We start from the raw sequence: 115,343 nt of genomic DNA on the forward strand, positions 1-115,343 counted from the left end.
GCGCGTCGGCGGGGACGGTCATCAAGGCTTGCGCGCCCTGCGTGGTGACTAGGTAGCAGACCACGCCCGCGAGACAGGCGGCACCGTTGCCGTCACGCGCGAATCCGGTGGCGACGCCGATCGCGAAGAGCAGGCCGAGATGCGAGAAGATCGCATCGCCCGCCGCGCTGAGCACCGCGATGTCGAGCAGGTCGGGCTGGCCGAGGCGCAGCAACAGGCCGGCGACGGGGAGCACCGCGATCGGCAGCATCAGCGCGCGGCCGAGCGGCTGGAGAGCTTCGAGCAGCGACTTCATGGGCGGAACTCCCGGGCGAGCGTTCGCACGTCCGCGGCTGAGATACAGTTCATTGCCGCTGCGGCATGTGCGCGACAGGCGTCGATCGTGAGCGTCGCGACCAGCGCCTTGATCTCGGGCACGAGCGCTGGTGCGGACGAGAGTTCGGTGACGCCGAGGCCGATCAGGATCGGTACGGCGAGCGGATCGGACGCGAGGCCCCCGCACACGCCGGTCCATTTGCCGTGGACCGCACCGCCCTCGCAGGTGCGCGCGATCAGGCGCAGCACCGCGGGGTGGAGACCGTCGAGGTCGCTCGCCACCGCCGGATTGCCGCGGTCCATCGCGAGTGCGTATTGCGTCAGGTCGTTGGTGCCGATCGAAAGGAAGTCGGCTTCGCTGGCGAGCAGGTCGGCGGTGATCGCGGCGGCGGGCGTCTCGATCATGATGCCGAGCGCGACGGGATCCGTGTGACCGATCGCGGCGGCTGCGGCGTCGAGCGCGGTGCGGACGGCGCGGAGTTCGGCGAGGCTTGCGATCATCGGCACCATGATGCGGCACTGGCCGGCGGGGCGGACCGCGAGGATCGCGCGGAGCTGTGCGTCGAGCATCTCGGGGTGGGCCAGGCCGACGCGGATGCCGCGCAGGCCAAGGGCCGGGTTTTCCTCCGCCGCGATCGGGAGGTAGGGGGCGGGCTTGTCGCCACCGATGTCGAGCAGGCGGACGATCAGCGGGCGACCGTCTAGCGTGGTGGCGATGCGCTGGTAATCGGCGGTCTGTTCCTCGACGCTCGGGGCGCTGTCGCGTTCGAGGAACAGGAATTCGGTGCGGAGCAGGCCGCAGCCTTCGGCGCCGTTGCGGACCGCGGCCTCGGCATCGTCGGCCGAGCCGAGATTGGCGAACGCTTCGATGCGGACGCCGTCCTGCGTGCGGCATTCGCGCGCGGCGTTGGCGAGGGCTGCGCGGCGGCGTTCGGTCTGGGCGTCGAACGCGGCTTGCGCGGTCGCGAGCGTCTCGGCGTCGGGGGCGACGTGGAGCAGGCCTGCGCCGGCGTCGAGGATCAGCGGCGTGCCCGCCATGATCTCGGCAAGCGCTGGGCCGACGGCGACCAAGGCAGGCAGCCCCATCGTCGCGGCGAGGATCGCGACGTGCGAGGTGGGGCCGCCGCGCTCGACGCAGAAGCCGACGATCGACGCGGTGTCGAGCCCGAGTAGGTGCGAGGGAAGCAGGTCGTCGGCCAGCAGGATCGTGCCCGGCGGGAAGCTCAGGCGTTCGTCGAGGTCTTCGCCGGCGAGTGCGCGCAGGACCTGGCGTTCGAGATCGAGCATGTCGTCGGCACGCTCGGCCAGGCGCGCGTCGCCGGTGGCGTGGAGCGCGTCGGCCTGCGCTCGGATCGCGGTGCGCCAGGCGTAGGCGGCGCTGTCGCCTTGCGCGATCGCGGCGTGTGCGGCGGCGGTCAGGGTCGGGTCGTCGAGCAGCGCGGTATGCGCGGTGAGGATCGCGCGTTCGGCGCCGGTCGCGGTCGCCGATTTGCTGGCGAGACGCGTCGTGACGGTGGCGAGCGCCGCATCGAGCGCGGCGCGTTCGGTGATCGCGTCCGCCCCTTCGCGCGTCACGGCGATCTCGGCGAGGCGGAAGAGCCCGGCCTGGCCGATCGCGATGCCGGGGGAGGCGGTGACGCCGGGGAGGCGGCCGTCTGCGGGCAGGGTTGTGGCCGGCTTGCGCGCTCCGTGTTCCCCCGCGAAGGCGGGGGCCCAGGACCCAGCAGCGCCGTCGTTCGTGGCTCCTGGGCCCCCGCCTTCGCGGGGGAACACGGATGTGAGCGCTGCTGCCGGGGTGGCGGTTGCGCCCGCTTCCGCCTTCTCGCCCATGCCGCCGAGGATCAGGTCGCCGATTGCCGCGAGCGCGTCGGCTGCGTCTGGGCCAGTGGCGGCGATCGTGATCTCGTCGCCTAGCTTCACGCTGAGTGACATCAAGGCGACGGGGCTGCGGACGTTACCGTCGCGCTCATCCTTCGTGATCTTCACCTCGGACACGAACTTTCGCGCGGTCTCGCCAATGCGGGCTGCGGGGCGGGCGTGGATGCCGTGGACCAGCGGCACGACGATCGTACGGCGGACGGTGTCGCCTTCGACCACGGCGACATCGGCTGAATCGCGCGGCTCCAGCGTCATCATCGCCTCGCCGACGCCGACCAGCCGATCGGTCTCGCGGCGGACGATCGTGAAGCGCTCGGGGTTGGTGACGATCACCGGCGTGATCACCGCCCGCGCCTCGCAGACCAGCAGGTCGAGATCGAAGCGGATCAGCGGATCGAGCCGTTGCACGCTCGCGCCCTCGGCCACGCAGGGCGTAAACCCGCGCCCGCCGAGCGCCACGGTATCGAGCCCGATATGCATCAGGATCTCGGCGCCCTCGGGCGTGCGCAGCGTGATCGCATGGCCGCTGGCGTGGACGCTCAGCACGACCGCGTCGCACGGCGCGTGCAGACAATCGCCGGTCGGGTCGACGGCGATCCCGTCGCCCATCATCCGTTCGGCGAAGACCGGGTCGGGGACCGCCTCGAGAGGCGATGCCCAGCCCTGGAGGGGCGACGTCAGGATGATGGGCTTCATGGTCTAGTTCCCCTGCTGCGCGAGGGGGCCCGCTACCAAGTGCCCGCCGATCCAGGTGCCGGCGGGCTTCAGGTCGGCGGTTAGCGCGACCCAGTCGGCGCGCAATCCGGGGGCGAGCGCGCCGCGTTCGTGGGACAGGCCGAGGAATGCGGCGGGGTAGGTCGCCGCCATCGCCGCTGCGGTCGGCACGTCGGCATGAGTCCGCGCAACGAGGTTGCGGACCGCGCCGGCCATGTCGAGGTCGGAGCCGGCGAGCGTCCCGTCCTCGCCGAAGCACTTGCCGTCCTCGACATGGATCAAGCGCCCCTGAAGGCGGAAATCCTTGTCGACCGCGCCGACCGACGGCATCGCGTCGCTGACCAGCATCAGCCGGTCATTTGGTCGTGCGTTGAGCGCAAGACGCAGCGCGGCGTCGTGGACGTGCAGGCCGTCGGCGATCAGCCCGCAATAGACGTGGCGATCGTCAAGCGCGGCACCGACCACGCCCGGCGCGCGGTGAAGCAGCGGCGACATCGCGTTGAACAGATGCGTGATCCCGGTCAGGCCAGCGCCGACCGCGTCGACGATCGTCTCGTAGTCGGCGTCGGTATGGCCGGCGCTGACGATCACGCCGCCTGCGACCAGCCGTGCGATCGACGCCGCGTCGGTCAGCTCGGGGGCCAGCGTCACCATCACGCGGCCCTTGCGCGGACGGATCAGCAGGTCGATCATGGCATCGTCGAGCAGCCGGAACTTGGCCGGATCGTGGATGCCTTTGCGCGACGGGTTGATCCACGGCCCCTCGATATGCGCGCCGACCACGCCGGGAACGCCGGCGAGGATCGCAGCGTCCATCGCATCGAGAGTCGCCTCGATCACCTCGGGCGTGTCGCTGATCAGCGTCGGCATGAACGCGGTCGTGCCATAGGGCACATGCGCGGCGCCGATCGCGGCGATGCCCTCGACGGTCGGCTGGTCGTTGAGCAGCACGCCGCCGCCGCCGTTGACCTGCGTGTCGATGAACCCGGGGACGAGCCAGCCGCCGCCGAGGTCGATCGCCTCGGACGCGATCCGCTCGAGCGGGGTGATCAACGCGATCCGGTCACCGACGACGCGGATCGTCGCACCGTTCAGCAGGCCGTCGCGCGTGACGACGGTGCCGTTGACGACATGAAACTGGGACTCGCTCATACCGTCTTCGTCACCTTGCTGAGATGCAGCGGCGCGTCGGGGTTGAGCCCGCGACGCAGCGAGAGGGCATTGGCCATGCGGTAGAAGCTCTGGATCATGAGGATCGGCTCGATCGCCGGATGCGCGGTGTAGGCGGCGGGGGCGGTGTCGCCGTTCGCCTTCGCATCGGCGAGGCAGACGCGGGCGCCGCGGGCGGCAAACTCGGCTGCGGCTTCGCGCACACCATCGCCGGCGGCGTCGGAGGTGGCGAATGCGATCAGCGGGAAGCCGTTATTGACGATCGCCATCGGCCCGTGGCGGACTTCGGCGGCGCTGAACGCCTCGGCATGGAGCGCGCAGGTCTCCTTGAGCTTCAACGCGGCTTCCTGCGCGATGCCGTAGCCATAGCCGCGACCGATCACGAACAAATTGTTGGCGTCGGCCAGCGCATCGACCACCGACGTCCAATCCGCCTCGAACGCGCGCGACAGCAGCGTCGGCAGCGTGTCGATCGCCTTGGTCAGCGCGTCGTTCTGCGACCAGGCCGCGGTCAGCGCCGCGAACGCCGCGAGCGCGCAGATATAGGATTTGGTCGCCGCGACCGAGCGCTCCGGCCCGGCCTTCAGCGCGATCATCGTGTCGGCCATCTCGGCGAGCGGCGACGACTCATCGTTGACGAACGCGACGACATGCGCGCCGGCCGTCTGATAGGCGGACACGGTGGCGAGCAGGTCGGGGCTGCGGCCGCTTTGCGATACCGCGATCACCAGTGCGGTGCCGGGCGCCATCGGTGCGGCATAGACCGACGACACCGACGGGGCGGCCGACGCGACCGGCACGCCGAGCAGCGTCTCGATCAGGTATTTGCCATAGGTTGCTGCGTGATCCGACGACCCGCGCGCGCACGTCACGACCACGGCGGGCGGCGCGGCGCGAAGGCGCTCGCCGAGTGCCGCCAGCGCCTCGCGGTTGGCGGCGAGCAGCCGCGCGACGGCGTCGGCGGCTTCGGCGGCTTCGCTGAACATCAGCGTCGGCGTCGACGCAGTGGTAATCTCGGTCACGGTATGCCCCCCGGCCGGCGCCCGTGCGCCGGCGTCAGATGTCGTTGAGTTCGGCGACGAGGTCGTAGGCGTCGCCACGGTAATAGGATTGGGTGAATTCGGCGGCCCGGCCATCGCGCAGGAAGCCGCGGCGTTCGATGAACAGGCCGGCATGGCCTGCATCGACGCCGAGCATCTTGGCATGCTCCGGGCTGAAATGGACTGCGCGCAGGCGTTGCAGCGCGCGGACCGGACGGTTGCCCGCCGCTTCGAGCGCTTCGTACAACGAGTCCTGGACGGCATCGATCGTCGGCAGGCAGTATCCGGCGATCGTCGAATATTCGAGCGCCATCGGCGTGTCGTCGGCGTAGCGGATGCGCTGGAACCGGTACACCGCAGAGCCCGGCGACAGCCCGAGCGACAGCGATTCCTCCGGCGTCACCATGCCGATCGTGCGGTTGACCCACGCGCTGCTGGGCGTCCGCCCGCGCGACTGCATGTCCTCCGAGAAGGACGACAGCTTCGAGAAGCTCTTCTCGACGCGGGTGGCGACGAACGTCCCCGCACCGCGACGACGGGTCAGCAGGCCTTCCTCGACCAGCCCGCCAATCGCCTTCCGCACGGTGATGCGCGACACGTCGTATTCGATCGCAAGATCGCGTTCGGCGGGCAGCGCGTCGTCCTTGGCCAGCACGTTGCGGTTGATCGCATCGCGGATCAGCTGCTGAAGCTGGACATACAACGGCGCCGGATTGCCATCCCGGAACCTGCCAATGCTCGTTGAAAAGGACATGAAGGCGACTTTCGATGATGCCGGAGCGGGCCTCGAAACGAGAATGACCCAGCAACCGATCTTGGATACGTTATGTATTGGTATTGTTCAAGCGGCTTGACCGACCGTGTTACGAAGTACGGCCTTGAGATTTCGTACGCGCGTCGCATCGGTATGGCGGCGCGCGGCCGGAGCAAAGCCGAATTGGCGCTCGCGCGCGGCCGTTGCGGACGTGCCGTCCTCGTCGCTGGACACGACGAGGCTGCCGCAGGACGCATGCACTTCGCCGATGCCGGTCGCGAGGATCTCCGAGACGTTGTCGGAATCGACGCCGCTGCCGGCGAGAATGACGATGCGGCCCGCGGCGCGACGATGCAGCGTGGCCAGCATGGCAAGCCCGTCGATCGCCTTGGGTTGGCCACCCGACGTCAGGACGCGATCGAACCCGAGCGCGATCGCGGCGTCGAGGGCGGCCGGCATGTCGTCGCACAGGTCGATCGCGCGGTGCAGCGTCAGCGACAGCGGCGTACCACGCGCCTTACCCAGGGTGCGGGCATGCGCGACGAGTTCCGCGAGCAGGTCGGTGTCGAGGCTATGATCCTTGCGGCTCGCGCCGATCACGACGCCGGCAAGGCCTGAGTCGCTGGCGGCGGTCATGTCCGCAGCGATCATGGCCGCCTCGCGCGCGGTATAGTGGAAGCCGCCTTCGCGGGGTCTGGCGAGCAGATGGACGGGGATCGGGATGGTCGTCGCGGCGGCGATCAGCGAGGGCGAGGGGGTCAGGCCACCTAGCGCCAGGGCAGCGCACAGCTCGATCCGGTCGCCGCCGCCCGCGACGGCTGCGTCGAGCCCCGCGATATCGTCGACACAGATTTCGAGAGTCATCGGAGGGCCTTCAGCGAACGGTAATAATATTACGTTTGGCCGATCGAATCACGTGCTTCAATCCCCAAAAGCACCGGGGTCGGCAAGAAATGGTATTAGCGGGGCTGGAGCGCCAGCCAGAGAATGGGAGGTCCTTTTCGGTGAAACTGGACCTCAAGATACTGTGATATAACCATAAAGCAGATTTGGCGGCCGGGCACCTGATTGGTAACCAAACTGTAATTTCCGATGGATTCCACAAACAAATTGGTTATACGGTTGTCTTGCCAAGCTGCTCACATAGTAACCAAAACAGTACCAAGCGGCGGGTGATCAAAGGGGCGCGGCATGCGTCGGGGTGGCGCTGCGGCGCCAAAGGGAAGGGGCTTTGACAATGAATTTCCGTAAGCAGATTTTGTTGGCTTCGAGCGCAGTCGTCCTCGTCGCCCTAACGCCAGGCGCGTTCGCGCAGGTCGCCGCGCCGTCGGCAGATCCCGTCGCCGTGCCATCGGCCGATGCCGCCGCAGCACCGCAAGCTGCAACGCCGACCGCGCCCGTCGCCGACGAAACCGGCGAAGACATCGTCGTCACCGGTATCCGCGGCAGCCTGCGCAGCGCGATTGCGGTCAAGCGTCAGGCCAACGCGATCGTCGACGTCATCAGTGCCGAGGCGATCGGCAAGTTCCCCGACCGCAACGTTGCCGAATCCCTGTCGCACGTTCCCGGCGTCAGCATCGATCGTCGCTTCGGCGAGGGCGAGAAGGTCGCGATCCACGGCACCGACCCGGCGCTCAACCGCATGCTGCTCGACGGCCACGCGGTCGCCTCGGCCGACTGGGGCGGCAACGACAACGATCCGACCAGCCGGACCTTCAACTATTCGCTGCTCGCGCCCGAACTCGTCGAGCGCCTCGAAGTCTACAAGTCGCCCGAGCCACGCATCGAGGAAGGCAGCATCGGCGGAACGGTCATCGTCCGCACGCGGCGTCCGCTCGACACGCCCGCCAACTCGATCTTCGCGTCGGGCGGCTATTCGTACAACGACCGTGCCGACAAGGGTAACGTCCGCGCGTCGGGCCTGTACAGCTGGCACAACGAAGGCGGCACGTTCGGCGTGCTCGGCGCCGTCACCTACGACAAGCAGAACCTGACCCGCGCCGGCGTGGAATTCTTCGGCTTCGAGAATGCCGGCGACCGCTTCTTCCAGAAGGATGCGAACAACGCGCTGGTCCTCGACGCGAGCGGACAGCCGGTTCTGAAGAACCCGAATGCGACGGTCACCGGCGGCACGCGCCAGGATCTCGCCAATGCGGTGTCGCCGTTCGGCATCAACTACGCGTATTTCACGCAGCAGCGTAAGCGCATCAGCTATGTCGGCACGGTCCAGGCCAAGCCGACCGACGACATCACGCTGACGCTCAACGGCCTGCATATCGACGGCAACTACAACAACAGCAGCCAGTCGATGTACGTCATTCCCGGCGCATGGAGCGGCGACGTTCTCCAGTCGGCGACGATCGCGAACGGCGTCGTCACCAATGCGAGCTTCGGTGCGGCCTCGGCGAACAGCCAGAGCGCGCAGCTCGACCTGCTGATCCGCAAGACCAAGCTGACCACCGACAACCTCAACTTTGTCGGCGAATGGGAAGGCCCGGGCGGCTCGAGCGTGTCGGCGACGGCCGGCTGGAGCAAGGCGATCGGCGGGCGCAATCCCGAATATCTGCTCGATGTGCGGACCGACCTTCCGTACAGCTATGGCTTCACCTCGGACAGCGCGAACGTCGATTATGTCGGCGACCTGACCAACCCCGCCAATTATCGCCGCAGCAACAGCCCGCAGCTCCAGACGATCGACGGCGCGCCGGTGATCGTCAACGGCACGCAGTTGAACGCCGCGCGCGCCGGCGGCATCGATTTCTCCAAGACGATCGATCGCGATTATTACGCGGGGTATGACGCAGTCATTCCGTTCGAGGCGGGGCCGTTCAAGGAAATCCGCATCGGCGGCAAGTTCACCGATCACCGCAACCGCCTGAACGCGAGCGGCTTTAACAACTACTCGACGTCGAACTACACGCTGGCCAGCCTCGGCGTCGACACGATGACGACGCCGAACGGCACGTTCGACGGCACCGGCGGCACCGGCAACGCGACCCAGTACATCAACCTGTCGCAGCAGACGGTGATCGACATCCTCGCCAATTCGGTGAACGTCGCCGTCGCCAAGCCGACCGCCTCGTACATCGTCGACGAGACGGTCGCGGCAAACTACGTCCAGCTGAACTTCGACCAGAGCGGCTTCCGCGGCAACATCGGCGGGCGTCTGGTCTATACCAAGAACGTGTCGAACTATGCCAACCAGGTCTCCAGCACCGACGGCAGCCTGCCGACGATCGTCCCGCAGCGGGTCGAGAACGACTATCTGAAGTTCCTGCCGAGCCTGAACGTCGCTTACGAAGCGGGCACGCACCTGATCTTCCGCGGCAGCGTCGCCAAGGTGATCGCACGCCCGCGCTACGAACAGCTCGGCGGATCGGTCGGTCGCAACGACATCACGCTGGATGCGAGCGGCGGCAATCCGAACCTGAAGCCGTACCAGTCGACCAACTACGAACTGTCGGCGGAATACTACCCGCGCGAAGGGACGCTGTTGTCACTCGAACTGTTCCGTCGCGAGGTGAAGGACTACATCCTCAACGGCCTCAGCCGCCAGACGTTCTTCAACGAGCTGACGCAGAGCAACGCATCCTATCTCGTGTCGCAGCCGCTCAACGGCGGCAACGCGAACGTGAACGGTGCGCTGGTCTCGGCACAGGGTGAGATCTGGCACGGCTTCGGCCTGCAGGCGAACTACTCCTACGCCGAGAGTTCGACCGACGAGGGGCTGAACCTGCCCTATCTGTCGAAGCACACCGTCAACGTGATCCCGTATTACGAGAACGGGCCGTTCCAGGCGCGCCTGAGCTATAACTACCGGTCGTCGTATTTCCGCGCGATCGGCCGCCTGAACTCGATCGACATGGTCGCGCCGTACAGCCAGCTCGATTTCTCGGCAGGCTTCAACCTGACCAAGGCGGTCACGCTGACGGTCAACGCACAGAACCTGCTCGACTCGACCTACATCCAGTATAGCGGCTCGCGTGATCGGCCGACGGCGTTCTACAAGAACGGCCGCACGTACGTCGCGTCGGTATCGTTCAGGATGTGAACCACGGGGCGCGCCGGGAGACCGGCGCGCCCTCCTCTTCGACGCCCTTGTTGGCGCCCTCTTTGATGGAAGCACACCGCCACGCATGATATCGGGACAGATCAGGACAGGGTTGCAGCGGATCGGGCAGTGGGGTGTCGGGTTCGCCTCGGCCGTCCTGATGCTGGTGCCGCTATTGGTGCCGTTGCCCGCCGCGGCGGAGCGGATCGACCTCGATGCGGGGTGGAGCTTCTGGCTGGCGAAGGATGCGCCGGCTGATCCAGCATGGCTGAAAGCCGATCCTGCGGGGGCGGAAAGCGTCGTTGTTCCGCATAGCTGGCCGCTGTCGCGCGGTGCGGGTGCCGAGGGCGTCGGCTGGTATGCGCGGACTCTGGTGGTGCCGGAGGCGATCGTCGGCAAGCATCTCGAACTGCATTTCGACGCGGTGTTCTACGCGGCGCGCGTGTGGGTGAACGGGACGCTCGTCGGGAGCCATGAGGGCGGTCATACCGCGTTCGATCTCGACGTCTCGAAGGTGTTGAAGCCGGGCGCGAACCGGATCGTCGTGTCTGCCGACGATCGGCCGGGGTTTGCGACGATTCCGGGCTATGCGATGCGTCTCCAGGGTTCGGGGAACGTCTGGTACGACTGGTGGCATAGCGGCGGGATCACACGCGACGTGTCGCTGCGGATCGCCGAGGGCGGGCTGATCCGCCGCCAGCGGATTCGCCAGGTTTTGCGCGCCGATAGCGCGACCGTCACCAGCGGCGTCGCGATCGAGAATATCGACGCGAAGACGCATACCTACGGACTGACGACGATCGCGATCGATCCGGACGGCCGCGAGGTTGCGCGCGCTTCCAAGAGCGTGACGGTGGCCGCGTCTTCGGCGGCGACGCCCGACGCTGCGCTGACGATTGCCAAGCCGCAGCGGTGGCAGATCGGTGCGGGGAAGCTGTACCGGATCGTCGTCGAGTTGCGCGACGAGAAGGGCGTGGTGCTCGACCGGCGCGAGGATACGATAGGCCTGCGCACGCTCGCGCTCCGCGACCGGCGGCTATACGTCAATGACGTCGCGGTGCGCCTCACCGGCGTGACGCGGCACGAGGATTCGCCGTGGGAGGGTGCCGCTGAAACGCGCGGGACGATCCTGCACGATATGCGCGATCTCGCCGCGCTGCATGTGACGCTGACGCGGCCGGTGCATTATCCGCAGCCGCAGAGCGTGTTCGATGCCGCCGACCGCGCGGGCATGCTGCTGATCCCCGAAATCCCGATCTGGCAGATGACCGCGGCGCAGTTGGGCGATCCGCGGCTGCTGGTCCGCGCCAAGGCGATGATGGCCGAGATGATCGCCGAGAGCGGCAATCACCCGAGCGTCCTCGCGTGGAGCATCATGAACGAGAGCGAGGCCGCGACGCCGCAGGGGCTCGCGTTCGTGAAGGCCATGAAGGCGCATATCAATGCGATCGATCCCGGCCGGTTCGTGACCTTCGCGGATTCCGAGATCGCGATCCGGCCGGTCCGCGTGCCCGCACTGGTCGAGGCCGATTTCGTCATGGCCAACGCCTATTTCGGCACCTGGAGCGGCGCGGCGTCGGGCGTCGGTCCGTGGCTCGACGCGTTCGGCAAGGCCTATCCCGACCGGATGCTCGTCATCTCCGAGTTCGGCTGGCCCGGACCGTTCTCGAAGGACAGCGCGAGCGCGGACGTGGCGCGCACCGAAAACCTCAAGGATCAGCTCGCGGCGTTCGCGACGCGGCCGTGGGTCGGTGGCGCGATCTTCTGGAGCTATTCGGATTACCGCTCGAACAAGAACCTGTTTGCGGGGCTTGCGGACGGCTATGTCGATCACGGTCTGGTCGATCCCGATCGCCAGCGCCGGCCGAGCTATTTCGCCTGGGAAGCCGCCAACCGCGCGGTCTCGGCGACCGTCGACCTGACGATGGCGGGGGAAACGCCGACGGGCTTCACCGCGACCGTCGCCGGCCCGGCGAAGGATGCGTTGCCGTCCTATCCGCTGATCGGTGCGCGCCTCCACTGGCGCGCGATGGGCGGCGACCGCGTGCTGCTGGGCGAGGGCGAGGAGGCACTGCCGGTGATCGCGCCGGGTGGCACGGCGAAGGTTTCCGCGTCGTGGGCGGGTCGTCTTTCGCCCGTCACCGTGACGGTCGATATCCTGACCGCGGAGGGCGCGCGCGCCGGCGGCGTCGTCCGCGACTATGAACCGTTCAAGGCGGGGTCGGCCGCCTATCCGCCCGATCCTGCGCAATTGCCGAAGGCTCCTTCATGATCCGTTTCCGCCCGCTCGCATTCGCGCTGTTGATGACGTCCACCGCGGCGCTGGCTGACGAGCCGAAGCTGATCCCGATGCCGGCCTCGGTGGAAACCGGGACGGGCACGCTGACGATCGGCGGAGGGGCAGGGATCGTCGCGACCGATGCGGGGGCGAAGACGGCGGCGCGGTTGCTGGTGCAGCAGGTGAAGGTCGTGCGCGGGCTGACGCTGGCGGGCGACGCGGGCGCTGGGCCGATCCGGTTCGTGCGGGATGCGGGCGTCGCGGGCGACGAAGCCTATGTGCTGACCATCGACACGAACGGCGTGACGATCGCGGCGAGCGGCGATGCCGGCCTCGTCCACGGCGCGATGACGCTGGCGCAGTTGCTCAGCCCCGATGCGGCGATCGGCAAGCCGGTCACGCTGGCGGCGATGACGATCCGCGATACGCCGCGCTTCAAGTGGCGCGGGCTGATGATCGATCCGGCGCGGCATTTCGTGCCGATGGCAACGTTGTACGCCATGGTCGATCAGCTCGCGGCGCAGAAGATGAACGTGCTGCATCTCCACCTGACCGACGATCAGGGCTGGCGGATGGAGATCAAGCGCTATCCCGATCTGACGCGGATCGGCGCCTGGCGGACGCCACCGTCGAGCGGCGGCGCGCCGGGGCCGAAGGTCGGTGGATTCTACACGCAGGCCGAGCTGAAGGCGCTGGTCGCCTATGCGAAGGATCGCGCGATCACGGTGGTTCCCGAGATCGACCTGCCGGGGCATGCGCAGGCGGCGGTGGCGTCCTATCCGGCGGAGGTCGGCGTGCTCGGCGATCGTCCCGCGGTCAGCCACGACTGGGGCGTGAACCCGTGGCTGTTCAGCCCGGAGGACCGCAGCATGACCTTCATCAAGCATGTGCTCGACGAATTGATGGAGGTGTTCCCGTCGCAGTTCATCCATCTCGGCGGTGACGAGGCGGTGAAGGACCAGTGGGAGCGGTCGCCCGCGGTGCAGGCCAAGATGAAGGCGCTTGGCCTCAAGACCGAGATGCAGATGCAGAGCTGGATGATCGACCAGCTCGGCGCGTATCTGGCGAAGCACGGCCGCCGCATGATCGGGTGGGACGAGATCCTGGAGGGCGGTTTGCCGCCGTCGGCGTCGGTGATGTCGTGGCGCGGCGAGAAGGGCGCGGTCGAGGCCGCCAATCAGGGCCACGACGTGGTGCTCAGCCCCGCGCCGACGCTGTATCTCGACAGCCTGCAGAGCACGCGTGGCGACGAGCCGGCGGGGCGGATCTCGGGCGGCGATGCGATCGTGACGCTCGCCGATCTCTACAAGTACGAGCCCGAGCCGAAGGGCCTTGCACCCGACAAGGCGCAGCATGTGATGGGCGCGCAGATCAACGCGTTCAGCGAATATTTCGTGACGCCCGAACAGTTGCAGCACGCGACGTTCCCGCGGCTGTCGGCGCTGGCCGAGCGGACATGGTCGCCGAAGACCACGCAGGATTATGCAGCCTTCGTCGCGCGGCTGGAGCCTCAGATGGGGCGGTATGCGCGGGCCGGGATCGCGGCGGCGGACAGCGCTTTCGCGGTCGACTTCGCGGTGCAGGGCACGCGCGGCGATGCGCTGCGGGCGCGCAAGGTGCCGGTCACGCTGGCGACGCAGGCGGGCTATGGCACGATCCGCTACACGCTCGATGGCAAGGAACCGACCGCGCGGTCGAAGGCCTATGCGTCGCCGCTGTCGCTCAATCCTGGCGTGGTCGTTCGCGCGGCTGCGTTCACGAGCGATGGGCGCCCGACCGCGGTGCCGCGGCTGTTCGAGACGAGCCGTGCCGCGCTGTTGCGCCGGTCGAATTCGGAGATGGTCGCGTGTCCGGGCGGCTCGCTCAACCTGCGGGTACCGCTGACCGCGGAGGCGACCGCGCTGGCACCGGTGTACAACATCAACATCTTCGACTCGTGCACGATGTATCCGGCCGCGCCGCTCGACGTGGCGCGCGGCTTCAGCGTCGATGTCGCGCGGCTCGCCCGGCACTACGGGCTGGCGCACGATGCGAGCAAGCTGGTGCCGCATTATGCGGTGACGACGTACGGCGAACTCGTCGTGCGCGCGGGCGGCTGCAAGGGGACGATCGCGGCGACCTTCCCGCTGCCCGACCCGGCGACGAGCGCCAACCGCATGACGTTCCGCGGCAAACTTCCCGAGGGGAAGGGCGACGCCGACCTTTGCCTGCAATTTACCCAGTCGCTCGAGTCACCGATCTACGCGGTGGAATCGATGCAGCTGACGGAGACGAACTGATGCGTTGGACTGTACTTCTCCTGCTCGCGAGCGCCGCCACCCCCGTCTGGGCCGCACCAAGTACCAGCGTCGTGCTCGACAGCGGCTGGTCGATGCGGATCGATCCGGCCGACACGGCTGCGGCCAAGGCGCATCCCAAGGCGGCACGCTGGCTGCGCGCGACCGTGCCCGGCAGCGCGCAGACCGACCTGATGGCGGCGAAGATCGTGCCGGATCCGTACAAGGGTCTGAACGAGGCGAAGATCCAGTGGGTCGGGCTGACCGACTGGCAGTATCGCACGACCTTGCGGATGACCGCCGAACAGCTCGCGCGCGATCATGTCGACCTCGTGTTCGACGGGCTGGACACGTTTGCCGAGGTGCGGCTGAACGGGACGAAGCTGCTCGCCGCGGACAACGCGCATCGGCGCTGGCGGGTGCCGGTCAAGGCGGTGCTGAAGCCGGGTGCGAACGACCTGCTGATCACCTTCCGCTCGCCGATCCGCACGTTGCAGCCGATGGTATTGAAGACCGCGCACCCGCTGCCCGGCGAATATGATTCGATCTATGGCGACGAGCCGATGGGCAAGCAGACCTCGCCCTATATCCGCAAGCCGAAATACCAATATGGCTGGGACTGGGGCCCCCGGATCGTCACGCAGGGCATCTGGCGTCCCGCGCGGATCGAGGCGTGGGACGACGCGCGGATCGAAGCATTCCGCGTGACGCAGGAAGCGCTGACCAAGACCGAGGCGCGGTTGTCCGCCGAACTCGACGTTGTCGCGGGCGAGGAGCGTCCCGTCACCGTGCAGGTCGCGGTGACCGGGCCCGATGGTCAGGTGACACAGGCGGCGCGCACCGTCACCATCGCGGCGGGCGCGAGCCATGTCGCGGTGCCGGTGAGCATCGCCAATCCGCAGCGCTGGTTCCCCGCGGGCTACGGCGCGCAACCGCTCTATACGGTCAAGGCGACGCTGACCGACGGAACCACGACGATCGACACCGCACAGCGCCGCACCGGCCTGCGCACGGTCGAGTTGCGCCGCGAGAAGGATGCGCAGGGGCGCGGGTTCGCGTTCGTGGTCAACGGCATTCCGGTGTTCGCCAAGGGCGCGAACCTGATCCCGTTCGACATGTTCCCCGCGCGCGTGCCGGAAAGCCAGATCCGCACCGTCATGGCCGGCGCGCGCGATGCCAACATGAACATGATCCGCGTGTGGGGCGGCGGCTATTATCTCGACGACGCGTTCTACGACATCGCCGACCAGATGGGCTTGATGGTGTGGCAGGACTTCATGTTCGGCGGCTCGATCACGCCCCCCGACCGCGAGTTCCGCGAGACCGTCCGGATCGAGGCGGAGGAACAGGTCGACCGGCTCCAGGCGCATCCCTCGATCGTGATGTGGGCGGGCAACAACGAAGTGCTCAGCGGCTGGGCCAACTGGTCCGACCGGATCGCGTACAAGAAGGCGGTCGGCGCGGACGAGCAGGAACGGATCGGCGTCGGCATGGCGGTGATCTTCGACCGCGTGCTGCGCGACGCCGCCGAGCGCCGCGATCCCGATGCGGTGTACTGGCCGGGCTCGCCGAGCAGTAATTACGAGGACAAGCCCGACATCGATGGCGATGGCGACCGGCATTACTGGGACGTCTGGGGCGGCAAGAAACCGGTCGAGGCCTATCTCGACAGCTGCCCGCGCTTCATGTCCGAATACGGCCTGCAGTCGATGCCCGAGATGAAGACGATCCGGACGTTTGCGACCGATGCCGACTTCTCGCCGACCTCGCCGGTCATGAAGGCGCACCAGAAGTTCCTCAAGGGCGAGGGCAACGATCGGCTGCTGTTCTACATCCGCGAGAAATACCGCGAGCCGCGCGACTTCGCCGAGTTCGTGTATCTCAGCCAGGTGATGCAGGCCGAGGGGATCGAACTCGCCGCGCTGCACCACCGTGCGTGCCGGCCGGTAACGATGGGGTCGCTGTTCTGGCAGATCAACGACGTCTGGCCGGGCGCGTCATGGGCCAGCATCGATTATTACGGTCGCTGGAAGGCGCTGCAATTCCGGGCGCGGCATTTCTATGCGCCGCTGGCGATTGCCGCCGAGCGCAAGGACGGGTCGACCAAGGTCAGCCTGATCTCCGACGCGACGACGCCGACCGAGGCGGTGTGGCGGATGCGGGCGCTCGATGTCGATGGGAAGGTTCTTGCGACGACCGAGACGCCGGCGACGTTGCCGCCGTTGTCCGCAACGGCGGTGGCGACGCTGCCCGATGCGACGCTGTTCGCGGGCGGCGATTCGGCGCGGACGATCGCGGTGGCGGAGTTGCTGGTGGATGGCCGCGTGACGTCGCGCGTGCTGGTATCGGCAGCGCCGAAGACGATGACGCTGCCCGATCCAGGACTGACCGCGACATGGGAGACCAATCGCCTGACACTGACCGCGACCAACCTGGCCCGCGCGGTATGGCTCGACTTCGGCAAGGTCGAGGCGACGCCGTCGGACAATGCGTTCGATCTGCTGCCGGGGGAGAGCGTTACGGTGACTGTAGCGTCCAAGGCGTCCGCGGCGGCGCTGAAACGCGCGCTGACGATCCGGACACTGGCCGGGCAAGTCGTTCCCAAGTGATCCGCGTCGGTCGAATCCTGCTGGTCGTGATCGGCCTGGCGATGGCGGCCCCGGCGCTGGCCGAGCCCACGGCGGGCCCCGCGGCGGGGCCGATCACGCGCGTGCTGGACACCGGATGGGAGGTTCGCCTCGCACCGGGCGATGCCAACGCGGCCGCGCACAAGGCGGCGACGCGCTGGTTGCCCGCGCGCGTGCCGGGATCGGTGCAGACCGACCTGCTCGCCGCGCACCTGCTCGCCGATCCGTGGGTCGGCGAGGGCGAGCGTGCCGCGCAATGGGTCGGGCTGTCCGACTGGCAGTATCGGACCGTCTTCACGCTGGATCCGGCGATGCTGGCGCGGGCGAATGTCGATCTCGCCTTCGACGGGCTCGACACGTTCGCGACCGTCCGCGTCAACGGGACGGCCGTGCTCCGCGCCGACAACATGTTCCGCAGTTGGCGGGTCCCGGCCAAGGCGCTGCTGAAGCCTGGTCGCAACGTCATCGAGATCGATTTCGAATCGCCGATCCGCAAGCTCCTGCCGCGCGCGCTGGCCGAGAAGGTGCCGTTGCCGGGCGCCTATGACAGCGCGTTCGGCGACGAGCCGAAGGGCCGCCAGACCGCCAATTACGTGCGCAAGGCGGCCTATCATTACGGTTGGGACTTCGCGCCGCGGATCGTCACGATCGGCGTCGGCAAGCCGGTCCGGATCGAGGCGTATGACGGCCTTCGGCTCAGCGACTTCCATGTCGCGCAGGTGCATCTCGACGACAGCGTCGCGGTGCTCGATGCGACGGTGGAGATCGACGCCGCGACGCCGCGCACCGTCGACGTGCGCGTGGATATCGCCGGCCCCGATGGCACGACGCAACGGCTCGACCGTCGCGTGACTCTGTTCGCGGGGGTGAACCCGGTCGTGCTGCCGGTCCGGATCGAACGCCCGCGACGCTGGTGGCCGGTCGGGTACGGCAAGCCCGATCTGTACGCGGTCACCGCGACGGTCACCGAGGCGGGGCGCGTGCTCGGCACCGCGACGCACGATATCGGCCTGCGCACCGTCGAACTGCGCCGCGATACCGATCGCTGGGGGCGCGGCATGGCGTTCGTGATCAACGGCGTGCCGATCTTCGCCAAGGGCGCGAATCTCGAGCCCGCCGACAGCATCGCGTCGCGCGTCCCCGCGGCGCGCACCAATGCGGTGCTGGAGGCGGCGGTCGCGGCGAACATGAACATGCTGCGGATCTGGGGTGGCGGCTATTATCCCGACGATGCGGTGTTCGCCAAAGCCGACCGGCTGGGGCTGATGCTGTGGCAGGATTTCATGTTCGGCAACGCGCTGCCCGCCAACGACGCCGCGCTGCGCGAGAGCACGCGGCTGGAGGCGATCGATCAGGTCCGGCGGCTTCGCGACCACCCCTCGCTGGTGATCTGGAACGGCAATAACGAGGTCCAGACCGGGTGGGACAATTGGAGCGACCGCAAGGCCTTCGCGCGTGCGCTCGGGCCGGACGGGCAGGAGGCGTTCGGCGCGCATCTCCGCCGGTTGTTCGACAAGGATCTGCGCGCGGTCGTCAACACGCTGTCGCCGACCACGCCCTATTGGGGCGGTTCGCCGACCACCGATTATGACGGCATCTCCGAAGTGAAGACCGATGGCGACGTGCATTACTGGGATGTCTGGGCGCGCTCGCCGCTCGAGGATTACCTGACCACCGAAAACCGCTTCATGTCCGAATTCGGGCTGCAATCGATGCCCGGCCTGCGCACCACGCGCGAAATGCTGGGATCGCGTCGCCCGGAGGACATGCCGGTCCAGATCGCCGGCAGCGCGTATGACAGCGGCAAGGGCAATGGCCGCATCCTCGGCTATATCCGCGCCGACTACGGCGAGCCGAAATCGTTCGTCGACTATATCTATCTGTCGCAACTGCTTCAGGCGGAGGGCCTGGAGATGGCGGTGATCCATCAGCGCGCATCGCGTCCGCAGAACATGGGCACGCTGTACTGGACGCTCAACGACAGCTGGCCCGGACTGATCAACTCGATCTGGGCGGGGCAGGCCTGGGGCAGTATCGACTTCCACAATCGCTGGAAGGCGAGCCATTACCGCGCCCGGCGTTTCTATGCGCCGGTCACGATCGGTGCGCAGCACATCAAGGGCAACACCGTCGTCACGCTGATCTCCGACAAGCGCGAGGCGTTCCCCGCGCGCTGGCGCCTGCGGGTGATCGACCGCGACGGAACGCTGCTGTCGGAACGCGGCGGGGCGGTCGATGCGGCGCCGCTCGCGGCGATGTCGCTGGGCAAGTTCGCCGATGCCGACCTGCTCGGCAAGGCGGATCCGTCGCGGACCTTCGCGGTGGCGGACGTGACCGTGGATGGCACGATCGTCGCGCGGCAGTTCGTCTATTTCGCCAAGGCGAAAGACGTCGCGCTGGTCGATCCCGCGCTGAAGGCGACCATCGTTTCGAGCCCCGGCGGCTATACGCTGACCGTCTCGGCCACGTCGCTCGCGCGGGGCGTCTGGATCGACTTCGGCGATTGCGACGCGACGCTGTCCGACAATGCCTTCGACCTCGCCGCCGGCGACACCGTGACGATCTCTGTCCGCTCCGATGCATCGCTCGCGACGCTTCAACACGCCCTCTCTGTCCGCAGCCTGTTCGGCGCGACCGTCCCGACCAAGGCCACATCATGATCCGCACCGCGCTTTTCGCTTCCCCGCTTGCCGCCCTGCTCGCCACGTCCGCGCTCGCGCAGACGGTCGATCCGGCGGTGCGGAGCATGACGCTCGACGAGAAGGCGGCGCAGTTGCAGAGCGTCGCGCCGGCGATCCCGCGGCTGAATCTGCCCGCGTATGATTACTGGAACGAGGGGCTGCACGGGCTCGCGCGCAACGGCGTGGCGACGGTGTTTCCGCAGGCGATCGGGCTGGCCGCGACATGGGACGAGGCGCTGCTGCGGCGCGTCGGCGATGTCGTGTCGACCGAGGCGCGGGCGAAGTCCAATGCGCTGCCGGCGGGCGACCGGACGCGCTATCAGGGGCTGACGATCTGGTCGCCCAACATCAACATTTTCCGCGATCCGCGTTGGGGGCGGGGGCAGGAGACCTATGGCGAGGATCCGTATCTGACGGGTAGGCTCGGCGTCGCGTTCATCGGCGGGTTGCAGGGGCCGGATCTCGCGCATCCGAAGGTGATCGCGACGCCGAAGCATCTTGCCGCGCATAGCGGGCCAGAGGCGGGGCGCGACGGGTTCGACGTCGATATCTCGCCGCATGACCGCGAGGCGACGTTCCTGCCGGCGTTCCGGATGGCGCTGACCGAGGGCAGGGCGCTGTCGACGATGTGCGCGTATAATTCGATTCACGGGGTCCCCGTGTGCGCTTCGGAGCCTCTGCTGACCGAGACGGTGCGGAAGCAATGGGGCTTCAAGGGGCTGATCGTGTCGGACTGCGATGCGGTCGGGAATATCGCGAACTACCATTATTATCGACCCGATAATGCGAGCGGATCGGCGGCGGCGATTTCCGCTGGCATGGATTTCAACTGCGGGAAGACCTACGCGGCGCTCGGCGATGCGGTGCGGCGGGGGCTGGTGCCCGAGGCGACGATCGACGCGAGTTTGACGCGGACGTTTGCGGTGCGGCGTATGCTCGGTGGGGCGTTCGAGGCGACGAGCCCGTGGGACAGGATCAAGCCGAGCGAGTTCGATACGCCTGCGCACCGTGCGCTGGCGCTGGAAGCGGCGCGGAAAGCGATGGTGCTGGTCCAGAACAACGGCGTGCTGCCGCTGAAACCGTCGGCGAAGATCGCGGTGATCGGGCCGAATGCCGACAGCGTCGATGTGCTGGAGGCGAATTATCACGGTACCGCGGCCGCGCCGATCACGCCGTTGGCGGCGCTGCGCAAATCGTTTGAGGGGGTGCGCTATGCGCAAGGGTCGAGCATCGCCGAGGGCGTGCCGGTCCCGGTGCCCGACACTGCGCTGTCGCTGCGCGGCGAATATTTCCGAGGGAGCGACTTCGCGGGGGCGCCGGTGGTGCGCGCGGATCGGTTGATCGACTTCGACTGGGACCGCACCGCGCCGGCGCCGGGGATCGATCCGGCGTCGTTCTCGGTGCGCTGGACGGGGACGATCACCGCGCCGGCCGCGGGCGACTATGTGTTCCGGCTCGACGTGCCGCGCTGTTTCGACTGCAAGGGGCATGATCCGTCGCGATTGTGGATCGACGACAAGCTAATCGCCGACGACGATGGCAGCGGCAAGAATGTCGAGGCGCCGGTGACGCTGACCGCGGGCGCGCATTCGATCCGCGTCGAGCTGGCGCATAGCGGCGAGGATCAGGGGCTGCGGCTGACCTGGACCGCACCCGCCGATGCGCAGGTCGCGGAAGCCGTTGCCGCGGCGAAGGATGCCGACGCGATCGTCGCGTTCGTCGGGCTGTCGCCCGCGGTCGAGGGCGAGGCGTTGCAGATCGAGGTGGCCGGGTTCTCGGGCGGCGATCGGACCGATATCGGGCTTCCCGCCGCGCAGGTGCGGTTGCTCGAAGCCGCCAAGGCGACGGGCAAGCCGCTGGTGGTCGTGCTGATGACCGGCAGCGCGGTCGCGATGACCTGGGCGAAGGCGCATGCCGACGCGATCCTGGTCGGCTGGTATCCGGGACAGGCTGGCGGGCAGGCGATCGCCGATACGCTGACGGGGATGAGCAATCCGGGCGGGCGACTGCCGGTGACGTTCTACGCGAAGACGCGCGATCTGCCCGCGTTCATCGACTACAACATGCGCGAGCGGACCTATCGGTATTTCACGGGCACGCCGCTCTGGGGCTTCGGCCACGGGCTGAGCTATACGCAGTTCGCCTATGCTGCACCCAAATTGCTGCGCAGCACGATCGCGGCAGGTGAGAGCTTTACGGTCGAGGTGCCGGTGAAGAACACGGGAAAGGTCGCGGGCGACGAGGTGGTGCAGGCGTATCTGGTGCCGCCCGAGCCGGCGGTAAAGCCGCGCTTCAACGATCCCGTGCTGCAACGCCAGCTCGTCGGGTTCAGGCGCGAGACAGTGAAGCCGGGTCAGACCACTCGTGTGGCATTTACGATCGATCCTCGCGGCATGAGCAGCGTCGATGCGGCGGGCAATCGTCGTGTCGTGCCGGGCGAATACCGGCTGCATATCGGCGGCGGCCAGCCCGGCGACGGGCCGGGCGTCGAGACCGTCTTCACCGTGACGGGAACCAAGGATTTGCCGAAATGATTGATCGCCGGATGCTCATTGCGGGCGCTGCGGCGCTCGGTGTCGCGGGACCGTTGCGGGCGGCTACGCCAACGTTCGTCAGCAAGCGCCCGAAGCCTGGCGATCGTCGCTACACCAGCCGCGCGGTGGAGGCGGAGATCGCGCGCGTTTCCGCGAAGATCGCCGATCCCGAACTCGCCTGGATGTTCGGCAATTGCTATCCGAACACGCTCGACACGACGGTGTTCATGGGCGCGGTCGACGGCAAGCCCGATGCGTTCGTCATCACCGGCGATATCGACTGCATGTGGCTGCGCGACAGCTCGGCGCAGGTCCATCCGTATTTGCCGCTGGCCAAGCGCGATCCGGCGCTGCGGCAATTGTTCCGCGGGCTGATCGCGCGGCAGGCGCGGTGCATCCTGATCGATCCGTACGCCAACGCGTTCATGCACGACCCCTCGGCAAAGACCGATCTGAGCTGGTCGCTGACCGACGACACGGTGATGAAGCCGGGCGTCGGCGAGCGGAAGTGGGAGATAGATTCGCTCTGCTACCCGATGTGGATCGCGCATGCCTATTGGCAGGCGACCGGCGACACCGCGCCGTTCGATGCGCTGTGGGCCGACGGCGCGCGCGCGTCGATCCGGACGTTCCGCGAGCAGCAGCGCAAGGACGGGCCGGGGCCGTATCGCTTCCGCCGGTCGTCGCCGATCGTCGGCGAGAGCATGGCGCTCGACGGCTATGGGCCGCCGTCGCGACCGGTCGGGCTGATCCATTGCGGGTTCCGGCCTTCGGACGATGCGTGCGTGCTCCCGTTCCTGATCCCGTCGAACATCTTCGCGGTCCGCGCGCTGCGCCAGTTGGCGGAACTCGCGACGCGCGCCCGACCCGACGCTGCGCTGGCGGCGGATGCGACCGCGCTGGCCGACGAGGTCGAGGCGGCGTTGCGGTTGCACGGGCTGACCAAGGGTCCGGACGGCCAGCCGGTCTGGGCATACGAGGTCGATGGCTATGGCAACGCGATCTTCATGGACGACGCCAATGTGCCGAGCCTGTCGGGGCTGGCGTATCTCGGCGCGGTGAAGGCCGACGATCCGCTCTGGCGGCGCACGGCGGCGCGCGCGTGGAGCAAGGACAACGCGTATTTCTTCACCGGCAAGGCGGCGGAGGGAATCGGGAGTCCGCATACCGGCCTGCGCGAGATCTGGCCGATGTCGATCGTGATGCACGCGCTGAACGCGCTCGAGACCGGCGATGACGCGACCGTCGCGCGGTCGCTGGCCGCGCTGAAGGCGACGCATGGCGGCACCGGGTTCATGCATGAATCCTTCAGCCAGGACGACGGCGCGAAGTTTACGCGGTCGTGGTTCGCCTGGGCCAACGGGCTGTTCGGCGAACTGATCGTCGACATCGCCGCCAAACGCCCCGCCCTTCTCGGAGCCCCCGCATGACCATTTCCCGCCGTTCGCTTCTCGCCGGGAGCGGTGCGCTCGCGCTGACCGCGCGCGTCACCTTCGCCGCCCCGCTGCGCACCACGGCCGCTCCCGATCTGTTCGTCGGGACCGGTGGTCACGGCCACACCTATCCGGGTGCGACGCTGCCTTTCGGGATGGTGCAGCTGAGCCCCGACACCGATGTCGAGCGCTGGGATGCGTGTTCGGGGTATCACCGCACCGACACGTCGATCATGGGGTTCAGCCATACGCATCTGTCGGGCACCGGGATCGGTGACATGCTCGACGTGCTGGTAGTGCCGACGCGGGGCAAGGTGCAGCTGGTTCCGGGGACGCTCACCGATCCCGATGCGGGGTATCGCCAGCGCTTCTCCGCCGAACATGCCGAGCCGGGATATTACCGCGTGACGCTGGAATCGGGCGTGCGGGCGGAGCTGACCGTGACCGAGCGGACCGGCATCCAGCGCCATGTCTTCCCCTCGGGCGCGGGGCATATCCTGATCGATCTGTCGCACCTGATCCTCGACAAATGGGATCACGGCGTGCTGATCGACGATGCGTCGCTGGACGTGGACGCGACCGGCATGCTGACCGGCAGCCGGCGCGTGTTCCGCTGGGCGAAGGGGCGGCGCATCCACTTCGCGATGCAGCTGTCGCGGAAACCCGACCGGATCGTGTTCTACGGCGATGGCGACGTCGCGCAGGGAGCGGGCGCCAAGGGCGTCGCGGGCAAGCGCGTCAAGGCGGTGCTGCATTATGACGACGCCGGCGCTGCGCCGATCGTGATCCGCACCGGCATCTCCGCGGTCGACGTCGCGGGCGCGCGCAAGAACCTGGCGGCCGAGGCGCGGCATTGGGATTTCGATCGCTACCGTGCCGATGCCTCCAAGCGCTGGGCGCCGGCACTCGCCGCCGTCAGTGTCGAGGGTGGTACGCCGGCGCAGCGCACGATCATGGCGAGCGCGCTGTACCACGCACAGCTTGCGCCGACGCTCTTCTCGGATGTCGATGGGCGCTATGTCGGGCTCGACCGCAAGGTGCACAGCGTCACGGGGAAGGACCGCGCGTACAGCTCCTATTCGATGTGGGACACGTATCGCGCGCTGCATCCGCTGCTGACGCTGATCGAACCCGAGCGGACCGCGGAGCTGGTCGGCGACCTGATCCGGCAGACGCAGCAGAGCCCGTACGGCCCGCCGGTCTGGCCTTTGCAGGGCGTCGAGACGGGATGCATGATCGGCTGGCATTCGGTGTCGGTGATGGCCGAGGCGCGCGCGAAGGGCGTACCCGCGAACTATGCCGCGGCGTGGCCGAACGTGCGCCGCCGCTCGTTCGATTTCGCGATGCCGACGATGGACAACAGCCTGGGGGTCAAGCCGTACGACACGCTGGGCTATGTGCCCGCGGACACGGTGTTCGAGTCGGTCTCGCGCACGCTCGAATATGCGTATGACGATTACGCGTCGGCGCATCTGGCGGATGCCGCGGGCGCGACTGCCGAGGCTGCGCGGTTGCGCAAGCGGAGCGGGAACTGGCGCAACGTGTTCGACGCGTCGATCGGGTTCGCGCGGCCGAAGCTCGAGAACGGTACATGGACCACACCGTACGATCCGATCGCGCTCGGCCATTCGTCGAAGTGGCGCGATTATACCGAGAGCAATGGCTGGCAGGCGACGTTCCTCAACCAGCACGATATCTACGGCCTGATCGCGGCGATGGGCGGCGATGCGAAGTTCGAGCAGAAGCTCGACGGCCTGTTCAACGCGCCGTCGATCCTGCCGAAGGATGCGCCGCCCGACATCAGCGGGCTGGTCGGGCAATATGCGCATGGCAACGAGCCTAGCCACCACGTCGCCTATATGTACGCCTATTGCGGCGCGGCTTGGAAGACGCAGGCGATGGTCCGGCGGCTGCTGACCGAGATGTACAAGGACGATCCCGACGGCATCATCGGCAACGACGATTGCGGGCAGATGAGCGCGTGGTTCGTGCTGAGCGCGCTTGGGCTGTATCCGGTCGATCCGGTGAGCGCGAACTATGTGCTCGGCTCGCCGCTGTTCGATCGGGCGGAGATGCGCGTTGGCAAGGGCAGGACGCTGGTCGTCGAGGCACGCGGCAATGCGGCGGACCGGCCTTACGTGCAGTCGGTGACGTGGAACGGCCGGCCTTGGACGAAGAGCTGGATCGCGCATGCCGATATCGTGCGCGGCGGTCGGCTCGTGTTCGAGATGGGCGACACGCCCAATCGTGATTTTGGCCGCGCGCCTGCCGATCGGCCGCCAGCAACCACCGGAGTTTCGCGATGACGTTAGACCTGAACCGCCGCGTGTTGATCGCCGGTACGCTCGCTACCGCCGCTGCTGGCCGGGCGGGTGCCGCTGCCCCGGTCGGTGCGCCCAAGCCCTGGGGGGCGACGCCGAGCGTCCGCCAGCTCGCGTGGCACAAGCGCGAGCGCTACGGCTTCGTCCACTTCACGCTGAACACCTGGACCGACAAGGAATGGGGCTATGGCGACGAGGACCCCAAGCTGTTCGACCCTACCGCGTTCGACCCGGACCAGATCGTCGCGGCGGCGAAAAGCGCGGGGCTGACCGGCCTCGTCCTGACCGCCAAGCACCATGACGGCTTCTGCCTCTGGCCGACCAAACTCACCGAGCATTGCATCCGCAACAGCCCGTACAAGGGCGGCAAGGGCGACATCGTCCGCGAACTGGGCGACGCGTGCCGGCGCGGCGGGATATCCTACGGGCTGTATCTGTCGCCCTGGGATCGCAACCGAGCCGATTACGGCACGCCTGCGTATATCGACTATTTCCGTGCGCAGCTGACCGATCTCTGCACCAATTACGGCGAATTGTTCGAAGTGTGGTTCGACGGCGCGAACGGTGGCGACGGCTATTATGGCGGCGCGCGCGAGGCGCGGAAGATCGATGCGCCGAAATATTACAACTGGCCGTCGATCATTGCGCTGGTCCATAAATTGCAGCCGATGGCGTGCACCTTCGATCCGCTCGGCGCGGATATCCGCTGGGTCGGCAACGAGGACGGGCGCGCGGGCGATCCGTGCTGGCCGACGATGCCGAACCATCCGTACGTCCAGAGCGAGGGCAATTCCGGCGTGCGCGGGGCGCCGCTATGGTGGCCGGCGGAGACCAACACGTCGATCCGTCCGGGCTGGTTCTATCATGCCGACGAGGATCTGCAGGTGAAGTCGCCGCAGCGGCTGATGCAGTTCCACGACGAGTCGGTCGGGCGTGGCACCAACATGATGCTCAACCTGCCGCCCGATCGCCGCGGGCTGATCGCCGAGCCCGATCTCGCGTCGCTGAAATCGTTCGGCGATGCGTTGCGGGCGAGCTTTGCGACCGATCTGGCGAAGGGCGCGGTGGCGAGCGGACCGTCGCGTGGGGGCCGGTTCGCACCGGCCAACGTGCTCGACGGCAATCCCGAGACCTATTGGAGCACGCCCGATGCGATGAAGACGCCGTCGCTGGTGCTCGATCTGCCACCGGGACGCCGCTTCGACCTGATCCGGATCCGCGAGGCGCTGGCGCTCGGCGTGCGCGTGACGAAGTTCGCGATCGATGTAGCGGACGCCAAGGGCGCGTGGCGCGAGGTCGCGGTGCACGAGTGCATCGGTGCGCAGCGGATCATCCGCCTGCCCGAGCCTGTCACGGCGCGGCGCCTGCGGTTGCGGATCGTCGAGGCGCCGGCATGCCCGGCGATCACCGAGCTGTCCCTGTTCCTGAGCGTCGCGCCGGTCGCGGTCGTCGCATCGCAGGCGGTGGGTAACAAGATCATCTCGAAGACCGGGTGGACGATCGCCGGGGCGACGCAAGGCGGTTCGGCGTCGCTCGATCCCGCCAAGGCGATGTCGCTGGCCGGTGCAATGAAGCCGCCGCTGGCCGGCGCCGAGGCGGTGCTCGACGACGACCTCGCCACCGTCTGGACGACGCCCGCGCCGACGCAGACCAGCCCGGTCATCCTGATGATCGACATGGGCAAGGCGGAGGACGTCGCCGGGTTCAGCCTGACCCCGACCCGCCACGCGCTGCCCGACGCGGGCCCGCCGGGGCGCTACCGCGTCGAGACGAGCGTCGACGGCAAGATCTGGACGCCGGCCGAAGAGGGGGAATTCGGCAACATCGCCTATGCCCGCGCGACGCAGCGCATCACCTTCGCAAAGGCGCGGCAGGCGCGGTATCTGATGCTGGGCTTTACGCGGGTGGCGACGGATCAGCCGAAGATGGCGATTGCGGGGATCGGGGCCTTCCGGCCCTGACTGCTAATCTCGATCCTCCCCCGCAAGGGGGAGGTGTCGCCGAAGGTGACGGAGGGGGAGGACACGGAACCGAGGTTACCCTTTCCTCCCCCTCCGTCTGGCAAGGGCCAGCCACCTCCCCCTGGCGGGGGAGGAACAGAGTAAGGGCTGGGCTCGCCGGCTTCGATCGGGCATGGCGTCCCGCGGCAGCACGGGTGGGCGAACGGATGGACGACAGAACAACGATGCCGCGGATCGCGGGGCCCGAGGATCATGTCGTCGTGGTCGGCGGCGGCTTTTCGGGCGCGCTGTTCGCGGTCAACCTGATGCGCCACGAGGGCCCCCGCGTGACGCTGATCGAGCGCCGCGACCGGCAGCTCGCACGCGGTGTCGCCTATAGCGCGGCGCATCCCGATCACCTGCTCAACGTCCGCGCGGGCAACATGAGCGCGCTGCCCGACGATCCCGATCATTTCGTGCGCTGGCTGGAGGCGCACGGCAAGGGCGACCGCAAGACCTTCGTCCCGCGCACCACCTATGGCGCGTATCTGCGCGAACTGCTGGATGCGGCGATCGCGGACTCGGACGGCCGGCTGGCGCATGTCGAGGGCGAGGTCTGCGCGATCGATCCGGTGACCGGCGACGGCGTTACGCTGACGATGGCGGACGGGCGGACGATCGCCGCCGATACCGCCGTGCTCGCGCTCGGCAATCTGCCACCGCACACGCCGCCGGGCCTGAAGCCGGAGGCCTTGCCAGCGGGCGTGTATTGCGCGGACCCGTGGGCGGCCGACCTCGCCGAAGGGTTGGGCGCGGACGACACGGTAGTGCTGGTCGGAACCGGGCTGACCGCGATCGACGCAGCGCTGTTGCTCGATGCGCAAGGGTTCGCAGGCCACATCCTCGCCACCTCGCGCCGCGGATTGTCGCCCCGCCGCCATGTCGACGGCGCGCCTGCGCACCGCGGTGTCTCGGACAAGCCGCAGGGCGGGCTGACCGACCTCGTCCGCCACGTCCGTGCAAGGGCCGCAGTCGAAGGCTGGCGGTGCGCGGTGGACGAGCTTCGCCCGGTCACCCAGATGCTGTGGTCGGCCGCGTCGCAAGACCTGCGCGGCCGTTTCCTCCGTCATCTGCGCCCCTATTGGGACGTCCATCGTCACCGCCTCGCGCCGGCCGTCGCCGACCGCGTCGAGGCGCTTGTCGCGACCGGCCGACTGACCTTCGCCGCGGGCAAGATCGTCTCCGCCGAGGCCGACGGGCGCCACGCAAAGCTGACCTGGCGACCACGCGGCGAAACCGCCACCGTCGTTACACGCGCCGCGCGGATCGTGAACTGCACCGGGCCGCAGGGCGATCTTTTGCGCTCCGAAGAACCGCTCGTGAAGCACCTGCTCGCCGCCGGACTGATCCGACCCGATCCGCTGCGGCTCGGCGTCGACGTCGATGCGCAATCGCGCGCGATCCGCCACGACGGCACGCCCGACGACCGAATCCACTGCATCGGCCCGATGACCCGCGGCGGGCTGTGGGAAGTGGTCGCCGTGCCCGACATCCGCGTCCAGAGCTGGGACCTCGCGCGCCGGCTGTCGAACGCGCAATGGGTCGGCGGCGAAGGGCTTTGAGCACGCTCGGGCGGCTGTTGCGCCGACTTTGACGATACGCCGGGCGTAATTTTCGACAATACTACGCGAAACATACGCGCTGGCCCGGCAATCGATCTCGAATTGCTACGCTCCGCACGCCTAATTGCCAGTCCTCGCGGCCCGCCACTCTTCCGGCAGGGACCGCGCATGGGGATAGCAATGCACAGTCTTCGTTTCGTCGCCGGCCTAGTTCTAACGGGCGGTATCCTGACCGGTCTCGCCACGCCCGCGTTCGCGCAGGATACCGCGCCGTCTTCTCCCGTCACCGTCTCCGGTTCGGTGACGCTCGCGACCGACTACCGCCTGCGCGGCGTGTCGCAGTCGGACAAGGACGGCGCGATCCAGGGCGGGCTGACGATCGCGCACCAGAGCGGCGTGTATGTCGGCGCCTGGGGTTCGAACCTGTCGGGCTGGGGCACGTTCGGCGGCTCGAACATGGAGCTCGATCTGATCGGCGGCTACAAGCACAAGCTCGCCGGCAACGCGACGCTCGACGTCGGCCTGACCTGGTACATGTATCCGGGCGGCGCCTCGAAGACGGATTACGCCGAGCCTTATGTGAAGCTCAGTGGCACGACCGGCCCGGCGACGCTGACCGCCAGCGCCTTTTATGCGCCGAAACAGCAGGCGCTCGGCAAATGGTATCGCACCGGCGCCGATGCCGCAGTGGGCGTCTATACCAATCCCGGCGCCAAGACCGACAATCTCTACCTCACCGGCGACGGCGCGTTCGCGATTGCCGGCACGCCGGTCACCGCCAAGGCGCATATCGGCCATAGCTGGGGCAATGACGGCCTCGGCCCCAACGCGACCAGCGTGACGCCGACCGGCGACTATTGGGATTGGTCGCTGGGTGCGGACACTACGTATAAAACTCTGACCTTCAACGTCAGCTATGTCGACACCGACATCACGCGTCGCAGTGCAGCGTATCTCCAGCCGAGCTTCTCCCGCGGACAGGACGGCACCGGATCGATTGCCGACGGCACGATCGTCGCCTCCCTCACCGCCGCGTTCTGAAAGGACCCGAGCCATGCAGGACCTACTCTGGATAGCGATCATGGTCGGGCTGGTGGCGATGACTCTCGCCTATGTCCGCCTGTGCGACAACGCGTGAGGACGCAGCCATGACCCTCGACCTCTGGCTCGCCGCGATCGTCGCGCTCGGGCTGCTGTTTTATCTCGTGGCGGTGCTGATCCGTCCCGAACGCTTTTAGGAGCGCGCTCCCATGACACTCCAGGGATGGATCCTGATCCTCGGCTTCGTCGGCATATTGCTGGCGTTGACCAAGCCCGTCGGCCTGTGGCTGTTCGCACTGTACGAAGGCCGCCGCACGCCGATCCACGCCGTCCTCGGCCCGGTCGAAACGGGCTTCTACAAGCTCGCCGGGATCGACCCGAAGGCGGAGCAGGGCTGGCGCCGGTACGCGCTGCACATGCTGATGTTCAATGCGGTGCTGATGGCGCTGACCTACGCGGTCCTGCGCCTGCAGGGCGTGCTGCCGGGTAACCCGCAAGGGCTCGCGGGCCTCGCGCCGCATCTTGCGTTCAACACCGCGGTGAGCTTCACCACGAACACCAACTGGCAGAGCTATGGTGGCGAATCCACCATGTCGAACTTTGCCCAAATGTTCGGCCTGACGATCCACAATTTCCTGTCGGCGGCCACCGGTATCGCGCTGGCGTTCGCGCTGTTCCGCGGCTTTGCGCGGCGGTCCAGCGCAACGATCGGCAATTTCTGGGCGGATGCGACGCGAGTCACGCTGTACCTGCTGCTGCCGATCTCGATCGTCTACGCGCTGTTCCTGATCGCCAGCGGCGTGCCGCAGACGCTCGCCGCGACGGTCGACGTCACCACGCTGGAGGGCCTCAAGCAGACGCTCGCGCTCGGCCCGGTGGCGAGCCAGGAGGCGATCAAGATGCTCGGCACCAATGGTGGCGGCTTCTATAACGCGAACTCGGCGCATCCGTTCGAGAACCCGACCGCACTCACCAACCTGATCCAGATGCTGTCGATCTTCGTGATCGGCTTCGGGCTGACCTGGACGTTCGGCAAGGCAGTCGGCAACACGCGCCAGGGCTGGGCGATCCTGTCGGCGATGGTGCTGCTGTTCCTCGCCGGCGTCACCGTGACCTATTGGCAGGAGGCCGCGGGCAATCCGATCCTCCACCAGATCGGTGTCGCGGGCAGCAACATGGAAGGCAAGGAGGTCCGCTTCGGGATCGCCGCGTCCGCACTGTTCTCGGTCGTCACGACGGCGGCATCGTGCGGCGCGGTCAACGCGATGCACGACAGCTTCACCGCGCTTGGCGGCATGATCCCGCTGCTCAACATCCAGCTCGGCGAGGTCGTCATCGGCGGCGTCGGCGCGGGCATCTACGGCTTCCTGCTGTTCGCGATCCTCGCGGTGTTCGTCGCCGGCCTAATGGTCGGCCGCACGCCCGAATATGTCGGCAAGAAGATCGAGGCGCGCGAAGTGAAGCTGGCGGTGCTGGCGATCGCCATCCTGCCGCTCGTGATCCTCGGCTTCACCGCGCTCAGCGCCGTCCTGCCCGCCGGGCTTGCAGGGCCGCTCAACAAGGGGCCGCACGGGTTCACCGAGATCCTCTACGCCTTCACCAGCGGCGTCGGGAATAACGGCTCGGCGTTCGCGGGCCTCACCGCCGCGACGCCCTATTATGACGGTCTGCTGGGTGTCGCGATGTGGCTTGGCCGCTTCTTCATCATCGTGCCGATGCTCGCCATCGCCGGGTCGCTCGCCGCCAAGAAATACACGCCGGAAAGCGCAGGCTCGTTCCCGACGACGGGTGCGCTGTGGGTCGGCCTGCTGATCGGGATCATCCTGATCGTCGGTGGCCTGACCTTCCTGCCGAGCCTCGCGCTCGGTCCCATCGCCGATCATCTCGCGATGATCAGCGGCAAAACCTTCTGACGGGACAAGCCAAAATGGCACGCACCCCTACCAAGTCGCTGTTCACGGCCGACTTGATCATCCCGGCGATCGGCGACGCTTTCCGGAAACTCGATCCCAGGCAGTTGATCCGCAACCCGGTGATGTTCGTCACTGCGGTGGTCGCCACGCTGTTGACGATCCTCGTCAACGTCGGCGGCGACGGGCTGTCGGTCGGCTTCAAAGTGCAGCTGGTGATCTGGCTGTGGCTGACGGTGCTGTTCGGCACCTTCGCCGAAGCGCTCGCCGAGGGCCGCGGCAAGGCGCAGGCCGCGTCGCTGCGCGCGACCAAGGCCGAGTTGACCGCACGTCGCATGAAGGGCGATCAGGTCGAGTCCGTCCCCGCCAGCGCTTTGCGCTCGGGCGACATCGTCCTCGTGACGATGGGCGACCTGATCCCCGCCGACGGCGAGGTCGTCTGGGGCGTAGCCTCGGTCAACGAAGCGGCGATCACCGGCGAGAGCGCGCCCGTGATCCGCGAGGCGGGCGGCGATCGTTCCGCCGTCACCGCGGGCACGCGCGTCATCTCCGACGAGATCCGCGTAAAGATCACCGCCAACCCCGGCGAAGGCTTTCTCGACCGCATGATCGCACTCGTCGAGGGCGCCGAGCGGCAGAAGACGCCGAACGAGATCGCGCTGACGCTGCTGCTCGTCGGCCTGACGATCATCTTCCTGATTGCGGTCGGGACGATCCCCGGTTTCGCGAGCTATGCGGGCGGCCGCGTGCCCGTCGCGATCCTCGCGGCGCTGCTGATCACGCTGATCCCGACGACGATCGCAGCCTTGCTGTCGGCGATCGGTATCGCCGGGATGGACCGTCTGGTGCGGTTCAACGTGCTCGCCAAGTCGGGGCGTGCGGTCGAGGCGGCGGGCGATATCGACGTGCTGCTGCTCGACAAGACCGGCACGATCACGATCGGCGATCGTCAGGCGAGCGAATTCCGCTCGGTCGGTGGCACGCGTGACGAGGAGCTGGCCGAAGCGGCGTTGCTCGCGAGCCTTGCGGATGAGACGCCCGAGGGCCGCTCGATCGTCGTCCTCGCCCGCGACAAGTTCGGCGTAACGACGAGCGTCCTGCCGGACGGTGCTGAGGTCATCCCGTTCACCGCCCAGACGCGCATCTCGGGCGTGAAGGTCAACGGCTCGCTGATCCAGAAGGGCGCGGTCGATTCGATCCTGAAGGCCAATCCGGGGGCAGGGGCAACCGCCGCCGCCACCGAACTGCGCCGGATCACCGACGAGATCGCCCGTGCTGGCGGCACCCCGCTGGCGGTGGCACGCGACGGCCGCTTGCTCGGCGCGATCTTCCTCAAGGACGTCGTCAAGGCGGGCATCCGCGAGCGTTTCGGCGAATTGCGCGCGATGGGCATCCGCACGGTGATGATCACCGGCGACAACCCGCTTACCGCCGCGGCGATCGCGGCCGAGGCAGGCGTCGACGACTTCCTCGCGCAGGCGACGCCGGAGGACAAGCTCGACCTGATCCGCAAGGAACAGCAGGGCGGGCGGCTGGTCGCGATGTGCGGCGACGGCACCAACGACGCACCGGCTTTGGCTCAAGCCGACGTAGGCGTGGCGATGAACACCGGCACGCAGGCCGCGCGCGAGGCGGGCAACATGGTCGACCTCGACAGCGATCCGACCAAGCTGATCGAGATCGTCGGGCTGGGCAAGCAGCTGCTGATGACGCGCGGTGCGCTGACGACCTTCTCGGTGGCGAACGACGTCGCGAAGTATTTCGCGATCATCCCGGCGATGTTCGTCGCGCTGTATCCAGGGCTCGGGGTGCTGAACGTGATGCGGCTTGGGTCGCCCGAAAGTGCGATCCTGTCGGCGATCATCTTCAACGCGATCATCATCCCGATGCTGGTGCCGCTCGCGCTGAAGGGGGTGGCGTACAAGCCGATGGCGGCGGGGCCGCTGCTGGCGCGGAACCTGGCGGTGTATGGGCTGGGTGGGCTGGTCGCGCCGTTCGTGGGGATCAAGCTGATCGACCTTCTGGTCGGCGCGCTGGGACTGGCATGATGACTTCAGCCATCCGGCCGACCCAACCCCCTCCGTCACCCCGGACCTGTTCCGGGGTCCACCGTTCCGCACGCTCATCGACTCTTGCTTACGCGGAACGGTGGATGCCGGAACAAGCCCGGCATGACGGAAGTGGGTGGAACGCCGCCACCCAACCCCAACCCGTCACCCCAGCGAAAGCTGGGGTCTCCCTCCTCGAAGTGCGCCGTACGCGGCACGATACCCCAGCGTTCGCTGGGTGACGGCAGAAGGAAGCATCCAATGACCTCCGATTTCACCTCCGCCCTTCGCCCCGCGTTCGTCATGACGATCCTGTTCGCGCTGCTGCTCGGGATCGTCTATCCCCTGGCCATGACCGGGATCGGACAGGCCATCTTCCCCGCGCAAGCGAACGGCAGCCTCGTCATGGCCAATGGCAAGGCGATCGGCTCGACCGTCGTCGGCCAGGCCTTCACCGCCGATCGCTATTTCCAGACGCGACCCTCAGCGGCCGGCAAGGGCTATGACGGCCTCGCCTCGTCGGGATCGAACCTCGGGCCGACCAGCCAGGCGCTCGTCGATCGTACCAAGGCCGATGTCGCCAAGCGCCGCGCGGAAGGCGTGACGGGGCCGCTCCCGTCCGATCTCGCCACTGCCTCGGGTTCGGGTCTCGACCCCGATTTGTCGCCCGCCTCGGCCTACGCACAGGTCGCCCGCGTCGCGCGCACTCGCGGCCTGTCCGCCGACACGGTCCGCGGTCTGGTGACGGCCAACGTCGACGGCCCGCTGTTCGGCATCCTTGGCGAACCGCGCGTCAACGTCCTCGCGCTCAACCGCGCCCTCGATGCAACCGGACAACCCGCGACGGGCGCACGTTGAACGACGACGGACGACCATCCCCCGAGGCCCTTCTGCGACAGGCGTCGCAGGAGGGTCGCGGCCGTCTGAAGATCTTCCTCGGCGCCGCCCCGGGTGTCGGCAAAACCTACGAGATGCTCTCCGAAGGCGCCGAACGCCGCCGCGCAGGCGTCGATATCGTCATCGGCGTGGTCGAGACGCACGGCCGCGTCGAGACCGAAGCGCTCACGCGGGGCCACGAGATCGTCCCGCGCAAAGCGATCCCCTACGAAGGCCGCACGCTCGACGAGATGGACCTCGACGCGATTCTCGAACGCGCGCCGACGCTCGTCCTGGTCGACGAACTCGCCCACACCAACGCGCCCGGCAGCCGCCACCCCAAACGCTATCAGGACGTCGAGGAACTGCTCGCCGCGGGCATCGACGTCTATTCGACGATCAACATCCAGCACATCGAGAGCCTCAACGACGTCGTCGCCTCCTTCACCCGCGTCCGCGTCCGCGAGACCGTCCCCGACAGCATCGTCGAGGCCGCCGAGATCGAAGTCGTCGACATTCCCCCCGACGAACTGATCGAGCGGCTGAAGGCGGGGAAAGTGTACCTCCCCCAAGAGGCGACCCGAGCCCTCTCGCATTTCTTCTCCAAGTCGAACCTGTCGGCCCTGCGCGAACTCGCGCTGCGCCGCGCCGCGCAAGCGGTCGACGCGCAGATGCTCGAACACGTCCGCGCATTGGGCGTCGGCGGCACCTGGGCAGGTGGCGAGCGGATCGTCGTCGCGATCAGCGAATTGCCCGGCGCGTTGGGCCTCGTCCGCGCGACCAAGCGGATCGCCGACGCGATGCACGCGCCGTGGACCGCGGTGTATATCGAGACGCCGCGCGCGCAGACCTTTGGCGAGCCCGAGCACCGCCAGCTCGCCGCCGTCTTCAACCTCGCGACCCAGCTTGGCGGCGACGTCGCCACTGTCCCCGCGACGTCCGTGGTCGACGGCCTGAAGACCTTCACCACCGAGGCCCGCGCGACGCAGCTCGTGGTCGGCAAGTCGGCTCGCTCGCGCTGGTTCGAACTGCGCCACGGCTCTGTCGTGGACCGGATCGTCCGCGAGACGCCGGGGATCGCGGTCCATGTCCTGCCGATGGAGGCGGGTACCGCGGCGCCGACCGGCAGAAAGCGCACCGGCGATTGGGGCAACAAGGCGGGCTATGCCTGGACGACGGCGATGGTCGCGGGCGTCACCGGCGTCGCGAGCGCGCTGTTCCACATCCTCAACCTCGGCAACGTCGCGCTGCTGTACCTGCTGCCGGTGATGGCCGCGGCAAGCCTGTTCGGCCTGCGCACCGGACTGTTCGCCGGGATCGCCTCGTCGATCGCGTACAACTTCTTCTTCCTGCCGCCGACCGGCACGCTGACGATCAACAATCCCGAGAACGTGATCTCGATCCTCGTCCTGCTCGGCATCGCCTTCGTGACGAGCCAGCTCACGTCTCGGGTTCGTGCGCAGGCCGATATCGCCGCCGCCAGCGCCCGCACCAACGCCGCGCTCGCCGGCTTCCTGCGCCAATTGACCTCGCTCAACGAGCCCGTCGCGCTGGCCCGCGCGATCTGCGAGGAAATCGGCCGGTTGTTCGGCGTGCGTGCGGTGATCCTCGTCGCGGAGGACCCCGGCCTTGCGGTGCAGGCGGCGAACGGCGCGGACTACCGGCTCGAGACGATGGAGATGGCGGCCGCGCAATGGGCCTATGATACGGGCACGCCGGCAGGTCGGGGGTCGGGCACGCTGGCGGCGTCGGAATGGTTTTTTCAGCCCTTGCGGTCGGGCGAGCGGACACTGGCGGTGCTCGGGCTCGCGCGTGAGGCAGGGGGGGATCCGGTGCGATCGGACCAGTTGCCGCTGCTGATGAGCCTGGTCGACCAGGCGTCGCTGGTGCTCGAGCGCGCGCGGCTCGAGGTCGAGATGCGCGATGTTGATGCGGTGCGCGAGCGCGATCGGCTGCGGGCGGCTTTGCTGTCGTCTGTCAGCCACGACCTGCGTACGCCGCTGACCTCGGTGATGGCGGCTGCGGCGGAGCTGCACCGCGGCGTCACACCCGAACTGATCGCGACGATAGAGAGCGAGGCGGCGCGGCTCAACCGGTTCGTCGGCAATCTGCTCGACATGGCGCGGGTCGAGGCGGGGGCGCTGCGGTTGCGACTCGAACCGACCGACCTCACCGACGCGGTGGCGGGCGCGGTGCACGATACGAAGCGCGTGCTCGAAGGTCATGCGATCGAACTCGACGTCGCGCCGAACCTGCCGCTGGTACGCGTCGATCCGCAACTGCTTCACCATTGCCTGCTCAACCTGCTCGACAATGCGGGGCGCTATGCCGATCCGGGCACGCCGATCGTGGTGCGTGCGGAGCATCGCTTCGGGATGCTCAGGCTGTCGGTGATCGACCAGGGGCCTGGCCTGCCGCCGGGTCGCGAGAAGGAGGTGTTCGAGACGTTCCGCCGCCTCGAAGGGTCCGACCGTGCGATCGGTGGGACGGGACTCGGACTTGCGATCGTCAAGGCGTTCGCCGAAGCGATGGGGATGAGCGTCGAAGCCAGCAATCGCGAAGACCTGACGGGCGCGCAGTTCAGCCTGTGCTTCCCCGTAGCGCTGCTGGTCCGCGAGACCGATGGAGCGAATCTATGAGCGTGCAGACGGTCCTGATCGTCGACGACGAACTGCACATCCGGCGGCTGTTGAAGAACACGCTGGAGCGCGCGGGGTACGGTGTCGAGGCGGCGGTCGACGCGCGCGAGGCTTTGCGGATCGCGGCGAGCCGGCCGTTGACTGCGGTGCTGCTCGACCTGGGGTTGCCGGACCGTGATGGGCTGGAACTGGTACCGCTGCTGAAGAAGCTCGGCGATCCGATTATTCTGGTCGTGTCCGCGCGGGAGGCGACCGACCAGAAGGTGGCGGCGCTCGATCTCGGCGCCGAGGATTATGTGACCAAGCCGTTCGATACCGAGGAACTGCTCGCACGGTTGCGGGTCGCGTTGCGGGGGCGCGGCGAGGCGACCTCGCGGCCGACGGTGTTGCGCGCGCACGGGGTGGAGATCGATTTAGAGCACCGGCTCGTCCGGCGGGGGAACGAGGAGGCGCATCTGACGCGGAAAGAGTTCGACGTGCTGTCGGCGCTGGCGGCGCATCCGGGACGGGTCGTGACGCACCAGCGGATATTGGAAGCGGCGTGGCCGACCGATCACGACCGCCGGATCGAATATCTCCGCATCGTGGTGCGGAATTTGCGGCAGAAGCTGGAGGGTACGGGGGGCGTTGGCACGGTGATCGCGAACGAACTCGGGATCGGATATCGGTTGCTGGTCGACGCCTGAGTGGAGAAGACAGTTTGTTTCCCCGCGAAGGCGGGGACCCAGTCTGGGCTCCCGCCTTCGCGGGAGAACAAGGAAGCGGGCGGTCCGCTCGTTATCCTGCGCTACCAGCCGTCACGCTACCCAACCCAACCGTCACCCCAACCCCCTGCAGTCACCCCAGCCCAGATCCGTCACCCCAGCGAAAGCTGGGGTCTCCCCGCAACAGATCGCCCCTGCCGCGCGAGGTCCCGGCTTTCGCCGGGATGACGGGGTTGCGCACTACGCGAACACTATGGCTCCCCCGCAAAATCGATCTCGAACGCTTATGGGGCAAGCGATAGTTCAAGCGTCGCATGACCGAGCCCCGCCGCCTCCGCACCGACCTCAGCCTCCGCGCGAGCGGCGTCCTGGCGCTAACGATCGCCGCCACTGCGATCCACACGCTCGTCCGCCTCCACCCACAACCCGGCGCACTCGCGTTCCTGCTCGCCACGATCGGCTTCCTCTGCGCAAGTGCCGGCGCGATGCTAGTTGTCGTCGGCCACCACATCCACGACCGTGTCCAGGTGAGCGCTCGCTGGCGACGCGTGGCGCGCTAGGGCGCGCCGGGGGCGGGACCTGTCGACGCGCGCGCCCGATGTCCTTATGCTACCGCATTGCAGCATGATGACGAGGGAGCGCTCTGCATGATCGGTCGACGCGAAGTAATGACTGCGCTGGGTCTGTTGGGTGTCCTCCCGCAGGCCGCCGCGGCAATGCGTGCAGCGCCCGGAAAGATGGGCGGAAAGGCGGAGCCGTTCTCGTGGGACGCGCTCCAGCAGCGCGCCGCGACGCTGGCGACCAAGCCGTACCAGGCCCCCGCCAAGGTCGCCGCCGCCGCCGCGATCGATTACGACAAGGTCGGCAGCATCCGCTTCCGCGCGGATAAGACGCTCGCCGGCGGCATCCGCCTGTTTCCGCTCGGTCGCTATGCGCCGATGCCGGTCGCGATCAACGTCGTCGAGGGCGGGCAGGCGCACCGCATCGACTTCTCGCGCGATCTGTTCGAGGCCGAAGAGGGCCATGCCGCCGCGCTGGGCATCGCCGGCTTCCGTGCCATGGCGCCGGGCGGGACCAGCGACTGGATGGCGTTCCAGGGCGCGTCCTATTTCCGCACCGCCGGCTCGCAGGACCAATACGGCCTGTCCGCGCGCGGGCTCGCGATCAACACCGGGCTGCCGGGCCGCGAGGAGTTTCCCGACTTCACCGAATTCTGGATCGAGCGCACCGGCAACGATGCGTACACGATCTACGCGCTGATGGACGGTGCCAGCGTCACCGGCGCGTACCGCTTCCAGTCGCGGCATGTCGCGGGCGCGGGCGTCGAGCAGCAGGTTTCGTCCGTCCTTCATTTGCGGCGCGATGTCGAACGGCTCGGCGTTGCGCCTGCGACCAGCATGTTCTGGTACGGCGAAGGCAATCGCGCCGCCGCGGTCGACTGGCGCCCCGAGATCCACGATTCGGACGGCCTCGCGCTGCTGACCGGCGCGGGCGAGCGCATCTGGCGGCCGCTCAACAACCCGCCGCACGATACGCTGGACAGTTTTGCGGATCAGGCGCCGAAGGGCTTCGGCCTGATCCAGCGCGACCGCAATTTCGATCACTATCAAGACGATGGCGCATTCTACGATCGTCGGCCCAACCTGTGGGTCCAGCCGCAGGGCGATTGGGGCAAGGGCGCGGTGATGCTCTACGCGTTCCCGACCAACAGCGAGACGGTGGATAACGTCGTCTCGTTCTGGACGCCGGCCGCGCCTGCAAAGGCAGGGCAGCGGTTGCAGTTCGATTATACGCTGTCGTGGAAATCGACCGATCCGACCGCGGTCGCGAGCGCGGCGCATGTCGTCGATTGCTGGCAGGGCGTGGCTGGCCGACCGGGCGCCGAGCCGGTGAAGGGCGCGCGAAAGCTCGTGGTCGATTTCATCGGCGACGGTCTTGCCGGGCTCGACCGGCAGAGCGGCGTGACCGCCAAGATCGACGTCGTCCGCGGCAAAGTGCTCGCCAACGCGGCGTATCCGGTCGTCGGCCAGAAAAACCGCTGGCGCGTGACCGCCGACGTCGCGCCCGATGCGCAGGGCCCGGCCGACGTCAGGTTGTTCCTCACGCGCGGCGGTCGCGCGCTCAGCGAAACCGTGCTGACGCCGATCTTCTGATGCCCGACCTTCCCGCCATGATGCCGGGCGAGTCGCCGATCGAGATGCTCCCGCAGCGTTTCGACGGGCCGCCGCCGCCCTGGTCCGCGCCCGAGCCGGGGCCGGGCATGGTCGTTTCGAACGACGATATGCTCGCGCGCCGGATCATCCTCATCCTGATGACCGGGCTGCTCGCCACCGCGGCATCGTCCGCGGTGCAGGAATCGCTGCTCGCCGACGGGCTGAGCCTGTGGGACGCGGTGTTGTTGGCGTTGTTCTTCCCGCTGTTCGCATGGATCGCGTTCGGTTTCATGAACGCGGCGATCGGCTTCGTGCTGCTGATGACGGGCGGCCATCCGGGCTTCGTGCCGACACCGCGCCAATCCGAACCGCTCGAAGGTCGAACCGCGATCCTGATGCCGGTTCATAACGAAGACATCGACGCAGTATTCGAACGGATCGCCTGGATGGCGCGCGCGATCGCGGCTGGCGGTGTCGCTGACCGGTTCGATATCTTCATCCTGAGCGACTCGGGCGAAGCGGCGGAGGCGGCCGAGGTGGCCGCGTGGCAAAGGCTCGCCCCGACGCTCGACTGCGCGCTCTATTATCGGCGCCGGACCGTGAACGTCGGCCGCAAGCCGGGCAACGTGGCCGAGTGGATCCGGCGGTTCGGCGGCGGCTATCGCTACATGCTGATGCTCGACGCGGACAGCCTGATGGGCGGCAACACGATCATCGGCATGGCGCAGGTGCTCGAACGCCGCCCCGCGGTCGCGCTGCTCCAGACCGTGCCCGCGGTGATCAATGGCGTGACGTTCTTCCAGCGCTGGATGCAGTTCGCCAGCCGCCTGTACGGCCCGATCTCGACCGCGGGACTCGTCTGGTGGTCGGGCTCGGAGGCGACCTTCTGGGGCCACAACGCGATGATCCGCATCGAGGCTTTTGCGAGCAGTTGCGGTTTGCCGGATCTGCCCGGCCGCGCGCCGTTCGGCGGCGTCATCATGAGCCATGACATGGTCGAGGCGGCGCTGCTGCGGCGGCGCGGCTGGCGGGTGCACATGTTGATGACCGAGGAGACGTTCGAGGAATATCCGCCGACGCTGATCGACGCGGCGGTGCGCGATCGGCGCTGGGCGCAGGGGAATATCCAGCATCTGAGCCTGCTGACCTCGTCGGGGTTCCACTGGGTCAGCCGGCTGCAATTGCTGATGGGTGCGTCGGCGTTCATCACCTCGCCGGTGTGGCTGCTGATGATCGCGACGAGCGTTGTGCAGGCGCTGATCGGCGAGCGCAACATCGTCGAGGCGCAGACCTCGCTACAGGTGCTGTTCGTAACACTGATGCTGCTCTTCGGCCCAAAGCTGCTGAGCGTGATCTGGGCGATTTCGAACGCGGAGCGGCGCGCGGGGTTTGGCGGGCGGCGGGGGATCGTGCGGTCGGTGCTGGTCGACGTGCCGTTCTCGATGCTGTCCGCGCCGGTGATCGCGTTGACGCAGATGATGGACCTCGCCGGGATATTAATGGGGCGCAAGTCCGGCTGGGCGCCGCAGAACCGCGACGCGCATGAGTTGTCGCTGGCGGACGTGATGCCGCGCTATCGCTGGCATGTCGGGGTGGGCGTCGCGCTGTTGCTGGTCACGCCGTTCGCGCCGATCACCGCGGCGTGGCTTGCGCCGGTGACGCTGGGGCTGTTGCTCAGTCCGTTCCTGACGATGCTGACGGCGAGCGAAAAGGCGGGGGAGTGGGCGGAGTCGCATGGGATGTTCGTCGAGCCGGGCGAGCATGTGTCGGTGCTGTCGCGACCGTCTTTGCCGGCGACGCAAGCCTAACGCCGACTTCTTCCCCCCCTCCCTGAAAGGGAGGGGCCGGGGGTGGGTCGGCTTCCGCATATCATTCGGCGGTATCGGCACAAGCCGGCCGACCCACCCCCAACCCCTCCCTTCCAGGGAGGGGGGCATGTTGCGTCTGGCTAGGGGCGATGTCCGCTCAGTTCCGCCCCCGCATTCACCGCAAATCGGCGGTTCCAGATCGTCGCCGACGCCGACACCACGGTCACCACCAGGAACGCGAGCGTGAAGTCCGCCAGTGCCGGCCGCGTCGCCCCCGTGCCCAGCATCCCAACATGCAGCGACGCCGCGCCGACGCAGATCCCGAGCGACAGCATCAGTTGCTGGAACGTCGCGTAGAAGCTGGTCGCGCTGCTCATCCGCGACGACGGGATCTCGTCATAGGCGATCGTGTTGTACGCCGAGAACTGGAACGACATGAAGAAGCCTGAGATCATCAGCACGGCGAAGATCAGCGGGATCGGCCAGTCGGGGCGGAAAAGGCCGGCGACCGCATAGCCCGAACTCGCGCAGAGGCCGCCGACGATCAGGCTGTTGCGGAAACCGAAGCGCCTGAGCACGCGTGGTGCGAGGCTCTTCATCATCAGCGAACCGATCGCGCCGGCGATGGTGATCGCGCCGCTCGCCGCCGCGGTCATGCCGAAGCCCAATTGGAGCATCATCGGCAGCAGGAACGGCTGCGCCCCCTGCGTGATGCGGGTTAGCGATCCGCCGATCACCGACAGGCGGAAGGTGGGGATGCGCATCAGCGACAGGTCGAGGATCGGATCGCTGCGGTGTTTCGCGTGGCGGATGTAGGCCACACCCGCGACGAGCCCGACCGCGATCAGCACGACGGCACGCGACAGTTCGCCGGTGCGGCTGGTCATCTCGAACCCGAACAACAGGCAGCCGAGCGAGACGCCCGACAGGATGAAGCCGGGCACGTCGAAGCGCACCGGTTTGTCCTCGCGGACCTCGCCGATGTAGCGCGTCACCAGCACCACGCCGAGCAGGCCGATCGGTACGTTGAGATAAAAGATCCAGCGCCAGTCGAGATAGGTGACGATCGCGCCGCCGACTGGGGGGCCGAGGATCGGGCCGATCAATGCGGGCATGATCAGCCACGACATCGCCTGGACCATGTCCTCCTTGGCGACGCTGCGGAGCAGGACGAGGCGACCGATCGGGATCATCATCGCGCCGCCGAGCCCTTGCAGGAAGCGCGCGACCATCATGAATGGCAGGCTGGTCGCCTGGCCGCACAGCATCGATCCGCCGACGAAGATGAGGATCGCCGCGCGGAAGATCGTGCGCGAGCCGAACCGGTCCGCGAGGCGTCCGCTGGCGGGGATGAAGATCGCCAACGCCAGCAGGTACGACGTCAGCGCCGAGCTCATGCTGGTCGCGGGCACGCCGAAATCGCGCGCCATCGTCGGCAGCGCGGTCGCCAGTACGGTCGAGTCCATCTGCTCCATGAACAGCGCGCAGGCGATGATCAGGGCGGTGATGCGGTAGTTGCTCGGCGTATGCGGCAACGCGTCCGGATCCTTGGCAACGCGCGCGATGGTGTCGGCGGCGGGCATGATGCCGTCGCGCACTTCGCTGTTGATCGACGCCAGCCCACGTCTGCGGAGCCTCACGTCTGCCACCCCCCGCCGAGCGCCTTGAACACGTCGACCTGCCGATCGACCAGCAGCGCGTCGGAGGCGGCGAGGTTTGCCTGCGCGGTGGTCAGCGCAGCCTGCGCGGTCAGCAGCGACAGGAAGTCGGTGCGGCCGAAGCGGTAGAGCGTCCCCGCTTGGTCCGCAGCCCGCGAGGCGCTGGACTGCGCGCGGCGTAGTGCGGCGTTGCGGTCGCCTTCGCGGGCATAGGCTGACAGCGCGGTCTCAGTCTGGCGCAGGGCCTCGAGCGTGGTCGAGTCGAACTGCGCGAGCGCCTGGTCCGCGGCCGCACCGGCCTGGGCAATCTGCGAACGGACGACGACGCGGTTGGGGAAGCTCCAGCTGATCAGCGGTCCGAGCCCGAGATGGAATGCGTTGGTCGAGCCGAGCGACGACACCGGCCCGGTGAACCCGGCCGAGCCGCCGAGGCTGACTTGTGGGTAGAGGTTGGCGGTCGCGACGCCGATCCGCGAGGTCGCGGCGGCGAGCGAGCGCTCCGCACCGCGGATGTCGGGGCGGCGGCGGATCAGCGCACTGCCGTCGCCGATCGGCAGCGGGCGGGTGAGCGCGGGCGGCTTGGCGCAGGTCGCGACGTCCTGCGGATAATCGGCGGGCGCGCGACCCATCAGCGTGGCGAGCCGGTAGAGCGCGGCAGTGCGCGTCGCGATCTGGGCGGGGATCAGGGCCTCGCTCTGGTCGACCGCGGTCCTGGCGCGCGTCACGTCGAACGCGGTGCCGCGACCGCCGCGTTGCAGGCGCTGCGTGACGCTGAGCGTCTGGCGTTGCAGCGTGAGGATCCGGGTGTTGGCGGCGAGCACCATGTTGGCGGTGCACGCGGCGGCATAGCTGCGCGCGGTTTCCGCGGCGACGGTGACGCGGACATTGTCGCGCGCGGCGGCGACGGCCTCCGCGTCGCCTTGGGCCGCCTCGATCCCGCGGCGGATGCGGCCCGATAGGTCGAGCGGGTAGGCGAGCGTGATGCTGAAATTGTAGTCGAGCGTGCCGGGCAAATTGCCACCGGTCGCATAGGGGCGGTCGAGCGAGGTGCCACCGCCGAGCGTTGTCGACAGCGTGCGGCCGGCGGCGACTTCGGCGACCACCGCATCGGCGCGGCGCAAATTGGCGTCGGCGGCGCGCAGGTCCGTATTGGCGGCGAGCGCTTCGGTGACGAAGCCGTCGAGGCGGGGGTCGCCGTAGAGCTGCCACCAGCGGTCGGGAAGCGGGGTGTCGACGAACGCCGTCTCGTTGCCGCTGTCGAACTTGCCTTGGGCGGCGGGGAGGTTGACGGCCGCGCGGTCGGGGAGGGCGTAGTTCGGGCCGGCGGTGGTGCAGGCGGCGAGCAACGTGGAGGCTAGCAGGACAGCCACGGACGCAACCGCCCCCCTCCCTGGAAGGGAGGGGTTGGGGGTGGGTTGGCCGGCTCGTGGCAAAACGGTTCGGATTTGTGGAAGCCGACCCACCCCCGGCCCCTCCCTTCCAGGGAGGGGAGCAGAAGGTGCGCGTTCGTGCGAAGCGGCGCGGTGACCTCGGATCACGCCGTCGTCCCCGGCGCGAGCCGCGGTCCAACCGTCACGGTCGCGCTCGCGGTGCGCCAGACGGTCACCCCTGCCTTCGTCATCCTGACGAACGTCAGGACCCTGAGCCACAAATGGCAGCTTTTTTGATCCTGGGGCCTGACTTTCGTTAGGATGACGGAAGAGGGTGGGGCGGATGGAGGCGTACGAACGATTAGCCGTCATGCCGTCGTCCCCGGCGCGACGCGCGGCTCGACCGTCACCGTCGCAGTGCGGCCGACGATCAGTTGCACCCCCTTCGGCACGTGCGTCAGTTTCACCCGCACCGGGATGCGCTGCGCGAGGCGCACCCAGTTGAAGGTCGGGTTCACGTTCGGCAGCAAATTCGTCGTGTTGGTCCGCTCGCTGTCGTTGATCCCGGCGGCGATACTGTCGACGCGACCGTGCAGCGCTTGCGGTTCGCCCATCAGGTGGACGATCACCGGATCGCCGAGATGGATGCTGCCGAGCTTGGTTTCCTCGAAATAGCCCTCGACACGCAGCGAGTCGGTGTCGACCAGCGCCATCGCCTGCGCGCCGGTCGCGATGTAGTCGCCGGGGTGGAGATCGAGGTTGGTGACGATCCCGTGCACCGTCGCGCGCACCGTCGTCCGCGCGAGGTTGAGCGCGGCGGTGGAGCGTGCGCTCTGCGCCTGCGCGAGCGCGGCCGACGCGGTGGCGACACGAGCGACGTTCTGCTCGTGTGTTTCCTTCGCGACCAGATCGCCGAGCGCCAGATCGCGCTGCGCTTCGCGGCGTGCCTGGAGCAGCGTCGCACGGGCGCTCGCGATCGACGCGTCCGACTGCGCCAGCGTCAGTTCGAAGCGCGGGCGATCGACCACGAACAGCACGTCGCCGGGCTTCACCGCCTGGTTGTCGTGCACCGCGACCCGCGTGACGAGGCCGGCGACGTCGGGCGTCACGCGGACGATGTCGGCGCGGATATGCCCGTCGCGCGTCCACGGATCGGTCTCGTACCGCTTCCACAGCCATAGCGCGACCAGCACCGCGAGCGCGACGATCACGATCGTGACGACGGAACGGCCGAGGGGGGCGAGCAGCGATTTGAGTCGGGGATTCATGCGGAAGGTCCGGTGAGCAGGGCGAGCAGCCCGAGGATGAGAATGAACAGCGCCAGGTCGACGAGCGGTCGATACGTCACCGCGCGATAGGCGCCGGCGAAGGCGAGCAACCGCGTGGCGATGCCGGTGAGGATGACGGCGGCGACCGCGAGCAGCAGGAGGCTCGGCAAATAGACGCCGCCGATCGAGATTTCGCCGGTCATGCCGCCACTCCGTAAGCAGGTGCCAGATAAGGCGGCGCCGACGGGAACAGGTTGCGGCGCAGCGAGGTCAGCGCGAGCATGCTGGTGCGGTGTCGGTCTGGCGTGCTGGTCGCGAACCCGGTCATCGCGGTGTCGATCCCGGCGAGCAGGTCGGGTTCGGGCGGCGCCGGCTCGTTGGGGCGCAGCGCGCGGTAATGCGCGCCGATCCCCTTGAGCACCGGCGTGATCAGCGCGGCTTCGTTCGGCGTACCGTCGAGCCGCAACTGGCGCAATTCGCCGACCGCGACGCCGACCCGCAGGTCGGTCAGCGCGTCGAGCAGCGGCTTGCCGGGATCCTCGCCCTGCAACGCAAGCCGCGGCGCGAGCAGCCCGATGCGGTCGAGCATCCGGGCGATCCAGCCGGCGGCGTCGGGGCGGCCGGGCGAATCGCTGCGGGTCGCCAGTTCGCGCCAGCCCGCGCGGATCAGCCGCCGGGCGCTGGTATCCGCGCCGATCGTCTGGAACAGGCCGACCGTGACGACCGCGAACAGCGTGCCGACCAGCTGCGAGATGCCGCCGTTGAGGAACGCGTCGAACCCGCCGCCGAAGCGGTCGTTCAGCCCGACCGTATTCAACCCGCCGAGCAGCGCGCCGAGCGTCACGAGCAAGGTCGAGGGCCGCGCGAGGAACATCCCGCCGATCAGCATCGGCGGTGCGAGGACGGCGGCCAGCGTCACGAAATCGGTCACCCGCGGGAGGATCGCGAAGGCGTAGACCGCGGACACGACCAGCCCCAGGATGGTCCCGTAGAAGAACGCCTTGATCGCCGGCGCGGGATTGTCGCTGTTACCGAACAGCGCGCAACACACGCCCGCGATCAGCACCGCGCCCGCGCCGTCCGACCAGCCGGTGCCGATCCAGAAGGCGCAGCCCAGCAGGATCGTCATGATCGTACCGGCGGCGGCGCGCAGGGCGATGCCGCGGTCGCGGTGCAGCGGGCGCTTGGCACTGCGCGCGAGCAGGCGGGCGACCGCAGGCGTGACGGGCGCGCGAGACGGCGAGCGCATCTGATCGCGCAGGTCGCGGGCGTTGCGGTGTGCGTCGACCAGTTCGCCGAGGCGGGCGAGCAGGCTCAACCGTAACGCATCGCGCCAGATCAGCGTGTCATCGACCGGCGGTTCGAGCGCGCGCGCGCGGGCGATCAGCGCGTCGGCGGTTGCGCCGCGCTCGGTGGCGGGTGGCGGATCGCGCAGCCACGCGCGGACGTCCTCGATCAGCGCAAGCGCCTCGGGGCGGGGAGCGTCGGCGCCGCGCTTCAGCTCGACGATCCGGTCGTCGACCGCGCTCGCGAGGGGCAGCAGCATCGACAATTCGGCCTGCAACGCACGCAATGTCCGGACGCGCGGCAGCAGGCGGGCGGTGTCGAACGGCAAATGGATGGAAAGCTGATGCAGTTCGTTGATATCGAGCGCGAGGCGGCGGCGGTCGCGATCGAGCTGGGCATCGGACTCGCCGGCCAGCGAATCGCGCGACCAGCGCTCGGCGTCCGCCAGGATCGCGTCGATCCGGCCGAGCAGCGCGGCGGTCACGGTCTGCGGGAAAACGAGGCCGTGGATCAGGCTGCCGCAGAGGATTCCGATCGTGATCTCCTGCACGCGCAGCGCCGCGGTGGTGAACACCGCGCCGGGGGTCGCGACCGAGGGGAAGCCGATGATGCTGGCGGTATAGCCGGCAAGCAGGAAGACGTAGGCGCGCGGCGTCCGGTCGAGCAGCGATATGTAGAGGCACAGCCCGAGCCACAGCGCGAGGCCGAGCGACAGGAGTTCGGGCGCGTTGACGAGGTTGGGGACCAGCACGACCGCGGCGATCGCGCCGAGCACCGTGCCCGCGACGCGGAACACCGCCTTGGACAGCACCGCGCCAGCCAGCGGTTGCGCGACGATATAGGACGTCGTCACCGCCCAATAAGGCCGCGTCAGGCCGATCCTGAGCGCGATGTAGTAGGCGAGGATCGCGGCGACGAAGCATTTGACGGAAAAGAGCGCTTCCTTCGCGCCGAACCGGGCGAGGATCATCGGGGCAGGCTCATCGCGAACGATCCGCCATGAACCGCGCACCGAGTTGCTCCGCCACGCGCAAGGCGGTGGCGAGGTCGTCGTCGGTGACGCCTTCGAGCATTTCGTGGCGCAGGGTGGTGAACTTCGCCTCGATCGTGGTGACGAGCGTGCGGCCGCGGTCGGTCAGGCGGATCCGGCTGACGCGCGCATCAGCGGGATCGCGGCGGCGCTCGACGAGGCCGGCGGCGGTCATCTGGTCGATCGAGCGGACGAGCGAGGCCTGCGTCACGTCGAGCTGGGTGGCGAGATCGGTCTGGCGAACGTCGTCGCCGAGCCGGCCGACCTGGACCAGCGCCCATCCTGACGATGCGGACACGCACATGTCGCTGAGCGCCCGATCCGCCGCCTGCCGCCACAGGCGGGCGAGCGGCAGGAGGGTGCGGGCGTAGGAGGATTCGAGAGCGGCACGGGAGGAAGTCATTAGCGTGCTAAGTAATGGCGTTTACTTATGCTGCAATGCGGAATCCGTAGATGACAAAAAAGTTAGGAAGGCGTGCTGCCTGATGGGCACCACCCCGGCGGAGGCCGGGGCCCAGTTGGAGAGGTTTCGGTAACGGAGGGCAGCGCTCAATTAGCAACGCCCGCCAATTGGGCCCCGGCCTTCGCCGGGGTGGTGCAGTGTTCGCCGGAGTGGATCAGCCACTGGAGTTTTACGCGGTCGTCAGTAGAGCAGGGCGACGATCTCCGCAGCGATCTCGGCGGGCGCCCGCGACGCGCCGTTCTCCACGGTCGGGACCGTAGCCCACCGACCCAGCAGACCCGTCTTCGCCATCGCCGTGTAATTCGTCCGCACCCGGTCCTGCAGCCCGGTATCCGCCTCGTAGGCGTCGAACGCATCGTCTGTGTAGGACCGCTTGCGCTTCTTCAGGATGAGTCCGCGGGCGATCTCGGCGGGGGTATCGAGATACACCGACAGATCCGGCGTCGGCAGCGCGAACGATCCCGTCTCCAGATCGGCGATCCACGCCATCATCGAATCCGCCTCGTCCGCCGGGACCTGCGCCGCCTGATACGCCATGTTCGAGGCGATGTAGCGATCGAACACCACGATGTCGTTCGCCGCCATCGTCGCCACCAGGTGATCGCGCGACTCCATCCGGTCGAGCGCGTACAGCACCGCGGCTGCTTTCGGCGACGTGCCGCGCGGGAGCGTTCCCGCCAGCATCGCGCCGAGCGCCCAGCCGCCGACCGTCTCTGTATACCGCGGGAACGACACGACCTCGGCGGTGCGACCGGCGGCGCGCAACTGCTCGACGACCAATGCCGAGGCAGTGGCCTTGCCCGCGCCGTCGGCGCCTTCGATTGCCAGGAGGAAGCTCATGGGTGAGCCCTAGGACAGATCGATATCGGGTTTAAAGCAATCTTCGTCGTGATCCTCGTCATGCCGGACTGGTTCCGGCATCCACGGTGCCGCACAATCGATGGATTCGGTTCGCGGAACGGTGGACCCCGGAACCAGTCCGGGGTGACGTAGGTGTGTACGGGGACGTCTTACCGGCTCACCAGAGCCTGCAAATCGATCAGCCCGCGCAGCAGCGACGTGCCGCCCGGCGAGGCGATGTAGCGCGGCGTCCAGTTCGGGCGGAACTTCTCCTTGTAGGCGCGCAGGCCGGCGAAGCCGTAGAAGCGCTCGCCGTGGCGGAACAGGAACGCGGCGACCTTCGACCAGGTCGGCGACAGCCGCCGCGCCTCGATCCCCGATAGCGGCGCCATTCCCAGCGAGAAATTGCGATAGCCGTGTTCGTGGGCCCACAGCATCAGCCGCGTGAACAGGAAGTCCATGCCCCCCTGCGGCATCGACTCGGCGTGACGCATCAGGTCGACCGACAGCTCCTGCTTGTTCGGCGTGCCCCAGACATTGGCGAAGGCGACGATGCGGCCTTCGATCCGCACCACCGCGCAGTCGAACTTCGCCATATACCCCGGCTCAAACCGGCCGACGCTGAACCGCTTCTCGGCGTGGTTCTTGTCGGCCAGCCACCAGTCGGAGATCGCGTGCAATTCGGGCATGATCGCGGGCATCTCGGCTGCGGGCACGACCGCGAACTCGGCGCCGGCCCGCTCGGCGACGCGGCTCGCCTTGCGCACGCTGCGCATGTCGGGGGTGTCGAGCGTGAACCCTTCCAACTCGACGGTCGCCTCTTCGCCGTATTTGACGAGCTTCAGCCCCATCTCGATCGCGATCGGCACGATCCTGAGGCCGATCTGGTACAGCAGCAGCCGGCCCTGCGCGGCATCGGCGCGGGCGCGGATCGCCCAGAGGAGTTCCGACCACGCCTCGCTCGGACCGACCGGATCACCGATCACGATCCAGCTCGCGCCCTTCACCTGGTACATCAGGAACGCATCGCCGCTGTCCGACACCAGGAACCGCTTGTCGCCGGTGAAGGCCAGCATCGCGTCGGTGCGGTCGGCATGCGCGAGCGCCGCCTCGGCGACGTCGCGCGGCAGTTCGTCGTGGACCATCGGCACGGGCGCCGCCGCGAACAGCCGCCAGATCGCCGCGCCGATCAGCAACAGCCCGACCGCAAGACTGGTGCGGAGGAAGCGCGAGGCGTTCGCGTCGGTCTCGAACCGCCACCACAGGTCGCTCGAATAGCCGACATGGCGGTACGCGAAGAAGCCGATCAGCACCGACAGACCGATCGCGGCGCCGACCCCGACCAGCCATTCGGGCGACAGCGGCTCCGCGGTCAGCCGCGTCCGGCGATAGAAGGCCGCGCGTGTCCATTGCAGCGCGGCGGCGGTCAGCACGAGCACGGTCGCCTCCTCGTAATCGAGGCCCTTGGCGATCGACAGCAGCGTCCCCGCGACCAGCAACAACCGCGCCGCCCAGAACGCGCCGTCGAGCCGCCGGTACAGCCCGAGCGCGACGAACAGCAGCATCACCCCGACGAGGCTCGCCGCGACATGCGCCATCTCGCTGATCGGCAGCGGCAGGACGCTCGCCAGCATGTCCATCCGGCCCGGCGCGGCGGGCAGCGCGCCCGAGACGAGCAGCATCGCGCCGCACATGAAGACGAGCACGCCCAGCAGCAACGGCGCCAGCGGCAGCGCGATCGCCAGTGGATCGGTGCCGCGACGCTCCTGTCCGGCGGTGCGGTCGCGACGCCGCCATTGCCGGCCCTCGTGGAACGCGAGCAGCACCGCCGCCAGGATCAGCGGCGCGACGTAATAGATGATCCGATAGGCGAGCAGCGCGGCGAGGATGGTCGCGTTGTTTTGCGGCATGGTCGCGATGATCACCGCCTCGAACACGCCGAGCCCGCCGGGTACATGGCTGATCAGCGCGACCACGATCGCCACCGCATAGCCGAGGAACAGCACCGGATAGAGATCGGGCGAGGCACCCGGCAACAGCACGAACAGCGCCGCGCTGGCCGCGGCGAGGTCGACCGTCGAGACCAGCACGAGCGCCAGCGCTTGGCGCGCATCGGGCAAGGGCAGGCGCCAGCCGAACAGCCCGATCGCCCCGCCGCGGCGATATCGCAGGACGATCGCCAGCATCGCCAGCGGGATCGCGATGCCGATCGTCCGCTCCAGCAGCGGCGGCATGGTCCAGCGGACGATCGGCAGCATGCCCGGATGCAGCGCCATCGACAGGCAGGCGACGGTGATCACCCCCGCCCAGAACGTCACGCCCGCGATCAGGACGACGCGCGCGACGGCGGCTTCGTCGAGGCCGGCGCGACTGTAGACGCGGTAGCGCGCCGAGCCGCCGGTCAGCATCGCGAGGCCGAGATTGTGGCTGATCGTGTAGCTGGTGAACGAGGCGACCGCCGCGGTGCGCCACGGCAGCGGGTGGCCGATCACCCGGAGCGCGATCGTGTCGTAGAAGGTGAGCGCGATGTAGCTGACGACCGTCAGCGCGATCGACGCGGACAATTCGGGCCAGCCGAGCGCCGCGAACGCCGCGCGGACCTCCGACAGGCGGATTTCCGCGGTGAGCTTGTGGATCGCCGCGAAGCCGAGCACCGCGACCACCAGCACCGCCAGCGCGATCAGCGTGCCGCGGCGGTGCGCGATCCAGTTGCGGATCCGGGTCACGCGCGTCAACCGCGTCGCCACGTCTGCGTCTTGCACAGGAAGCCGCCGATCAGGCACCCCTTCACGTCGATCGTGTCCGCGTCGACCAGCGTCAGCGTCGACCCGAAGGTGCGTCCCATGTCGGGCACGAAGATCTGCCCGGACCATCGGTTGCGACCGTTCGGACGGTATTCGCGGAGCAATGCGGTGCCGATCAGCTTGGGGGTGCCGCCATCGCGCGCGTCGGCCTGCGCTTCGTCGTCGGCGCGGACGACCCAGCCGCAGAGTTTGCCGCCGCCGGTCCTGTCGGGGCAGGCACCGGTCTTCACCGCCACGCTGTTCTTCGGATTATGCCAGACGCCTTCCACCGGGAAAGCCGGAGCGGGGGAAGCGGGAGCGGGGCTGCCCGCGGCCATCGCGAGCGCCATCAGTGCAGCAACCATCGGTCGATCCTCAATCCGCGAATACGAACCGCGATAGCACGTCGTAGAGCGCATCGGCGTCGCGGTGAAGCGGGTGCCCGCCGGGCAGGGCGACCCGCTGTGCATTGGGCTGGGTCAGCAACGGGCACAGGCTCTCGGCCTCCTCGATGCCCTGGACGCACAGCAGCGGAGCCCAGTCGAGGCGGCGGGCGGTCGGCACCGCATCGGTGGTCGGCGTCCAGTAATCGAACACTTCGCTCGGCGACGCGCGGAACTGGACGGTGTTCTCGGGCACGATCAGCACGACCTTCGCAATCTTCGCGCGCAGTTCGGGGGCGAGGTCGACCAGTCCGACATGCAGCATGTCCGCACCGAACGACTGGCCGATCAGCACGACCCGGTCGGTCTGCCCGAACCGCAGCGCCCGCTGTTCGGCGCGGGCGATCAGCATCGTGATGTCCGCCGGCGTCCGCGTCGTGCGCAGATAGGTGAGCGTGTTGACCGCAACCACCGGCACGCCGTCCGCCGCGAGCCGGCGCGCGATCTGCGGTGCCATGCCGATCTTGTAACCGAGATCGCCGGTCAGCAGCACCGCGGCGAACGGGCGGCGGGGCTTTGCCGGGGTCGTGATGGCGGGGAGGTCGGTGAACAGCGGCCCACCGAAATAGCCGAGCCAGGCCATGAAACCGGTCGCGCCGATTGCGGCCAGGACCAGCGCGAGCAGGGATCGGTAGAGCCATGTCATTCGCAACCGATTGCGCCCGACGGGATGATCGACACGTGGAGCAGGGATGACGTTTTCGTCATGCGATTCGGCGGCAATCTATGATCCTCCCCCGCCAGGGGGGAGGTGGCTGGCGCTTGCCAGACGGAGGGGGGAGGATACGCAACAGCTGTGGTCGCTTACCTCCCCCTCCGTCACCTTCGGCGACACCTCCCCCTGGCGGGGGAGGATTGCGGGCGGGGTGTTCGCCTCAATCCGGCTCGTGCGCCAGCCGCTCGTGATGCCGGATCACCTCGTCGATGATGAAGCGCAGGAATTTCTCCGAAAACTCGGGATCGAGCTGCGCCTCTGCCGCCAGATGGCGCAATCGGGCGATCTGGCGTTCCTCGCGGCCGGGATCGGCGGCCGGCAGGCCGTGCGTCGCCTTGTGCCGGCCGACCGCCTGGGTCACCTTGAAGCGCTCGGCGAGCATGTGGATCAGCGCCGCATCGATATTGTCGATGCTCTGGCGGTATCCGTTGAGCAGATCGTCAGCCATCCACGCACCCTTTCGTTGGTTCGGCGCGCCTTTTGCGGGCATGGGTCGCGAACGGCAAGAGGCACCAAGGGTTGCTTTGCAGGGGCATAGGCGGCAGAGGCTCGGGCAGATGAGCGCTACCGTCCACCGCCTCGACACCCTTCGTCCCAATCCCGAGTCACAGCCCTCGCTGGACCCGATGGTCAAGCTCGTCACCGGCGATATGGACCAGGTCAATGCGGTGATCCGCGGCCGGATGCAGTCCGAGATACCGCTGATCCCCGAACTCGCCGGTCACCTGATCGCGGGGGGCGGCAAGCGGATGCGGCCGATGCTGACGCTCGCGAGCGCGCAACTGATCGATTATAGCGGCACGCAGCATCACCTGCTCGCCGCCGCGGTCGAGTTCATTCACACCGCGACTTTGCTGCACGACGACGTCGTCGACGGCTCGGACCTGCGTCGGGGCAAGCGGACCGCCAACATCATCTGGGGCAACCCGGCGAGCGTGCTGGTCGGCGATTTCCTGTTCAGCCGCAGCTTCGAACTGATGGTCGAGGCGGGCAGCCTCAAGGCGCTCAAGATCCTGTCCTCGACCAGCGCGGTCATCGCCGAGGGCGAGGTGAACCAGCTCACCGCCGCGCGCCGCGTCGATCTCGGCGAGGAGCGCTATCTCGATATCATCGGCGCGAAGACCGCCGCGCTGTTCGCCGCGGCCTGCCGGATTTCGGCTGTCGTCGCCGAGCGCCCGGAAGCCGAGGAGGCCGCGCTCGATGCCTATGGCCGCAACCTCGGCATCGCGTTCCAGCTGGTTGACGATGCGATCGACTATGTCTCGGACGCGGACACGATGGGCAAGGACGCGGGCGACGACTTCCGCGAGGGGAAAATGACGTTGCCGGTGATCCTCGCCTATGCGCGCGGCTCGGCCGAGGATCGCGCGTTCTGGAAGGACGCGGTCGAAGGTCGCCGCGACAGCGACGCCGACCTGCAACATGCGGTCCGCCTGATCCGCTCGACCCGTGCGATCGACGACACCTTCGCGAGGGCCCGCCATTACGGCCAGCGCGCGATCGACTCGATCGGCGGCTTTGCCAATGGCAACGCCAAGGACGCGATGGTCGAGGCGGTCGAGTTCGCGGTCGCCCGCGCGTACTGACGACCTAGAGGACCGGCGATCCGGTCTGCGGTAGCGCGGGCTCGACGGCTTCCGGCTTCTTGCCGAACAGCGCGCGGTCCGCGGGGCCGAACGCGTATTTCCACAGGATGTAGAGATAGGTCGCGGCGATCGCGGGTTCGCCGACCGCGAGTTCGACCCATTCGTAGCGCTTGGGCAAGGCGGTGAAGGCGCCGCCGACGACGATCGCGGCGCCGGCTGCCCAGACCAGCGGCCAGCGCCACGGCGATACCTTCGCACCGAGGAGATGGCCGAGCAGCTTCGCCTTGATGATCGAGGTCACGCCCACCGACAGCATCAGTGCGATCGCCGGGCCGGCCGCCTGGTAATTGACCGGATAGCCCAGCGCGCGGATCGTGAAGATCAGCGCGAAGCTGAGGCCGACCTGGAACGCGAGCATCGCCGCGGAGATCATTAGGTTACGGTGGCGGGCGATGTAGACGAGTGCGGATTCGCTGACCGCGCCGGTCGAGGCTAGCACCTCGGCGGTCAGCAGGAACGCGAGCGCGGCGGTGCCGGCGACGAACTGCGGGCCGACCACGCCCATCACCGCTTCGCCGGGGATCGAGCCCATCAGCGCGAGCCCGCCTTGCGCGGCCATGATCCAGAACGCGACCTGCCGCACCTGGTTGGCGATCGCGGCGCGGTCGTTGATCGCGAGGCTGTGGGTGATGACGGGGCCGAGGATCGGGTCGAAGCTGGTCTTGAGCTTCTGCGGCAGGCTCGCGACCTGTTGCGCCATGTAATAGATACCGACGATCTTGGGTTCGAACATCACGCCGAGGATGAAGCGGTCGACGTTGCGGCTGCCCCATTCGAGGATGTCGGCGCCGGCAAGCGGCACGTTGGCGCGGGCGAGCGCATAGAGCGGGCGGAGGTGCGGCGACCAGCCGCGGGGCACGCCGTAGCTGCGCAGGAACGGCACGAGGCTGGCGACGAGCGCCGCGATCATCGATGCGACATAGCTCAGGACCAGGCCGTCGCGGATCGTGAAATAGGAGAACGCCCAGGCGGCGATCGAGATCGTCCACGGCTCGACCACCGCGCGCGCCGTCACCGCGGCCTTGACGTTGAGGCGGTACGCGAGCGCGGCGAGGCTGACGTCGGACCAGGCGATCGCGACGATGATCAGCGGCAGGAACCGGTCGAGCCCGGTGATCGCGCTGTTCGGATACATGATCTGCGGGAAGGTGCAGAGCACCGCGCTGGCGATCAGCGACGCGACGAAGGCGACGGCCATCGCGTCCCACACGACGTTGGCGTGCGGGCGGTCGGCGCTGCTGAGCGCCTGGGCGAGGCCGCGTTTCAGGCCGAGCGTGGCGAGCAGCGCGGCGAGTTCGACGACCACGACCGCGATCGCGAAGCGGCCGACGAGGTCAGGCCCGTAGATGCGGCCGGCGATGAACAGGAACGGGATGCGCGCGGCTAGGCGGAGGACGAAGCCGGCGATGTTGGTTCGACCGCCCTTGGCGAGCGTGTCGATATCCTGGGTGGCCTCGGTCACGATGCTGCTCCCCTCCCGGGAAGGGAGGGGCAGGGGGTGGGTTGGCCCGTGAGGTTCGGTTGCGCCTGCCCCGAGCCGACCCACCCCCGGCCCCTCCCTTCCAGGGAGGGGGGAAGGCTTTCGGTCATCATCTGGGTCAATGCGCGGCGCCCCAGCTGAGGCCGGTGCCGATTTCGATTCCGAGGGGGACGTCGAGCGTCACCGCAGGGAGCGCGGCATTGGCCATGACCTGCTCGATCACGGGCTTTGCGGCCTCGACGTCGCCCTCGGGGAGTTCGAACACGAGTTCGTCGTGAACCTGAAGGAGCATGCGGACGTTCGGGAGGCCAGCCTCCAGCAGCGCGGGGCCCATCCGGACCATCGCGCGCTTAATGATGTCCGCGCTAGTGCCCTGGATCGGCGCGTTGATTGCGGCGCGTTCGGCGCCCTGGCGTTCGTGCTGGATCTTCGAGCGGATGCGCGGGAAATGGGTCTTTCGGCCGAACAGCGTGGTGGTGTAGCCGCTCGCGCGGACGCTTTCCGTCGTTTCTACGATGTAGGTCGAGATGCCGGGGAAGCGATCGAAATAGCGGTCGATCATCGCCTGCGCCTCGTCAGCCGACACGTCCAAACGCCCGGCGAGGCCCCAGCGCGAGATGCCGTAGAGGATCGCGAAGTTGATCGTTTTCGCGCGGCCGCGGGTGTCGCGGTTGACCTCGCCGAACAGCTCCTGGGCGGTGAGGCTGTGGATGTCGTCGCCGTTCGCGAACGCGGCCTTCAGCGCAGGGACGTTGGCCATGTGCGCTGCCAGCCGCAGCTCGATCTGCGAGTAATCCGCCGCGAGGATCACGTTGCCGGGCTCGGCCACGAACGCGTCGCGGATCTGGCGGCCGATCTCGGTGCGGATCGGGATATTCTGAAGGTTGGGATCGGTCGACGACAGGCGGCCGGTCTGGGCGCCGGTCAGCGAGTAGGACGTGTGGACACGGCCCGTCGCGGGGTTGATCTGTGCCTGCAACGCATCGGTGTAGGTCGATTTCAGCTTCGACAGCTGGCGCCAGTCGAGCACTTTCCGCGCGATCACGGCGCCGGGCGAATCCTTGTCCGCCGCGATCCGCTCGAGTTCGGTGACGTCGGTCGAATAGACGCCGGACTTGCCCTTGCGACCGCCCTTGATGCCCATCTTCTCGAACAGCACGTCACCCAGTTGCTTGGGGCTGCCGATCGTGAACGGCGCGCCGGCGAGCGCGTGGATTTCGGTTTCGAGGCTCGCCATCTGGCCGGCGAACTCGGTCGAGAGCCGCGACAGTTTCGCCGCGTCGACCTTGATGCCGTGCATCTCCATCTGGGCGATGACGGGGACGAGCGGCCGGTCGACCATCTCGTAGACGCGGGTCGAGCCTTCCGCGGGGAGGCGGCGCTTGAACCGGCGCCAGAGGCGGAGCGTCACGTCGGCGTCCTCGGCGGCGTAGCGCGTGGCGGCCTTGAGGTCGATTTCGTTGAAGGTGCGCTGCGTCTTGCCGGTGCCGACGACGTCCTTGAATGCGATGCAGCTGTGCGAGAGATGCGTGGCGGCGAGTTCGTCCATGCCGTGGCCGTGCAGCCCGGCGTCGAGATCGAAGCTCATCACGATGGTGTCGTCGAACGGCGCGATCTTCACGCCGCCGGTCGAAGCGTACGCGCGCGCCAGGACGATCATGTCGTATTTGAGGTTGTGGCCGATCTTCAGGACGCTCGGATCCTCCAGCAACGGCTTCAGTTTTGCGAGCACGAGCGCGCGATCGAGCTGGACCGGGTTTTCCGCGAGCAAATCCGTTCCGCCATGCGCGATAGGTACGTAACAGGCGAGGTTCGGATGCAGCGCCATGCTGATCCCGACGAGATCGGCGCGGGTTGCGTCGATGCCGGTCGTCTCGGTGTCGATCGCGATCCAGCCCTGATGCCTGGCCACGGTGATCCAGCGGTCGAGCGCGGCTTCGTCGACGACGGTTTCATAGTCGTCGTGCTTGCAGGGCTCGTCCTCGTCCATGTCCGCGACGACGGTCGATTCGGGAACCGGGGCGTCGGCGACGGCGGACAGCTTGGCGAGCAGCGACTTGAAGCCGTGATGTTCCAGGAACGCGCGCAGGGGGGCGTCGGGAATGCCCTTCAGTTCGAGGTCTTCGAGCGGTTCGGGCAACGCGACGTCGCATTTCAGCGAGACGAGCACCTTCGACAGCCGCGCCATCTCGGCATGCTCGATCAGGTTATCGCGCAGCTTGCCCTTCTTCATGCCGTCGGCGGCGGCGAGCACGGATTCGAGATCGCCGTGTTCGAGGATCAGTTTGGCCGCGGTCTTCGGGCCGACGCCGGGGACGCCGGGGACGTTGTCGACGCTGTCGCCCATCAGCGCGAGCACGTCGCCGAGCTGCGCCGGGGTGACGCCGTGGAACTTCTCCGCGACATGCTCCGCGCCGAGCCGGCGGTTGTTCATCGTGTCGTACATGTCGAGCCCGGGCTCGATCAACTGCATCAGGTCCTTGTCGGAACTGACGATCGTGACTTCCCAGCCCTGCGCGAGCGCGGCCTTCGAATAGCAGGCGATGATGTCGTCGGCTTCTAGTCCCTCAGTCTCGATGCAGGGGAGGCTGAACGCGCGCGTGGCGTCGCGGATCATCGGGAACTGCGGGACGAGGTCCTCGGGTGGGGGAGGGCGCTGCGCCTTGTACTTGTCGTAGAGATCGTTGCGGAAGGTCTTCGACGACTTGTCGAGGATGACCGCCATGTGGGTCGGGCCATCGGCGGCGTGGACCTCGTCGGCGAGCTTCCACAGCATCGTCGTATAGCCGTACACCGCACCGACCGGCTCGCCATGCTTGTTGGTGAGCGGCGGCAGCCGGTGATAGGCGCGGAAGATATAGCCGGAGCCGTCGACGAGATAGAGATGGGGCATCGCGCGCGGTCTAGCGGATGCGGGGGCGGGCTCCAATGGCGGAAGCGTGGTTGTTGGGTATCAGGTGGGGAGAAAAGCGGTGGGGTGTTTGGGGGCGCCCGCACGTCTGTAACGAAGCACCACCCCGGCGAAGGCCGGGGCCCAATTGGAAAGGTGGTCGTAACGGCGCGCTGCACTTCGTCATCACCGTCCCCCGATTGGGCCCCGGCCTTCGCCGGGGTGGAGAAAGGTGGGTTGCAGGGTTGGGGCATGCCCGCCTTCTCAATCCTCCCCCGCCAGGGGGAGGTGGCTGGCACTTGCCAGGCGGAGGGGGAGGTAAGGTAAAACCTCTGTTGCGCGTTCCTCCCCCTCCGTCACCTTCGGTGCCACCTCCCCCTGGCGGGGGAGGATCGATATGGCCCGCCCTACTTCTTGATCAGCCCGATCTCGACCAGTCGCTCGTACAGATAATCATGCGCGGTGATCGGCGTCGGATAGCGGTTCGCGTTGTCCGGCGTGATAGTCCCCGGCAGCGTCTCGATCAGGAAGTCGGGCGCTGGATGCAGGAAGAACGGCATCGAATAGCGCGAATGGCCGCGGCGCTCGGGCGGCGGGTTGACGACGCGGTGCGTGGTCGAGGGGAGGACATTGTTGGTCAGGCGCTGGAGCATGTCGCCGACGTTGACGACCATCGCGCCCTCGGGCGGCTTGATCGAGAGCCAGCGCCCATTGGCGCGGTCGAGTAGTTCGAGACCGGCTTCCTCGGCGCCGAGCAGCAGCGTGATGAGGTTGATGTCCTCATGCGCGCCGGCGCGGACGCCCTCGGCATCGGCGGGGATCGGCGGGTAATGCAGCAAACGAAGGATGCTGTTGCCGTCCTTCACCGCCGGGTCGAACCAGTCGGGCTTGAGCTTCAGGTGGCGCGCGATCGCGGAGAGCAGCTTGTCGCCGACACGGTCGAACGCGGCGAAGAGTTCGAGGAAGACCGGCTTGAAACCCTCGGGACGCGTCGGCCAGACGTTCGGCGCCATCGTGGCCGCATAGCGATGACCCTCGGGCAGTTCGCGGCCGACATGCCAGAATTCCTTGAGGTCGACGACCTTGGCGTCCTTGGCGATCTCGGTCTTGAACGGCGTGTAGCCGCGCGCGCCGCCGCCGCCGGGGATGTGATAGCCGCGCTTCTCGTCCTCCGGCAGGTCGAACAACAGCTTGGTCTCGGCCCAGGCGCGCTCGATCAGGTCGGCGGGGATGCCGTGATCGGCGACGATCGCGAAGCCGAACCGCTCGAACGATTCGCCGAACGCAGCGGCGAAGCCGTCGGGGTCGGTGTCCTGCGTGGCGAGGCTGAGCGTCGGGACCTGGGCGGCGGGGGTGTCGAGCATGAGGTTCGTGTCCGGATTGGGGAACGCCCGATATAGGGGATTGGCGGTGCCGTGCCAAATGCCTGGGTTAGGGTTGGTACATTATCTGATGTCCAATGATCCTCCCCCGCCAGGGGGAGGTGGCACCGAAGGTGACGGAGGGGGAGGACACGGAGCAGGCGTTGCACATTCCTCCCCCTCCGTCTGGCAAGCGCCAGCCACCTCCCCCTAGCGGGGGAGGATACTAGGGCCGCCACTCCGTCACCCCGGACTTGTTCCGGGGGCCACGGTTCCGCGCCATCACGTCTTTCGGGTTTGCGGAACCGTGGATGCCGGAACAAGCCCGGCATGACGGAAGGGGAGCGTCAGCCGCTTATGACAATCGTGCCGGTTGCCTTGTCGGTGCCGTCGGGGGCGAGTTCGAGGCGGAAGGGTTTGTTCTCGTCGGTGGTGCCGACCAGGTTCGAGCCTTCCGCATGCACTTGGTAGCCGACCTTGCCGAGCCGCTGTGCGAACCAGTCGCGGACGATCGTCGGCGTTGCCGGGCTGGCGAACGCCACGCGGAGGCCGCCGGCCTTGTCGTCGCCGACGATGTTCAGCGTCTTGATCGACGACCCCGGATACAGTCGCACGCCATTGAGATCGAAATTGCCGGTGTCGATCTTGATCTTCGGCAGCTTCACCGTGCCCTGGAAGCCCGGGACGTCGATCTTCATCTCGCCGGTCTCGCCGTTGATCGCGCCAAGCACGTTGCCGCCATCGGCGTTGATCGACACCGACGCGCCCTCGTTCGAGCGGTCGCAGGCGACTAGTGCAAGCGCGCTGGCGAGACCGACGGCGGCGAGAAAGAGTGGGCGGATCATGGATGCCTCCGAAGTGTGTTGCTATGACAATACAGATAGGAGGCATCGGCGTATCGCGCAATCATCTCGGGATTGCGCCGGTTAGCGGGTTTCGCAAGGCCGGCCGAGCGGGTAAAGGCGCACGCATCATGCAGACCCAGGATCCCCAATCCGACGCGCCGGCGATGCGCGGCGCGCCGATCGGTTTCGTCGAGTTCGTCGCGCTCGTCGCCTCGCTGATGTCGCTGACCGCGCTCGGCATCGACTCGATGCTGCCCGCACTGCCGGCGATCGGCGACTCGCTCGGCGTCGCGACCGAAAACGGCCGGCAGTTCGTGGTGACCGCGTTCGTCATCGGTTTCGGCGTGGCGCAGCTCGTCCACGGGCCGCTCGCAGATCGGTTCGGGCGGCGGACCGTGCTGTTGTGGTCGCTCGTCCTGTATATCATCGCCAATGTCGCCTGCGCGACCGCGGGCAGCTTCACGCTGTTGCTGGCCGCACGCGCGTTCGGCGGCGCGGTGATCGCCGCGGCGCGCGTGGCGACGATCGCGCTGGTCCGCGATTGTTATCACGGGCGGGCGATGGCGCGGGTGATGTCGATTGCGTTCATGGTGTTCATGATCGTGCCGATCCTGGCGCCGACGTTCGGCTGGACGGTGCTCCAGTTCGGCGACTGGCGCGCGATCTTTTGGACCGTGGCGGTGCTGACGCTCGGCGTGTTCGTGTGGTTCTACCTGCGGATGCCGGAGACGCTGGCGCCTGAGAATGTTCTGCCTATTACCCCCCGCCGCATCCTGAGCGACTGGCAGCAGACGCTCGTCGACCGCAATTCGCTGGGCTACACGCTCGCGTCGACGGCGTTGATGGGCGCGCTGTACGGCTATCTCAATTCGATCCAGCAGATCATGGCGGACGTGTTCCACAAGCCGACCTTGCTCGCGCTGATCTTCGCGACGACGTCGGTGACGATGGCGGCGTGCAACCTGCTCAACTCGCGGATCGTGATGCGGCTGGGGACGCGTCTCATCAGCCACGGCGCTCTGTCGGTGCTGATCCTGGTGTCGCTGGTGCATCTGTTCGCGATCGAGATCGGCTTCGAGACGCTGGTCAGCTTTGCTGTCTTCCAGGCGCTGACGCTTGGCTGTTTCGGGCTGGCGACGTCGAACTTCTCGGCGATGGCGATGGAGAATATGGGCCGGATCGCCGGCACCGCATCGAGCGTGCAGGGGTTCCTGAGCGTGACGATCGGCGCTGTCATCGGCGCGCTGATCGGGCAGGCGTTCAACGGCACGACGGTGCCGCTGGTCGCGGGGTTCCTGGTCGCAGGGCTCGCCGCGCTGGTCGCGATCCTGATCACCGAGCGGGGTCGCTTGTTCCGGCCTGCGTCGACGGCGCCCGTCCGAGCTTGAAGGAACCACCGCGCACGTCCACCGTTCGCATCCGGTAGGCTCGCAACACGCGGGCATCCTGGAACGAGGGAGTGTGACCATGGGCGGACATCAGGTGCCGAGTGCCGGTTCGGGCGACGACGGTTATGACGAAGAGGGCTATGACGAGAGCCAGCGCGCAGAAATCCTCGAAGCGACCCGCAATGGCCCTAGCGACGGCATCATCCTGACCGACCTCGAACCCGATCTGGGCGAAGATGACACGGACGACGAGTCGATCGACGAGACCAAGATGGACTCCGAAGAGGTCGGCGAGACCGACTCCTCCGTCACGATGGACGAGGACGACATGGACGAGGACGACGTCCAGGACGAACTCGACGATGGCAGCATCGACGACGACGAAGACCTGGACGATGCCGACGACGTCGCGCTGAAGCCCTGATCCGTACGCGACGCGCCCCAGAGCGGGCGCGTCGCTATCCGCCCGCGTTTGCCAGCACGGCGAGATCGCGGGCGTCGAACGCCGCGCCGGTCGCATCGCCCGGTTGCGCGGTCGCCCCTCCCGACGCAGCGTTCGTCGGCGGTTCCGGGGCATCGGCGGCGACGTTATAGGCGGTCCACAGGATTCCTGCCGACCAGACCAGCGCCGCCCAGCGGCTGCGAAAAAGACGCGAAAAGCCCATTCATGCTGCATTGCACACCGGGTCTCACCGGCGCGTGAACGAATTGCCTTAGCTCGGGCGCAGGCTGTTTTCTGCCACTTTTCCGCTGTATTTTGGCAGCTTGAGCGCCGTTATTGACATGGTTCGTTCATCCAACTGACAGGAACCGTTGCTGTAACGCAACACAACGGAACAGTTCCCTGAATGTGACGTTTTTTGTGCAACCATGTGCTCGCCGGCCTGTTTCGACATGCCTGGACCAAACCGACGCACCGTGCAGTCGGGGATCCACGCAACATACGGTATAAGGTAAACTCACATGCGTAAGCTTTCCCTGGCAATCGCCCTCGCCGCTGCAACGGTCGCAGTTCCCGCCTTCGCGCAGGACATGTCGGCACCGGCCCCCACCGACAACAGCGCGCAGCCCGGCGAAGCAGCCGCTCCGGACGGCTCGAAGGCTTTCGGCATCGAGCCGTATTTCGGCATCATGGGCGGTTGGGAGCAGTTCGACAACGAGCGCGGCCACGGCATCCCGCAGGCGCTGAACGCCGATGGTTCGACCCGTCGCAGCTACAAGCCATCGGGCTCGCTGGTTCAGGGCGTCCTCGGCGTCAACATCCCGCTCGGCCCCGTGTTCGTCGGTGCTGAAGGCAACGTCATCAAGGGCATCGAAGGCAACATCGATTGGGAATATGGCGCAGCAGGCCGTTTCGGCTTCCGCGCTGGCGACAGCGGCCTGATCTACGGCAAGGTCGGCTACCAGTGGGTCAACTTCGACAAGTTCTCGGCACTGTCGACCAACGGTGGCAACACCAACCGTGACTACAGCGCGATCACCTACGGCATCGGCGCAGAAGTCGGTCCGCAGAGCATCGGCCTGAAGGGCATCACCGGCAACGCAGGCTTCCGCATCCGCGCCGAGGTCAACACCTTCGGCGACGCGCAGAGCTTCCGTCCGATGCTCGGCATCATCACGCACTTCTAAGCCCTTGCCTCGCAAGAGGCATAAGCTGGACGCGTAACGGGGGCGGGGAATGGCTAGGGCCATTTCCCGCCCTTCGTGTGTCTGCGTTTCCAGTGGGTTGGCGAGTGAAGTATAGAAAGTATAGACGCTCGCACGTGTATGCACGGGTTCTGCGTGAGAGTGTGCACGGCGACGTGTACCGACGCGCGTATGGGGAAGGGCCCGAGACGAGCAGGGCTGGAACGGCGCTGGAACGGGGCTGGCATGCGCCGAACTGGGCATGTCGAACGGGTGTAGGACAGCGAAATCTCGCGCGTTCGCCCGATATTCACAGCGCCGCTCCGATTTCCGTTCCGGACACCGTGCGCGCGATGTTCACGATGCGTTCGCCTCGTTTCTGACTCCGCTCGCCGCAAGTCGCGGGCTGTCCACAGTGACATCGTCGCGCGCGCGCGTACGCGCGAGGGACGATGGAGTATGTGTTTGATTTCATGCGGTTGCTGACGGGCGACCGCGCAGGCGCCACGCGTCGCGGTGGATCGGCCCGCCGCCCCGCGCCCGGGGTCCTGCTGCAGCTCCGCCTGGTGTTCTACGGCGTACTGATCGGGTTGATGATGCCGGTGATACGCCAGATCGACTGGTCGGCACTGGCGCCGCCCGGCCTGAAGATCGAGTGGCCGACCGGATTCGGCATCCAATGGCCCGCCGGACGGCTGCGCGTGCCCGGCGGCTGGGGGCGACCCACGGACGCCGCCCCACCGGTAGCGCCGACAGCTGCTGCCCCGGTCGCAGCAGCGGCAGCCTCGGCTGCTGCCGCTGCTGCGTCGGCCTTGGCGGGTGGCAAGCCGGTATCGGCGCGTTTCACGATCTGCGGCCATGCCAAGCGAATCGACTGCATGGTCGATGGCGACACGTTCTGGATGGCGGGCACCAAGATCCGGATCGCCGACATCGACACGCCCGAGACTCACCCGCCGCGCTGTGCCGCTGAAGCGCGCGCCGGCAAGGCCGCGACGCTGAAAATGCAGGCGCTGCTGAACGCCGGTCCGTTCACGCTGGTCCCGATCAAGCGCGACGTCGACCGCTATGGACGGAAATTGCGGATCGTCGAGCGCAACGGGGAGTCGCTTGGCGGACTGCTCGTGCAGGCCGGCCTCGCGCGCCGCTATGGCGGCGGCAAGCGCGCCGGCTGGTGTGGCTGGCGCAAGTCGGGCTGATCCCGGCAGGGTCATCCTGACCATTCACCAGCCGTCGCTGCGGATCGCTATCCCTCGATGATCGTCCGGATCTGCGTCGCGAGGGCCTCCATCGCGAACGGCTTGGTGACCATCGACATGCCCGGCTCCAGGAAGCCCGCCGCGAGCGCCGCGTTTTCCGCGTAGCCGGTCATGAACAGCACGCGGAGCCCCGGTCGCATCGCGCGACCGGCGTCGGCGACCTGGCGACCGTTGAGGCCGGGCAGGCCAATGTCGGTGACGAGCAGGTCGATCCGCTCCATCGTCCGTAGCCGTTCGAGACCGGTCGGGCCGTCATGCGCCTCGACCGCCTGATAGCCGAGTTCGCCCAGCACCTCGACGATCAGCGACCGGACGACGGCATCGTCCTCGACCACCAGCACGATCTCGCCAGCATCGGTGACGTGGTCCTGCGTCAGTCCGGGAAGCGGCTCGTCCTGCTCCGCCTCGCCGTAATGGCGGGGAAGGTACAGCTTGACCGTCGTGCCCTGGCCGACTTCGCTGTAGATCTTCGCATAGCCCTCCGACTGGCGGGCGAAACCGTAGATCATCGACAGGCCAAGCCCGGTGCCCTGGCCGATCGGCTTGGTGGTGAAGAACGGCTCGAACGCCTTCGATATGGTGTCCGCGGACATGCCGGTGCCGGTGTCCGAGACGCAGATGCAGACATAATGGCCGGGCCGCACGTCGCGCTGGCTGGCGGCAAAGTGATCGTCGAGATGCGCGTTGCAGGTCTCGATCGTCAGCTTGCCACCGTGCGGCATCGCGTCGCGCGCGTTGATGACGAGATTGAGCAACGAGTTTTCGAGCTGGTTCGGATCGCACAGCGTCGTCCACAGGCCGGCGCCGAGCACCATCTCGAACTCTATCCGTTCGCCGATCGTGCGGCGGAGCAGATCCTCCAGCGATGCGACCAGCGGGTTGGCCTTCACCGGCCGCGGATCGAGCGGCTGGCGGCGCGAGAAGGCGAGCAGGCGGTGGGTGAGCGAGGCGGCGCGGTTGGCGGCGGTGGTGGCGCCGGTGATGAAGCGATCGAGTTCGCCGACGCGGCCCTGTGCGACGCGGCGCTGGACGATCTCGAGGCTGCCGGTGATGCCTTGCAGCAGATTGTTGAAATCGTGCGCGATGCCGCCTGTGAGCTGGCCGACCGCCTCCATCTTCTGCGCCTGGCGGAGCGCTTCCTGCGCCTCGACCAGTTCCTGCGTGCGATCGCGGACGCGCTGTTCGAGGTCGGCGTTGAGCGCCTGCAGGTCGCGCTCCAGCATCTTGCGGGCGGTGACGTCGGCGCCCTCGACGAAGATCCCGACGACCTCGCCGTTCGCATCGCGGATCGGCTGGTAGACGAAATCGAGATAGCGGTCGTCGACCGGGCCGCCCGGTGCGGCCTGTACCGCATAGAGCATGCCGGACGCGGTGAACGCCTCGCCGGTCGCGTAGACATGATCGAGGAGTTCGAGAAAACCCTGCTCGACCGCGTCGGGCAGTGCCTCGGCGACGGTGCGGCCAAGCACGGGGCGGTGGCCGACCAGCTTGTCGTAGCCCGGATTGGTGAGTTCGAAGCGGTGATCGGGCCCGCGCAACATCGCCATGAAGGTCGGCGCCTGGGCGAACATCTGGCCCATCCGCTCGCGCTCGTCACGGAGCGCGCGTTCGATCAGGACCCGCTCGGTACTTTCATAGGTCGAGCAGAACATGCCGGCGACCGCGCCGCTTTCGTCGCGCACCGGCGAATAGGAGAAGGTGAACCAGGTCTGCTCGTCATAGCCCTTGCGATTGGTGACCAGCGGCAGGTTTTCGAAGAACGACGCCTTGCCGGCGAGCGCGCGGTCGACGAGCGGGCCGATATCCGACCAGAGTTCCGACCATATGACATCGAGTCGACCGCCGAGCGCGGCGGGGTGCTTGTCGTAGAGGATCCGCGCGTAATGATCGTTGTAGAGGAAGCCGAGTTCGGGGCCCCAGGCGACGCACATCGCGAATTCCGAGGCGAGCATCAGCGACACGATCGAGCGCAGCGATTGCGGCCATTGCTCGATCGGGCCGAGCGGCGACGACGACCAGTCGTGCGTGCGGATCATCGCCGCCATCTCGCCGCCACCGGTGAGGAAATCGGCTGCAGCGGTCGGCTGTCCCGCCGGGGAGTTCACGTCTGTCGTCATCTCAGAGTCCTGCCGGGTCGCACGCCGCGCCGAAGTATACTCCGATATCGGGTCGATACCGGCTCGGGGCGCCATAATCCACCGGTTGCACGACTCCGGCCGCCACGGGTCGGCGGGTCATCGGCACAGCTCGTCGGCAAGTCGGGTCAGGCTGTCGACGCTGAACTCCCAGTCCTGCGCGTCGTCGGCATCGGGCGCGGGGCGGCCGCCATATTCCAGTGGGCGATCGACATAGGCGGTCTGCAGGCCGGCGGCGCGGGCGGCGGCGAGGTCGCTGTGGTGGGCGGCGACGAGGCAGAGTTCGGCGGGGTCGACCGCGAGCATGCGTGCGGTGGCGAGGTAGGATTCGGGGAGCGGCTTGTAGACGCGGCTGACTTCGGCGCCGAGGATCGCGTCCCAGGGAAGGCGCGCGCGGCGGGCCATGTCGAGCATCAGCGCGATGTTGCCGTTGCTGAGCGTGACGATCGGGTAGCGGGTCTTGAGGCGGGTGAGGCCTTCGACCGAGTCCGGCCAGGGATCGAGGCGGTGCCAGGCATGGGTGAGGTCGACGAGCGTGGCTTCGTCGAGCGCGGCAGGGGCGATGCCGTGGTGGCGGAGCAGGTCTTCGAGCGCCTCGCGGTGGAGCGTGTCGAGGATCACGAACGCGCGGCGGCCGCTGCGGACCTCCTCGAGCGAGGGCTGATAGCGTTTGCGCCAGCCGTCGGCGAAGGCGTGCGGGTCGATGTCGCTGCGACCAAGCCGCGCGAGAACGGGCGCGGCGTCGCGGGCGATGCCGGAGCGCCAATCGACCACGGTGCCGAATACGTCGAAGGCGAGGGCCTTGATGGGGGTGCGCTGGGGCATGGGGGAGAGACGGTATTGGGGGGCGGTTGGTTCCGAGCGGGGGGCGTGAGTGCGTCCCTATGTGGCACTTCGGGCTGTCCAGCACCCGAGTCCTCTCCCACCCCGCCATCTACCACCAGGCCATCTACCACCAGGCTATCCACCACCCCGGCGGAGGCCGGGGCCCAATTGGGAGCGGCGCATTGGCGTATGCTGCGCGCGGTTACCTGGACCTTGCCAATTGGGCCCCGGCCTTCGCCGGGGTGGTTGGTGGTGTTTCCGATCTCCCCTCTCACCGCGGCCCGCTGCCGCCGATCCGTCGGCCAAGACAAGTCCGTCAGCCAACCCGATCAGTCCCCGCAAGCCATTCCCCGCACAACAAGACATTCCCCGCAGAACAAGACCGTCACCAAACAGACCCCGTCACCCCAGAAAAGCCCGTCACCCCGAAAAGCCCGTCACCCCAGCGAAAGCTGGGGTCTTCCGGTTGTCGCGCGTGAGCCTGCCGCACGAGACCCCAGCTTTCGCTGGGGTGACGGGAGAGGCGCTAACCTGACACGCCCCCCGTCACCCCACCCGGCGGATGCGAGCCGCCTGGCCGGGGTTCAGCCGGTCCAGATTGAACGCCTCGTCGAACTCGATCCCCGCCTTGCCGCCATGCGCCCAGCGGACCCGGGCGGGGGTCATCTGGTTTTCGAGGAGTTCGATCTGGATCTCGATGCCGTCGGGGTTGCCGTCGAACTTCAGGCCGTCGAGCATCGCGCCCGAGGTCGAGATGTCGCGGATCCGGACGTCGCCGTGGATGCCGTCGAGCAGGATGCGGGCGGAGCGGAGCATCTTGTGGCGGCGGGCGCGGCTGACCTTGAAGCCGCTGGCGGTTGCCGCACCGTTCTCGACGCCCAGTTGCCGCAGCGCCTCTTCCGCGCGGACCGGGCGGCCATAGACATAGCCCTGGATGTGGCTGCACCCGAGATCGCGCAGCAGGTCGATCTCGTCCTGCACCTCGACTCCCTCGGCGGTCGTCTCCATGCCGAGCGTGTCGGCGAGCGTGACGATCGCCTTGATGATCGCGGCGTTGCGGTTGCCCGGCTCGGCGGCGCCCTTCACGAACGACTGGTCGATCTTGATCTTGTCGAACGGGGCGTTGCGCAGATAGCCGAGCGACGAATAGCCGGTGCCGAAATCGTCGAGCGCGAGCCGGACGCCTACGCCCTTGAGCGCCCTGAACATCTGTTCGGACGAGCGCGTCTCGTCGAGGAAGACGCCCTCGGTGATCTCGAGTTCGAGCCGGCCCGGGGCGATCCCCGACTGCGCCAGCGCGCTGGTGACGAGTGCGGGGAGGACCGGGTTGGCGAACTGGATCGGCGAGACGTTGACCGCGACGCGGATCGTGTCGGGCCAGCGCGCCGCCTCGCTGCACGCGGTACGCAGGACCCATTCGCCGATCGCCTCGATCAGCCCGCATTCCTCCGCCACGGGAATGAAGTCGGCGGGTGAGACGAACCCCCGCGTCGGATGGTTCCAGCGGATCAGCGCCTCGTAGCCGACGATCCGGACCGAGTCCGTGCTGACGACCGGCTGGTAGCACAGGTGGAACGCGCCCTCCGACACGGCGATGCGCAGATCGTCCTCGAGCAGCTTGCGAGTCCGCGCGCCCGCCAGCATCTCGTCGGCGAAGAAGCGGTGGACGCCGCGGCCGTCGCCCTTGGCGGCATACAGCGCGAGGTCGGCGTTGCGGACCAAAGTCTCTGAATCCTCGCCGTCGTCGGGCGCGATGGCGATGCCGATCGAACAGCCGATGGTGACTGCGGTGCCGCTGATGAAATAGGGCTGCGACAGCGACGCGATCAGATCGCGCGCCAGATCGGCGAGCGTGTCGCGATTGTCGATGCCGGGCAGCACCACCTTGAACTCGTCGCCGCCGAGCCGCCCGACCAGCCCGGTGCCGCCGACCCCCCGCTGGAGCCGTTGTGCGACCTGTTGCAGCAACGCGTCGCCGGCCTGATGACCCAGCGTGTCGTTGACCGCCTTGAACCGGTCGAGGTCCATCAGGAACAGCGAGGTAGCGCGGTACGGCCCGGTGTTCTGCGCGAGCGTCTTTTCGAGCGAGATTCGCATCCGCTGGCGGTTGGCGAGCCCGGTGAGGCCGTCGAACAGCGCCAGCCGCGTGATCTCCGCCTCCGACTTGCGCTGTTCGGTCAGGTCGCTGCCCGAGCCGATGAACCCCTGGAACCGGCCGAGGTCGTCGACTACCGGACGGCCCGAGATCGACCACCAGCGGTCGCTGTCCGACGCCGCTGCGCAGACCGAATAGTCGGAGAACGATGTCCGCGACGAGATGTGGAAGGCGAGCGTGCGCTCGGTGCCGGGCGTGTCGCTGTCCATCTGGAACAGGTCGGTGAGGGACTGGCCGATCGCGCTGCCGGAGGGGACGAGATCGCGCGCGACCTTGGCCGAGAGATAGGTCACGCGGCCCTGGCGGTCGGCTTCCCAGAACCAGCCGGCGCCGTGCTGTTCGAACTCGGCGATCATCTTGACCGCGACGCAGCCCGCGTTCGAGGCCGCCGCGCGATCGAGTTCGCGCGCGTGGTCGATCCGCGCGAGGCGAAGCGTTGCCGCGATCAGGCAGCCGAGGAACAGCAAGGCGATCGCCACCGGGATGCCGGGCCCGGCGAGGACCGCCAGCGTCAGCACCAGCCCGCCGCCGAAGCCGAGCGATGCGGCGCGGACCGGGTGGAGGCTGACCGCGGTGATGCCGATCGTCCCCGCCACCGCGACCGCGTCGGTGAACCGGATCGGACCGTCGGGCGCCGACGTGATGACCCACAGCAGCGCGGTCAGCATCGCCGCCATCGCCGCCGCGCAGAGCGTCACGATCCGGTTGCGCTTGTAGGGCGCGAGCGCGACGAGCGCCGGCAGGCGGACGGTCGCGAAGATCGACAGCGAGGCCGCCAGAAGGATCGCGCACTGCGCGGCGATCCCGATGATGCCGACCTGCGTATCGTCCACGCCGAATGCGGCCAGGCCGATCAGCAACGCGCAGGCGATGCCTTGAATCGCCAGCGTGAACGGCCAGACCGCGGCGATCTGCGCGAGCTTCAGCACGAACAGATCGGTCACCTGATCGCGGTCGTCCTCGCTCAGCCCGAACAGCCCGCGCAGGGCAAGGCCGTGCGGGCGGCTATGCGCACGGCGATCGGCGGTGGGAAGCGGCGCGTACATCGGGGGTATCCTGCGGATTCGAGACGGTCCGGGCCTATGCGGCGACGCAGGCCCCAGGGCTGGAGCGAACGCGGTCGTGGTACCCGGTCGTCCACCAATCGACCCGAAGTGGTTTTTTAAGCGTAAACAGGAAGTTTAGTTCTGGGGATAGCTATGCGTGCTGTCGCGTTGAGGGTCCGATTCCCTTTTGCGAGGCATTCCCCATGAGCGTCGTTTCCAACATCACCGCCGCCCTCGGACTGGGCAAGAAGAAGGTCCGCTATGCGATCGTCGGGCTCGGCGACATCTCGCAGGCATCGATGATGCCCGGCGTCGCGCATACCGGTAATTCCGAGATCACCGCGCTGGTCACCGACGATCCGGTCAAGGCGCGTGAACTCGGCAAGACCTACGGCGTCGAGGCGACCTATCGCTACGACCAGTTCGACGAACTCCTCGCCTCCGGGCTGATCGATGCGGTCTATCTCGGGACGCCGAACTGGCGGCATGCCGAGTTCGCGATCCCGGCGCTGAAGGCGGGCATCCACGTCCTGTCCGAGAAGCCGCTCGAGATTTCGGTCGAGAAGGCCGAGGCGATCCGTGACGCCGAGCGCGCATCGTCCGCCAAGCTGATGACCGCGTACCGGCTGCATTTCGAACCCTCGACGCTCGATGCGATCCGGCGGATCCGGAGCGGCGAACTGGGCGAGCTGATCGCGTTCACCTCGTGCTTCACGCAGAAGGTCGATCCGGCCAATCACCGCGTGAAGAACGGCGTGCAGGCCGGGCCGCTGTTCGACATGGCGCCGTATCCGATCAACGCGACTCGCTATCTGTTCGGGGCCGAGCCGACCGAAGTGGTCTCGGCCGTCGCCACGCGGCATCCTGAACTGGGGTTGGGAGACCTCGACGACACGTTCGCGGTGACGTTGCGGTTTCCCGGCAACCGGATCGCGCAGTTCACCGTCTCCTATGCGGCCAACAACGTCGACAGCCTGACGATCACCGGCACCGAGGGCAGCATCCACATGGACCCGGCCTATGGCTTCGGCGACGCGATGGAGCAGCGCGTGACGATCGGCGAGAAGAAGAGCCATGAGAGCTTCAAGCCGACCGACCAGTTCGGTGGCGAGATGCGCTATTTCTCCGACTGCATCCTCGAGGATCGCGATCCCGAGCCCGATGCCGAGGAGGGGCTTGCCGATCTCCGCGTGATCGAGGGCGTGCTGGAGGCGCTGGAGACGCGCGGGCCGGTGACGTTGCCGCCGTTCGTGCGCTCACGCCGGATTTCGGCGGAGCAGGAGCAGACCCTGTCGCCGATCAAGGAGCCCAAGCTCGTTCACGCCGCCAGCCCGACCGGCTGAGCGGCATGCTCGCCTTCCTCGATTTCGAAGCGTCGTCGCTGGGTAAGAAGAGCTACCCGATCGAGGTGGCGTGGGTGTTCGAGGACGGTGCGTCGGAGAGCCATCTGATCAAGCCTGCGCCGGAGTGGACCGACTGGGATCCGGCGGCGCAGGCGATCCACGGGATCGAGCGGCGGGTGTTGGAGGAAGAGGGCGAGGACCACCGGCTCGTTGCTGCGCGGATGGTCGAGGTGCTGGCGGGGCATGACCTGCTTGCCAGCGCCCCGTCCTGGGATGGGAAATGGCTGAGCACGCTGTTGCGGGCTGGCGGGCAGCCGAAGCGGGTGCTGCGGTTGCGCGATACGGACGCGGCGCAGTTGGAGGCGGCGCGGGCGTGCCTCGCGGGTGTGGAGCCGGCGGCGGTGCGGGAGGCTCTCGCGCGGGAGGTGGTCGGCGAAGTGTCGCAGCGGCGGAACGGGCGGGTGCCGGATCACCGGGCGCTGGCGGATGCGGAGGCGGAGTTGGCGCAGTGGCTGGAGGTGCGGGTCGAGGCGCAGAGGCGGGCGGGGGAGTACCTGTCTTAAGGCACCACCCCGGCGAAGGCCGGGGCCCAATTGGGAGAGGTTGGTAACTGCATGCAGCGCTTCGTTACTGCGACCTTGCCACTTGGGCCCCGGCCTCCGCCGGGGTGGATGTCTCAGGAGAGACCGAAGCCGCAACACGTTCAAACCCTGTTTCCCCGCGAAGGCGGGGACCCAGACTGGGCTCCCGCCTTCGCGGGAGAACAAGGAGGCGTGTGTTGTCCGGAGTTGAATCAACGCGTTGCCCCCATTCGTCACCCCAGCGAAAGCTGGGGTATCCCGCTTGGGTCGCAGCGCCCGCCTGACCGAGAGATCCCAGCTTTCGCTGGGATGACGGGTTGGGCGCGTTCAGTCCGTTTCTGCGCGCGGCGCGCCGCTCTGCGTCACCGGTTGCGGGCCGTTTGCGGTCGCTTCCAGCGTCGAATCCCCGCCCAGCACCCGGTACAGCGTCACGCGGTTGCTGGCGCTGACCAGCTGAGTCGCGACCAGATTGCGTTGCGCGGTGTAGAGCGAGCGTTGCGCGTCGAGCGAGCTCAGGAACGTGTCGATCCCGCCGCGGTAGCGCGCGTCGGTGAGGCGGTACGTGTCCTGCGCCGCGGCCGAGAAGTTCTGGTTCGCCTTAAGCTGGTCGGCGATCGTGCCCTGGCGCGCGAGCGCGTCGGCGGTCTCCTGGAACGCGGTCTGGATCGTCTTTTCGTAGGTGGCGAGCGCGGCGTCGCGTTGCGCCTTCGAATAGGCGACCCCGGCGATCCCGGCACCGGCGCGGAAGATCGGGTAGCTGACCGAGGGCGCGACCGAATAGTTGAACGCGCCGCCGCTGAACAGCGAGGTCAGCGACGTGCTCGCGAACCCGAGGATTCCGGTCAGCGAGATCCGCGGGAACAGTTCCGCGCGCGCCGCGCCGATCTCGGCGTTGGTGGCGCGCAGTTCATACTCGGACTGCACGACGTCCGGGCGCCGCAGGAGGATGCTGCTGTCGAGCCCCGCCGGCAGCGTGGCGACGGTCGGCAGCGCCTGCTCGATCGACTCGGGCAGGAGCGCGGCGTCGACCGGCGCACCGACGAGCAATTGCAGCGCGTTGACGTCCTGCGCGAGCGCGGTGCGTTGCTGCGCGAGATCGGACTGCGCGGTGAACAGGATCTGCTGCGCCTGGCGGAGATCGGTGCGCGGCGCGACGCCTCCGCGCAGGCGGGCATTGGTCAGCGTGACGCTGCGCTGCGAACTGGCGACGGTGTCCTGCGCGATCTTGAGCAGGCTGCGGTCGGAGGCATAGGTGAGCCACGCGTCGGCGATGTCGCCGACCAGCGTCAGGCGGGTCGCGCGGGCGGCGGCCTCGGTCGAGAAATAGCGATCGAGCGCAGCGCCGGTCAGCGAGCGGATGCGGCCGAACAGATCGAGCTCGAACGCGGTGGTGCCGAGATCGACCGAGAAAGCACTGTTCGAGCTGGACGAACTGACGACCGAGCCGGTCGAGCCGGTGCCCGTTCCGACGCCGCCCGTGCCGGTCCCCGTCCCACCGGTGCCCGTGCCGGTTCCGCCGGTACCCGTGCCGGTATTGCCACCCGTGCCGCTCGTGGCTGTGTTGCGCGTGCCGTTGCCGCCGCCCGAATAGGTGTAGCGGCCGGTGCCGTCGATCTGCGGCAGGAGGTCGGCGCGCTGGATGCGGTATTGCGCGCGGGTCGCGGCGATGTTCGCGGCGGCGACGCGGAGATCGCGGTTGTTCGCCAGTGCCTGGACGATGATCTGCTGGAGCCGCGGGTCGCGGAACACGTCGCGGTAGGTGATCGCCGGCAGCGTCGCCTCGGACTGGCGGAGGTACGCATCGCCGACCGGGAGCGACGGCGGCACGGGAAGTTCGGTCCGCGCGTATTTAGGCGCGAGCGAGCAACCGGCGAGCGCGGTCGACGCCGCGAGGATCAGGACTAGCGAGCGCATCATGCGGGCTCCGGCCGGTGGGGGCCCTGTGGTTCGGGCGGGCCCAACGGTTCATTGTGATCGCCGTTGTTTCCGTCGTCGCGGTGCTCGCCACCATGGAAGCCGGTCGGGCGACCGCGCAGCTTGGCGATGCCGTCGCGCGCGCCGCGGCGGACGAGGACGAAGAACAAGGGTATGTAGAAGATCGCGAGGATCGTCGCGGTCAGCATGCCGCCGACCACCGCGGTGCCGATCGCGATGCGGCTGTTCGCGCCCGCACCGGTCGACAGCGCCAGCGGCAACACGCCGAGGATGAACGCGAACGAGGTCATCAGGATCGGGCGCAGACGGATCTTGGCGGCGGACATCGCCGCCTCGATGACGCGCTTGCCCTTCTTCTCCTCCTGCTCGGCGAATTCGATCATCAGGATCGCGTTCTTGGCGGCCAGCCCCATCGTCGTGAGCAGGCCGATCTGGAGATAGACGTCGTTGATCAGGCCACGCAGCGTCACCGCGAGGATCGCGCCGACCAGGCCGAGCGGAATGACGAGCAGCACCGCGATCGGGATCGTCCAGCTTTCGTACAGCGCGGCAAGGCACAGGAACACGACGAGCAGCGACAGGCCGTAGAGGATCGGTGCCTGACCCGAGGAGAGCCGCTCCTGATAGGAGAGCCCCGCCCACGCGACCGACGTACCGGGGATCTGGCCGGCGAGTTGGGCGATCTTATCCATCGCGTCGCCCGAACTCACGCCGGGCGCGCCCGACCCCTGGATTTCGTAGGACGAGATTCCGTTGAAGCGCGACAGCGTCGTCGGCGCCTGGCCCCAGCTGGTCTTGGCGAAGGACGAGAACGGCGCCATCTGGCCGTTCGAACCGCGCACGAACCACTGGCTGAGATCGGACGGTTGCGCGCGGAACTGTGCGTCGCCCTGGACATAGACGCGCTTCACGCGGCCGCGGTCGATGAAGTCGTTCACATATTGCCCGCCCCAGGCGGTCGACAGCGTCGAGTTCACGTTCGCCTGCGTCAGTCCCAGCGCCGACAGCTTCTGCTGATCCGCATCGACCCGCAGCGTCGCGACGTCGGGCAGTTCGGTGAGCCGGATCGCGGTCAGCGACGGATCGGCGCGGGCGAGCGCCAGCAGCTTGTCGCGCGCGGCGTTGAATTCGGTCTGGGTGAGGCTGCCGCTGTTCTGCAACTCCATCGTGAAGCCGTTGGACGAACCGAGGCCGCGGATCGCGGGCGGCACGAGCGAATAGACCTGTGCGTCGCGGAAGCCGGCAAACGCCTGCGAGGCGCGACCGGTGATCGCGTCGGCGGTGTTCTCCTTGCCCTTGCGCTCGTCCCAGGGCGCGAACGAGATGAAGCCCTGGCCGGTGTTCTGGCCGCTCGCGCCGCCGCCGCCGCCGCCGCTGACGGTGAACATCGTGCCGACGTTCGCCTTCTCGTTGGTCAGGTAATATTGCTCGATCTGCTTTTGCAGCGCGAAGGTGCGACCTTGCGTGGCGCCGGCGGGAAGCTGGAACTGGACGATCCCGGTGCCCTGGTCCTCGGTCGGCAGGAAGCCCGTCGGCAGGCGCAGGAACAGCACCGCCAGCAGGGCCACGGTCCCGGCGTAGATCAGCAGGAACAGCCATTTACGGTCGATCACCGACTGCACGCCGCGGGTGTATTTCTGCGTGCCCTTCTCGAAGGTTGAATTGAACTTGTCGCCGGCGCGCGTGAAGAAATGCGACACCTTCGGGAATTTGCGTTCGCCCCAGCTCTTCTCGTGGTTGCCCTCGGCGTCCTTCTTCTTCTGCTTGAGCAGAGTCGCGGTGAGGGCGGGGGAGAGGATCAGCGCGACCAGCACCGACAGCACCATCGCCGACACCATCGTCAGCGAGAACTGGCGGTAGATCACGCCGGTCGAGCCGCCGAAGAACGCCATCGGCAGGAACACCGCCGACAGCACCAGCGCGATCGCGACCAGCGCGACGGTGATCTCGTTCATCGATTCGATCGTCGCCTTCCGAGGCGTCATCTCGGGATTCTCTTCCATCAGGCGTTCGACATTCTCGACCACGACGATCGCATCGTCCACGAGAAGCCCGATCGCGAGCACGAGCCCGAACAGCGTGAGCGTGTTGATCGAGAATCCGGCGAGATAGAAGATGCCGAACGTGCCGAGCAGCACGACGGGCACCGCGATCGTCGGGATCAGCGTGGCGCGCCAGCTTTGCAGGAACACGAACATCACGATGACGACGAGGATGACCGCCTCGATCAGCGTCTCGACGACCTCGTCGATCGACAGCTTGATGAAGTTCGTCGTGTCGTTGGCATAGGCGTATTTCAGGCCGGGCGGGAAGCGCTTCGACGCGTCCGCGACATAGGCCTTGACCAGTTCGGCGGTCTTGAGCGCGTCGGCGCCGGGCGCGAGCAGCACCGCGATGCCGGCCCCTGGATGCGCGTTGATGCGGCTGCGCGCGTTGTAGTTCTCGGCCCCCAGCTCGATCCGGGCGACGTCGCGCAGCTTCACGGTGGCGCCGTCGTTGGTGGTCTTCAGGATGATGTTGGCGAACTGCTCGGGCGTCTGGAGACGCGACTGCGCGGTGACGGTCGCGTTCAGCATCTGCGTGTCGGGTTGCGGCTGCCCGCCGAGTTCGCCGGCGGCGACTTCGGTGTTCTGCGCCTGGATCGCGGTCGTCACGTCGCTCGGGATCAGCTGGAAGCTCGCCAGCTTGTTCGGGTTCAGCCAGATCCGCATCGCATATTGCGCGCCGAACACGTTGCTGTCGCCGATGCCGGGAATGCGGCCGAGCGGATCCTGGAGGTTCGAGACGAGATAGTCCGACACGTCCTGGTTGGTCAGCTTGTCGGTCTCGTCATAGACGCCGACGATCAGGAGGTTGTCCGGGTTCGATTTCCGCACGACGAGGCCCTGTTGCTGGACCTGGGTGGGGAGGCGCGACAGTGTCTGCTGGACCTGATTCTGGACCTGGACCTGCGCGATGTCGGGATCGGTGCCCTTTTCGAACGTCACGGTGATCGTCACCGAGCCGCGCGACGAGGAGGACGAGCTGAAATAGATCAGCCCGTCGATGCCGGTCAGCGATTGCTCGACGACCTGCGTGACGCTGTTCTGGATCGTCTGTGCGTTGGCGCCGGGGAAGCTGGCGCGGATCGAGACCTGCGGCGGCGCGACGTCGGGATATTGCGCGATCGGCAGCGCCATGATCGCACCGATGCCGCCAAGCATCACGATGATCGCGAGCACCCAGGCGAAGATCGGGCGATCGATGAAGACACGGGACAACATAAGGGCTTAGCCGGCCTTTTTCTGGCTGGATTGGCCGCCTGAGGACCCGTCATCAGAGGTGCCCTTGGGCGCTTCGATCTTTTGCGCGGCGGTTTCGGGTACCGGCTTCACGCCCTGGTTCGGGGCGATCTTCGACAGCCCCTGCGTGATGATCCGGTCGCCGGGGTTGAGCCCGCCGGTGACCACCCAGAACATGCCCTGCGTGCGGTCGGCCTTGATAGTCTTCTGCACCGCCTTGTTGTTCGCATCGACGACATAGACCGTCGCATTGCCCTTGGCATCGCGCGACACGCCCGCCTGCGGCACGAGGAACGCGCGCTGGTTGATCGCCTGCGCGAACTTCGCCTGGACGAACATGCCGGGGAGCAGCAGCCCCTGCGGATTGGGGAAGCGCGCGCGCAGCGTCACGGTGCCGGTCTCGGTGTTGACCAGCGCCTCGGCGAACTGGACGGTGCCGGTCGCGCCATATTCGCTGCCATCCTCGAGCGTGAGGCGGACTTCGGCGCGGGTCGCGACGATGCCGTTCCGGCCGAGCGAACGGCGCAGCGCGAGCAGGTCGCCAGAGGATTGCTGGATATCGACGAACATCGGGTCGAGTCGCTGGATCTGCGCGAGCGGATCGGTCTGCGTCGCCGAGACCAGTGCGCCGACGGTGAACAGCGAGCGGCCGATGCGGCCGGTGATCGGCGCGGGGACGGTCGTGAACTTGAGGTTGATCTGCGCAGTTTCGAGCGCCGCACGGGTCTGCGCGACCGAGGCGGTGGCCTGGCGCGAGGTGGCGAGCGCGTTGGTGTAATCCTGTTTGCTGATCGCCTCCATCTCGGCGAGCGGCTTGTAGCGCTGGGCGAGAATAGTCTGCGCCTGCTGGTTGGCGCGCGCGCTCTGGAGGTTGGCCTGCGCTTCGTTGGCGGCGGCGCGATAGAGGCGGGGGTCGATCTCGTAGAGCGGCTGGCCCTTCTTGACGAGCGTGCCCTCGGTGAAGAAGCGGCGGCGGATGATGCCGGTGACCTGGGGCCGCACGTCCGAGCTTTCGAACGCAGTGGTGCGGCCGCTGAGTTCGGTGGTCATCGCGACGCTGGTCGGCTGGACGACGACATAGCCGACGGTGGGCGTGCCCTGGCCAGGCTGGCCGCCCTTGCCCTTGCCTTGCGCCTTTTCGCCGCCGCCCGAACAGGCAGCTAGCGCCAGCGCGGGTACGAGCAGGAGGGCGCACTGCCGCGTGGAAAATCGTGTGGCTATCAAGTTTGGTATCCGCTCGCGATCGGTGGGGCAGGTGTTGGTCGGGCTAAACCACGAGGATGTACCAGAAGTATGTCAGTTGAAAAGCGGGTGTGCGAAATAGGGTAGGAAGAGTAACCTGTTTTGTTTGTGTGGGGGGTGTCGCGGGGAGAGCGCTCGCCGAACCACGAAGATTGTTTCCCCGCGAAGGCGGGGATCCAGACTGGGCTCCCGCCTTCGCGGGAGAACAAGATGAGAAGTGCCCCGTGCCCATAGCTACCACCCCGGCGGAGGCCGGGGCCCAGTTGGGGACGTTGCCAATGAAGCGCAATCCGTCGTTACTGCAACCTTTCCAACTGGGCCCCGGCCTTCGCCGGGGTGGTGCTTGTTGTGCGTGTCCTCCAAACCAAATTCTCTCGGGTGCGTTGAGCAGTGGATGCCGGAACGAGCCCGGCATGACGGATGGGGTGGGCTGATGGCTTCGATCGATGACGACAAGAAGGCCGCCGCGGTTGCCGCCGTCGCTGAAGTTCGAATGGGGATGCTGGTCGGACTCGGCACCGGCTCCACCGCGGCGTTCGCGATCCGGGCGCTGGGCGATCGCGTGGCTCAGGGCTTGGCAATCCGTGCGGTCGTCACCTCCGACGCCAGCGACAAACTCGCGCGCGAGGTCGGCATCGAAGTCCTCGACTTCGCCGCCGTCGCGCGCGTCGACCTCACGATCGACGGCGCGGATGAGATCGACTCGCGGTGCTTCGCGATCAAGGGCGCAGGCGGCGCGATGTTGCGGGAGAAGATCGTCGCCGCAAGCTCGGCACGGATGGTCGTGATCGCCGACGGCTCCAAGCAGGTCGAGCGGATCGGTGCGGCCAAGCTGCCGGTCGAGGTGCTGCCGTTCGCCATCGCCTATGTCATGCGCGTGCTGACCGACATGGATGCCGCCCCAACGGTCCGCGACAACTACCTGACGGACCAAGGCAATCTCGTTATCGACTGTCACTTCGTCAGCCTCGAAGACCCCCGCGCAACTGCCGCCACGCTCTCCGCAATCCCCGGCATTCTCGGCCACGGGTTGTTCCTCGACGAGGTCGACGGCGCGTATATTGCAACGAATGGCGTCGTTACGCGACTGGAACGGGCGGGTGCATCCGCGTAAAGCCACCCTATCTTGGCAACCAGATCGGATGCGCGGCGTTCGGTCACAGTCTAGAGCGAGGCTTTCTTCCATGACCGATACCGCAACCGCTGCCCCCAAGGCGGACCCCATGCTCCACGAGGATGGTTCACCCGAACGCCTCACGATCGATACCATCCGCACGTTGTCGATGGACGCGGTGCAGAAGGCCAATTCGGGCCACCCCGGCACCCCCATGGCACTCGCGCCGGTCGGCTATACGCTCTGGTCGAAGTTCCTTCGCTATGATCCCAAGCACGCCGACTGGCCCAATCGCGACCGCTTCGTGCTGTCGGTCGGCCATGCGTCGATGCTGCTCTATTCGCTGATCCACCTCGCCAAGATCGAGGAGATCGGCGCGGACGGTGAGAAGAGCGGCAAGGAGGCGGTCAGCCTCGAGGATATCAAGCAGTTCCGTCAGCTGTCGTCCAAGACCCCGGGCCACCCCGAATATCGCCACACCACCGGCGTCGAGACCACGACGGGCCCGCTCGGCCAGGGCTGCGGCAATTCGGTCGGCATGGCGATCGCCGAGCGTTGGCTCGCGGCGCGCTACAACAAGGATGGCTTCACGCTGTTCGACCATGACGTCTACACGCTGTGCGGCGACGGCGACATGATGGAGGGCGTCTCGGCCGAGGCGGCGAGCCTCGCCGGTCATCTCAAGCTCAGCAACCTCTGCTGGATTTACGACAGCAACCACATCTCGATCGAGGGCGCGACCGATCTGGCGTTCGACGAGGATGTCGGCCTGCGCTTCGATGCTTATGGCTGGAACGTCATCCATGTCGACGACGCCAACGACACCGCCGCGCTGACCCGCGCCATCGAGACGTTCAAGGCGACCACCGACAAGCCGACCTTCATCGTCGTGCATTCGGTGATCGGTTACGGCAGCCCCAAGGCGGGCAGCGAGAAGGCGCACGGCGAGCCGCTCGGCGAGGAAAATATCCGCCTCACCAAACAGGCCTATGGCTGGCCCGAAGACAAGTCGTTCTACGTGCCGGACGGCGTGATCGAGCATTTCAACGGTGCGATCGCCGGGCGTGGCGCGAAGCTGCGCGACGAGTGGGTCGCGCTGACCGACAAGTATCGGAGCGCCTATCCCGAGCTGTCGGCCGAGCTCGACCTGCTGCTCAAGGACGAGCTGCCCGAGGGCTGGGATGCCGATATCCCGACCTTCGAGGCGGATGCCAAGGGCGTCGCCAGCCGTGATTCCGGCGGCAAGGTGCTCAACGCGATCGCGGCGAAGGTGCCGTGGCTGATCGGCGGGTCCGCCGATCTCGCGCCGTCGACCAAGACCGATATCAAGGGCCAGCCATCGTTCGAAGGCGACAATTACGCCGGCCGGAACTTCCATTTCGGCATTCGCGAACATGGCATGGGCGCGATCGTCAACGGCATGGCGCTGTCGCACCTGCGTTCCTACGGCTCTACCTTCCTGGTGTTCGTCGACTATATGCGGGCGCCGGTGCGCCTGTCGGCGATCATGGAAGTCGGTACCGTCTGGGTGTTCACGCACGACTCGATCGGGGTCGGCGAGGACGGCCCGACGCACCAGCCGATCGAGCATCTCGCCACGCTGCGCGCGATCCCCGGCCTCGACACGATCCGTCCGAGCGACGCGAACGAGGTCGTCGCGGCGTGGAAGGCGGTCCTGAAGGACGCCAGCACGCCCGCCGCGCTGGTCCTGTCGCGCCAGGCGCTTCCGACGCTCGACCGGACCAAGTACGCCAGCGCCGACGGGCTCGAAAAGGGCGGCTATGTGCTCGCCGACTGTGACGGCACGCCCGACGTGATCCTGATCGCGACCGGCAGCGAAGTGTCGCTTGCGGTCGACGCGCACGAGAAGCTGAAGGCAGACGGCGTGAAGAGCCGGGTCGTGTCGATGCCGAGCTGGTATCGCTACGAATTGCAGGACGCCGCGTACAAGGAAAGCGTGCTGCCGAAGAACGTGCGGGCGCGGGTCGCGATCGAGATGGCCGGGTCGATCGGTTGGGACCGCTATGTCGGGCTCGACGGCGCGACCGTGACGATGTCGACGTTCGGTGCGTCCGCACCGCTCGCCAAGTTGCAGGACAAGTTCGGGTTCACCGTCGACAATGTCGTCAAGGTCGCCCGCCAGGTTATGGAGACCAAGTGATGGGTGCGCTCAACGATCTCGAAGGCTTCGGCCAGGCGGTATGGCTCGATTTCGTCGACCGGAAGTTCCTGGAGGCCGGTGGCCTCCAGAAGCTGGTCGACGAGGATGGGCTGACTGGCGTCACGTCGAACCCGTCGATCTTCGAAAAGGCGATGGGGCATGGCGACGCGTATGACGCGACGCTGGCGGAGTACGACAAGCAGCATCCCGGCGCGGCGACGATCGACCGCTACGAGCATCTTGCCATTCAGGACATCAAGGCGGCGGCGGAGACGCTGAAGCCGGTGTACGACAGGCTCGACGCGAAGGACGGCTATGTCAGCCTGGAGGTGTCGCCGTACATCTCGGACGATACCGACGCGACGATCGCCGAGGCGAAGAAGCTGTGGGGGATGGTCGACCGGCCGAACCTGATGATCAAGATTCCGGGGACGCTCGCGGGCGGTCCGGCGATCTCGACTGCGATCTCGGAAGGGATCAACGTCAATGTCACGTTGCTGTTCTCGATCGACGCCTATGTGCGCGTTGCCGAGGCGTATGCGGCGGGGCTTGAGAAGCGCGTCGCGGACGGCCATCCGATCGACCGGATCGCCAGCGTGGCCAGCTTCTTCGTTAGCCGGATCGACACGTCGATCGACAAGGAGATCGATGCGCGCGTCGAGAAGGGCGATGCCGAGGCAGACGCGCTGAAGGCGGTCCGCGGCAAGGTCGCGATCGCCAACGCGAAGATGGCGTATCAATGGTATCTCGACTTCCTGAAGTCGGATCGCTGGCAGGCGCTCGCCGCCAAGGGTGCGCAGCCGCAGCGGCTGTTGTGGGCGTCGACCGGCGTGAAGGACCCGAGCTATCCGGATACGCTGTATATCGACACGCTGATCGGCAAGGACACGGTCAACACGATGCCGCCGAAGACGATGGATGCGTTCCGCGACCACGGCACCGCGGCGGAGACGATCACGCAGGACGTCGACGGCGCGAAGCACACGCTCGCCGAAGCCGAGCGGCTGGGTCTCGACCTGAACGGCGTGACCGGCAAGCTGGTCGAAGAAGGCGTCGCGTCGTTCGTGAAGGCGTTCGACGACCTGCTCGGCTCGATTGCGAAGAAGCAGCCCGCGACGGCGTAGTCCTTCTGCACCCTCTCCCCTGCGGGGAGAGGGCCGGGGTGAGGGGCGCCGCGAGCGCTGTCCTCGCCAACTACCCCTCACCCCAACCCTCTCCCCGGAGGGGAGAGGGGTAAGTAAGGAATTATCTATGAAGATCGGACTGATCGGCCTCGGCCGGATGGGCGGCAATATCGCGCGCCGGTTGATGAAGGACGGCCATGAGGTCGTCGCCTATGACCGCGATGCCGAAGCCGTGAAGAAGCTCGCCGCCGATGGCGCAATCGGCGCGGAGTCGCTCGATGACATGCGCGGCAAGCTCGACACCCCGGCGATCTGGTGGGTCATGGTGCCCGCGGGCGAGCCGACCGAGCAGACCGTCCAGACGATCGCGGCCAAGGCCGCCGAGGGCGAGATCATCATCGACGGCGGCAACAGCTTCTACAAGGACGACGTCCGCCGCGCGAAGGAACTGGCCGAGAAGGGCATCCGCTATGTCGACGTCGGCACGTCGGGCGGCGTGTGGGGCCTCGAACGCGGCTATTGCATGATGATCGGCGGCGACAAGGACACGGTCGATTACCTCGATCCGATCTTCGAGACGCTCGCACCGGGCATGGGCGACATCGTCCGCACGCCAGGCCGTATCGAAGGCCAGGCCGATCCGCGCGCCGAGAAGGGTTATATCCACGCAGGCCCGTCGGGCGCCGGGCACTTCGTCAAGATGGTGCATAACGGCATCGAATACGGCCTGATGCAGGCCTATGCCGAGGGGTTCGACATCCTCAAGGGGAAGTCCGGCGAGCATGTCGCGGAGGACCAGCGCTTCGACATCAACCTGACCGATGTCGCCGAAGTCTGGCGTCGTGGCAGCGTGATCTCGTCGTGGCTGCTCGATCTGTCGGCGATCGCGCTGGCGAAGGACGGCAAGCTCGACGCATTCAGCGGCAGCGTCGCGGATTCGGGCGAGGGCCAGTGGACGATCGACGCGGCGATGGAGGAGAAGGTGCCGGCCAACGTGCTGACCGCCGCGCTCTACGCACGCTATCGCAGCCGGGTCGACCATACGTTCGGTGACAAGCTGTTGTCGGCGATGCGCTATGGCTTTGGCGGTCATGTCGAGATGCCGCAGTGAGTGCGCAAGTGAGTTCCGGTATCAAGCTCCTCGTCTCCGATGTCGACGGGACGCTCGTCGACAAGGAGAAGAAGGTGACGCCGGCGACCGTCGATGCGGTCGAGCGGCTGAAGGCGGCGGGCCTCGGCTTCACGATCATCAGCGCGCGGCCGCGGTCGGGAATGATGCCGATCGCCGAGCTGCTCGGGATCGACGAGCCGATGGGGGCTTTCAACGGCGGGATCGTGTTCAAGCGTGATGGCACGGTGATCGAGCACCACATGATCGACGTCGACGTCGTGCGCGGCGCTATGGAGATCGTCGGTGACGCGCCAGTCGATACGTGGTTCTTTGCCGATGACGTCTGGTATGCGAGCACCGATCAGGGCGGGCATGTCGGCAGCGAGCGGAAGGCTTCCGCGCAGGATCCGGTTATCGTTTCCGACTTCTCGGACCTTCTTGCCAAGGCCGACAAGGTGACGTTCGTCAGCGATGACGAAGACCTGTTGCGCGACCTGCATGCCAAGGTCGCGGCGAAGTTCGATACGCAGGCTACGATCGTCCAGTCGCAGACCTATTATCTCGACATCACGCCGGTGGCCGGCAACAAGGGCAGTGGGATCGAGGAACTGGCGGACGCGTTCGGTATCTCGCTGACCGAAACCGCGGCGATTGGCGATCAGGCCAACGACATCGCGATGCTCAAGCGTGCCAAGCTGGCGATCGCGATGGGCAACGCACCGCAGGCCGTCCGCGATGTCGCGCACGAGATTACCAGCGCGAACGATGCCGATGGCGTCGCGTACGCGATCGACAATTTTATCCTTACCGGAGTTTCCGCATGAAAGACCTCGTTGCCTTCGACCTCGACGGAACCCTGGCCGAGAGCAAGCAGCCCTTGCAGGAGCCGATGGGCGAAGCGCTGGCGAACCTGCTCGACGTCGCGCATGTCGCGGTGATCTCGGGCGGCGACTGGCCGCAGTTCGAGAAGCAGGTCGCGTCGCGCCTGCCCGAGCGCGCGGATCGCACCAAGCTGTGGCTGATGCCGACGACCGGCACCAAGCTGTACCGGTTCGATGGCGAATGGCGCGCGGTGTATGCCGAGCTGTTCGAGGAGGACGAGAAGCAGAAGATCCTGAAGGCGTTCGACGAGTCTCTGGAGGCCACTGGCTTCGTGCCGGAGAAGACCTGGGGCGAGCGGATCGAGGATCGTGGCAGCCAGATCACCTTTTCGGCCCTCGGCCAGGAAGCGCCGATCGATGCCAAGCACAGCTGGGATCCGGACTTCGCCAAGCGGAAGGTGATCCAGGCCGATCTGCAGAAGCGCCTGCCGGGGCTGTCGATCAACATGGGCGGCGCGACTTCGATCGACATCACGCGTGAGGGTGTCGACAAGGCGTATGGCCTGAAGAAGCTGAACGAGGCGAGCGGCATTGCGCTCGACAAGATGATGTTCATCGGCGACGCGATCTTCCCGGGCGGGAATGATTATCCGGCGGAGCAGCTTGGGCTCGACGTGGTGAAGGTGAAGAACGTCGACGGGACGCTGGCGGCGATCGCCGGGATCGTCGCATGCTTGAAGTGATCTTGTGAGCGTCGCCTTCCGTCGCGAGAGTGACGAGGAACATCTCGAACCCAAGTTCGAACAGCCGATCGCGCCGGGGCCCAATCTGGTCACGGCGCGGGGGTTGCGGCTGATCGGCGAGCGGGTTGTGGAGATCGAGGTGGCGGTTGCGGCGGAGACGGACGAGGAGGCTCGGAAGCTTCTGCTGCGCGACCTGCGCTATTGGCATACGCGGCAGACGACCGCCGAGATCGCGCCTGAGCCTGAAGAGGACGAGGTCGGGATCGGCTCGCGGGTTCGCGTTCGGATGAACGGGGCTGAGCGGGTTATCTCTATCGTCGGTGGCGACGAGGCGGAGCCCGGCGAGGACCGGCTGGCGTTTTCGGCGCCGTTGGCGCGGGCGCTGATGGGGGCTGCGGTCGGCGAGAAGGTGGCATTTGCCGGCAAGGCGGATGCGATCGAGGTGCTGGCGATCGATAGGGATGACGGCTGATGGCTGAGGCGAAATTCGAGCGGCATCGTCAGGCCTGGACTCAGGACGAGATCCAGAAGCTGCATACGCTGGCCAAGAAGGGCATGGCGCTGAAGGCCATCGCCAAGGCGCTGACCCGGAGCGAGGAGTCGGTGAAGGTTCGGGCGAAGGAGGATTCGCTGAATATTGCTAAGTTGCGGTAGGTTGGGGTGAGAAGCCCTCTCCCCTTCGGGGAGAGGGTTGGGTGAGGGGCTGTTCCGGGCGGTGCGCTGCTTGGCGGCCCCTCACCCCGGCCCTCTCCCCGGAGGGGAGAGGGAGCAGAAGGGGGGTGGCTCTCTGCTTTCACGATAGTAGCCGGACTGCCGCCCCTCCACATACCACCCCGGCGGAGGCCGGGGCCCAATTGGAAAGGTTGGAGTAACAGGGCGCGACCTGCGTCATTGCTGTCCCCCAATTGGGCCCCGGCCTTCGCCGGGGTGGTTCCATTCGGGGTTGCCGGGTTGATAGACCCAGCGTTACGTCACCTATTTGGCCGGTCCCGAACGCGCTACAGTGGGCACCCCTTGTTCTCCCGCGAAAGCGGGAGTCCAGTCTGGGTCCCCGCCTTCGCGGGGAAACATTCTAATTGGCGGCTGCTGACCGAAGCCGTACGGAGCTACACTTGTCCGACTACGACGCGATAATCCTCGGGGCAGGCGCAGCCGGCCTCATGTGCGCCGCGGTCGCCGGCCAGCGGGGGCGGAAGATCTTGCTCGTCGATCATGCGGAGCAGGCGGGGAAGAAGATCCTGATCTCCGGCGGCGGGCGGTGCAACTTCACCAATCTGCACACCGCGGCGGATCGCTACATTTCCGCCAACCCGCATTTCGCCAAGTCCGCGCTCGGCCGCTATTCCGCGCAGGACTTTATCGCTTTGGTCGAATCCTACGGCATCGCGTGGCATGAGAAAACGCTCGGGCAACTCTTCTGCGACGGGTCCGCGAAGCAGATCGTCGAGATGCTGCTCGACGAATGCGACAAGGGGCGGGTCGAGCTGTCGCTCGGCCGCGCGGTCACGGGAGTGGACCATGCCGACGGGCGCTACCGCGTGTCGCTCGATGGCCGCACCGTTACTGCCCCCGCGCTGGTGATCGCGACCGGCGGGCCGTCGATCCCGAAGATGGGCGCGACGGGCTTCGCCTATGATCTCGCGAGGCAGTTCGGGTTGAAAGTCGTGGAGCCACGCCCCGCGCTCGTCCCGCTGACGCTGGGCGGCGACGAAATCCTGTTTCGCGAATTGTCGGGCGTTGCCGCCGACGTGGTCGCAAGCGTTGGCAGCAAGGGGGGCAAGACCGCGTTTCGCGAGGCGGCGCTGTTCACGCACCGCGGGCTGTCCGGCCCGGCGATCCTGCAAGTGTCGTCCCATTGGCGGAACGGCCAGCCCGTCGGGATCGATTTCCTCCCTGATCGCGAGTCCGGCTGGCTGCCCGCCGCCAAGCGTACCACGCCGCGCGCGACTCTCCGGAAACTGCTCGGCAGCACGCTCCCGGACCGACTCGCGGAGACTTTGAGCGAGCGATTGGACATGACGAGCGAGATTTCTGCGCTCACCGACCGGAAACTCCAGGACGCCGAGCGTGCGCTAAGTCACTGGCAATTCACGCCAAATGGCTCGGAGGGCTATGCCAAGGCCGAGGTCACCGCAGGCGGAATCAGCACCGCGGAACTATCTTCGCAAACAATGCAAGCCAAACGCGTACCAATGTTGTATGCGGTCGGCGAAGCGGTCGATGTCACAGGGTGGCTCGGCGGTTACAACTTCCAATGGGCATGGGCGAGCGGGTGGGCCGCGGGCCAAGTCCTGTAGGGACCACCACGCCAGTGCTTTGCCGTAGCGTCAAGCCGGCCACCAATTAGGACGTACATGCCTTTTACAAATATTCCGTCGCTTCTCTCCGAGGCGCTCGAAGCGCGCGGCTATACCGCGCTCACCCCCGTCCAGGCTCATGTGATCGAGGACAATGCGATCGGTCGCGATCTCGTCGTGTCGGCGCAGACCGGCTCGGGCAAGACCGTCGCGTTCGGCCTGGCGATGGCCGGCGAACTGCTCGGTGACGCGGGTGAGGACGGCGTTCAGCGCCTGCCGGCGCCGCACAAGCCGCTGGTGCTTTGCATCGCACCGACTCGCGAGCTCGCGCTCCAGGTGAGCCGCGAGCTGATGTGGCTCTATGCCAAGGCGGGGGCGCGGATCTCGACCTGCGTCGGCGGGATGGACGCCTCGAAGGAGCGTCGTTCGCTTGCGCATGGCGCGCATATCGTCGTCGGCACGCCGGGGCGTCTGCGCGATCACCTCGAGCGTGGCGCGCTCGACCTGTCGGCCTTGAAGGTCGCCGTTCTCGATGAAGCCGACGAGATGCTCGACATGGGCTTCCGCGAAGATCTCGAGCAGATCCTCGACGCGTCGCCCGAGCAGCGCCGTACGCTGCTGTTCTCGGCGACGATGCCGCGGCCGATCGTCGCGCTCGCCAAGCGTTACCAAAAGGACGCGCTCCGGATTTCGACCGTCGGCGAGGACCGCGGTCATGGTGATATCTCGTACCAGGCCGTCACGGTCTCGCCGTCCGAGATCGAGCATGCGGTGATCAACCTGCTGCGCTTCCACGAGGCGGAGACGGCGATGCTGTTCTGCGCGACTCGCGATAACGTGCGCCATCTGCACGCCAGCCTGGTCGAGCGTGGCTTTGCTGCCGTCGCCTTGTCCGGCGAGCATTCGCAGAACGAGCGTAACGCGGCGTTGCAGGCGTTGCGCGATCGTCGTGCGCGCGTTTGCGTTGCGACCGACGTTGCAGCTCGCGGTATCGATCTGCCGACGTTGTCGCTGGTCGTGCACGTCGAGCTGCCGCGCGATGCCGAGACGCTCCAGCATCGCTCGGGTCGTACCGGTCGTGCGGGCAAGAAGGGCACCGCCGTCCTGATCGTACCGTTCCCGCGTCGCCGTCGCGTCGAGATGATGCTCCGTGGTGCGAAGATCAACGCGGAGTGGGTCAACGCCCCGACCGCCGAGGACATCCGCAAGAACGACCACGAGCGGCTGATCGGCATGCTGTTGCAGCCGGTCGAGGTCGAGGAGGAGGATCGCGCACTCGCCGTCCGCCTGATGGCCGAGAAGACCCCGGAGGATATCGCCGCCGCGCTGGTGCACATGCACCGTTCGACGATGCCGCAGGCCGAGGATCTGATCGACCAGAGCAAGCAGCCGACTCAGGACGAGCGTTCGCAGGGGCCGCGCGCGGGGTTCGAGGACACGGTGTGGTTCCGCATGGATATCGGTCGTCGCCAGAACGCCGATCCGCGCTGGATCCTGCCGCTGATCTGCCGTCGCGGGCATATCACCAAGTCGGAAATCGGAGCGATCCGCATCGGGCCGAACGAGACGGCTTTCGAGATTCCTCGCGCGGTGGCGTCGCGGTTCTCGGCAGCGATCCAGCGTACGGCGCAGGCTGGCGAGGAAGAGAGCGGCGTGGCGATCGAGGCGATGCAGGGCGCGCCGGAGAGCGGTGCGCGGCATGATGGCGGTGGTGGCGGTCGCAGCAATGCGAGCGGCCCGCGCTCGACGCTGCACCGCGCGGCCCCGCGTGGCGGGCCGGCGCCTGCGCGCAAGCCGCCGTATCGCGGCAACCGCGAGCGGAGCTGAGGGATCGGGTCCGCCAACTGAGATAGTGATCGGACCCGTTAGCCGGGCTTAGCAAGCCTCGTCCCCCCTTTTGCCGTCCAACCCCAAACCCGTCACCCCAGCGAAAGCTGGGGTATCCCATGTGGCACGTGACGCGTGCCCAACGGGTAGATCCCAGCTTTCGCTGGGATGACGGAATGGGGGCGGCTGCGTTGGAAACGTTGACATTGCTCGGCATTCGATCGCGATGGTTCCTATGACTGCCGACATGCCAACCACGATCCGCATTCTCGTCGACGCCGATGCGTGCCCGGTGAAGGACGAGATATACAAGGTCGCGTGGCGCCACGAAGTCCCCGTGACGATCGTCGCGAACAGCCACTTCCGGATTCCCGTGCATCCGCTGATCTCCCGCGTGGTCGTCAGCGACGGGTTCGATGCGGCCGATGACTGGATCGCCGAACAGGCCGACGCGAAGTCGGTGGTGATCACCGCCGACATCCTGCTCGCCGACCGGTGCGTGAAGGCGGGTGCGACCGTGCTCGCCAACACCGGCAAGCCGTTCACCACCAGCTCGATCGGCGGCGCGATCGCGACGCGCGCGATCATGGCCGACCTGCGCGCGGGCGGCGACATCGTCGGCGGCCCTGCGCCGTTTTCGAAGGCCGACCGGTCGAGCTTCCTGTCGGCGCTCGATGCGGCGTTGGTGCGCTTGAAGCGACTTTAGGGCGGATCGTTTCTCTCCCCTCCCTGGAAGGGAGGGGCTGGGGGTGGGTTGGTCGGCTTGTGATGTTGACGTTCGATGATACGGAACCCGACCCACCCCCGACCCCTCCCTTTCAGGGAGGGGGGAAGAGTCGCGCGGACGCAGGGGGATTTGAATATCGATCCGGCCTGATCCCTCGGACCAGGACGCTGGGGGGCCGCTGATTATGGTCAGGTCCGTTGTCACACTTAGCCCGCGCGGGGTTGCCATCACGCACCCCGTATCGCCATAGGCGCGCGTTCACGGAGAACATGCGATGCACACGAACGCTGGCGGCCCCGCGCTGGGGCTGGATTTCGGCACGACCAACAGCGTCGTGGCTCTCGGGACCAAAAATGGCACCCCGGAACTGGTGACGTTCGCCGCCCCTGCCGAGACGAGCCCGGTGTTTCGCTCGGCTTTGTGCTTCTGGCAGGACGACAGCGGCAAGGGGCTCGCGTCGGATGCCGGGCCGTGGGCGATCGCGGAATATATGGAATATCCGCTCGACAGCCGGTTCATCCAGTCGTTCAAGTCGGTCGCGGCGATGAAGACGTTCGAGCAGGCCTCGGTCTTCGACAAGCGATACCGCTTCGAGGAGATGGGCAAGCTGTTCCTCGACAAGCTGATTTCGCATGCGGGCGGCAAGCTCGACACGCGGCCGCACCGGATCGTGGTGGGCCGGCCGGTCGAATATGCCGGCGCGCGGCCCGACGAGGCTTTGGCACGTACCCGCTATGACGCGATGTTCAAGGGTTTCGGCGCGGAGATCCATTATGTCTACGAACCGCTTGGCGCGGCGTACAGCTACGCGACACGGCTGACCGAGCCTGCGACGATTCTCGTGGCCGATTTCGGCGGCGGTACGAGCGATTTCTCGGTGGTGCGGGTGGCCGAGCCGGGGGCGGCGCGACGCTGTACGCCGCTCGGGCATGCGGGCGTCGGGATTGCGGGCGATCGGTTCGATTACCGGATCCTCGACCGGCTGGTGCTGCCGATGCTGGGCAAGGGCGGCGCGTACAAGTCGTTCGGCAAGGAACTGGAGATTCCACGCGCGTATTTCGCCGATTTCGCGGACTGGTCCAGGCTCGCGCTGATGCGCAATCGCAAGACAATGACCGAGCTGGAGCGGTTGCAGAAGACGGCGGTCGATCCGGACTCGATCGGGCGGATGATCGCGGTGATCGAGAACGAACTGGGCTATCCGCTGTACGATGCGGTCGGGTCGCTCAAGCGCGCGCTGTCGAGCGGCGAGGACGCGCATTTCCACTTTACGGGCGCGGGGCTGGAGATCGAGGCCGACGTGACGCGGGCGCAGTTCGAGGGCTGGATCGCCGACGACGTGGTGCGGATCGAGGCGGCGGTCGACCGGGCCTTGGAAGTCGCGAACGTCGGTGGCGGCGAGATCGACCGGGTGTTCCTGACTGGCGGGTCGTCGCTGATCCCGCGCATCCGGCGGATCTTCGTCGAGCGGTTCGGCGAGGCGGCGATCATGAGCGGCGGCGAGCTGACCTCGATCGCGCACGGGCTGGCCTTGATCGGCGAGCAGGACGATATCGCGGCGTGGTCCGCATGATCCCGCGCGTGCTGCTCGGAACGGCGCAGGTGCCTGGTGGGGGTGAGCTTCGGTTGCTCCAGCGGGGCGCGGAGTTCTCGATCATGCTCGGCGCGAACGAGTTGATGAACAGTCGGTTGAGCGGGTCGGAAGAGGCGCTGGCGGAGCAGGCTTGCGATCGGATCGGCGACCGGCTTGGTGTGCGGATGCTGATCGGCGGGCTCGGGATGGGCTTTACGCTTCGTGCGGCGCTTGGCCGGCTTGGCCCTGACGCGGAGGTGGCGGTCGCGGAGATCGTGCCGGCGGTGATCGAGTGGGCGCGAGGGCCGATGGTGGCGCTGCATGGCGATAGCCTGACCGATCCGCGGACCCGGATTTTCGAGGGCGACGTCGCTGCGGCGATTGCGGAGGGCGATTGGGACGCGATCCTGCTCGACGTCGATAACGGCCCGGACGGGATTTCGCGGCCGGGGAACGATCGGCTTTATGGCGCGCGGGGATTGTCTCTGGCGCGGGCGGCTTTGCGGTCGGGGGGCGTGCTGGCGGTGTGGTCGTCGGCACCGAGCAAACCGTTCGCTACCCGTCTTGCCGAAGCGGGGTTCGCGGTCGACGAGGTGATCGCGCGGGCGACGCGGAAAGGCGGGGCGCGGCATATGATCTGGTTCGCTACCAAGGCATGATCTGGCGCTGGGCCGTGTTGATCGCGCTGTCGGCGGTGATCGCGGGGCTGCTGGAGCTGGTCGGACTGCCCGCGGGGTTGTTGCTGGGGCCGATGATCGCGGCGGTGGTGCTGGCGGTGCGCGGGTGGTCGCTGACTGTTCCCACATCAGCTTTCCGAGGCGCGCAGGCGGCGGTGGGGACGCTGATCGCGGGGTCGATCACGACCGGGATCGTCGCGACGGTGGCGGATCACTGGCCGGTGTTCCTGATGGTCAATTTCGTCACGCTCGCGGCCAGCAGCGTGCTCGGATATTTGCTGAGCCGGTGGCAGGTGTTGCCCGGCACTGTCGCGGTGTGGGGATCGACGCCCGGCGCGGCGAGCGCGATGGTATTGATGGCGCAGGCCTATGGCGCGGACTCGCGGCTGGTCGCGGTGATGACCTATACCCGGGTGGTCAGCGTGGCGGTGGTCGCTTCGGTGCTGGCAGCGGTGATGGTCGGTGGCGGGAGCGGGCACCACCCGGTCACGTGGTTCGCGGCGGTCGATCCGCTGGTCGTGCTGCGGACGATCGGTGTCGCCGGCGTCGGGGCTGGCATCGGTATCGCGTTGCGGCTGCCGGCGGGCGCGCTGCTCGGGTCGCTGATCGCGGGGGCGGCGCTCAACGTCACCGGCGTGGCGCAGCCGGTGTTGCCGCAGTGGTTGCTGGCGATCAGCTATGCGGTGGTCGGTTGGCGGATCGGGCTGTCGTTCACGCGCGATACGCTGCGGGTGGCGGGGAGGGCCATGCCGCGGATCCTGTTGTCGGTGGCGCTGCTGATCGCGTTTTGCGGCGGGATCGCGGCGGCATTGGCGCGGTGGTGGGGCGTGGATCCGGTGACGGCGTATCTGGCGACTAGCCCTGGGGGGATGGATTCTGTGGCGATCATCGCTGCGTCTAGTCCGGTGGACGTGCCGTTCGTGATGGCGCTTCAGGTGATGCGGTTTCTGGGGGTGCTGGTGATCGGGCCGCCGCTCGCGAAGTTCGTGGCCACGCGGCAGGGCGGTGTGCCGCCGCCGGGTATTCCGACCTAGATCTGATCCTCCCCCGCAAGGGGGAGGTGGCTGGCGCTTGCCAGACGGAGGGGGAGGAAAGGGAAACCTCTGTTCCGTATCCTCCCCCTCCGTCGCCTTCGGCGCCACCTCCCCCTGGCGGGGGAGGATCACAGGTTACCCCTTGGCCGGGCGATACGCTTCTACGTCGATCTCGTGGCGCTTGAGTTTGTCGTAGAACGTCTTTCGCGGGATGCCGAGCGCGGCGAGCGCGGAGCGGACGTCGCCGTTGACCTGTTGCAGGGTCGCGCGGATCGTGGCTTCCTCGAACTTGTCGACGCGGGCGGGGAGGGGGATGTCGCTGTCCTCGTCGACCGGGTCTTCGGCCTCGACGCGGAGGACTAGGCGCTTGGCGAGGTTGTCGAGTTCGCGGACGTTGCCGGGCCAGTCGTGCTGGGCGAGATAGGCGAGCGTTGCGGTGTCGATCGTCGGGACCTCGCGGCCGAACCGCTCCGCCGCTTGGTGGAGCAGGTGGCCGAACAACAGCGGTATGTCGTCGCGGCGTTCTCGCAAGGGCGGGATGCGCAGGCGTACCGCGTCGAGGCGGAACAGGAGGTCGGCGCGGAACCGGCCTTCCTCGACAGCCTGTTCGAGGCCGGGTTTTGCCGCGGCGATCACGCGCAAGTCCAGCGCGCGCGGCAGGTCGCCACCGACCGGCATGACCTCGCGCTCCTCCAGCACGCGGAGCAGTTTCGCCTGAAACGCCGGCAGCGTGCTCTCAATCTCGTCGAGGAACAGCGTGCCGCGGTTCGAGGCCTCGATCCGGCCGGTGCGGGGGAGGCGAGAGTCGCCGTCGTGGCCGAACAGCTCGATCTCCGCGACTGCCTCGGGCAGCGCGGCGCAGTTGACTGCGACGAACGGTCGCGAGCGACGGTTGCTCCAGCGATGGAGGAGGACTGCGACGAGTTCCTTGCCGGTGCCGGTCTCTCCCTCGATCAGCACGTCGATATCGGCCTGGGCGATCTGGCGCATCGTCTCGCGCAGGCGGACCATCACCGGGGTTTCGCCGATCAGGGGTTCGGCGCCGATCGTCTCCTCGGCGGCGGCGCGGAGACGGCGGTTGTCGAGGACGAGGCGGCGCATTTCGAGCGCCCGGCGTGCCCCCGCAATCAGATGGTCCGTCGCGAACGGCTTCGGGATGAAATCGAATGCGCCGTTCTTGAGCGCGGCGACCGCCATCGCGACGTCGCCGTGGCCGGTCATCAGCAGCACCGGGATCTCGTGGTCGATCGCGGCGATCCGGCGGAAGAGTTCGAGGCCGTCCATCTTCGGCATGCGGATGTCGGACACCACCGCGCCGTCGAACCCGGCGGTCACGCGGGCGAGCGCGATGGTCGGATCGCGCTCGGCGATCACCGCGATTCCGGCCAGTTCGAACGATTGTTCGAGCGCGCCGCGCAACACGTCGTCGTCGTCGACGAGCAATACCGCTTGCTCGCTCATGCCTTCACCAGGATCATACGGAAAATGGCGCCTTCGGGTGCTGGGACGAGGTCGAGCGTGCCGCCGAACTCGGTCATGATGTCGCGCGCGATGCCGAGGCCGAGCCCGAGGCCGTCCTTCTTGCTCGTCGCGAACGGGGTGAAGAGGTGGTCGGCGATCGCGGCGTCGATGCCGGGGCCGTTGTCGGCGACGGTCAGCACGACGTCGCGGCCTTTCCTGCCGACGGTGACGCTGACGCGGGCATCGCGCCGGTCGGCGACCGCATCGAGCGCGTTCTGGAGGAGGTTGACGAGGACCTGCTCGAGGCGGACGCGGCCGGCGATGACCGTCAGCCGCGCCTCGGGCCCGGTGGGGAGGTCGAGCGCCACGCCCTTCGCGCGGAAGCGGTCGCCGATCAGCAGGCGGACGCCGTCGATCGCCTCGTCGAGCGCCACGGGACCGATCGAGCCTGCGCCGCGTCTCGCATAACGCCTGAGGCCTGCGGTGATCGTGCCGATCCGGCTGGTGAGGTCGACGATCGACTGCAGGTTGGTCGCCGCACGCGCCGGTTCGCCGCGGTCGAGGAAGGCGGCGGCGTTGTCGGCGAAGGTGCGGATCGCGGCGACCGGCTGGTTGATCTCGTGCGCGACGCTGGCGGTGATCGTGCCGATCGAGCCGACGCGGTTGGCATGCGCCAGTTCCTCGCGCGCCTGGCGGAATCGCTGGTCGGAGGCCTCGCGCTGTTCCACCTCGATCTGGAGGCGATCGGCGGTAGCCCGAAGCTCGGCGGTGCGGCGCGCGACCTCCGCCTCGAGTTCGGCGCGCGCGCCCGCGTTGCGCTTGCGCCGTTCGTAGAGCCACCACGCGGCCAGCATCGCCGCGATCGTCGCCAGCGCCGCGATCGCGGTCGCCCAGCGCGTTCGGGCCGCGGCGGTGCGCAGCGCGGCGTCGAGCGGCTCCATATGCACCAGCCGCCAGCCCGCGATCGGCACCGGCAGCGACACCGTCACCGCCGGCGTCCCGTCCGAAAGACGCGCGCGATCCTCGTCGAGCAGGAGCGGTGCGGGCGCGAGCGGCGAGTATCCAAACTGGCGGGTGGCGATCAGGGCGGTACGGCGCGCGGGCGCAAGCGGGCGCGTGGTGCGGAATTGCAGCGTCGGGTCGCTGGAGATCAGGATGATGCCGTCCGCATCGGTGACGAAGGTCGCCATGTGGTCCTGGATCCACGCGCGGGCGATCTTGCCGAACTCGACCTTGACCACGACCACGCCAAGCGGCCGTCCGTCACGGTCGATCCGTCGCGAGAGATAGAGACCGGGGCGCCCGCTGACACTGCCGAGCGCGAAGAACTCGGTCGCGCCCGATGCCATGGCCTTGGTGAAATATTCGCGGAACCGATAGTCGTGGCCGAGGAAGCTGTCGGGCCGCGCGGCGTTCGACGCGGCGATCGTCATCCCCTGCGTGTCGAGCGCGTAGATCACGGGTGCGCCGGTACGCTCCGCCAGCATCGCCAGCTTTTCGTTGAGCGCCGGGTCGACTCGTCCGGATGCGAGCGCGGCGCGTACCGCGGGATATTCGCCGAGCATGACCGGGAGCAGGCGATAGGTCTGCAACTCGGCTTCGAGCAGGCGGAGGTTGCTCCGCGTCTGCTGCACCGCGCGCATCCGGACGCTGGCGGTGACGTCCGCGACGGCGCGCGGACCATAGATCGAGGCGACTCCGGCGACGATCACGCCCAGCGCGGCGAACGCCAGCAACACCGTCAGCGCGATGATGAACAGGGGGGATCGGAGCCGCGCCATTTGTGCGGATTATCACACACGAACCGGGTCCGCCATCACCGAAACGCGGCATTTTTCGCACATCAGAAAACTCGGTATGCTCACAAACCACGCAAAACCAACGTTTTATGCCGAATGCGGCGTAGTCTTGTAGTCCCCGGTTCGGCCCGGCATTACCGTCGCCATAAACGTCCCCAGGCAGTGGACGAGGTTTTCAGGAGGCGATGTTGACCCTACCATCCCAGACATATGGTGTTGCGGAAACGCCCGCGCGCAAGCGCTGGAGCGGCCAGCTATATATCCAGGTGCTGATCGCGATCGCGCTTGGCGCGGCGCTCGGACATTTCTATCCGACCTATGGCGCGGCGCTGAAGCCGCTCGGCGATGCGTTCATCAAGCTGGTGAAGATGATCATCGCGCCGGTGATCTTCCTGACGCTCGTCACCGGCATCGCCGGGATGAAGGAACTGGGTTCGGTCGGCCGCGTCGCGGGCAAGGCGTTCGCCTACTTCCTGTTCTTCTCGACGCTGGCGCTGATCGTCGGGCTTATCGTCGCCAACGTCGTCCAGCCGGGCGCGGGGATGAACATCGACGCCGCCACGCTCGATACCAAGGGCATCGCCGACTATACCGTGAAGGCGCACGAGACGACGATCACCGGGTTCCTGATGAGCATCATCCCGGACACGATGGTCAGCGCGTTCACCGATGGTAACATCCTCCAGATCCTGCTGATCGCGATCCTGTTCGGCATCTCGCTGAGCCTGGTCGGCGAGCCTGCCAAGCCGGTGCTGAACTTCCTCGAGCGCCTCAGCCTGATCGTCTTCAAGCTGGTCGGCATTCTGATGCGCGCAGCCCCGCTCGGTGCGTTCGGTGCGATCGCCTTTACGATCGGTAAGTACGGGATCGGCAGCCTCGCCAATCTCGGCGCGCTGGTCGCGACCTTCTACCTGACCGCGATCCTGTTCGTGGTGGTCATCCTCGGCACCGTCGCGCGGCTGACGGGTTTCTCGATCTTCAAGCTGATCAAGTACCTGAAGGCCGAACTGCTGCTGGTGCTCGGCACGTCGTCGTCGGAAGCGGCCTTGCCGAACCTGATCCAGAAGATGGAGGCGGCAGGCTGCGAGAAGTCCGTCGTCGGGCTGGTCGTGCCGACCGGCTATTCGTTCAACCTCGACGGCACCAACATCTACATGACGCTGGCGGCGCTGTTCATCGCGCAGGCGACCAACACGCATTTGACACTCGGCCAGGAGCTGTTGCTGCTGGTCGTGGCGATGGTCTCTTCGAAGGGTGCGGCGGGCGTTACCGGCGCGGGCTTCATCACGCTGGCGGCCACGCTGTCGATCGTGCCGACCGTGCCGATCGCCGGCATGGCGCTGATCCTCGGCGTCGATCGCTTCATGAGCGAGTGCCGCAGCCTGACCAACTTCATCGGCAACGCGGTCGCGACGATCGTCGTGGCCCGCTGGGAAGGTGCACTCGACCGCGACAAGCTTGATGCCGCCTTGTCGGGCAAGCTGCCCGAGCTGGCGCCGGCCCAGGCGTCCGCCACTACGACGGCTGCCCCCGCAATCGTCTAAAATGAGGGTGGCAGTCGCGCGGCAGCGGGCAGCCACCCCAGCAGTTCGAGGTGCTTTTATGATCCGTCCGTCCATCGGTGGAGCGCTGTGCGCGCTCGCCTCCTCCTTGCTCGCGTCCACCGCTATCGCCCAGACGGCGGGAGTTCAGACCGCCCCGGCAACCGATCCCGTGGCGGCTGAGCCGGCGGCCGATCCCGCCCCTCTCTCGGGTGGCGTCTCCGCAGGCGCGCCCGCAACGGCCCCGCGCCAGCTGCGGGCGCGGCGCAATCCCGTTTCGAAGGACCAGTCGGCCAGCGCTGCGTCGTCGCCGATCGCCGAGAGCTATCCCAATGCCGCGATCGGCGACGGGACGACCGCGGGCGGCTATAACCAGTCGCGCTGGGCGGAGGACTGGTCGAAGCTGCGCGATCCGGCCAAGCGCAAGGACATCGTCGACCGGCTGAAGTTCATCCCGATCGCCGCGGATGGCGAGGTGTATCTCACGCTGTCGGGCGAGGCGCGGTTGCGCGTCAACCAGACCACCAACCCCAATCTGCGCGATGCCGAAGCGCAGCGGCAGGATATCCTGCGCCTGTTCGGCGGTGCCGATCTGCATGTCGGCGAGCATTTCCGGTTCTACGGGGAATTGGCGCACGGCACGTTGGAGGGGCAGAATCTCGGCACCGCATTGCCCAATCTGCGCAACAAGCTGGCGGTGCAGCAGGCGTTCGTCGACGTGACCGGGACGGTCGCCGATGTCGATCTGGGCGTGCGTTATGGTCGCCAGACCTTCGCCGACGGGCCGAACCTGCTGGTCGTGCCGCGCGACAACAACACGCTGTATTTCGGGTTCAACGGCTTCCGCGCCTGGGCGCGAACGGCCGGAGTCCGCGCCGACGTGTTCGATTTCAAGCCGACCGCGTATGGCAATGGCGGAACACAGGACGACAATGCCGAGAGCGATCGGCGGTTCACGGGTATCTCGACCGGGGTCGTCGTGCCCGAATCGCTGTTCGGCGGATCGAAGCTGTACGTCGACCCCTTCCTCTGGCGGCTGCGCGATCGCTCGGCGACGTGGGGCACCGACACCGCGCGCGAGGTGCGCAACTTCTATGGCCTGCACATCTGGGGCGATGCGGGGCCGGTCAACCTCGACTGGACGATCAACTATCAGGGCGGCAGCTACGACAACCGCTCGATCAAGGCGTGGCTATTGCTGGCGGGGCAGACCTATCGGCTCGGCAAGGGCAAGAATGCGCCGCGCGTCGGCTTCCATGCGGATTACGCCAGCGGTGGTGGTGCGTATGGCACCGGCACGCTGCGCAACTCGCTCGCGCCGTTCGGCAACAATATCTATTACAGCTATCAGCTGTTCGCGACGCCGACCAATCTGATCGCGGTCGCGCCGAACTTCAGCTTCACCACGCTCGGCAAGCTGCGGCTGACCGCGGAATACCAGCTGTCGTGGCGCGATACGACGAGCGATGCTGTGTACCGTGCCAACGGCTCCGCGTTCGCCGGCACGCAGAATTTCGGGGGCAAGAAGATCGCCGATACGATCCGGTTCCAGGCGGTGTATCCGATCAGCTCGCGGCTGTCGTTCACCGGGCGGTACGAGCATCTGATCGCGGGGCCGGCGCTGACCAATGCCGGGTATAAGAACTCCGACTTCCTGGCCGGGTGGATCAGCTACCGGTTCTGATGTGCTCCCCTTCCTGAAGGCGAGGGCTGTCTGACATTTTCTCCCCTCCCTGGAAGGGAGGGGCTGGGGGTGGGTAGGCTTCCGCATAATCGAACGCGAGTGGCTCAAACTGGCCGACCCACCCCCGACCCCTCCCTTTCAGGTAGGGGGGAAGAAGTTGGATACCGGCTGGATTAACCCGCGTCGCTCCGAATAGCGTTTTCTCTGCTTTCGACCATACCGGTCCTTCAATTCCTCGATCGACTGTGGCACATGGGCTCCATCATCAGGAGCACATGGCCATGGATCTCAGCTTCACGCCCGAAGAAGAATCGTTCCGCGACGAAGTCCGCGTGTTCTTCCGCGACAAACTCCCCGCGCGTCTCTCGACGCTGGTCCGCGAAGGCAAGCGCCTCCGCAAATCGGACATGGAGGAATGGCACGCGATCCTGAACGAGCGCGGCTGGCTGGCGAACCATTGGCCCGAGGAATGGGGCGGGCCGGGCTGGAGCGTGATCCAGCGTTTCATCTTCGACAATGAATCCGCGCTCGCGCACGCCCCCCGCGTGGTGCCGTTCGGCGTCAACATGCTTGGCCCGGTGCTGATCAAATACGGCTCCGAGGAGCAGAAGAAGCATTGGTTGCCGCGCATTCTCGATGGCTCCGACTGGTGGTGCCAGGGGTATTCTGAGCCGGGTGCGGGGTCCGATCTTGCGGGCCTCAAGACGACGGCCGTGCGGAAGGGCGACGTCTATGTCGTCAACGGCCAGAAGACCTGGACGACGCTCGGCCAGCATGCCGACATGATCTTCTGCCTCGTGCGTACCGACCCGGCGGCGAAGAAGCAGGAGGGGATCTCGTTCCTGCTGATCGACATGAAGTCGCCCGGCATCGAAGTCCGCCCGATCACGCTGATCGACGGCGAGCAGGAGGTGAACGAGGTGTTCTTCACCGATGTCGAGGTGCCGGTGGCGAACCTCGTCGGCGAGGAAAATCTCGGCTGGACCTACGCCAAGTATCTGCTGACCTATGAGCGCACCAACATCGCCGGCGTCGGCTTCTCGATCGCCTCGTTCGAGCGGCTGAAGGAAGTCGCGCAGATGCAGAAGAAGGGCGGGCGAGCCTTGGCGGACGATCCGTTGTTCGCCGCGAGGATGGCGCGGGTGGAGATCGATCTCGCGAACATGCAGACGACCAACCTGCGCGTGCTGGCGGCGGTCGCCGGTGGCGGTGCGCCGGGGGCGGAGAGTTCGATGCTCAAGATCAAGGGCACCGAGATTCGCCAGGAGATCACCTCGCTGACTCGCCGCGCCTATGGATCGTATGCGGCGCCCTACATACCCGAGGCTCTGGAGGCCGGATGGAACGGCGAGGATGTCGGCCCGGAGGATGCGGCGATGGCGGCGCCGAGCTATTTCAACAACCGAAAGCTGTCGATCTTCGGCGGGTCGAACGAGATCCAGAAGAACATCATCTCCAAAGCCATCCTGGGTCTCTGATCACATGAACTTCGAACACACCGACGACCGCCGCATGCTCGCCGACACCCTCGTCCGCGCGCTGCGTGACGGCTATGCGATCGATACGCGCAATGCGGGCGCTTACAGCGAGGCGGGGTACGACCCGGCGGTCTGGCAGCAGTTGAACGAACTCGGGATCGTCTCGGCCTTGTTCGACGAGGCGGCGGGCGGTTTCGGCGGCAGCGGGTTCGACATCATGGTGGTGTTCGAGGCACTCGGCCGCGCACTGGTGGTCGAGCCGTTTCTGGGCGCGCTGATGGCCGGGCGGGCGTTGGCGAAGGCCGGCGGACAGGACGATATGCTGGCCGGGATCGTGTCCGGCGAGACGATCGCGGCATTCGCGCAGGAGGATGGCGCGACGCCGGTGACCGCGACGAAGAGCGGCGATGGCTGGACGCTGAGCGGGACGAAGGCGGTCGTGCCGCAGGCGGGTGCGGCGTCGGTGTTCGTCGTGGTGGTCGAGCAGGACGGCGATCCGCTGGTACTGGTCGTGCCCGCGGACACGGCGGGCGTGTCGGTGCGGAGCTACAACATCGTCGAGGGCGGTGCAGCCGGCGACGTGACGTTCGACGACGCGACGCTGGGTGCGGAAGCGCGACTGGGTGGTGACGGGCAGGGTCAGGCGATCGTCGACGCGGCGGTCGGTGCGGGGCTGCTCGCGCTGTCGGCCGAGGCGGTCGGGGCGATGGAGTTCGTCAAGGAGGCGACGCTCGGCTACCTTCGCGACCGGAAGCAGTTCGGCGTGCCGATCGGCAAGTTCCAGGCGCTCCAGCACCGCATGGCGACGGTTCTGCTGGAGATCGAGCAGGCGCAGTCGGCGGTGATCAACGCGGCGTCGGCGTTCGACGGCGACGATGCGAAGGCGCGCGCGCGGGCGCTGGCGGCGGCGAAATATACGATCGGGCGGACGGGGGCTCTCGTGGCGGAGGAGTCGATCCAGCTGCACGGCGGGATCGGGATGACGTGGGAATATGCGGTGTCGCACTATGCCAAGCGGTTGGTGATGATCGACCACCAGCTCGGCGACGAGGATTATCACCTGCAACGGTATATCGCGCTGGGTTGAGGCAGGTTGGCTGGCGAAGTTCAAGCCGAACCACACGGTAATTGCGGCTAAGTTTAGCCCAGACCACAACGCGTTCCCCTCCCTGGAAGGGAGGGGCTAGGGGTGGGCTGCTTGGGATACTCAGCGCCAGCCAACCGGCCGACCCACCCCCAACCCCTCCCTTCCAGGGAAGGGAGCAGGTTGGTACTTGGTCTCGGTCGGCATGCTTTTTACTGGGCCACTATGAGCCTTCTGCCGGGACGATTTGAGCTGGCCCCGTCTCGGCTGGCCCCGTCTCGGCTGGCCCCGTCTCGGCTGGCCCCGTCTCGGCTGGCCCCGTCTCGGCTGGCCCCGTCTCGGCCGCCCCACCCCCACAGCTTAAGGGAGGGGAATGCGTCAGGCCCGGGGTTCGGTTTCGGTCAGATCACGTTCCGCGAAATCCCGCTCGATCGTCGTGCGCGACCGGATCATCGGGCGCAATCGTACCCCAAGACAGATCACCGTCGGCCAGAGCAGCGTGTTGACGATATCCAGCGAGGTATCCTCCCAGCGCCACGAGCCGAAGTTCAGGCGGTCCATGATCTCGTTGAAGGCCTCGCCGGCGGCGACGACGTACCAGGGGATGAACGTGCCGAACGAGCGGCGCGTGATCAGGCGCGCGATCATCAGCAGCGCCATGCCGGCATGAATGTGAAGAATGATGTCGGGCAGGCCGGTGCCGTCGCCGATCGCGTCGATCATCTGGTGGTAGAGTTTGGGGATCAACGCGCTGCTCCGGATCGGCGATGCTGCCGTGCAACATCGATCTATACGGCGCTCATTCGAGAGCGGCAATCGCAGGCGGCGTGGCGCCGAGCATCAATGGTTTCAACTCGCCGATCGTCGCGTCCAGCCAGGCGATGAACCGGTCGATCCGCGCGATCCGGCGGACGTCGCGGTGGACGACGAGCCAGAAAGAGCGCTGGATATCCACCGCTTCGGGCAACATGCGCACCAGCCCCGGCACCCGGTCGCCGATGAAGCAGGGCAGGATTCCGCAGCCGGCCCCTGCGGCGATCAGTTCGGCCTGCGCGACGATGCTCGAACTGCGGATCGAGGCATCGAGCCGGCCGTCGATCTCCGCCAGATAGCGGAGTTCGGGGGCGTAGATCATGTCGGGGACGTAGCCGATGAGGCGGTGGCGCATCAGGTCCGCGGTGGTCGCGATCGGCCCGGTCCGCGCGAGGTGATCGGGATGCGCGTAGAGGCCAAGGTGATAGTCGGTGAGCTTGCGCGCGACCAGCGGGCCGCTCTTCGGGCGGGCGAGCATGACGGCGATATCCGCTTCGCGCCGCGATGGGTTGAGGAAGCCAGTTGACGCGATCAGGTCGACCGCGATGCGCGGATGCTGGTTGGTGAACGACGCGAGGCGCGGCGCGAGGATGCGGCTGCCGAATCCTTCGGACACGCTCAACCGGATCGGGCCTGCGAGCACGCCTGCGTCGTTGCCGACCACTTCCTGGATTCCAAGCGCGGATGCCTCCATCGTCTCGGCGTGTTCCAACAGCGCCGCGCCGCGTTCGGTCAACGCGTAGCCCGCTACGGTCTGCTCGAACAATGTAGTCTGGAGTCGCCGCTCGAGGCGTTGCAGCCGCCGCGAGACCGTGGTCGCGTCCTGCCCGAGTAGTTTCGCGGCCGGGCCGAGCCGATGCGTGCGTGCCAGAGCGAGGAAATACCGAACGTCATCCCAGTCCATGAACGCTTCGTCCCATGCTGCATATCTGCAGAGCGAATCTGCAAACAGCCCCACTTGGCTGCGAAACGCTTATGGCGGACGATGCTTGCAACTAGAAGAGGATGCCCATGCGGACCATCGAGAATTTCGTGAGCGGTGCGGCGAGCAAAGCGGAGCGCTTCGGCGACGTGTTCGACCCGAATTCGGGCGAGGTGCAGGCGCGGGTGCGGCTGTCGGGTGCGGTCGATCTGGATGCGGCGGTCGCGGCCGCGCAAAAGGCGCAGCCGGCCTGGGCCGCAACCAACCCGCAGCGCCGTGCTCGCGTGATGTTCGAGTTCAAGCGGCTCGTCGAAGCCAATATGGACGAACTCGCGCGGCTGCTCTCGTCCGAGCATGGCAAGGTAATCGCGGATTCGAAGGGCGATATCCAGCGCGGGCTCGAGGTGATCGAGTTCTGCTGCGGCATCCCACACATCCTCAAGGGCGAATATACGCAGGGCGCGGGCCCAGGGATCGACGTCTATTCGATGCGCCAGCCGCTGGGCATCGGCGCCGGCATCACGCCGTTCAATTTCCCGGCGATGATCCCTCTGTGGATGTCGGGCGTCGCGATCGCCACCGGCAACGCGTTCATCCTCAAGCCGTCCGAGCGCGATCCTTCGGTGCCGGTGCGGCTCGGCGAATTGTTCGTCGAGGCGGGGCTGCCCGAGGGTATCTTCCAGGTCGTCCACGGTGACAAGGAGATGGTCGACGCGATCCTCGATCATCCGGCGATCTCGGCGGTGAGCTTCGTCGGATCGTCCGATATCGCGCACTACGTGTACCGCCGCGGCGTGGAGGCGGGGAAGCGCGTCCAGGCGATGGGCGGCGCGAAGAACCACGGCATCGTCATGCCTGACGCGGACCTCGACCAGGTCGTCGCCGATCTGTCGGGCGCCGCTTTCGGCTCGGCGGGCGAGCGCTGCATGGCGCTGCCGGTAGTGGTGCCGGTCGGCGAGAAGACCGCGATCGCGCTGCGCGAGAAGCTGATCCCGGCGATCGCTGCTTTGCGGGTTGGCGTTTCGACCGACAACGATGCGCATTACGGTCCGGTCGTGAATGCGGCGCATCGCAGCCGAATCGAGAACTGGATCCAGACCGGTGTCGACGAGGGGGCGGAGCTGGTCGTCGACGGGCGCGGGTTTGCGCTTCAGGGGCATGAGAAGGGTTTCTTCATCGGGCCGTCGCTGTTCGATCACGTGACGACGGAGATGTCGGCGTACAAGGAGGAGATCTTCGGGCCGGTCCTGCAGATCGTCCGCGCCGCCGATTTCGAGGAAGCCGTGCGCCTGCCGAGCGAGCATCAATACGGCAACGGCGTCGCGATCTTCACGCGCAACGGCCACGCCGCGCGCGAGTTCGCGGCAAGGGTGAACGTCGGGATGGTGGGCATCAACGTGCCGATCCCGGTGCCGGTCGCGTATCATACGTTCGGCGGGTGGAAGCGTTCGGCGTTCGGCGACACCAACCAGCATGGCATGGAGGGCGTGAAGTTCTGGACCAAGGTCAAGACCATCACGCAGCGCTGGCCGGACGGTTCCGCGTTGCCGGCTATGGCCGAGGATGGCGGACCTGCGCGCAACAACGACGCCTTCGTTATCCCGACGATGGGGTGATGCGGCTCGCGTCGGTTGCCCTTGTCGTTCGCGATTATGACGAAGCTATTTCGTATTTCGTCGATACGCTCGGGTTCCTATTGGTCGAGGACAATGATCTCGGTGGCGGAAAGCGCTGGGTGCGCGTTGCCCCGCCGGGCGGTGGGGCGGCTCTGTTGCTTGCCCGTGCGGTCGGTGGTGAGCAGGTCGAGGCGATCGGCAAGGCGGCAGGCGGACGCGTCGCGTTCTTTCTCGAGGTCGACGATTTTCATGCGACCTACGATGCGATGCGGGAACGTGGCGTGACGTTCGTGGAGGAGCCGCGGCGGGAAACCTATGGTTGGGTCGCCGTGTTCGCGGACCTATATGGCAACCGATGGGACCTGATCGAGACGGGCGCATGAGCGCGCAGATATTGACCTTCACGTGCGAGGACCGGGTCGGTATCGTCGCTGCGGTGACCGGCGAACTTGCGGCGGCGGGCGGGTTCATCCTCGACAGCCAGCAATATGCCGATCTGGAGACCGGGCGATTCTTCATGCGCGTCGTGTTCAGCGGGGCCGAGGACGGCGAGGCGGATTTGCGCGCCCGGCTCGGCAAGGTCGGTGAGACGTTTGCGCTCGACTGGTCGCTGGTTGCCGCGGATGCGCGGCCCCGGGTTTTGATCGCGGTATCCACGACGTCGCATTGCCTGAACGATCTACTGCATCGCTGGTCGACCGGAGCGCTGCCGATCGAACCGGTCGGGGTGGTCTCGAACCACGAGACTCTCCGCGGGCTGACCGAGTGGCATGGGCTGCCGTTCCATCATCTTCCGGTCGATCCGGGCAACCGTGCCGCGCAGGAGGCGGCTTTGCTCGGCCTGTTCGAGACGAGCGGCGCGGACCTGCTGGTGCTCGCGCGGTATATGCAGGTGCTGAGCGCGGACCTGGTCGAGCGGCTGGCGGGGCGCTGCATCAACATTCACCATAGCTTCCTGCCGAGCTTCAAAGGTGCCAGGCCGTATCACCAGGCGCATGCGCGCGGCGTGAAACTGATCGGCGCCACCGCGCATTTCGTGACCAGCGACCTCGACGAGGGGCCGATCATCGAGCAGGCGGCCGAGCGCGTCGATCACCGCGCCACCGTGAGCGATCTGATCGCGATCGGTCGCGACAGCGAGGCGCAGGTGCTCGCGCGCGCGGTGGGATGGATTGCCGAGCGGCGCGTGTTGTTGAACGGCAAGCGCACCGTGGTGTTTCGATAAACGAGAGGACATGAGCGGACGACCGGAACCTGCGCCGCTCGCTGAAGGACAGATGATGAACCAGTTCGATTTGACCGACGACCAGCGCGAGATCCAGGAGCTGGCGCGCCGTTTTACCGCCGACCGGATCACGCCGCATGCAGCCGAGTGGGACGAGAAGCACATCTTTCCGCGCGAGACGATCAAGGCGGCGGCCGAGCTCGGCTTCGCGGCGATCTATGTCAGCGAGGAGAGCGGCGGGATCGCGCTCGGGCGGTTGGAAGCGGCGTTGATCATGGAGGCGATGTCGTACGGGTGTCCTTCGACGTCGGCGTTCATCAGCATCCATAATATGGCGGCGTGGATGATCGACCGGTTCGGGTCTGCGGCGGTGAAGGACAAGTATCTCCCCGATCTGGTGACGATGGACCGGCTGGCTAGCTATTGCCTGACCGAGCCGGGCTCGGGCTCGGATGCGGCGGCGCTTAAGACGCGCGCGGTGCGCGACGGCGACGACTGGATCGTGACGGGGTCTAAGCAGTTCATCTCCGGCGCGGGCGAGAACGAGGTGTATGTGACGATGGTCCGCACTGGGGAGGACGGGCCGAAGGGTATTTCGTGCCTGGTGATCGAGAAGGACATGCCGGGTGTGTCGTTCGGCGCGAACGAGAAGAAGCTCGGCTGGCATTCGCAGCCGACCCGGCAGGTGATCTTCGATGGCGTCCGCGTGCCGGCGGCGAACATGGTCGGCGGCGAGGGCGAGGGGTTCCGGATCGCGATGATGGGGCTCGATGGCGGGCGGCTGAACATCGGCGCGTGCTCGCTCGGGGGCGCGCAGCGGTGTCTCGACGAGGCGATTGCCTATACCCGCGACCGGAAACAGTTCGGCAAGCCGATCGCGGATTTCCAGAACACGCAGTTCATGCTGGCGGATATGGCGACCGAATTGGAAGCGGCGCGGGCGCTGCTGTACATGGCGGCGGCCAAGGTTACGGCGAACGCGCCCGACAAGACCAAGTTCGCGGCGATGGCGAAGCGGCTGGCGACGGATACGGGGTCTTCGGTGGTGGATCGCGCTTTGCAACTGCACGGCGGCTATGGGTATCTGCAGGATTACCCGATCGAACGCTTCTGGCGCGATCTGCGGGTGCATTCGATCCTGGAGGGGACCAACCAGGTGATGCGGATGATCGTCGGTCGCGAACTGACCCGGCAATGAGTCCGCGTAGCTGGTATCTTGATCTTCGCGCCTTTGCGCCTTCGCGTGAACAAGAAGGTTTTGATCACGCGAAGGCGCAAAGGCGCGAAGAGGTTATGCAGTGGAGCAATCGTCGTGACCGGTAATCTGATCGTTCGGAGCGAAGGGCCTGTCGGCCGGATTCGGTTGAACCGCCCTAAGGCGCTGCACGCGCTGAACCTTGCGATGTGCGCGGGCGTGCTCGAAGCGCTCGAAACATGGCGGGGCGATCCGACGGTCGAGGCGATCGTGATCGATCATGCGGAGGGGCGTGGGTTCTGCGCGGGCGGGGACATCCGGATGCTTGCCGCGTCGGGCGCGACTGACGGCGTCGAGGCGCGCGCGTTTTTCCATGCCGAGTACCGGATGAACCACCGGCTGTTCACCTATGCCAAGCCGATCGTCGCCTTCATGGACGGCATCACGATGGGCGGGGGTGTGGGGCTGGCGCTGCCTTGTCGGTTCCGGATCGCTAGCGAGAACACCAAGTTCGCGATGCCGGAGACGGGGATCGGGCTGTTTCCCGATGTCGGTGGTGGCTGGTATCTGTCGCGGCTGCCCGGGAGGATCGGGCAGTATCTGGCGCTGACCGGGCACCGGCTGGATGGCGCCGAGTGTCTCGCGCTGGGGCTGGCGACGCATTATTTGTCGAGTGACGCGGTGGAGACAGCGAAGACGCGGATCGGCGAGACGCCGCAGGATATTGCGGGGGTGCTGGACGCGTTGGCGATCTCGCCGTCCGACGCGAAGATTCTCGCGCGGAAGGACAACATCGACCGGCTGTTTGCGTCGGACGTGCTGGAGGACATCTATGCTGCGCTCGAAGCCGATGGTGGCGAATGGCCTGCGCAGACGCTCGCGACGCTCAAAACCAAGTCGCCGCAGACGATGAAGGTGTCGTTGCGGCTGCTCCACGAGGGTGCGGCGATGGCGAGTTTCGCGGACGAGATGCGGCAGGAATATGCGGTCGGTGCGCATGTCGTGCAGCGGCATGATTTCATCGAGGGCGTGCGGGCGGTGATCGTCGACAAGGACAATGCGCCGCGCTGGGATCCGGCGACGCCCGAGGCTGTGACCGATCACGTGATCGACCAAATCTTTGCGCCGTTGCCTGAGGATGAGGCCTGGACGCCGGGCTGAGTAAGAAACACGTCACCCCAGCGAAAGCTGGGGTCTCCCGATAATGATGAGACCCCAGCTTTCGCTGGGGTGACGAAATTGGAAGGGTTTGGAATGGCCGAGTACGAAACGATCCTCGTCGAGCAGCGCGGCGGCGTTACGCTCGTCACGCTGAACCGGCCTCAGGCGCTGAACGCGCTCAATTCGCAGGTGCTCGCCGACCTGATTGCCGCGTTTGCTGCGTTCGATGCGGATGCGTCGCAGGGTTGTGCGGTGCTGACAGGTAGCGCGAAGGCGTTCGCGGCGGGGGCGGACATCAAGGAGATGCAGTCGCAGGGGTTCGCGGACATGTACGCGAGCAACTTCTTCGCCGGCTGGGAGAATTTCACGCGGACGCGCAAACCCGTGATCGCGGCGGTCGCGGGCTATGCGCTCGGCGGCGGGTGCGAGTTGGCGATGATGTGCGACTTCATCCTCGCCGCGGATACCGCCAAGTTCGGCCAGCCGGAGATCAAGCTGGCGGTGTCGCCGGGGATGGGCGGATCGCAGCGGCTGACGCGCGCGGTCGGCAAGGCGAAGGCGATGGAGATGTGCCTGACCGGGCGGATGATGGACGCCGCCGAAGCCGAGCGCGCGGGGCTGGTATCGCGGATCGTGCCCGCGGACGATCTGGTCGAGGAGGCGGTGAAGACGGCGACCACGATCGCGGCGATGGCGCCGCTGGCGGTGCTGGCGAACAAGGAAATGGTCAACGCGGCGTTCGAGACGGGGCTTGCGATGGGCGTCCAGTTCGAGCGGCGGCTATTCCACGGGCTGTTCGGGACTGCGGACCAGAGCGAAGGGATGGCCGCGTTTGTGGAGAAGCGTGCCGGCAGCTGGACGGGGAAGTGACCCGATAAGCGTCCGTATCAACCCCGTCACCCCAGCGAAGGCTGGGGTCTCCCCGTTGGCGGCCGAAGCGCCAGCCCCATAAAGATCCCAGCTTTCGCTGGGATGACGATCGTTAAAGAGGATAAGCAATGGCACGGATCGCATTCATCGGCCTCGGCAACATGGGCGGCGGCATGGCGGCGAACCTCGCCAAGAAGGGCCACGACGTTCGCGCGTTCGATCTGAGCGCCGACGCTCTCGACAAGGCCAAGGCCGCGGGGTGCCTGCCGGTCGCGTCCGCTGCCGAGGCCGCCGACGGTGCCGAGGCGATCGTGACGATGCTCCCCGCCGGCAAGCATGTCGCCGAGGTCTATGACGCGCTGTTTGCGGTCGCGTCGCCGTCCGCGATCCTGATCGACTGCTCGACGATCGACGTTGCCACCGCGAAACAGGTCGCCGAGGCTGCGCAGGCCAAGGGGCTCGCCGCGGTCGATGCACCAGTCTCGGGCGGGATCGGCGCGGCCAATGCAGGCACGCTCACCTTCATGGTCGGCGGTTCGGCCGAGGCGTTCGAGCGGGCCCAGCCCATCCTCGCGGACATGGGCAAGGCCGTCATCCACGCCGGCGCGAACGGTGCGGGACAGGCGGCGAAGATCTGCAACAACATGATCCTCGGCGCGACGATGATCGCGACCTGCGAGGCGTTCGTGCTGGCGGAGAAGCTGGGCCTCGATGCGCAGGCGTTCTACGACATCGCCAGCGTGTCGTCGGGCCAGAGCTGGTCAATGACGACGTATGCGCCGCTGCCGGGGATCGGTCCCGATACGCCCGCCGATCATGACTATCAGGGCGGGTTCGCGGCGGCGCTGATGCTGAAAGACCTGCGGCTGGCGATGGCGGCGGCGAAGGATGTCGGCGCGGACACCCCGATGGGCGCGAAGGCCGCCGAGCGCTACGAGGCGTTCGCCGAGGCCGGGCAGGGGGGCCTCGATTTCTCGGCAATCATCCGTACCCTCAAAGACTGAGCTTCAGAGGAAGCGGATCAGCATCAGCAGCAGGCCGAGGATCGACGCCATCCAGCACAGGCTGCGGACATATTTGATCCCGAACAGGTATAGCGGGATGTACGCGATCCGCGCGCCGAACCAGAGCCACGCGCCGATCGCACCGATCCCGCCGGTCCGATCGGTGACGGCCAGCCCTAGAGCGAGCGCGACGAAGACCGGATAGGTTTCCTGGAAATTCTTCAGCGCACGTTCGGCGCGGCCCGCCACAGGGCCCAATGGCTTCTGCTCGCCGTCGCGCGCGCCGGCGTTCCAATCGAGCCCGCGGTCGCGCGTCGCGGTCTGGCCCTGGATCATGACGTACGCGAGCAGCAGGACCGTCGACCAGCCGAGCAGCAGTAATTCCGTAGGCAGGTGCATCATGACCGATCTCCGCTAGCGTCGCGGATGTCGAACGCCGCTAGTGCGCCGATGTTGCGACCTGAATCTGCGGATTGGCAAGCGATTGGCGGGCGTCGTGCGCTTGGTGGAACGCGCGGTCGGCGTCGTCGATCGCCCCGAGCAGCGCGCCGAAGCACGGCACTTCGTCGATCG

At 67.2% G+C, this 115,343-nt stretch carries 87 protein-coding genes (2 of these 87 cut by a window edge); 53 read left to right on the top strand and 34 right to left on the bottom strand.

The window, feature by feature from the left end; genetic code table 11:
• The 6 genes from nagE to NLI89_RS01295 all read right to left on the bottom strand — a co-directional run.
• Positions 1–295: the 5' portion of an N-acetylglucosamine-specific PTS transporter subunit IIBC gene (gene nagE / locus NLI89_RS01270; RefSeq protein ID WP_254685341.1), read on the bottom strand. 1,415 nt of this gene lie to the left of the window's left edge; 295 of the gene's 1,710 nt are visible here — the first part of the coding sequence; its start codon is at positions 293–295; its stop codon lies beyond the left edge, outside the window.
• The gene (gene ptsP, locus NLI89_RS01275) at positions 292–2,889 is read right to left on the bottom strand and encodes a phosphoenolpyruvate--protein phosphotransferase (protein ID WP_254685342.1); all 2,598 of its coding nucleotides are present in this window, start codon (positions 2,887–2,889) and stop codon (positions 292–294) included. The genes nagE and ptsP overlap by 4 nt, the downstream gene beginning before the upstream one ends.
• A 3-nt stretch (positions 2,890–2,892) precedes the next feature.
• Positions 2,893–4,059, bottom strand: coding sequence for an N-acetylglucosamine-6-phosphate deacetylase (gene nagA, locus NLI89_RS01280; protein ID WP_254685343.1), 1,167 nt, complete (start codon positions 4,057–4,059; stop codon positions 2,893–2,895).
• Positions 4,056–5,063, bottom strand: a complete 1,008-nt coding sequence (locus tag NLI89_RS01285; RefSeq protein ID WP_254685449.1) for an SIS domain-containing protein — start codon at positions 5,061–5,063, stop codon at positions 4,056–4,058. Before NLI89_RS01285 ends, nagA begins: the two co-directional genes overlap by 4 nt.
• A gap of 70 nt (positions 5,064–5,133) precedes the next feature.
• Positions 5,134–5,871: a GntR family transcriptional regulator gene (locus tag NLI89_RS01290; protein ID WP_254685344.1), complete on the bottom strand. Its 738-nt coding sequence runs from the start codon at positions 5,869–5,871 to the stop codon at positions 5,134–5,136.
• Between the two features lie 87 nt (positions 5,872–5,958).
• The gene (locus NLI89_RS01295; RefSeq protein WP_254685345.1) at positions 5,959–6,735 is read right to left on the bottom strand and encodes a copper homeostasis protein CutC; all 777 of its coding nucleotides are present in this window, start codon (positions 6,733–6,735) and stop codon (positions 5,959–5,961) included.
• Between the two features lie 373 nt (positions 6,736–7,108).
• On the opposite strand from NLI89_RS01295, the gene NLI89_RS01300 reads away from it, so the two are divergent.
• From NLI89_RS01300 to mdoH, 20 genes are all read left to right on the top strand, one after another.
• Entirely contained in the window at positions 7,109–9,922 is a 2,814-nt protein-coding gene (locus tag NLI89_RS01300; protein WP_254685346.1) for a TonB-dependent receptor, read from the top strand.
• A gap of 85 nt (positions 9,923–10,007) precedes the next feature.
• Complete coding sequence (locus NLI89_RS01305; protein ID WP_254685347.1) at positions 10,008–12,194, top strand: glycoside hydrolase family 2 protein; 2,187 nt, start codon at positions 10,008–10,010, stop codon at positions 12,192–12,194.
• On the top strand, positions 12,191–14,479 hold the full coding sequence (locus tag NLI89_RS01310) for a beta-N-acetylhexosaminidase (RefSeq protein WP_254685348.1): 2,289 nt from the start codon (positions 12,191–12,193) through the stop codon (positions 14,477–14,479). The genes NLI89_RS01305 and NLI89_RS01310 overlap by 4 nt, the downstream gene beginning before the upstream one ends.
• On the top strand, positions 14,479–17,085 hold the full coding sequence (locus tag NLI89_RS01315; RefSeq protein WP_254685349.1) for a beta-mannosidase: 2,607 nt from the start codon (positions 14,479–14,481) through the stop codon (positions 17,083–17,085). Before NLI89_RS01310 ends, NLI89_RS01315 begins: the two co-directional genes overlap by 1 nt.
• The gene (locus NLI89_RS01320; RefSeq protein WP_254685350.1) at positions 17,082–19,763 is read left to right on the top strand and encodes a beta-mannosidase; all 2,682 of its coding nucleotides are present in this window, start codon (positions 17,082–17,084) and stop codon (positions 19,761–19,763) included. Before NLI89_RS01315 ends, NLI89_RS01320 begins: the two co-directional genes overlap by 4 nt.
• Positions 19,760–22,318, top strand: coding sequence for a glycoside hydrolase family 3 protein (locus NLI89_RS01325; RefSeq protein ID WP_254685351.1), 2,559 nt, complete (start codon positions 19,760–19,762; stop codon positions 22,316–22,318). Before NLI89_RS01320 ends, NLI89_RS01325 begins: the two co-directional genes overlap by 4 nt.
• Positions 22,315–23,748 carry a glycoside hydrolase family 125 protein gene (locus tag NLI89_RS01330; protein WP_254685352.1) on the top strand — a complete coding sequence of 478 codons (1,434 nt, stop codon included), beginning with the start codon at positions 22,315–22,317 and terminating at the stop codon, positions 23,746–23,748. The genes NLI89_RS01325 and NLI89_RS01330 overlap by 4 nt, the downstream gene beginning before the upstream one ends.
• The gene (locus NLI89_RS01335) at positions 23,745–26,057 is read left to right on the top strand and encodes a GH92 family glycosyl hydrolase (RefSeq protein ID WP_254685353.1); all 2,313 of its coding nucleotides are present in this window, start codon (positions 23,745–23,747) and stop codon (positions 26,055–26,057) included. Before NLI89_RS01330 ends, NLI89_RS01335 begins: the two co-directional genes overlap by 4 nt.
• Positions 26,054–28,033: an alpha-L-fucosidase gene (locus tag NLI89_RS01340; RefSeq protein WP_254685354.1), complete on the top strand. Its 1,980-nt coding sequence runs from the start codon at positions 26,054–26,056 to the stop codon at positions 28,031–28,033. The genes NLI89_RS01335 and NLI89_RS01340 overlap by 4 nt, the downstream gene beginning before the upstream one ends.
• Positions 28,034–28,239: 206 nt before the next feature.
• Positions 28,240–29,634, top strand: a complete 1,395-nt coding sequence (locus NLI89_RS01345) for an FAD/NAD(P)-binding protein (protein WP_254685355.1) — start codon at positions 28,240–28,242, stop codon at positions 29,632–29,634.
• Positions 29,635–29,814: 180 nt separating this feature from the next.
• Complete coding sequence (locus NLI89_RS01350; protein ID WP_254685356.1) at positions 29,815–30,675, top strand: TorF family putative porin; 861 nt, start codon at positions 29,815–29,817, stop codon at positions 30,673–30,675.
• Between the two features lie 107 nt (positions 30,676–30,782).
• On the top strand, positions 30,783–30,872 hold the full coding sequence (kdpF, locus tag NLI89_RS01355; RefSeq protein WP_055875324.1) for a K(+)-transporting ATPase subunit F: 90 nt from the start codon (positions 30,783–30,785) through the stop codon (positions 30,870–30,872).
• A 12-nt stretch (positions 30,873–30,884) separates the two neighbouring features.
• Positions 30,885–32,588 carry a potassium-transporting ATPase subunit KdpA gene (gene kdpA / locus NLI89_RS01360; RefSeq protein WP_254685357.1) on the top strand — a complete coding sequence of 568 codons (1,704 nt, stop codon included), beginning with the start codon at positions 30,885–30,887 and terminating at the stop codon, positions 32,586–32,588.
• Positions 32,589–32,602: 14 nt separating this feature from the next.
• Positions 32,603–34,633 carry a potassium-transporting ATPase subunit KdpB gene (gene kdpB / locus NLI89_RS01365; RefSeq protein ID WP_254685358.1) on the top strand — a complete coding sequence of 677 codons (2,031 nt, stop codon included), beginning with the start codon at positions 32,603–32,605 and terminating at the stop codon, positions 34,631–34,633.
• Positions 34,634–34,894: 261 nt separating this feature from the next.
• Positions 34,895–35,491, top strand: coding sequence for a potassium-transporting ATPase subunit KdpC (gene kdpC / locus NLI89_RS01370; RefSeq protein ID WP_254685359.1), 597 nt, complete (start codon positions 34,895–34,897; stop codon positions 35,489–35,491).
• The gene (locus NLI89_RS01375) at positions 35,488–38,148 is read left to right on the top strand and encodes a sensor histidine kinase (RefSeq protein ID WP_254685360.1); all 2,661 of its coding nucleotides are present in this window, start codon (positions 35,488–35,490) and stop codon (positions 38,146–38,148) included. Before kdpC ends, NLI89_RS01375 begins: the two co-directional genes overlap by 4 nt.
• Entirely contained in the window at positions 38,145–38,834 is a 690-nt protein-coding gene (locus NLI89_RS01380) for a response regulator transcription factor (RefSeq protein WP_254685361.1), read from the top strand. Before NLI89_RS01375 ends, NLI89_RS01380 begins: the two co-directional genes overlap by 4 nt.
• Positions 38,835–39,166: 332 nt before the next feature.
• On the top strand, positions 39,167–39,412 hold the full coding sequence (locus NLI89_RS01385; protein WP_254685362.1) for a hypothetical protein: 246 nt from the start codon (positions 39,167–39,169) through the stop codon (positions 39,410–39,412).
• An 87-nt stretch (positions 39,413–39,499) separates the two neighbouring features.
• Positions 39,500–41,005 carry a glucan biosynthesis protein gene (locus tag NLI89_RS01390; protein ID WP_254685363.1) on the top strand — a complete coding sequence of 502 codons (1,506 nt, stop codon included), beginning with the start codon at positions 39,500–39,502 and terminating at the stop codon, positions 41,003–41,005.
• Positions 41,005–42,813, top strand: coding sequence for a glucans biosynthesis glucosyltransferase MdoH (mdoH, locus tag NLI89_RS01395; protein WP_254685364.1), 1,809 nt, complete (start codon positions 41,005–41,007; stop codon positions 42,811–42,813). The genes NLI89_RS01390 and mdoH overlap by 1 nt, the downstream gene beginning before the upstream one ends.
• Positions 42,814–42,953: 140 nt before the next feature.
• Here the strand turns inward: mdoH and NLI89_RS01400 are convergent, their stop codons facing one another.
• Together NLI89_RS01400 and NLI89_RS01405 are read right to left on the bottom strand one after the other, a co-directional pair.
• Positions 42,954–44,453 carry a DHA2 family efflux MFS transporter permease subunit gene (locus NLI89_RS01400; protein ID WP_254685365.1) on the bottom strand — a complete coding sequence of 500 codons (1,500 nt, stop codon included), beginning with the start codon at positions 44,451–44,453 and terminating at the stop codon, positions 42,954–42,956.
• Positions 44,450–45,841 carry an efflux transporter outer membrane subunit gene (locus NLI89_RS01405; protein WP_254685366.1) on the bottom strand — a complete coding sequence of 464 codons (1,392 nt, stop codon included), beginning with the start codon at positions 45,839–45,841 and terminating at the stop codon, positions 44,450–44,452. Before NLI89_RS01405 ends, NLI89_RS01400 begins: the two co-directional genes overlap by 4 nt.
• A 138-nt stretch (positions 45,842–45,979) precedes the next feature.
• On the opposite strand from NLI89_RS01405, the gene NLI89_RS01410 reads away from it, so the two are divergent.
• On the top strand, positions 45,980–46,138 hold the full coding sequence (locus tag NLI89_RS01410; RefSeq protein WP_254685367.1) for a hypothetical protein: 159 nt from the start codon (positions 45,980–45,982) through the stop codon (positions 46,136–46,138).
• 71 nt (positions 46,139–46,209) lie between these two features.
• Here the strand turns inward: NLI89_RS01410 and NLI89_RS01415 are convergent, their stop codons facing one another.
• The 9 genes from NLI89_RS01415 to NLI89_RS01455 all read right to left on the bottom strand — a co-directional run bounded on the left by NLI89_RS01415 (position 46,210) and on the right by NLI89_RS01455 (position 55,118).
• Complete coding sequence (locus tag NLI89_RS01415; RefSeq protein ID WP_254685368.1) at positions 46,210–47,109, bottom strand: efflux RND transporter periplasmic adaptor subunit; 900 nt, start codon at positions 47,107–47,109, stop codon at positions 46,210–46,212.
• Positions 47,106–47,312: a DUF1656 domain-containing protein gene (locus tag NLI89_RS01420; RefSeq protein WP_248522587.1), complete on the bottom strand. Its 207-nt coding sequence runs from the start codon at positions 47,310–47,312 to the stop codon at positions 47,106–47,108. Before NLI89_RS01420 ends, NLI89_RS01415 begins: the two co-directional genes overlap by 4 nt.
• Positions 47,309–49,408 carry an FUSC family protein gene (locus NLI89_RS01425; RefSeq protein WP_368077232.1) on the bottom strand — a complete coding sequence of 700 codons (2,100 nt, stop codon included), beginning with the start codon at positions 49,406–49,408 and terminating at the stop codon, positions 47,309–47,311. The genes NLI89_RS01420 and NLI89_RS01425 overlap by 4 nt, the downstream gene beginning before the upstream one ends.
• Positions 49,377–49,829, bottom strand: coding sequence for a MarR family winged helix-turn-helix transcriptional regulator (locus tag NLI89_RS01430; protein WP_254685369.1), 453 nt, complete (start codon positions 49,827–49,829; stop codon positions 49,377–49,379). Before NLI89_RS01430 ends, NLI89_RS01425 begins: the two co-directional genes overlap by 32 nt.
• A 240-nt stretch (positions 49,830–50,069) precedes the next feature.
• Positions 50,070–50,729 (bottom strand): dTMP kinase, encoded by a 660-nt coding sequence (locus tag NLI89_RS01435; RefSeq protein ID WP_254685370.1) that lies wholly within the window; start codon positions 50,727–50,729, stop codon positions 50,070–50,072.
• A gap of 170 nt (positions 50,730–50,899) precedes the next feature.
• Positions 50,900–53,476: a bifunctional lysylphosphatidylglycerol flippase/synthetase MprF gene (mprF, locus tag NLI89_RS01440; RefSeq protein ID WP_254685371.1), complete on the bottom strand. Its 2,577-nt coding sequence runs from the start codon at positions 53,474–53,476 to the stop codon at positions 50,900–50,902.
• Positions 53,461–53,877 (bottom strand): DUF2147 domain-containing protein, encoded by a 417-nt coding sequence (locus tag NLI89_RS01445; protein ID WP_254685372.1) that lies wholly within the window; start codon positions 53,875–53,877, stop codon positions 53,461–53,463. Before NLI89_RS01445 ends, mprF begins: the two co-directional genes overlap by 16 nt.
• A 10-nt stretch (positions 53,878–53,887) precedes the next feature.
• Entirely contained in the window at positions 53,888–54,601 is a 714-nt protein-coding gene (locus NLI89_RS01450; protein WP_254685373.1) for a virulence factor, read from the bottom strand.
• Positions 54,602–54,830: 229 nt separating this feature from the next.
• Positions 54,831–55,118 (bottom strand): chorismate mutase, encoded by a 288-nt coding sequence (locus NLI89_RS01455; protein ID WP_254685374.1) that lies wholly within the window; start codon positions 55,116–55,118, stop codon positions 54,831–54,833.
• Between the two features lie 109 nt (positions 55,119–55,227).
• On the opposite strand from NLI89_RS01455, the gene NLI89_RS01460 reads away from it, so the two are divergent.
• Complete coding sequence (locus tag NLI89_RS01460) at positions 55,228–56,256, top strand: polyprenyl synthetase family protein (protein WP_254685375.1); 1,029 nt, start codon at positions 55,228–55,230, stop codon at positions 56,254–56,256.
• A gap of 4 nt (positions 56,257–56,260) precedes the next feature.
• On the opposite strand, the gene NLI89_RS01465 is transcribed toward NLI89_RS01460, so the two are convergent.
• The 4 genes from NLI89_RS01465 to NLI89_RS01480 form a co-directional block, all read right to left on the bottom strand.
• Positions 56,261–57,778, bottom strand: a complete 1,518-nt coding sequence (locus NLI89_RS01465; RefSeq protein WP_254685376.1) for a lipopolysaccharide biosynthesis protein — start codon at positions 57,776–57,778, stop codon at positions 56,261–56,263.
• Between the two features lie 136 nt (positions 57,779–57,914).
• Complete coding sequence (gene polA, locus NLI89_RS01470; protein WP_254685377.1) at positions 57,915–60,689, bottom strand: DNA polymerase I; 2,775 nt, start codon at positions 60,687–60,689, stop codon at positions 57,915–57,917.
• 404 nt (positions 60,690–61,093) lie between these two features.
• Positions 61,094–62,050, bottom strand: a complete 957-nt coding sequence (locus NLI89_RS01475; RefSeq protein ID WP_254685378.1) for an isopenicillin N synthase family dioxygenase — start codon at positions 62,048–62,050, stop codon at positions 61,094–61,096.
• Positions 62,051–62,394: 344 nt separating this feature from the next.
• A complete protein-coding gene (locus tag NLI89_RS01480; protein ID WP_254685379.1) occupies positions 62,395–62,892 on the bottom strand; it encodes a hypothetical protein in 498 nt (165 codons plus the stop codon).
• A gap of 128 nt (positions 62,893–63,020) precedes the next feature.
• Here NLI89_RS01480 and NLI89_RS01485 point away from each other — a divergent pair, with 128 nt between their 5' ends.
• Both NLI89_RS01485 and NLI89_RS01490 read left to right on the top strand, forming a co-directional pair.
• Positions 63,021–64,280, top strand: a complete 1,260-nt coding sequence (locus NLI89_RS01485; RefSeq protein WP_254685380.1) for a multidrug effflux MFS transporter — start codon at positions 63,021–63,023, stop codon at positions 64,278–64,280.
• Between the two features lie 79 nt (positions 64,281–64,359).
• Entirely contained in the window at positions 64,360–64,704 is a 345-nt protein-coding gene (locus NLI89_RS01490) for a DNA primase (protein ID WP_254685381.1), read from the top strand.
• Between the two features lie 34 nt (positions 64,705–64,738).
• Here NLI89_RS01490 and NLI89_RS01495 read toward each other — a convergent pair whose 3' ends face one another.
• Complete coding sequence (locus tag NLI89_RS01495) at positions 64,739–64,945, bottom strand: hypothetical protein (RefSeq protein ID WP_254685382.1); 207 nt, start codon at positions 64,943–64,945, stop codon at positions 64,739–64,741.
• A gap of 298 nt (positions 64,946–65,243) precedes the next feature.
• On the opposite strand from NLI89_RS01495, the gene NLI89_RS01500 reads away from it, so the two are divergent.
• Positions 65,244–65,909 carry an outer membrane protein gene (locus NLI89_RS01500; RefSeq protein ID WP_254685383.1) on the top strand — a complete coding sequence of 222 codons (666 nt, stop codon included), beginning with the start codon at positions 65,244–65,246 and terminating at the stop codon, positions 65,907–65,909.
• A 449-nt stretch (positions 65,910–66,358) separates the two neighbouring features.
• Positions 66,359–67,105 carry a thermonuclease family protein gene (locus tag NLI89_RS01505; RefSeq protein WP_254685384.1) on the top strand — a complete coding sequence of 249 codons (747 nt, stop codon included), beginning with the start codon at positions 66,359–66,361 and terminating at the stop codon, positions 67,103–67,105.
• Between the two features lie 47 nt (positions 67,106–67,152).
• Here NLI89_RS01505 and NLI89_RS01510 read toward each other — a convergent pair whose 3' ends face one another.
• The 3 genes from NLI89_RS01510 to NLI89_RS01520 all read right to left on the bottom strand — a co-directional run bounded on the left by NLI89_RS01510 (position 67,153) and on the right by NLI89_RS01520 (position 73,326).
• A complete protein-coding gene (locus tag NLI89_RS01510) occupies positions 67,153–69,282 on the bottom strand; it encodes a hybrid sensor histidine kinase/response regulator (protein WP_254685385.1) in 2,130 nt (709 codons plus the stop codon).
• Between the two features lie 117 nt (positions 69,283–69,399).
• Positions 69,400–70,125 (bottom strand): haloacid dehalogenase type II, encoded by a 726-nt coding sequence (locus NLI89_RS01515; protein WP_254685386.1) that lies wholly within the window; start codon positions 70,123–70,125, stop codon positions 69,400–69,402.
• Positions 70,126–70,671: 546 nt separating this feature from the next.
• On the bottom strand, positions 70,672–73,326 hold the full coding sequence (locus NLI89_RS01520) for an EAL domain-containing protein (protein ID WP_254685387.1): 2,655 nt from the start codon (positions 73,324–73,326) through the stop codon (positions 70,672–70,674).
• 203 nt (positions 73,327–73,529) lie between these two features.
• Here NLI89_RS01520 and NLI89_RS01525 point away from each other — a divergent pair, with 203 nt between their 5' ends.
• Positions 73,530–74,669, top strand: a complete 1,140-nt coding sequence (locus tag NLI89_RS01525) for a Gfo/Idh/MocA family protein (RefSeq protein WP_254685388.1) — start codon at positions 73,530–73,532, stop codon at positions 74,667–74,669.
• 5 nt (positions 74,670–74,674) lie between these two features.
• Complete coding sequence (locus tag NLI89_RS01530) at positions 74,675–75,232, top strand: transcriptional regulator (RefSeq protein WP_254685389.1); 558 nt, start codon at positions 74,675–74,677, stop codon at positions 75,230–75,232.
• 345 nt (positions 75,233–75,577) lie between these two features.
• Here the strand turns inward: NLI89_RS01530 and NLI89_RS01535 are convergent, their stop codons facing one another.
• The 3 genes from NLI89_RS01535 to NLI89_RS01545 are packed head-to-tail and all read right to left on the bottom strand — an operon-like array spanning position 75,578 to position 81,690.
• Positions 75,578–77,167 (bottom strand): efflux transporter outer membrane subunit, encoded by a 1,590-nt coding sequence (locus tag NLI89_RS01535; protein ID WP_254685390.1) that lies wholly within the window; start codon positions 77,165–77,167, stop codon positions 75,578–75,580.
• On the bottom strand, positions 77,164–80,448 hold the full coding sequence (locus NLI89_RS01540) for an efflux RND transporter permease subunit (RefSeq protein WP_254685391.1): 3,285 nt from the start codon (positions 80,446–80,448) through the stop codon (positions 77,164–77,166). The genes NLI89_RS01535 and NLI89_RS01540 overlap by 4 nt, the downstream gene beginning before the upstream one ends.
• A 6-nt stretch (positions 80,449–80,454) precedes the next feature.
• Positions 80,455–81,690, bottom strand: a complete 1,236-nt coding sequence (locus NLI89_RS01545) for an efflux RND transporter periplasmic adaptor subunit (RefSeq protein WP_302675550.1) — start codon at positions 81,688–81,690, stop codon at positions 80,455–80,457.
• 451 nt (positions 81,691–82,141) lie between these two features.
• On the opposite strand from NLI89_RS01545, the gene rpiA reads away from it, so the two are divergent.
• The 14 genes from rpiA (at position 82,142) to NLI89_RS01615 (ending at position 96,917) form a co-directional block, all read left to right on the top strand.
• Positions 82,142–82,822 carry a ribose-5-phosphate isomerase RpiA gene (rpiA, locus tag NLI89_RS01550; protein WP_254685392.1) on the top strand — a complete coding sequence of 227 codons (681 nt, stop codon included), beginning with the start codon at positions 82,142–82,144 and terminating at the stop codon, positions 82,820–82,822.
• A gap of 70 nt (positions 82,823–82,892) precedes the next feature.
• Positions 82,893–84,983: a transketolase gene (gene tkt, locus NLI89_RS01555; protein WP_254685393.1), complete on the top strand. Its 2,091-nt coding sequence runs from the start codon at positions 82,893–82,895 to the stop codon at positions 84,981–84,983.
• Positions 84,983–86,107, top strand: a complete 1,125-nt coding sequence (tal, locus tag NLI89_RS01560) for a transaldolase (RefSeq protein WP_254685394.1) — start codon at positions 84,983–84,985, stop codon at positions 86,105–86,107. The genes tkt and tal overlap by 1 nt, the downstream gene beginning before the upstream one ends.
• A 127-nt stretch (positions 86,108–86,234) precedes the next feature.
• Positions 86,235–87,218 carry a phosphogluconate dehydrogenase (NAD(+)-dependent, decarboxylating) gene (gene gnd / locus NLI89_RS01565; RefSeq protein WP_254685395.1) on the top strand — a complete coding sequence of 328 codons (984 nt, stop codon included), beginning with the start codon at positions 86,235–86,237 and terminating at the stop codon, positions 87,216–87,218.
• Positions 87,219–87,226: 8 nt separating this feature from the next.
• Entirely contained in the window at positions 87,227–88,042 is an 816-nt protein-coding gene (locus tag NLI89_RS01570; RefSeq protein WP_254685396.1) for a Cof-type HAD-IIB family hydrolase, read from the top strand.
• On the top strand, positions 88,039–88,782 hold the full coding sequence (locus NLI89_RS01575; protein ID WP_254685397.1) for an HAD-IIB family hydrolase: 744 nt from the start codon (positions 88,039–88,041) through the stop codon (positions 88,780–88,782). Before NLI89_RS01570 ends, NLI89_RS01575 begins: the two co-directional genes overlap by 4 nt.
• Before the next feature lie 4 nt (positions 88,783–88,786).
• The gene (locus NLI89_RS01580; RefSeq protein WP_254685398.1) at positions 88,787–89,254 is read left to right on the top strand and encodes a GreA/GreB family elongation factor; all 468 of its coding nucleotides are present in this window, start codon (positions 88,787–88,789) and stop codon (positions 89,252–89,254) included.
• Entirely contained in the window at positions 89,254–89,436 is a 183-nt protein-coding gene (locus NLI89_RS01585) for a hypothetical protein (RefSeq protein WP_055881387.1), read from the top strand. The genes NLI89_RS01580 and NLI89_RS01585 overlap by 1 nt, the downstream gene beginning before the upstream one ends.
• A gap of 458 nt (positions 89,437–89,894) precedes the next feature.
• On the top strand, positions 89,895–91,079 hold the full coding sequence (locus tag NLI89_RS01590; protein WP_302675551.1) for an NAD(P)/FAD-dependent oxidoreductase: 1,185 nt from the start codon (positions 89,895–89,897) through the stop codon (positions 91,077–91,079).
• Positions 91,080–91,136: 57 nt separating this feature from the next.
• The gene (locus tag NLI89_RS01595) at positions 91,137–92,906 is read left to right on the top strand and encodes a DEAD/DEAH box helicase (RefSeq protein WP_254685399.1); all 1,770 of its coding nucleotides are present in this window, start codon (positions 91,137–91,139) and stop codon (positions 92,904–92,906) included.
• A 235-nt stretch (positions 92,907–93,141) separates the two neighbouring features.
• Entirely contained in the window at positions 93,142–93,612 is a 471-nt protein-coding gene (locus NLI89_RS01600; protein ID WP_254685400.1) for a YaiI/YqxD family protein, read from the top strand.
• A gap of 295 nt (positions 93,613–93,907) precedes the next feature.
• Positions 93,908–95,206: an Hsp70 family protein gene (locus tag NLI89_RS01605; RefSeq protein WP_254685401.1), complete on the top strand. Its 1,299-nt coding sequence runs from the start codon at positions 93,908–93,910 to the stop codon at positions 95,204–95,206.
• Positions 95,203–95,865: a spermidine synthase gene (locus NLI89_RS01610; protein WP_254685453.1), complete on the top strand. Its 663-nt coding sequence runs from the start codon at positions 95,203–95,205 to the stop codon at positions 95,863–95,865. The genes NLI89_RS01605 and NLI89_RS01610 overlap by 4 nt, the downstream gene beginning before the upstream one ends.
• On the top strand, positions 95,862–96,917 hold the full coding sequence (locus NLI89_RS01615; protein WP_254685402.1) for an AbrB family transcriptional regulator: 1,056 nt from the start codon (positions 95,862–95,864) through the stop codon (positions 96,915–96,917). Before NLI89_RS01610 ends, NLI89_RS01615 begins: the two co-directional genes overlap by 4 nt.
• Before the next feature lie 135 nt (positions 96,918–97,052).
• Here NLI89_RS01615 and NLI89_RS01620 read toward each other — a convergent pair whose 3' ends face one another.
• Positions 97,053–98,378 carry a sigma-54-dependent transcriptional regulator gene (locus NLI89_RS01620; RefSeq protein ID WP_254685403.1) on the bottom strand — a complete coding sequence of 442 codons (1,326 nt, stop codon included), beginning with the start codon at positions 98,376–98,378 and terminating at the stop codon, positions 97,053–97,055.
• Positions 98,375–100,159 carry a sensor histidine kinase gene (locus tag NLI89_RS01625; protein WP_254685404.1) on the bottom strand — a complete coding sequence of 595 codons (1,785 nt, stop codon included), beginning with the start codon at positions 100,157–100,159 and terminating at the stop codon, positions 98,375–98,377. Before NLI89_RS01625 ends, NLI89_RS01620 begins: the two co-directional genes overlap by 4 nt.
• A 206-nt stretch (positions 100,160–100,365) precedes the next feature.
• On the opposite strand from NLI89_RS01625, the gene NLI89_RS01630 reads away from it, so the two are divergent.
• From NLI89_RS01630 to NLI89_RS01645, 4 genes are all read left to right on the top strand, one after another.
• Positions 100,366–101,721: a dicarboxylate/amino acid:cation symporter gene (locus tag NLI89_RS01630; protein ID WP_302675552.1), complete on the top strand. Its 1,356-nt coding sequence runs from the start codon at positions 100,366–100,368 to the stop codon at positions 101,719–101,721.
• 58 nt (positions 101,722–101,779) lie between these two features.
• Positions 101,780–103,402 (top strand): alginate export family protein, encoded by a 1,623-nt coding sequence (locus tag NLI89_RS01635; RefSeq protein ID WP_254685405.1) that lies wholly within the window; start codon positions 101,780–101,782, stop codon positions 103,400–103,402.
• A 281-nt stretch (positions 103,403–103,683) separates the two neighbouring features.
• Positions 103,684–104,880 (top strand): acyl-CoA dehydrogenase family protein, encoded by a 1,197-nt coding sequence (locus tag NLI89_RS01640; RefSeq protein ID WP_254685455.1) that lies wholly within the window; start codon positions 103,684–103,686, stop codon positions 104,878–104,880.
• Between the two features lie 4 nt (positions 104,881–104,884).
• Positions 104,885–105,967: an acyl-CoA dehydrogenase family protein gene (locus NLI89_RS01645; protein ID WP_254685406.1), complete on the top strand. Its 1,083-nt coding sequence runs from the start codon at positions 104,885–104,887 to the stop codon at positions 105,965–105,967.
• 375 nt (positions 105,968–106,342) lie between these two features.
• On the opposite strand, the gene NLI89_RS01650 is transcribed toward NLI89_RS01645, so the two are convergent.
• A complete protein-coding gene (locus tag NLI89_RS01650; RefSeq protein WP_254685407.1) occupies positions 106,343–106,711 on the bottom strand; it encodes a hypothetical protein in 369 nt (122 codons plus the stop codon).
• A gap of 52 nt (positions 106,712–106,763) precedes the next feature.
• Positions 106,764–107,681: a LysR family transcriptional regulator gene (locus NLI89_RS01655; RefSeq protein ID WP_254685408.1), complete on the bottom strand. Its 918-nt coding sequence runs from the start codon at positions 107,679–107,681 to the stop codon at positions 106,764–106,766.
• A gap of 107 nt (positions 107,682–107,788) precedes the next feature.
• Between NLI89_RS01655 and NLI89_RS01660 the strand changes: the two genes are divergently transcribed.
• From NLI89_RS01660 to mmsB, 7 genes are all read left to right on the top strand, one after another.
• Positions 107,789–109,315 carry a CoA-acylating methylmalonate-semialdehyde dehydrogenase gene (locus NLI89_RS01660; RefSeq protein ID WP_254685409.1) on the top strand — a complete coding sequence of 509 codons (1,527 nt, stop codon included), beginning with the start codon at positions 107,789–107,791 and terminating at the stop codon, positions 109,313–109,315.
• Complete coding sequence (locus NLI89_RS01665; RefSeq protein ID WP_254685410.1) at positions 109,315–109,698, top strand: VOC family protein; 384 nt, start codon at positions 109,315–109,317, stop codon at positions 109,696–109,698. The genes NLI89_RS01660 and NLI89_RS01665 overlap by 1 nt, the downstream gene beginning before the upstream one ends.
• Positions 109,695–110,540, top strand: a complete 846-nt coding sequence (gene purU, locus NLI89_RS01670) for a formyltetrahydrofolate deformylase (protein ID WP_254685411.1) — start codon at positions 109,695–109,697, stop codon at positions 110,538–110,540. Before NLI89_RS01665 ends, purU begins: the two co-directional genes overlap by 4 nt.
• 55 nt (positions 110,541–110,595) lie before the next feature.
• Positions 110,596–111,738, top strand: coding sequence for an acyl-CoA dehydrogenase family protein (locus NLI89_RS01675; RefSeq protein ID WP_254685456.1), 1,143 nt, complete (start codon positions 110,596–110,598; stop codon positions 111,736–111,738).
• 114 nt (positions 111,739–111,852) lie between these two features.
• Positions 111,853–112,896 (top strand): enoyl-CoA hydratase/isomerase family protein, encoded by a 1,044-nt coding sequence (locus NLI89_RS01680; RefSeq protein WP_254685412.1) that lies wholly within the window; start codon positions 111,853–111,855, stop codon positions 112,894–112,896.
• Between the two features lie 93 nt (positions 112,897–112,989).
• Positions 112,990–113,766, top strand: coding sequence for an enoyl-CoA hydratase (locus NLI89_RS01685; RefSeq protein ID WP_254685413.1), 777 nt, complete (start codon positions 112,990–112,992; stop codon positions 113,764–113,766).
• A 128-nt stretch (positions 113,767–113,894) separates the two neighbouring features.
• Positions 113,895–114,770: a 3-hydroxyisobutyrate dehydrogenase gene (mmsB, locus tag NLI89_RS01690; protein ID WP_254685414.1), complete on the top strand. Its 876-nt coding sequence runs from the start codon at positions 113,895–113,897 to the stop codon at positions 114,768–114,770.
• A gap of 3 nt (positions 114,771–114,773) precedes the next feature.
• Here mmsB and NLI89_RS01695 read toward each other — a convergent pair whose 3' ends face one another.
• On the bottom strand, positions 114,774–115,172 hold the full coding sequence (locus tag NLI89_RS01695) for an MAPEG family protein (protein WP_254685415.1): 399 nt from the start codon (positions 115,170–115,172) through the stop codon (positions 114,774–114,776).
• Positions 115,173–115,209: 37 nt separating this feature from the next.
• Positions 115,210–115,343, bottom strand: partial view of a hypothetical protein gene (locus NLI89_RS01700; protein ID WP_254685416.1) — the 3' portion only. 88 nt of this gene lie beyond the right edge of the window; only the last 134 of its 222 coding nucleotides appear in the window; its start codon lies off the right edge, out of view — the gene reads right to left on this strand; it ends in the stop codon at positions 115,210–115,212.

This window comes from Sphingomonas faeni (genome assembly GCF_024273235.1).
Lineage (GTDB): Bacteria > Pseudomonadota > Alphaproteobacteria > Sphingomonadales > Sphingomonadaceae > Sphingomonas > Sphingomonas faeni_A.

Coding starts and splice junctions, on each gene's coding strand:
- NLI89_RS01600 (WP_254685400.1), top strand. CDS start 93,142: ATGACTGCCGACATGCCAACCACGATCCGCATTCTCGTCGACGCCGAT.
- NLI89_RS01500 (WP_254685383.1), top strand. CDS start 65,244: ATGCGTAAGCTTTCCCTGGCAATCGCCCTCGCCGCTGCAACGGTCGCA.
- NLI89_RS01635 (WP_254685405.1), top strand. CDS start 101,780: ATGATCCGTCCGTCCATCGGTGGAGCGCTGTGCGCGCTCGCCTCCTCC.
- NLI89_RS01685 (WP_254685413.1), top strand. CDS start 112,990: ATGGCCGAGTACGAAACGATCCTCGTCGAGCAGCGCGGCGGCGTTACG.
- NLI89_RS01575 (WP_254685397.1), top strand. CDS start 88,039: ATGAAAGACCTCGTTGCCTTCGACCTCGACGGAACCCTGGCCGAGAGC.
- NLI89_RS01310 (WP_254685348.1), top strand. CDS start 12,191: ATGATCCGTTTCCGCCCGCTCGCATTCGCGCTGTTGATGACGTCCACC.
- NLI89_RS01430 (WP_254685369.1), bottom strand. CDS start 49,829: ATGACTTCCTCCCGTGCCGCTCTCGAATCCTCCTACGCCCGCACCCTC.
- NLI89_RS01535 (WP_254685390.1), bottom strand. CDS start 77,167: ATGATGCGCTCGCTAGTCCTGATCCTCGCGGCGTCGACCGCGCTCGCC.
- NLI89_RS01495 (WP_254685382.1), bottom strand. CDS start 64,945: ATGGGCTTTTCGCGTCTTTTTCGCAGCCGCTGGGCGGCGCTGGTCTGG.
- rpiA (WP_254685392.1), top strand. CDS start 82,142: ATGGCTTCGATCGATGACGACAAGAAGGCCGCCGCGGTTGCCGCCGTC.
- purU (WP_254685411.1), top strand. CDS start 109,695: ATGAGCGCGCAGATATTGACCTTCACGTGCGAGGACCGGGTCGGTATC.
- NLI89_RS01620 (WP_254685403.1), bottom strand. CDS start 98,378: ATGAGCGAGCAAGCGGTATTGCTCGTCGACGACGACGACGTGTTGCGC.
- mmsB (WP_254685414.1), top strand. CDS start 113,895: ATGGCACGGATCGCATTCATCGGCCTCGGCAACATGGGCGGCGGCATG.
- NLI89_RS01505 (WP_254685384.1), top strand. CDS start 66,359: ATGGAGTATGTGTTTGATTTCATGCGGTTGCTGACGGGCGACCGCGCA.
- NLI89_RS01640 (WP_254685455.1), top strand. CDS start 103,684: ATGGATCTCAGCTTCACGCCCGAAGAAGAATCGTTCCGCGACGAAGTC.
- NLI89_RS01460 (WP_254685375.1), top strand. CDS start 55,228: ATGAGCGCTACCGTCCACCGCCTCGACACCCTTCGTCCCAATCCCGAG.
- NLI89_RS01490 (WP_254685381.1), top strand. CDS start 64,360: ATGGGCGGACATCAGGTGCCGAGTGCCGGTTCGGGCGACGACGGTTAT.
- NLI89_RS01315 (WP_254685349.1), top strand. CDS start 14,479: ATGCGTTGGACTGTACTTCTCCTGCTCGCGAGCGCCGCCACCCCCGTC.
- NLI89_RS01585 (WP_055881387.1), top strand. CDS start 89,254: ATGGCTGAGGCGAAATTCGAGCGGCATCGTCAGGCCTGGACTCAGGAC.
- NLI89_RS01325 (WP_254685351.1), top strand. CDS start 19,760: ATGATCCGCACCGCGCTTTTCGCTTCCCCGCTTGCCGCCCTGCTCGCC.
- NLI89_RS01595 (WP_254685399.1), top strand. CDS start 91,137: ATGCCTTTTACAAATATTCCGTCGCTTCTCTCCGAGGCGCTCGAAGCG.
- NLI89_RS01305 (WP_254685347.1), top strand. CDS start 10,008: ATGATATCGGGACAGATCAGGACAGGGTTGCAGCGGATCGGGCAGTGG.
- kdpC (WP_254685359.1), top strand. CDS start 34,895: ATGACCTCCGATTTCACCTCCGCCCTTCGCCCCGCGTTCGTCATGACG.
- NLI89_RS01420 (WP_248522587.1), bottom strand. CDS start 47,312: ATGACCGGCGAAATCTCGATCGGCGGCGTCTATTTGCCGAGCCTCCTG.
- NLI89_RS01695 (WP_254685415.1), bottom strand. CDS start 115,172: ATGATGCACCTGCCTACGGAATTACTGCTGCTCGGCTGGTCGACGGTC.
- NLI89_RS01675 (WP_254685456.1), top strand. CDS start 110,596: ATGAACCAGTTCGATTTGACCGACGACCAGCGCGAGATCCAGGAGCTG.
- NLI89_RS01295 (WP_254685345.1), bottom strand. CDS start 6,735: ATGACTCTCGAAATCTGTGTCGACGATATCGCGGGGCTCGACGCAGCC.
- NLI89_RS01665 (WP_254685410.1), top strand. CDS start 109,315: ATGCGGCTCGCGTCGGTTGCCCTTGTCGTTCGCGATTATGACGAAGCT.
- NLI89_RS01340 (WP_254685354.1), top strand. CDS start 26,054: ATGACGTTAGACCTGAACCGCCGCGTGTTGATCGCCGGTACGCTCGCT.
- NLI89_RS01530 (WP_254685389.1), top strand. CDS start 74,675: ATGCTCGCCTTCCTCGATTTCGAAGCGTCGTCGCTGGGTAAGAAGAGC.
- NLI89_RS01390 (WP_254685363.1), top strand. CDS start 39,500: ATGATCGGTCGACGCGAAGTAATGACTGCGCTGGGTCTGTTGGGTGTC.
- NLI89_RS01285 (WP_254685449.1), bottom strand. CDS start 5,063: ATGTTCAGCGAAGCCGCCGAAGCCGCCGACGCCGTCGCGCGGCTGCTC.
- NLI89_RS01660 (WP_254685409.1), top strand. CDS start 107,789: ATGCGGACCATCGAGAATTTCGTGAGCGGTGCGGCGAGCAAAGCGGAG.
- NLI89_RS01655 (WP_254685408.1), bottom strand. CDS start 107,681: ATGGACTGGGATGACGTTCGGTATTTCCTCGCTCTGGCACGCACGCAT.
- NLI89_RS01480 (WP_254685379.1), bottom strand. CDS start 62,892: ATGATCCGCCCACTCTTTCTCGCCGCCGTCGGTCTCGCCAGCGCGCTT.
- NLI89_RS01540 (WP_254685391.1), bottom strand. CDS start 80,448: ATGTTGTCCCGTGTCTTCATCGATCGCCCGATCTTCGCCTGGGTGCTC.
- kdpA (WP_254685357.1), top strand. CDS start 30,885: ATGACACTCCAGGGATGGATCCTGATCCTCGGCTTCGTCGGCATATTG.
- NLI89_RS01385 (WP_254685362.1), top strand. CDS start 39,167: ATGACCGAGCCCCGCCGCCTCCGCACCGACCTCAGCCTCCGCGCGAGC.
- NLI89_RS01520 (WP_254685387.1), bottom strand. CDS start 73,326: ATGTACGCGCCGCTTCCCACCGCCGATCGCCGTGCGCATAGCCGCCCG.
- NLI89_RS01475 (WP_254685378.1), bottom strand. CDS start 62,050: ATGCTCGACACCCCCGCCGCCCAGGTCCCGACGCTCAGCCTCGCCACG.
- ptsP (WP_254685342.1), bottom strand. CDS start 2,889: ATGAAGCCCATCATCCTGACGTCGCCCCTCCAGGGCTGGGCATCGCCT.
- NLI89_RS01330 (WP_254685352.1), top strand. CDS start 22,315: ATGATTGATCGCCGGATGCTCATTGCGGGCGCTGCGGCGCTCGGTGTC.
- NLI89_RS01380 (WP_254685361.1), top strand. CDS start 38,145: ATGAGCGTGCAGACGGTCCTGATCGTCGACGACGAACTGCACATCCGG.
- NLI89_RS01510 (WP_254685385.1), bottom strand. CDS start 69,282: ATGACGACAGACGTGAACTCCCCGGCGGGACAGCCGACCGCTGCAGCC.
- NLI89_RS01350 (WP_254685356.1), top strand. CDS start 29,815: ATGCACAGTCTTCGTTTCGTCGCCGGCCTAGTTCTAACGGGCGGTATC.
- kdpB (WP_254685358.1), top strand. CDS start 32,603: ATGGCACGCACCCCTACCAAGTCGCTGTTCACGGCCGACTTGATCATC.
- tkt (WP_254685393.1), top strand. CDS start 82,893: ATGACCGATACCGCAACCGCTGCCCCCAAGGCGGACCCCATGCTCCAC.
- NLI89_RS01485 (WP_254685380.1), top strand. CDS start 63,021: ATGCAGACCCAGGATCCCCAATCCGACGCGCCGGCGATGCGCGGCGCG.
- NLI89_RS01610 (WP_254685453.1), top strand. CDS start 95,203: ATGATCCCGCGCGTGCTGCTCGGAACGGCGCAGGTGCCTGGTGGGGGT.
- NLI89_RS01605 (WP_254685401.1), top strand. CDS start 93,908: ATGCACACGAACGCTGGCGGCCCCGCGCTGGGGCTGGATTTCGGCACG.
- NLI89_RS01645 (WP_254685406.1), top strand. CDS start 104,885: ATGAACTTCGAACACACCGACGACCGCCGCATGCTCGCCGACACCCTC.
- NLI89_RS01625 (WP_254685404.1), bottom strand. CDS start 100,159: ATGGCGCGGCTCCGATCCCCCCTGTTCATCATCGCGCTGACGGTGTTG.
- NLI89_RS01415 (WP_254685368.1), bottom strand. CDS start 47,109: ATGAATCCCCGACTCAAATCGCTGCTCGCCCCCCTCGGCCGTTCCGTC.
- NLI89_RS01290 (WP_254685344.1), bottom strand. CDS start 5,871: ATGTCCTTTTCAACGAGCATTGGCAGGTTCCGGGATGGCAATCCGGCG.
- NLI89_RS01450 (WP_254685373.1), bottom strand. CDS start 54,601: ATGACATGGCTCTACCGATCCCTGCTCGCGCTGGTCCTGGCCGCAATC.
- nagA (WP_254685343.1), bottom strand. CDS start 4,059: ATGAGCGAGTCCCAGTTTCATGTCGTCAACGGCACCGTCGTCACGCGC.
- NLI89_RS01435 (WP_254685370.1), bottom strand. CDS start 50,729: ATGAGCTTCCTCCTGGCAATCGAAGGCGCCGACGGCGCGGGCAAGGCC.
- tal (WP_254685394.1), top strand. CDS start 84,983: ATGGGTGCGCTCAACGATCTCGAAGGCTTCGGCCAGGCGGTATGGCTC.
- NLI89_RS01300 (WP_254685346.1), top strand. CDS start 7,109: ATGAATTTCCGTAAGCAGATTTTGTTGGCTTCGAGCGCAGTCGTCCTC.
- polA (WP_254685377.1), bottom strand. CDS start 60,689: ATGCCCCATCTCTATCTCGTCGACGGCTCCGGCTATATCTTCCGCGCC.
- NLI89_RS01445 (WP_254685372.1), bottom strand. CDS start 53,877: ATGGTTGCTGCACTGATGGCGCTCGCGATGGCCGCGGGCAGCCCCGCT.
- NLI89_RS01345 (WP_254685355.1), top strand. CDS start 28,240: ATGGACGACAGAACAACGATGCCGCGGATCGCGGGGCCCGAGGATCAT.
- NLI89_RS01335 (WP_254685353.1), top strand. CDS start 23,745: ATGACCATTTCCCGCCGTTCGCTTCTCGCCGGGAGCGGTGCGCTCGCG.
- NLI89_RS01515 (WP_254685386.1), bottom strand. CDS start 70,125: ATGCCCCAGCGCACCCCCATCAAGGCCCTCGCCTTCGACGTATTCGGC.
- NLI89_RS01525 (WP_254685388.1), top strand. CDS start 73,530: ATGAGCGTCGTTTCCAACATCACCGCCGCCCTCGGACTGGGCAAGAAG.
- mdoH (WP_254685364.1), top strand. CDS start 41,005: ATGCCCGACCTTCCCGCCATGATGCCGGGCGAGTCGCCGATCGAGATG.
- kdpF (WP_055875324.1), top strand. CDS start 30,783: ATGACCCTCGACCTCTGGCTCGCCGCGATCGTCGCGCTCGGGCTGCTG.
- NLI89_RS01455 (WP_254685374.1), bottom strand. CDS start 55,118: ATGGCTGACGATCTGCTCAACGGATACCGCCAGAGCATCGACAATATC.
- gnd (WP_254685395.1), top strand. CDS start 86,235: ATGAAGATCGGACTGATCGGCCTCGGCCGGATGGGCGGCAATATCGCG.
- NLI89_RS01615 (WP_254685402.1), top strand. CDS start 95,862: ATGATCTGGCGCTGGGCCGTGTTGATCGCGCTGTCGGCGGTGATCGCG.